The sequence below is a fragment of the Kribbella sp. WER1 genome, assembly GCF_054189145.1.
In genome coordinates, this window is sequence record NZ_CM135186.1 from 2297914 (window position 1) to 2413256 (window position 115343).

Annotated in this window: 98 protein-coding genes, 2 pseudogenes and 2 riboswitches (2 of these 102 only partly in view); of the genes and pseudogenes, 43 read left to right on the plus strand and 57 right to left on the minus strand. The window is 70.6% G+C overall.

Translation table 11 applies throughout. The annotated features are described in order from the left end of the window. Positions 1-1426, plus strand: the 3' portion of a protein-coding gene (locus ACXJJ3_RS11305; protein ID WP_458169935.1) for a N,N-dimethylformamidase beta subunit family domain-containing protein. Its footprint begins 20 nt before the window's first position; only the last 1426 of its 1446 coding nucleotides appear in the window; its start codon lies off the left edge, out of view; its stop codon occupies positions 1424-1426. A gap of 9 nt (positions 1427-1435) precedes the next feature. Here the strand turns inward: ACXJJ3_RS11305 and ACXJJ3_RS11310 are convergent, their stop codons facing one another. From ACXJJ3_RS11310 to ACXJJ3_RS11340, 7 genes are all read right to left on the minus strand, one after another. Beyond that, complete coding sequence (locus ACXJJ3_RS11310; protein WP_458169936.1) at positions 1436-2107, minus strand: polysaccharide deacetylase family protein; 672 nt, start codon at positions 2105-2107, stop codon at positions 1436-1438. Between the two features lie 88 nt (positions 2108-2195). Next, a complete protein-coding gene (locus tag ACXJJ3_RS11315; RefSeq protein ID WP_458169937.1) occupies positions 2196-3461 on the minus strand; it encodes an alpha/beta hydrolase in 1266 nt (421 codons plus the stop codon). Positions 3462-3492: 31 nt separating this feature from the next. Further along, the gene (locus ACXJJ3_RS11320; RefSeq protein ID WP_458169938.1) at positions 3493-4116 is read right to left on the minus strand and encodes a glyoxalase; all 624 of its coding nucleotides are present in this window, start codon (positions 4114-4116) and stop codon (positions 3493-3495) included. Between the two features lie 9 nt (positions 4117-4125). Further along, positions 4126-5694, minus strand: coding sequence for a GMC family oxidoreductase (locus ACXJJ3_RS11325; RefSeq protein ID WP_458169939.1), 1569 nt, complete (start codon positions 5692-5694; stop codon positions 4126-4128). Further along, positions 5687-7177 (minus strand): aldehyde dehydrogenase family protein, encoded by a 1491-nt coding sequence (locus tag ACXJJ3_RS11330; RefSeq protein ID WP_458169940.1) that lies wholly within the window; start codon positions 7175-7177, stop codon positions 5687-5689. The genes ACXJJ3_RS11325 and ACXJJ3_RS11330 overlap by 8 nt, the downstream gene beginning before the upstream one ends. Then, positions 7174-8598 (minus strand): purine-cytosine permease family protein, encoded by a 1425-nt coding sequence (locus ACXJJ3_RS11335; RefSeq protein ID WP_458169941.1) that lies wholly within the window; start codon positions 8596-8598, stop codon positions 7174-7176. Before ACXJJ3_RS11335 ends, ACXJJ3_RS11330 begins: the two co-directional genes overlap by 4 nt. Before the next feature lie 111 nt (positions 8599-8709). Beyond that, the gene (locus ACXJJ3_RS11340) at positions 8710-9321 is read right to left on the minus strand and encodes a TetR/AcrR family transcriptional regulator (protein ID WP_458169942.1); all 612 of its coding nucleotides are present in this window, start codon (positions 9319-9321) and stop codon (positions 8710-8712) included. Between the two features lie 138 nt (positions 9322-9459). Here ACXJJ3_RS11340 and ACXJJ3_RS11345 point away from each other — a divergent pair, with 138 nt between their 5' ends. Genes ACXJJ3_RS11345 through ACXJJ3_RS11355 form a run of 3 tightly spaced genes read left to right on the plus strand, consistent with a single transcriptional unit; the run spans position 9460 to position 14562 of the window. Next, on the plus strand, positions 9460-11091 hold the full coding sequence (locus ACXJJ3_RS11345) for an amidohydrolase (protein WP_458169943.1): 1632 nt from the start codon (positions 9460-9462) through the stop codon (positions 11089-11091). Between the two features lie 13 nt (positions 11092-11104). After that, positions 11105-12610, plus strand: a complete 1506-nt coding sequence (locus ACXJJ3_RS11350; protein WP_458169944.1) for an APC family permease — start codon at positions 11105-11107, stop codon at positions 12608-12610. Then, the gene (locus tag ACXJJ3_RS11355) at positions 12607-14562 is read left to right on the plus strand and encodes a primary-amine oxidase (RefSeq protein ID WP_458169945.1); all 1956 of its coding nucleotides are present in this window, start codon (positions 12607-12609) and stop codon (positions 14560-14562) included. The genes ACXJJ3_RS11350 and ACXJJ3_RS11355 overlap by 4 nt, the downstream gene beginning before the upstream one ends. Here the strand turns inward: ACXJJ3_RS11355 and ACXJJ3_RS11360 are convergent. From ACXJJ3_RS11360 to ACXJJ3_RS11380, 5 genes are read right to left on the minus strand one after another with little or no spacing between them, the layout of a single operon-like run. Next, positions 14559-15950 (minus strand): aspartate ammonia-lyase, encoded by a 1392-nt coding sequence (locus ACXJJ3_RS11360; protein ID WP_458169946.1) that lies wholly within the window; start codon positions 15948-15950, stop codon positions 14559-14561. The two genes, ACXJJ3_RS11355 and ACXJJ3_RS11360, sit on opposite strands and share 4 nt — an antisense overlap. Before the next feature lie 2 nt (positions 15951-15952). Next, complete coding sequence (locus ACXJJ3_RS11365; protein ID WP_458169947.1) at positions 15953-17080, minus strand: M20 family metallopeptidase; 1128 nt, start codon at positions 17078-17080, stop codon at positions 15953-15955. After that, complete coding sequence (locus ACXJJ3_RS11370; RefSeq protein ID WP_458169948.1) at positions 17073-17741, minus strand: DUF1028 domain-containing protein; 669 nt, start codon at positions 17739-17741, stop codon at positions 17073-17075. The genes ACXJJ3_RS11365 and ACXJJ3_RS11370 overlap by 8 nt, the downstream gene beginning before the upstream one ends. Next, positions 17738-18175, minus strand: a complete 438-nt coding sequence (locus tag ACXJJ3_RS11375) for a RidA family protein (RefSeq protein WP_458169949.1) — start codon at positions 18173-18175, stop codon at positions 17738-17740. The genes ACXJJ3_RS11370 and ACXJJ3_RS11375 overlap by 4 nt, the downstream gene beginning before the upstream one ends. 42 nt (positions 18176-18217) lie before the next feature. Then, on the minus strand, positions 18218-19147 hold the full coding sequence (locus tag ACXJJ3_RS11380; RefSeq protein ID WP_458169950.1) for a LysR family transcriptional regulator: 930 nt from the start codon (positions 19145-19147) through the stop codon (positions 18218-18220). Between the two features lie 127 nt (positions 19148-19274). On the opposite strand from ACXJJ3_RS11380, the gene ACXJJ3_RS11385 reads away from it, so the two are divergent. Genes ACXJJ3_RS11385 through ACXJJ3_RS11410 form a run of 6 tightly spaced genes read left to right on the plus strand, consistent with a single transcriptional unit; the run spans position 19275 to position 27376 of the window. Further along, complete coding sequence (locus tag ACXJJ3_RS11385; RefSeq protein ID WP_458169951.1) at positions 19275-20528, plus strand: flavin-containing monooxygenase; 1254 nt, start codon at positions 19275-19277, stop codon at positions 20526-20528. An 18-nt stretch (positions 20529-20546) separates the two neighbouring features. Beyond that, positions 20547-21278, plus strand: a complete 732-nt coding sequence (locus ACXJJ3_RS11390) for a hypothetical protein (RefSeq protein ID WP_458169952.1) — start codon at positions 20547-20549, stop codon at positions 21276-21278. Next, on the plus strand, positions 21275-22789 hold the full coding sequence (locus ACXJJ3_RS11395; protein ID WP_458169953.1) for a MutS-related protein: 1515 nt from the start codon (positions 21275-21277) through the stop codon (positions 22787-22789). The genes ACXJJ3_RS11390 and ACXJJ3_RS11395 overlap by 4 nt, the downstream gene beginning before the upstream one ends. Beyond that, positions 22786-24270 (plus strand): MutS-related protein, encoded by a 1485-nt coding sequence (locus tag ACXJJ3_RS11400; protein WP_458169954.1) that lies wholly within the window; start codon positions 22786-22788, stop codon positions 24268-24270. Before ACXJJ3_RS11395 ends, ACXJJ3_RS11400 begins: the two co-directional genes overlap by 4 nt. Positions 24271-24325: 55 nt before the next feature. Beyond that, on the plus strand, positions 24326-25054 hold the full coding sequence (locus ACXJJ3_RS11405) for an IclR family transcriptional regulator (RefSeq protein WP_458169955.1): 729 nt from the start codon (positions 24326-24328) through the stop codon (positions 25052-25054). A 30-nt stretch (positions 25055-25084) separates the two neighbouring features. Beyond that, complete coding sequence (locus tag ACXJJ3_RS11410) at positions 25085-27376, plus strand: FAD-dependent oxidoreductase (RefSeq protein ID WP_458169956.1); 2292 nt, start codon at positions 25085-25087, stop codon at positions 27374-27376. Here ACXJJ3_RS11410 and ACXJJ3_RS11415 read toward each other — a convergent pair. Continuing rightward, positions 27346-27984 carry a TetR/AcrR family transcriptional regulator gene (locus ACXJJ3_RS11415; RefSeq protein ID WP_458169957.1) on the minus strand — a complete coding sequence of 213 codons (639 nt, stop codon included), beginning with the start codon at positions 27982-27984 and terminating at the stop codon, positions 27346-27348. The two genes, ACXJJ3_RS11410 and ACXJJ3_RS11415, sit on opposite strands and share 31 nt — an antisense overlap. 24 nt (positions 27985-28008) lie before the next feature. Between ACXJJ3_RS11415 and ACXJJ3_RS11420 the strand changes: the two genes are divergently transcribed. Continuing rightward, entirely contained in the window at positions 28009-28473 is a 465-nt protein-coding gene (locus ACXJJ3_RS11420; protein WP_458169958.1) for an NADP-dependent oxidoreductase, read from the plus strand. Next, the gene (locus ACXJJ3_RS11425; RefSeq protein WP_458169959.1) at positions 28446-28610 is read left to right on the plus strand and encodes a hypothetical protein; all 165 of its coding nucleotides are present in this window, start codon (positions 28446-28448) and stop codon (positions 28608-28610) included. The genes ACXJJ3_RS11420 and ACXJJ3_RS11425 overlap by 28 nt, the downstream gene beginning before the upstream one ends. A 2-nt stretch (positions 28611-28612) precedes the next feature. On the opposite strand, the gene ACXJJ3_RS11430 is transcribed toward ACXJJ3_RS11425, so the two are convergent. Then, a complete protein-coding gene (locus ACXJJ3_RS11430; RefSeq protein WP_458169960.1) occupies positions 28613-31291 on the minus strand; it encodes a sugar-binding protein in 2679 nt (892 codons plus the stop codon). Between the two features lie 23 nt (positions 31292-31314). Then, complete coding sequence (locus tag ACXJJ3_RS11435; protein ID WP_458169961.1) at positions 31315-32304, minus strand: twin-arginine translocation signal domain-containing protein; 990 nt, start codon at positions 32302-32304, stop codon at positions 31315-31317. Between the two features lie 106 nt (positions 32305-32410). On the opposite strand from ACXJJ3_RS11435, the gene ACXJJ3_RS11440 reads away from it, so the two are divergent. Next, positions 32411-33418: a LacI family DNA-binding transcriptional regulator gene (locus ACXJJ3_RS11440; RefSeq protein WP_458169962.1), complete on the plus strand. Its 1008-nt coding sequence runs from the start codon at positions 32411-32413 to the stop codon at positions 33416-33418. A 31-nt stretch (positions 33419-33449) separates the two neighbouring features. Here ACXJJ3_RS11440 and ACXJJ3_RS11445 read toward each other — a convergent pair whose 3' ends face one another. Genes ACXJJ3_RS11445 through ACXJJ3_RS11455 form a run of 3 tightly spaced genes read right to left on the minus strand, consistent with a single transcriptional unit; the run spans position 33450 to position 36656 of the window. Next, complete coding sequence (locus tag ACXJJ3_RS11445; protein WP_458169963.1) at positions 33450-33944, minus strand: DUF5134 domain-containing protein; 495 nt, start codon at positions 33942-33944, stop codon at positions 33450-33452. Between the two features lie 40 nt (positions 33945-33984). Then, positions 33985-34383 (minus strand): hypothetical protein, encoded by a 399-nt coding sequence (locus ACXJJ3_RS11450; RefSeq protein WP_458169964.1) that lies wholly within the window; start codon positions 34381-34383, stop codon positions 33985-33987. Beyond that, the gene (locus ACXJJ3_RS11455; RefSeq protein WP_458169965.1) at positions 34383-36656 is read right to left on the minus strand and encodes a CehA/McbA family metallohydrolase; all 2274 of its coding nucleotides are present in this window, start codon (positions 36654-36656) and stop codon (positions 34383-34385) included. Before ACXJJ3_RS11455 ends, ACXJJ3_RS11450 begins: the two co-directional genes overlap by 1 nt. A 177-nt stretch (positions 36657-36833) precedes the next feature. Here ACXJJ3_RS11455 and ACXJJ3_RS11460 point away from each other — a divergent pair, with 177 nt between their 5' ends. The 3 genes from ACXJJ3_RS11460 to ACXJJ3_RS11470 are packed head-to-tail and all read left to right on the plus strand — an operon-like array spanning position 36834 to position 39086. After that, complete coding sequence (locus ACXJJ3_RS11460; protein ID WP_458169966.1) at positions 36834-37496, plus strand: HEAT repeat domain-containing protein; 663 nt, start codon at positions 36834-36836, stop codon at positions 37494-37496. Then, the gene (locus tag ACXJJ3_RS11465) at positions 37483-38478 is read left to right on the plus strand and encodes a HEAT repeat domain-containing protein (RefSeq protein ID WP_458169967.1); all 996 of its coding nucleotides are present in this window, start codon (positions 37483-37485) and stop codon (positions 38476-38478) included. Before ACXJJ3_RS11460 ends, ACXJJ3_RS11465 begins: the two co-directional genes overlap by 14 nt. Then, positions 38478-39086: a bleomycin resistance protein gene (locus tag ACXJJ3_RS11470; RefSeq protein ID WP_458169968.1), complete on the plus strand. Its 609-nt coding sequence runs from the start codon at positions 38478-38480 to the stop codon at positions 39084-39086. The genes ACXJJ3_RS11465 and ACXJJ3_RS11470 overlap by 1 nt, the downstream gene beginning before the upstream one ends. Before the next feature lie 987 nt (positions 39087-40073). On the opposite strand, the gene ACXJJ3_RS11475 is transcribed toward ACXJJ3_RS11470, so the two are convergent. Genes ACXJJ3_RS11475 through ACXJJ3_RS11490 form a run of 4 tightly spaced genes read right to left on the minus strand, consistent with a single transcriptional unit; the run spans position 40074 to position 43382 of the window. Then, entirely contained in the window at positions 40074-41579 is a 1506-nt protein-coding gene (locus ACXJJ3_RS11475; RefSeq protein WP_458169969.1) for a DUF222 domain-containing protein, read from the minus strand. Between the two features lie 54 nt (positions 41580-41633). Continuing rightward, complete coding sequence (locus ACXJJ3_RS11480) at positions 41634-42317, minus strand: (2Fe-2S)-binding protein (protein ID WP_458169970.1); 684 nt, start codon at positions 42315-42317, stop codon at positions 41634-41636. Then, a complete protein-coding gene (locus ACXJJ3_RS11485; protein ID WP_458169971.1) occupies positions 42314-43153 on the minus strand; it encodes a CbtA family protein in 840 nt (279 codons plus the stop codon). The genes ACXJJ3_RS11480 and ACXJJ3_RS11485 overlap by 4 nt, the downstream gene beginning before the upstream one ends. Before the next feature lie 13 nt (positions 43154-43166). After that, positions 43167-43382 carry a CbtB domain-containing protein gene (locus tag ACXJJ3_RS11490; protein ID WP_458169972.1) on the minus strand — a complete coding sequence of 72 codons (216 nt, stop codon included), beginning with the start codon at positions 43380-43382 and terminating at the stop codon, positions 43167-43169. Positions 43383-43430: 48 nt separating this feature from the next. Beyond that, a riboswitch (adenosylcobalamin (AdoCbl) riboswitch) is annotated at positions 43431-43519 on the minus strand. A 38-nt stretch (positions 43520-43557) separates the two neighbouring features. Beyond that, positions 43558-43777: riboswitch (cobalamin riboswitch) on the plus strand. A gap of 50 nt (positions 43778-43827) precedes the next feature. Between ACXJJ3_RS11490 and metE the strand changes: the two genes are divergently transcribed. Next, positions 43828-46113, plus strand: coding sequence for a 5-methyltetrahydropteroyltriglutamate--homocysteine S-methyltransferase (metE, locus tag ACXJJ3_RS11495; protein WP_458169973.1), 2286 nt, complete (start codon positions 43828-43830; stop codon positions 46111-46113). Here the strand turns inward: metE and ACXJJ3_RS11500 are convergent. The 4 genes and pseudogenes from ACXJJ3_RS11500 to ACXJJ3_RS11515 all read right to left on the minus strand — a co-directional run bounded on the left by ACXJJ3_RS11500 (position 46103) and on the right by ACXJJ3_RS11515 (position 49765). Next, on the minus strand, positions 46103-47047 hold the full coding sequence (locus ACXJJ3_RS11500; protein WP_458169974.1) for a methylenetetrahydrofolate reductase: 945 nt from the start codon (positions 47045-47047) through the stop codon (positions 46103-46105). The two genes, metE and ACXJJ3_RS11500, sit on opposite strands and share 11 nt — an antisense overlap. Positions 47048-47235: 188 nt before the next feature. After that, a pseudogene (locus ACXJJ3_RS11505) lies at positions 47236-48075 on the minus strand (metal ABC transporter permease); the annotation flags it as partial. Further along, positions 48072-48863 (minus strand): metal ABC transporter ATP-binding protein, encoded by a 792-nt coding sequence (locus ACXJJ3_RS11510; RefSeq protein WP_458169975.1) that lies wholly within the window; start codon positions 48861-48863, stop codon positions 48072-48074. The gene ACXJJ3_RS11510 and the pseudogene ACXJJ3_RS11505, both read right to left, overlap by 4 nt. Then, positions 48860-49765, minus strand: a complete 906-nt coding sequence (locus ACXJJ3_RS11515; protein ID WP_458169976.1) for a metal ABC transporter solute-binding protein, Zn/Mn family — start codon at positions 49763-49765, stop codon at positions 48860-48862. The genes ACXJJ3_RS11510 and ACXJJ3_RS11515 overlap by 4 nt, the downstream gene beginning before the upstream one ends. 186 nt (positions 49766-49951) lie before the next feature. On the opposite strand from ACXJJ3_RS11515, the gene ACXJJ3_RS11520 reads away from it, so the two are divergent. Continuing rightward, positions 49952-50791: an SAM-dependent methyltransferase gene (locus ACXJJ3_RS11520; RefSeq protein WP_458169977.1), complete on the plus strand. Its 840-nt coding sequence runs from the start codon at positions 49952-49954 to the stop codon at positions 50789-50791. A 397-nt stretch (positions 50792-51188) separates the two neighbouring features. On the opposite strand, the gene ACXJJ3_RS11525 is transcribed toward ACXJJ3_RS11520, so the two are convergent. From ACXJJ3_RS11525 to ACXJJ3_RS11555, 7 genes and pseudogenes are all read right to left on the minus strand, one after another. Beyond that, the gene (locus ACXJJ3_RS11525) at positions 51189-52322 is read right to left on the minus strand and encodes an alpha-N-acetylglucosaminidase TIM-barrel domain-containing protein (RefSeq protein WP_458171881.1); all 1134 of its coding nucleotides are present in this window, start codon (positions 52320-52322) and stop codon (positions 51189-51191) included. Between the two features lie 151 nt (positions 52323-52473). Beyond that, positions 52474-52632, minus strand: a pseudogene (locus ACXJJ3_RS11530) (hypothetical protein); the annotation flags it as partial. A gap of 69 nt (positions 52633-52701) precedes the next feature. Beyond that, entirely contained in the window at positions 52702-53868 is a 1167-nt protein-coding gene (locus ACXJJ3_RS11535; RefSeq protein ID WP_458169978.1) for a Gfo/Idh/MocA family protein, read from the minus strand. Further along, on the minus strand, positions 53865-54917 hold the full coding sequence (locus ACXJJ3_RS11540) for a Gfo/Idh/MocA family protein (RefSeq protein ID WP_458169979.1): 1053 nt from the start codon (positions 54915-54917) through the stop codon (positions 53865-53867). Before ACXJJ3_RS11540 ends, ACXJJ3_RS11535 begins: the two co-directional genes overlap by 4 nt. Positions 54918-54948: 31 nt before the next feature. Then, on the minus strand, positions 54949-56574 hold the full coding sequence (locus ACXJJ3_RS11545; RefSeq protein WP_458169980.1) for a hypothetical protein: 1626 nt from the start codon (positions 56572-56574) through the stop codon (positions 54949-54951). A 21-nt stretch (positions 56575-56595) separates the two neighbouring features. Continuing rightward, the gene (locus tag ACXJJ3_RS11550) at positions 56596-57504 is read right to left on the minus strand and encodes a carbohydrate ABC transporter permease (protein ID WP_458169981.1); all 909 of its coding nucleotides are present in this window, start codon (positions 57502-57504) and stop codon (positions 56596-56598) included. Continuing rightward, complete coding sequence (locus ACXJJ3_RS11555) at positions 57501-58229, minus strand: ABC transporter permease subunit (RefSeq protein ID WP_458169982.1); 729 nt, start codon at positions 58227-58229, stop codon at positions 57501-57503. The genes ACXJJ3_RS11550 and ACXJJ3_RS11555 overlap by 4 nt, the downstream gene beginning before the upstream one ends. A gap of 335 nt (positions 58230-58564) precedes the next feature. On the opposite strand from ACXJJ3_RS11555, the gene ACXJJ3_RS11560 reads away from it, so the two are divergent. After that, on the plus strand, positions 58565-59578 hold the full coding sequence (locus ACXJJ3_RS11560) for a LacI family DNA-binding transcriptional regulator (RefSeq protein WP_458169983.1): 1014 nt from the start codon (positions 58565-58567) through the stop codon (positions 59576-59578). On the opposite strand, the gene ACXJJ3_RS11565 is transcribed toward ACXJJ3_RS11560, so the two are convergent. The 5 genes from ACXJJ3_RS11565 to ACXJJ3_RS11585 form a co-directional block, all read right to left on the minus strand. Continuing rightward, on the minus strand, positions 59566-60786 hold the full coding sequence (locus tag ACXJJ3_RS11565) for an SGNH/GDSL hydrolase family protein (RefSeq protein WP_458169984.1): 1221 nt from the start codon (positions 60784-60786) through the stop codon (positions 59566-59568). The two genes, ACXJJ3_RS11560 and ACXJJ3_RS11565, sit on opposite strands and share 13 nt — an antisense overlap. A 106-nt stretch (positions 60787-60892) precedes the next feature. After that, entirely contained in the window at positions 60893-63316 is a 2424-nt protein-coding gene (locus ACXJJ3_RS11570; protein ID WP_458169985.1) for an FtsX-like permease family protein, read from the minus strand. Continuing rightward, a complete protein-coding gene (locus ACXJJ3_RS11575) occupies positions 63313-64095 on the minus strand; it encodes an ABC transporter ATP-binding protein (RefSeq protein ID WP_458169986.1) in 783 nt (260 codons plus the stop codon). Before ACXJJ3_RS11575 ends, ACXJJ3_RS11570 begins: the two co-directional genes overlap by 4 nt. Positions 64096-64214: 119 nt before the next feature. Further along, positions 64215-66059: a hypothetical protein gene (locus ACXJJ3_RS11580; protein ID WP_458169987.1), complete on the minus strand. Its 1845-nt coding sequence runs from the start codon at positions 66057-66059 to the stop codon at positions 64215-64217. Between the two features lie 23 nt (positions 66060-66082). Further along, the gene (locus ACXJJ3_RS11585; protein WP_458169988.1) at positions 66083-67951 is read right to left on the minus strand and encodes a twin-arginine translocation signal domain-containing protein; all 1869 of its coding nucleotides are present in this window, start codon (positions 67949-67951) and stop codon (positions 66083-66085) included. A 154-nt stretch (positions 67952-68105) separates the two neighbouring features. On the opposite strand from ACXJJ3_RS11585, the gene ACXJJ3_RS11590 reads away from it, so the two are divergent. Further along, on the plus strand, positions 68106-69350 hold the full coding sequence (locus ACXJJ3_RS11590) for a hypothetical protein (RefSeq protein WP_458169989.1): 1245 nt from the start codon (positions 68106-68108) through the stop codon (positions 69348-69350). A gap of 94 nt (positions 69351-69444) precedes the next feature. After that, positions 69445-70641, plus strand: a complete 1197-nt coding sequence (locus ACXJJ3_RS11595) for a DegT/DnrJ/EryC1/StrS family aminotransferase (protein ID WP_458169990.1) — start codon at positions 69445-69447, stop codon at positions 70639-70641. Here ACXJJ3_RS11595 and ACXJJ3_RS11600 read toward each other — a convergent pair. Continuing rightward, positions 70632-71438 carry an amidohydrolase family protein gene (locus ACXJJ3_RS11600; RefSeq protein WP_458169991.1) on the minus strand — a complete coding sequence of 269 codons (807 nt, stop codon included), beginning with the start codon at positions 71436-71438 and terminating at the stop codon, positions 70632-70634. The genes ACXJJ3_RS11595 and ACXJJ3_RS11600 overlap by 10 nt on opposite strands. Further along, a complete protein-coding gene (locus ACXJJ3_RS11605) occupies positions 71435-72187 on the minus strand; it encodes an amidohydrolase family protein (RefSeq protein WP_458169992.1) in 753 nt (250 codons plus the stop codon). The genes ACXJJ3_RS11600 and ACXJJ3_RS11605 overlap by 4 nt, the downstream gene beginning before the upstream one ends. 95 nt (positions 72188-72282) lie before the next feature. On the opposite strand from ACXJJ3_RS11605, the gene ACXJJ3_RS11610 reads away from it, so the two are divergent. Together ACXJJ3_RS11610 and ACXJJ3_RS11615 are read left to right on the plus strand one after the other, a co-directional pair. Continuing rightward, entirely contained in the window at positions 72283-73290 is a 1008-nt protein-coding gene (locus ACXJJ3_RS11610; protein WP_458169993.1) for a dienelactone hydrolase family protein, read from the plus strand. Continuing rightward, positions 73290-75113, plus strand: coding sequence for a hypothetical protein (locus ACXJJ3_RS11615; RefSeq protein ID WP_458169994.1), 1824 nt, complete (start codon positions 73290-73292; stop codon positions 75111-75113). The genes ACXJJ3_RS11610 and ACXJJ3_RS11615 overlap by 1 nt, the downstream gene beginning before the upstream one ends. On the opposite strand, the gene ACXJJ3_RS11620 is transcribed toward ACXJJ3_RS11615, so the two are convergent. The 4 genes from ACXJJ3_RS11620 to ACXJJ3_RS11635 all read right to left on the minus strand — a co-directional run bounded on the left by ACXJJ3_RS11620 (position 75059) and on the right by ACXJJ3_RS11635 (position 82221). Then, complete coding sequence (locus ACXJJ3_RS11620) at positions 75059-76315, minus strand: hypothetical protein (RefSeq protein WP_458169995.1); 1257 nt, start codon at positions 76313-76315, stop codon at positions 75059-75061. The two genes, ACXJJ3_RS11615 and ACXJJ3_RS11620, sit on opposite strands and share 55 nt — an antisense overlap. Positions 76316-76338: 23 nt before the next feature. Further along, positions 76339-77955 carry an extracellular solute-binding protein gene (locus ACXJJ3_RS11625; protein ID WP_458169996.1) on the minus strand — a complete coding sequence of 539 codons (1617 nt, stop codon included), beginning with the start codon at positions 77953-77955 and terminating at the stop codon, positions 76339-76341. Between the two features lie 91 nt (positions 77956-78046). Beyond that, positions 78047-81418: a hypothetical protein gene (locus tag ACXJJ3_RS11630; RefSeq protein WP_458169997.1), complete on the minus strand. Its 3372-nt coding sequence runs from the start codon at positions 81416-81418 to the stop codon at positions 78047-78049. 23 nt (positions 81419-81441) lie between these two features. After that, positions 81442-82221, minus strand: coding sequence for an IclR family transcriptional regulator (locus tag ACXJJ3_RS11635; RefSeq protein WP_458169998.1), 780 nt, complete (start codon positions 82219-82221; stop codon positions 81442-81444). Between the two features lie 103 nt (positions 82222-82324). Between ACXJJ3_RS11635 and ACXJJ3_RS11640 the strand changes: the two genes are divergently transcribed. From ACXJJ3_RS11640 to ACXJJ3_RS11670, 7 genes are all read left to right on the plus strand, one after another. Continuing rightward, positions 82325-83236: an ABC transporter permease gene (locus ACXJJ3_RS11640; protein ID WP_458169999.1), complete on the plus strand. Its 912-nt coding sequence runs from the start codon at positions 82325-82327 to the stop codon at positions 83234-83236. Further along, positions 83233-84168, plus strand: a complete 936-nt coding sequence (locus tag ACXJJ3_RS11645) for a carbohydrate ABC transporter permease (RefSeq protein WP_458170000.1) — start codon at positions 83233-83235, stop codon at positions 84166-84168. The genes ACXJJ3_RS11640 and ACXJJ3_RS11645 overlap by 4 nt, the downstream gene beginning before the upstream one ends. A gap of 45 nt (positions 84169-84213) precedes the next feature. Beyond that, a complete protein-coding gene (locus ACXJJ3_RS11650; protein WP_458170001.1) occupies positions 84214-85179 on the plus strand; it encodes a LacI family DNA-binding transcriptional regulator in 966 nt (321 codons plus the stop codon). Positions 85180-85250: 71 nt separating this feature from the next. Then, the gene (locus ACXJJ3_RS11655) at positions 85251-86273 is read left to right on the plus strand and encodes a DegT/DnrJ/EryC1/StrS family aminotransferase (RefSeq protein ID WP_458170002.1); all 1023 of its coding nucleotides are present in this window, start codon (positions 85251-85253) and stop codon (positions 86271-86273) included. 52 nt (positions 86274-86325) lie between these two features. Further along, positions 86326-87096: a glucosamine-6-phosphate deaminase gene (locus ACXJJ3_RS11660; protein WP_458170003.1), complete on the plus strand. Its 771-nt coding sequence runs from the start codon at positions 86326-86328 to the stop codon at positions 87094-87096. A 39-nt stretch (positions 87097-87135) separates the two neighbouring features. Continuing rightward, positions 87136-87762: a hypothetical protein gene (locus tag ACXJJ3_RS11665; protein WP_458170004.1), complete on the plus strand. Its 627-nt coding sequence runs from the start codon at positions 87136-87138 to the stop codon at positions 87760-87762. Then, positions 87759-88889: a PrsW family intramembrane metalloprotease gene (locus ACXJJ3_RS11670; RefSeq protein WP_458170005.1), complete on the plus strand. Its 1131-nt coding sequence runs from the start codon at positions 87759-87761 to the stop codon at positions 88887-88889. Before ACXJJ3_RS11665 ends, ACXJJ3_RS11670 begins: the two co-directional genes overlap by 4 nt. A 6-nt stretch (positions 88890-88895) precedes the next feature. Here ACXJJ3_RS11670 and ACXJJ3_RS11675 read toward each other — a convergent pair whose 3' ends face one another. Next, entirely contained in the window at positions 88896-89576 is a 681-nt protein-coding gene (locus ACXJJ3_RS11675) for an ABC transporter ATP-binding protein (protein ID WP_458170006.1), read from the minus strand. Next, complete coding sequence (locus ACXJJ3_RS11680; RefSeq protein WP_458170007.1) at positions 89573-90625, minus strand: ABC transporter permease; 1053 nt, start codon at positions 90623-90625, stop codon at positions 89573-89575. The genes ACXJJ3_RS11675 and ACXJJ3_RS11680 overlap by 4 nt, the downstream gene beginning before the upstream one ends. A gap of 134 nt (positions 90626-90759) precedes the next feature. Here ACXJJ3_RS11680 and ACXJJ3_RS11685 point away from each other — a divergent pair, with 134 nt between their 5' ends. The 9 genes from ACXJJ3_RS11685 (at position 90760) to ACXJJ3_RS11725 (ending at position 99660) form a co-directional block, all read left to right on the plus strand. Then, on the plus strand, positions 90760-91950 hold the full coding sequence (locus ACXJJ3_RS11685) for a sensor histidine kinase (protein ID WP_458170008.1): 1191 nt from the start codon (positions 90760-90762) through the stop codon (positions 91948-91950). Further along, positions 91947-92579: a response regulator gene (locus tag ACXJJ3_RS11690; protein ID WP_458170009.1), complete on the plus strand. Its 633-nt coding sequence runs from the start codon at positions 91947-91949 to the stop codon at positions 92577-92579. Before ACXJJ3_RS11685 ends, ACXJJ3_RS11690 begins: the two co-directional genes overlap by 4 nt. Before the next feature lie 68 nt (positions 92580-92647). Further along, positions 92648-93301 carry a response regulator transcription factor gene (locus ACXJJ3_RS11695; RefSeq protein WP_458170010.1) on the plus strand — a complete coding sequence of 218 codons (654 nt, stop codon included), beginning with the start codon at positions 92648-92650 and terminating at the stop codon, positions 93299-93301. After that, on the plus strand, positions 93292-94533 hold the full coding sequence (locus ACXJJ3_RS11700; protein ID WP_458170011.1) for a sensor histidine kinase: 1242 nt from the start codon (positions 93292-93294) through the stop codon (positions 94531-94533). Before ACXJJ3_RS11695 ends, ACXJJ3_RS11700 begins: the two co-directional genes overlap by 10 nt. A gap of 39 nt (positions 94534-94572) precedes the next feature. Further along, positions 94573-95826, plus strand: coding sequence for a COG4705 family protein (locus ACXJJ3_RS11705; RefSeq protein WP_458170012.1), 1254 nt, complete (start codon positions 94573-94575; stop codon positions 95824-95826). Between the two features lie 84 nt (positions 95827-95910). After that, entirely contained in the window at positions 95911-96837 is a 927-nt protein-coding gene (locus ACXJJ3_RS11710) for an ABC transporter ATP-binding protein (protein ID WP_458170013.1), read from the plus strand. Beyond that, entirely contained in the window at positions 96834-97667 is an 834-nt protein-coding gene (locus ACXJJ3_RS11715) for a hypothetical protein (RefSeq protein ID WP_458170014.1), read from the plus strand. The genes ACXJJ3_RS11710 and ACXJJ3_RS11715 overlap by 4 nt, the downstream gene beginning before the upstream one ends. Before the next feature lie 53 nt (positions 97668-97720). Continuing rightward, positions 97721-98998, plus strand: coding sequence for a sensor histidine kinase (locus ACXJJ3_RS11720; RefSeq protein ID WP_458170015.1), 1278 nt, complete (start codon positions 97721-97723; stop codon positions 98996-98998). Beyond that, entirely contained in the window at positions 98995-99660 is a 666-nt protein-coding gene (locus ACXJJ3_RS11725; RefSeq protein WP_458170016.1) for a response regulator, read from the plus strand. Before ACXJJ3_RS11720 ends, ACXJJ3_RS11725 begins: the two co-directional genes overlap by 4 nt. On the opposite strand, the gene ACXJJ3_RS11730 is transcribed toward ACXJJ3_RS11725, so the two are convergent. Next, positions 99614-101545, minus strand: coding sequence for a hypothetical protein (locus tag ACXJJ3_RS11730; RefSeq protein ID WP_458170017.1), 1932 nt, complete (start codon positions 101543-101545; stop codon positions 99614-99616). The genes ACXJJ3_RS11725 and ACXJJ3_RS11730 overlap by 47 nt on opposite strands. 83 nt (positions 101546-101628) lie before the next feature. On the opposite strand from ACXJJ3_RS11730, the gene ACXJJ3_RS11735 reads away from it, so the two are divergent. Continuing rightward, positions 101629-102759 carry an alpha/beta hydrolase family protein gene (locus ACXJJ3_RS11735; protein WP_458170018.1) on the plus strand — a complete coding sequence of 377 codons (1131 nt, stop codon included), beginning with the start codon at positions 101629-101631 and terminating at the stop codon, positions 102757-102759. On the opposite strand, the gene ACXJJ3_RS11740 is transcribed toward ACXJJ3_RS11735, so the two are convergent. Genes ACXJJ3_RS11740 through ACXJJ3_RS11765 form a run of 6 tightly spaced genes read right to left on the minus strand, consistent with a single transcriptional unit; the run spans position 102756 to position 107916 of the window. Beyond that, positions 102756-103508 carry a hypothetical protein gene (locus tag ACXJJ3_RS11740; RefSeq protein WP_458170019.1) on the minus strand — a complete coding sequence of 251 codons (753 nt, stop codon included), beginning with the start codon at positions 103506-103508 and terminating at the stop codon, positions 102756-102758. The genes ACXJJ3_RS11735 and ACXJJ3_RS11740 overlap by 4 nt on opposite strands. Next, on the minus strand, positions 103505-103798 hold the full coding sequence (locus ACXJJ3_RS11745) for a PadR family transcriptional regulator (RefSeq protein WP_458170020.1): 294 nt from the start codon (positions 103796-103798) through the stop codon (positions 103505-103507). The genes ACXJJ3_RS11740 and ACXJJ3_RS11745 overlap by 4 nt, the downstream gene beginning before the upstream one ends. A 26-nt stretch (positions 103799-103824) precedes the next feature. Further along, positions 103825-104721 carry a decaprenyl-phosphate phosphoribosyltransferase gene (locus ACXJJ3_RS11750; protein ID WP_458170021.1) on the minus strand — a complete coding sequence of 299 codons (897 nt, stop codon included), beginning with the start codon at positions 104719-104721 and terminating at the stop codon, positions 103825-103827. Beyond that, positions 104718-105842 carry a phosphodiester glycosidase family protein gene (locus ACXJJ3_RS11755; RefSeq protein ID WP_458170022.1) on the minus strand — a complete coding sequence of 375 codons (1125 nt, stop codon included), beginning with the start codon at positions 105840-105842 and terminating at the stop codon, positions 104718-104720. Before ACXJJ3_RS11755 ends, ACXJJ3_RS11750 begins: the two co-directional genes overlap by 4 nt. A 2-nt stretch (positions 105843-105844) precedes the next feature. Then, positions 105845-106537 (minus strand): SDR family NAD(P)-dependent oxidoreductase, encoded by a 693-nt coding sequence (locus tag ACXJJ3_RS11760; protein ID WP_458170023.1) that lies wholly within the window; start codon positions 106535-106537, stop codon positions 105845-105847. Between the two features lie 2 nt (positions 106538-106539). Next, positions 106540-107916 (minus strand): FAD-binding protein, encoded by a 1377-nt coding sequence (locus ACXJJ3_RS11765; protein ID WP_458170024.1) that lies wholly within the window; start codon positions 107914-107916, stop codon positions 106540-106542. 127 nt (positions 107917-108043) lie between these two features. Between ACXJJ3_RS11765 and ACXJJ3_RS11770 the strand changes: the two genes are divergently transcribed. Genes ACXJJ3_RS11770 through ACXJJ3_RS11780 form a run of 3 tightly spaced genes read left to right on the plus strand, consistent with a single transcriptional unit; the run spans position 108044 to position 110833 of the window. After that, complete coding sequence (locus tag ACXJJ3_RS11770) at positions 108044-109426, plus strand: ATP-binding protein (protein ID WP_458170025.1); 1383 nt, start codon at positions 108044-108046, stop codon at positions 109424-109426. Between the two features lie 39 nt (positions 109427-109465). Beyond that, positions 109466-110143, plus strand: a complete 678-nt coding sequence (locus ACXJJ3_RS11775; protein WP_458170026.1) for a response regulator transcription factor — start codon at positions 109466-109468, stop codon at positions 110141-110143. A 3-nt stretch (positions 110144-110146) separates the two neighbouring features. Beyond that, positions 110147-110833 carry a phosphatase PAP2 family protein gene (locus tag ACXJJ3_RS11780; protein ID WP_458170027.1) on the plus strand — a complete coding sequence of 229 codons (687 nt, stop codon included), beginning with the start codon at positions 110147-110149 and terminating at the stop codon, positions 110831-110833. Here the strand turns inward: ACXJJ3_RS11780 and ACXJJ3_RS11785 are convergent. The 4 genes in view from ACXJJ3_RS11785 to ACXJJ3_RS11800 are tightly spaced (at most 40 nt apart) and all read right to left on the minus strand, a layout consistent with a single transcriptional unit that may run on beyond the window. Next, the gene (locus ACXJJ3_RS11785; protein ID WP_458170028.1) at positions 110775-111497 is read right to left on the minus strand and encodes a response regulator transcription factor; all 723 of its coding nucleotides are present in this window, start codon (positions 111495-111497) and stop codon (positions 110775-110777) included. The two genes, ACXJJ3_RS11780 and ACXJJ3_RS11785, sit on opposite strands and share 59 nt — an antisense overlap. A 40-nt stretch (positions 111498-111537) precedes the next feature. Further along, entirely contained in the window at positions 111538-114171 is a 2634-nt protein-coding gene (locus ACXJJ3_RS11790) for an FtsX-like permease family protein (protein ID WP_458170029.1), read from the minus strand. Beyond that, on the minus strand, positions 114171-114833 hold the full coding sequence (locus ACXJJ3_RS11795; RefSeq protein WP_458170030.1) for an ABC transporter ATP-binding protein: 663 nt from the start codon (positions 114831-114833) through the stop codon (positions 114171-114173). The genes ACXJJ3_RS11790 and ACXJJ3_RS11795 overlap by 1 nt, the downstream gene beginning before the upstream one ends. Next, positions 114830-115343, minus strand: the 3' portion of a protein-coding gene (locus ACXJJ3_RS11800; RefSeq protein WP_458170031.1) for an ABC transporter ATP-binding protein. The gene runs 179 nt beyond the window's last position; only the last 514 of its 693 coding nucleotides appear in the window; its start codon lies beyond the right edge, outside the window — the gene reads right to left on this strand; it ends in the stop codon at positions 114830-114832. Before ACXJJ3_RS11800 ends, ACXJJ3_RS11795 begins: the two co-directional genes overlap by 4 nt.

Genomic DNA, 115343 nt, shown 5'->3' on the forward strand with positions numbered 1-115343 from the left:
GGTGGGTGGGGAGGAGTGGCGGATTCCGGGGCGGCGGGTGGCCAAGGGGATGGAGTTGGCGGGGTATGCGGATCATGTGAGTGTGCGGAGCGGGGAGGCGTTCCGGTTGTTCGTTACGTCTTCGCGGCAGGCGTTCACGGTGCGGGCGTTTCGGATCGGGTGGTACGGCGGGGCGGGGGCGAAGTTGGTGTGGGGGTCGGCGACGGTGCCGGGTACGGCGCAGCCGCAGCCGATGGTGACGAAGGAGCGGATGGTGACGGCGATCAACTGGTCGCCGACGATGACCGTGCAGACGAAGGGGTGGCCGGCCGGGAGTTACCTGTTGTTGCTTCGGGCATCCAATGGCAAGGAGACGTACGTCCCGATCGTGGTGCGGTCGGATTCGGCGCGCGGTGCGGTGCTGATCGTCACCGGGGTGAACACCGACGAGGCGTACAACGGCTGGGGTGGGTACAACCTGTACAACGGCCCGCAGAAGCACTCGCACGACCAGCGGTCGCTGATGGTCACCTTCGATCGGCCGTACGCGTACAACCCGGCGCGTGGTGTCCTCCACGACAACCTGCCGCTCGTGCAACTGGCCGAGCGGAGCGGCGTGCGGCTGGCGTATGCGACCAGCGTGGACCTGCAGGCCGATCCGGGGCTGCTCGCGGGGGCGCGCGGGATCGTCTTCGGCGGGCACGACGAGTACTGGTCGCTGCCGATGCGCGCGGCGGTCACGAAGGCACGGGACGCGGGGACGAACCTGGCGTTCCTCGGCGCCAACTCGATCTACCGGCGGATCCGGTACGCCGCCGACCCGCACGGGCCGAACCGGATCATCGTCGACTACAAGGACGCCGGCCTGGACCCGATCCACAACGCCCCGGACACCACCGTGAACTGGCGGCAGAACCCGTTCCCGGACCCGGAGAACAGCCTGGTCGGCATGCTGTACGAGTGCTTCCCGGCCACCGGCGCCTTCACCGTCCACGACCCGAACTTCTTCCTGTTCGCGGGCACCGGCGCCAAGGCGGGATCGGCGTACCCGGGGCTGGTCGGCAACGAGGCGGACCGGGCGTATCCGATCAAGGGCACGCCGGCCAACCTGCAGGTGGTCGCGCACTCGCCGACGACCTGCGCGAAGCAGCACACGTTCTCGGACTCGACGTACTACACGGTGAAGTCCGGCGCCGGGGTGTTCGCCAGCGGGTCGATCGAGTGGGTCCGCGCGCTGCAGGGGCCGGACCCGAAGTACGGCGTCGGACCGGCCTCGGTCGCGTTCGCGCAGAAGGTCACGCTCAACCTGTTCACCGCGCTCGCCGCCGGACCGATGGGCCGCACGCATCCCGCCGTCGGCAACCTGGCCGCCTTACACGCCCCCACCACCACGAGCACGGGCACCGGCGGTCCGGTCGGCAAGACCGCAGGCGCCAGCGCCGATTGACCGAAGTCGTCAGCAGGACAAGGCCGGGAAGCTGTACCCGCGGGCCGACAACGTCGACAGGATCTGGTCCAGGGCCGCGACGGTTTCGGCGCGGTTGCCGCCGCCGTCGTGCATGATCACGATCTCACCGGGCTTCACCGCGGTCAGTACGCGCTTGACGATCACCGCCACGCCGGGCCGCGACCAGTCGCGCGGGTCGACGTCCCAGAGGACCTGCTGCAGTCCGTCGCGGTGGAGCTCGGTCAGCACCCGGTGGTCGGTGGCGCCGTACGGCGGGCGGAAGCAGCGCGACTGGATGCCGTTCACGATCTGCGCGTGCAGCGACGCCGCTGAGAGTTTCGTCAGCTTCGGGTGTGACACCGAGTGGTTTCCGACGGCGTCACCGGCCGCGCGGACCTGATCGACCAGGTCCTGGAACTTGCGGGCGTGTTCGGCGAGCATGAAGAACGTCGCGTGCGCGCCGTGCTTGGTCAGCATCGCGAGCACCCGCGGCGTCCACACCCGGTCCGGGCCGTCGTCGAAGGTCAGGTAGACGACCTTCCCGTGCCCCTGCTTGATCGGACCGGTCGGGCGCGGCGACGGCTTCGGCGCGGCGGCCGTCGGGTGGGCGGGCTCGCTGGCGCGCGCGTTGTGGTTGTCGCCGGAGAACAGGGCGTACACGCCCCAGGCCACGGCGATCACAGCGACCAGCCCGATGACCGGCCACCTGATCCTGCTCCACACTCTCACCAGGTACAGACGCGGTCGGACGCCGGAAGGTTGACCGTACCTACGCAGTCGTCCGGTGAGCGAGCTGGTCGACCAGCCACGGGAACGCCGTCGCGAACGCGGGCGCCGCGAACTGCCAGGTGTGCGTCCCCGGGGAGATCTCGACCAGCGACCTGATCCCGACCTGCGCCGCCGCGCGGGACAGTTCCTGTGCCTCGTGCTGGTGCCGGACCTCGTCGGTGCTGGTCAGGAACACGCCGGTCAGGCCGGTGTACGGGCCGTGCGCGCGCATCACCCGGAGCGCCTCGTTGGCGTGCTCCGCGGCGACGTTCCCGCCGTACAGGTCGCGCAGGGTCTGCGCGGGGGTCCCGGTGTACGGCGCGAGGTCGCCGGAGATGTCGACGAAGTGGTTGAACACGTGCGGGTACTGGACGGCCAGGTCGAGCGCGCACGTCCCGCCCATCGAGAACCCGGCGACCGCCCACTGCTGCGGGTTCTTCGAGGCGCCGAAGGTCTTCTCGACGTACCGCGGGATGTCCTCGGCAAGGTGGTCGGCCGCGTTCCCGCGCGGGCCGTTGACGCATTCGGTGTCGTTGTCGAAGCGGCCGGTCGCGTCGGCGAAGACCAGGATCGGCGCGTAGCCGCGGTGCTCGCGCGCGTACGCGTCGGAGACCCGGACGGCGTCGCCGAGCCGTACCCAGTCCCCCGGGCCGCCGCGCTCGCCGCCGATCAGCTCGACGACCGGCAGCGTCGGCCGGCGATGGCCGACGAACCAGGTCGGCGGCAGGTACACCAGCTCCTGCCGGTGCCGGAAATGGCTCCAGGTCGCCGGGATGTTCACCGCGACCAGCTTGCCCGCCGGGGGGATGTCCACCGTACCGGCCGCATGCACCGCGCCGGGGAGCGACGTCTGGCCGGGCAGCGGTTTGTGCGTCCAGTCGTTGAAGGCCGCGCCGAGCGTCGGGTAATACCCGACGAACTGGTTGATCCCGTTCGCACACGCGAACGCCGCCAGCGCGGCCGCGACCAGCGCCGTACCGCGCCGCCACCAACGGGCGCTCCGCCACCCCACTACGAGTACCAGCAGCGCCCCAACGGTTGCCCCGAGCCAGAACCACACCGAGAACGGCACCGGATCCACCTGGCGGACCGCGGTCGCCCCTGGGTACGCCGCCAGCACCGCCAGCAGCACGGTCACCGCGACGATGATCGGCAACACCCGCAACCGCCACCGCCGATCCCGCCACCCGACGGCGACCAGCAGTACTCCGGCCGCGACGACCTGCACCGCGACCGGAAACCAACCCCGCAGCAACGACCACCCCACCTTTCGAGGGTAGCTCTGTCCAACACCCGCCTCAGGCCGAAGCGGGCTGCGGCGCGGTCTCCCAGGCGAAACCGTCCGGGTCGGTGAACTCGCCGCCGTCCGCAGCCAGCGCGATCCGGTGCGAACCGCTCCCGTCGATCGGTACGCCGGCGTCCTTCGCGAGCGCCTTCCGCCCGTACAGCGCCAGCTTCACCGGCCCGGCGCCGTCGAACTCGACGTACTTGCGCCCGAAGCTCTTGCCCACGGTCAGCCCGTGCTCGACGTAGAATTTCTTGCTCGCGGCAACATCCTCGCAGCCGAGCAGCAGCACGACGGAGTCGATCGCCCGGGTGACCGGCCCGGTGTCCTTCTTCGCCGACGTCGCGATCTTCCAGATCGTCCCGTCCGGCGCCTGGAGGACACCGCCGTACCCCCAGATCGACTTGGTGACCGGCTTGATCACGGTCGCCCCGGCCGCGACGGCCGAGTCGAACAGGCTGGTGACCGTCCCCGGCTGCGCCACCGTCAGCGACAGGGTGAACCCACGGAATCCCGTCGTCTCCGCCACCGACTCCCGCACCCGCACCTGCCCGGCCAGCCCGAAGGCCTCCGCGAGGAACCGCTCGGTGGCGGCAACGTCACTTACTTCCAGAACCACAGCGTCAAGGTTTGTCATGCCTCAAACCTAGAAACTGCCGCCCTCCCCCGCTTCTCGATTCCTGACCGATGCCGCGTCGAGGATCAGGTCGGCGGCGCGTTCGGCGACGAGCATGACGGTGACGACGGGGTTGACGGAGGTGATGGTCGGGAAGACGGAGGCGTCGGCGACTCGGAGGCCGGGGACGTGGTGGACCTGCAGGGTGGGGTCCACGACGCCGGTGGGGCCGATGCCGCAGGTGCCGCTCGGGTGGTAGACGGTTTGGTGGACGGCGCGTTGGATCGTGGACAGGTCGTTGCCTTGGACAGCTTCGCCGGGGAAGGCCTCGCGGACGATCCAGGAGCGCATGGGCTCTTCCGAGGCGATCCGGCGGGCCAGGCGGATGCCTTCCAGCAGGATGTGTTCGTCGTGGCCTTCGGGGTCGGTGAAGGAGCGGTAGTCGATCGCGGGAGGCGCGGCGGGGTCGGCGGATTCGATCCAGACACGGCCGCGGCTGTGCGGGCGGGCCACGTTCGGGGCGATGGCGATGATGTGTTCGGGGAGCGGTGGGAGGGCGTGGTCGGCCAGGTAGCGGTCGGCGTGGACGGCCCAGGGTTCGACGGGGAAGTGCATCATCACGTCGGGGCGGTTGTCGGGGCCGAGGCTGATCATGGCGCCGGCGTCCCAGCCGCTCGCGCAGGTGTCGGGTGGTTCGGTGGTGGCTTCCCAGACGACCAGGCCTTCGGCGTGGTCCTGGAGGTTCTCGCCGACGCCGGGGAGGTCGACGCGGACGGGGACGCCGGCGGCTTCGAGGACCGCGCGGGGGCCGATGCCGGAGAGCTGGAGGAGGCGCGGTGAGTCGATCGCGCCGCAGCAGAGGATGACCTCGGCGCGGGCGAGGATGTCGCGCTCGGTGCCCGAGGCGTCGCGGACCCGTACGCCGGTCGCTCGCTGAGAGTCGTCGGCCAGCAGTACGCGGACCGCCCGGAGGCCGAGGAGCACTGTCGGGCCGGTGCCGGCCGCGCGGGCCGGGTGCAGGTAGTGGATCGACGTCGACGACCGGAGGTTGGTTTCCGGGGTGTAGCCGACCTCGAAGAACCCCGTGCCGTTGGCCGAGTCCTCCACCCGCCCGTCGTTCCACCGTTCCTGTTCCGGTACGCCGAGGGCCTTCGCGGCGCTGGTGACGACGTCGGCGACGTACGGGTTGCGATCCTGCGGCGCGACCGGGTGGATCGGCGTCCGGAGGCGGTCGTACAGCGGGAACAGCTCGTCCGGGCCCCAGCCGTCGGCGCCCAGCCGGACCCATTCCTCCAGGTCGCCGGCCGGTGGGCGCCAGGCGATCATCGTATTCGCGGTGGAGCAGCCGCCGAGGATGCGCAGCCGGGCCATCCGGATGCCGGAGTTGCCGCGGTCGTTGGGTTTCGACCGGTAGTCGAGGTCGTACTCGCCCTCGAGCATCTCGTCCCAGCGCCGCAGTTCACGGGCCCGCGGTTCGTGTTCGTCGTCAGGCCCCCACTCGATCAGCGCGACGTCGCGGCCCGCCTCGGCGAGCCGGGTGGCCAGCAGCGAGCCGGCCGTACCGCCGCCTACCACGACGTACTCGTACGACTCAGCCATGGTGGAACCAGGTCGTCTTCAACCCGGTGAACTTGTCGAGCGCGTGCAGCGACAGATCCCGCCCGTACCCCGAATGCCCGAACCCGCCGAACGGCGTGGACACGTCCAGGGCGTCGACGCAGTTCACCGACACCGTCCCGGCCCGCAGCCGGCGCGACACCCGGTGCGCCCGGCGCAGGTCGTCGGTCCACAGCCCGGCAGCCAGCGCGTACGGCGTACCGTTGGCGACCGCGACGGCCTCGTCCTCGGTGCCGACGGTGTGCACGGTCAGCACCGGGCCGAAGACTTCGGTCTGCGCGATCGACGCGTCCGGCGCGACCCCGGTCAGGACCTGCGGCCGGACGAAGCAGGTCGTCGGCGCACCGTCGACCACGCCGCCGCCGTACGTCTCCCCCGCCTCCGTGGCGCCGCGCTCCATCAACGCCAGCACCCGCTGGGCCTGTCGTTCGCTGACCAGCGGGCCCATCTGCGTCTCCGGGTCGAGGGGATCCCCGACGACGATCGCGGCGGCCCGCTCGACGACCCGGCCGATCAGTTCCTCGGCGACCCCCTGCTGTACGACGAGCCGCGAGGTGGCGGAGCACACCTGCCCGGAGTTCGTGAAGATGCCCGCGGCAACACCGTCGGCGACGGCGTCGAGGTCGTGGACGTCGTCCAGGACGACGACCGCGCTCTTCCCGCCGGCCTCGAGCCACACCTGCTTCATGTTCGACTCGCCGGCGTACGTCTGGAACAACCGCCCGACCGCCGTCGACCCGGTGAACGTGACCGCGTCGACGTCCTGATGCCGCCCGAGCGCCGCGCCGACGACCGGTCCGCTGCCCGGTACGACGGACAGCACGCCCTCGGGCAGGCCGGCCCCGGCCGCCAACGCCGCCAGCCGCAGCACCGACAGCGGCGAGTCCTCGGCCGGCTTGAGTACGACGCTGTTGCCCGCGGCAAGCGCCGGGGCGAGCTTCCAGACGGCCATCTCGAGCGGGTAGTTCCACGGGACGACCGCGGCGACGACGCCGAGCGGCTCGCGGGTCACCACGGCCAGGTCACCGGGCCCGGTCGGCGCGACCTCGCCGTACAGCTTGTCGAGGCTCTCGGCGTACCAGCGCAGGATCGCGGCCGAGCCGGGGACGTCGATCGAGGCGGTGTCGACGATCCGCTTGCCGGCGTCGCGGCAGTCGAGCAGCGCCAGCTGATCGAGGTGCTCGACCACCAGATCCGCCCAGCGCATCATCACCGCGGCCCGCTCGCGCGGATGCGCCGAAGCCCAGTGCCCGGCCTCGAACGCGCGCCGTCCCGCGGCCACCGCACGATCCACGTCGGCGGCGTCGCACTCGGCGACGTCGGCCAGGACGAGCCCGGTCGCCGGGTCGACCGTCGCGCGGGTGGCACCGCTCAGCGCCGGTACCGGGCCGCCGATCCACGCCTGCGTAGGCGTCTCGAGCTTCGCGGCGAGGTCCTGCCAGTTCTCGTACGTCCGGTGGCTCATACATGCTCCCCTTGGGTCGTGACCGGCTCGGCGGCGATCCGCTCCCGCGAGCCCGTCGTCGCCCGCACCCACACGTAGTAGACCGGGGCAATGATGGCGAGTCCAACGATCCAGGAGATGTCGACGCCGTCCAGCGCCTTCGCGACCGGCCCGGTGTAGAGCGCGTTCGACAGGAACGGTACCTGCACCGCGATGCCGAGCAGGTAGCAGCCGACGGCCGGGACGTTGATCTTCCCGTACACGCCGCCGTCCGGCTTGAACAGCGACGGGATGTCGTACTCGCCGTGCCGGATCAGGTAGTAGTCGACCAGGTTGACCGCCGTCCACGGGATCAGCACGCAGAGCAGCATCAGCATCAGGTTCTCGAAGTTCTCCAGGAAGTTGCCCTTGCCGGCCAGCGCGATCACCAGCGCGACCGCGAAGATCCCGCTGCAGACCGCGATCCGGGTCCGGGCGCCCGGCTGCCAGCCCGGCCTGATCGTCTGACCGATCGTCAGGCTGGACAGCGCCCCGCAGTACAGGTTCATCGCGTTGGTGGCGGCGATGCTGATCGCGAAGATCGCCAGTACGATCGCGCCGATCGCCCCGCCGGCCGTATGGACGCCGGTGACCGTGTCCGCGTCCGGCCAGGCCGCGCCGATCAGCGACCCGAGCAGCATCGGGAACAGCGAGCCGAGCACGCACCCGGCGTATGTCGCCCAGAACGCGGCCCGGACGCCGGTGTCCTTCGGCATGTAGCGGGTGTAGTCGGAGACGTACGGCGCGTACGCGATCTGCCACAGCGCCGCGAGCGACACCGTGCCCATGAAGCCCGCCCAGCCGAAGCTGCCGCTCGACAACGTCCCGGACGGCAGGCCGACGACCGCGAACAACATCACGAACGCCGCGACGAGCGCGAGCCCCGCGAGGGCACTCAGGACGCCGGCCATCGCGTGGATCACGCGGTACCCGTAGATCGCGCCGACGACCCCGAGCACCCCGACCAGCACGATGCCGGGCGTCTCGCCGATCGAGGTCAGGTCGGCGAGCGCCTGGCCGCCGAGCACCATGTTCGACGCGAAGAACGCGGTGTACATGACGACGACGATCGTGACCACGAGCAGGCTGCCGTACGACCCGAACTGAGCTCGCGTCTGCAGCATCTGCGGGACACCCATCTGCGGGCCCTGCGCCGCGTGCAGCGCCATCACCACACCGCCGACGACGTTCCCGATCAGCAGTGCGACGACCGCCGCCCACACGGGCAGGTGGTAGACGGCGGTCGCCAGTACGCCGGTCGCGACGGTGAGCAGCATGATGTTCGAGCCGAACCAGATCGTGAACAGCTGCGTCCACCGGCCGTGCCGTTCCTCGACCGGGATGTGTTCGATGGTCCGGTGCTCGAGTGCCTCGCGGCGGGTGCTCTCGGTTGTCGCGCTCATGGGGTGCTCCTGGACTCGGCGGTTCAGATCACCATCGACCGGGTGTGAGCCATCTGTCCATCACAGAAAATACGCGTCCTGGATCAGGAAAGTCGATGACTCCGAACGCGTTCACACAGCGGTAACAAGCGGTCGCCCGACCTCACGCTCCAGCAGCGCCGTCACCAGCGTCCGCGCACGCTCCGTGGACACCGCGCTGTTGCGGCCGACCACATGCAGACCGACCGCGTCTTCCAGCGCGACCACGGTCTCGGCGATCTCGCGCGGCGTGCTTCGCAGCGCGAGGACGCCGCGCTCGGTGCCGCGGGCGAGCACCAACTCGTACAGCGAGACCTCCTGCTCCCACAGCGAACTCATCAGCGCTGCGTGCGCGGCACTGCGCGCAGCGTGCACGTGGAGCTGGTACAGCACCCGGAAATGCAGGTCGCCGACGTCGTCCGGCGTACCCCGCCGTACCAGCTCGGCGAGTTGCTCCAGCGGGTCGTCGAGGCGGTCGATGGCCTCGCGGCGGGCGGAGTAGAAGCGGCGCACGGCGTCCGCGTGGACGTCGAGGACCAGCTCGTCGAGGTCGCGGTAGTAATAGGTCACGAGGCCCGCGGACAGGCCTGCCTGGGCCGCGACGTCACGGATCCGCAGGCCGGCGACACCGGTCTCGGCGATCGCCCGGGCGGCCGCCCGGACCAGGTCGCCGCGCCGCTCACGTTGATCCTTGGGACGCGCCACCCCGGAATTATCTATGACATGCATCAAAGAATCGAGTCTTCTGAAACATTGCCGAAACGTGAACTTTGCAGTGCGATGACAACAACCTGATCAGATTCTTTGCGATGAGCAGCAAAGAACTCGGCGGAAGGAGCGGCGATGCAGGCCGACCTGGTGTTCCACGGTGTGGTCCGCCCCGACGCGTACGCCGCGCCGGCCGACGCGCTCGCGGTCCGCGCCGGCCGCGTCGTCGCCGTCGGCCGGACGGACTGTGACCCGCTGGTCGGACGCAGTACCGAGGTCGTCGAAGTTGTAGAGGGCGTGGTGACGCCGGGGTTCGTCGACGCGCACGTGCATCCGGTGATGGCCGGTCTGAACCGGTTGCGTTGCGACCTGGACGACCTGCACAGCCTCGACGGCTACCGCCGCCGGATCGCCGGGCACCGGCCGGGTGACGGCGACTGGTTCCTCGGCTCCGGATGGTACGGCGACGTGTTCCCCGGCGGCTTCCCCTCGGCCGCCGAGCTCGACCGGCTCGTCGGCGACCGGCCCGCCGTACTGACGAGCCACGACGCGCACGGGATCTGGGTCAACACCGCGGCGCTGCGGCGCGCGGGCATCGACGACGCGACGCCGGACCCGGCCGGCGGCCGCATCCACCGCGACGGGCACGGTCACGCCACCGGGTTCCTGATGGAGTCGGCGGCCGACCTGGTCACCGATCTCGTCCCGAAACCCGGCCGGGCGGAGCTGGTGGCCGCCCTCCTGGAGGCGCAGCGGTACCTGCACTCGCTCGGGATCGTCGGCTGGCAGGACGCCGCCGTCGGCGAGATGCTCGGTATGCCGGACCTGTTCCCGGTGTACGGCGAGGCCGCCGCGGCGGGCCGCCTGACCGGCAAGGTCACCGGCGCGCTCTGGTGGGACCTCGACCAGGACCCGTCCCAGATCGCGCAACAGGTCGAGCGCCTGGTGCAGCGTCGTACGGAGGCCGAGGCCTGGCCGCATTTCCGGGCGGGCGTCGTGAAGATCATGCAGGACGGCGTCTGCGAGAACCTGACGGCCGCCGTCATCGACCACTACCACGGCCGTCCGGGCGAACGCGGCCTGAGCTTCGTGGACCCGGAGTTCCTCGGCCTGGCCGCGAAGACGCTGGTCGCCGAAGGGTTCGACCTGCACCTGCACGCCGTCGGCGATCGCGCGGTCCGCGAGTGCCTCGACGCGCTCGCGGCGGCGCCCCGGCGCCCGGACGCCCGGCATCAGCTCGCGCACATCGACCTCATCGACCCGGCCGACGTACCGCGGCTGGCCGCGCTCGGCGTGATCGCGAACATCCAGCCGCTGTGGGCGCGGGAGGACCAGGTTCTCGTCGAGACCAAGCTCCCGTACCTGACCGACGCCCAGCGCCGGCAGCACTTCGCGTTCGGCAGCCTGCACGCGGCCGGCGCGGAGCTCGCGATGGGTTCGGACTGGCCCGTCAGCAGTCCGAACCCGTTGTGGGGCATCCACGTCGCCGTGAACCGGACCGCGCCGTACGGCGACCCGCATGCGCAGGACGAGCACGCCCGGACCGTACCGCTGCTGGCCGCCGAGGGCGTCGACGTGGCCACCGCGTTCCACGCCGCGACCGCGGGCGCTGCCCGAGCCTCCCGGCTGGACGGCACCGGCGTCCTCCGCGTGGGTGGGCCTGCCGATCTGGTCGTCCTGGACCAGGACCCGTTCACCGTGAGCGCCGCGGAGCTGTCGGCTGTCTCTGTACTCGCCACCTATGTCGACGGCGTGCCCGTCAACTGACTGGAGGATCGCGATGTCCGCCACCCCCACCGCTCTCGCCCAGGAGCAAGAGTCCAAGCTGCACAAGACGCTCGGCCGGTTCGACCTCGTCTTCCTGCTGATCGCCGCGGTGGTCGGCCTCGAGACGCTCGGGCAGGTCTCGACGTTCGGCGCGGAGGCGTTCACCTGGACGCTGGTCCTCGCCGCGCTCTTCCTGATCCCGTACGGTCTCCTGTTCGCCGAGACCGGTGCCGCGTTCACCGAGGAGGGCGGCGCGTACACCTGGGTCCGGGACGCCTTCGGTCGCAAGGCAGGAGCGATCGCCGCGTTGCTGACCTGGGTGACGCAGCCGGTCTGGGTCGGCGGCTCGATGGCCTTCCTCGCGACCGAGGGCTGGAACGTCAACCTGACCAAGATCACCTCGGGGTCGACGGTCGACTACGTGTTCAAGCTGGTCTTCATCTGGCTGACCGTCCTCGCCGCGATCGTCAGTCTTCGATACGGCAAGTGGCTGCCGACCGTCGGCGCGATCCTGAAGGTGGTGCTGCTGATCGTGTTCGTCGGCACCGCCGTGCTGTACGCGGTGAAGAACGGCGTCACCGACCTCTCGCTCCACGACTTCTCCCCCACGCTGACCGGCCTGTTCGGCGCGACACCGCTGCTGCTGTTCGCCTACCTCGGGTTCGAGTCCGGCAACAGCGCCGCCGGCGAGATGAAGAACCCGAAACGCGACGTGCCGTTCGGCATCCTGCGGTCCAGCGGGATCGCCGCACTGTGTTACCTACTGCCGATCTTCTCGATCCTGCTGGTGGTTCCGAAGGACAAGATCACCGGGATCGGCGGGTTCTTCGACGCCACCGCGACCGTCTTCGGCGTGTACGGCGGCGCCGCCGACGTACTGCTCAAGATCCTGTCGGTCTGTCTCGTGTTCGTGCTGATGACGCAGGGCGCGGCGTGGATGATTATCTCGGACCGGATGCAGGCGATCGCGGCCGCGGACGGCGCGTTCTTCGGCGGCTTCTTCGGCATCTTCAACCGCCGGCTCAGTACGCCGGTCCGGGTCAACTTCCTGTCCGGCACGGTCGCGACGGTGTTCATGCTGGTCGCGATGAAGGTCAGCGGCAGCGCCGGGGCGATCTTCGGCGTCGTACTGACGATCGCGATCACGACGTTCCTGCTGTCGTACCTGCTGGTCATCCCGGCGGCGATCCGGCTCCGCACGGTCGATCCGGAGCGGCCGCGCCCGTTCCGGGTCCCGGTGCCGGACCGCTGGTTCGCGGCGATGGGGTGGCTGTGCTTCGCGTGGATCCTGCTCGGCTCGTGGGTGGCGATCTTCCCCGGCACGCTGGAGCCGCTGTTCGGCATCGAGTACGGGTTCCACGACGTCTGGGGCGTCAGCCGCGGCACGTTCGAGCTCTTCACGATCGGCACCCTCGTCGTACTGCTTGCCCTCGGCATCATCGGCTACCTGCGCGGGGCGCCCGTCCGCCGGGCCGTATCGATCGACCACCAGACCCCTGACAGGAGCAGTGTCGGATGACGACCATCGCCAACCCCGGCCCCACCCGGACCACCGGCCCGACCCACCCGCTCGACCGGTTGAGTGCCGCGGAGATCTCGCACAACCGCGCCGTCCTGGACGCGGCCGGGCTGATCGGTCCCACGACCCGGTTCCCGCTCGTCCAGCTCGCTGAACCGGCCAAGGCGGACGTCCTCGCCTGGCAGCCCGGGCAGGCCTGGGACCGGCGCGTGTGCTCGGTACTGCTCGAACGCGGCGCCGGCACCGTGACCGAGGTCGTCGTGTCACTGACCGAGGAGCGGGTCGTCTCCCGGCGCGAAGTCGACCTGGTGGACGAGGGGCAGCCGCCGATCATGGGCGAGGAGTTCGACCTGGTCGAGCGGATCCTCTGGGCCGATGAGCAGTGGTGCGCCGCGATGGCCCGCCGCGGCCTCACGACCCCCGAGCGGATCCGGATCTCCGCGCTCAGCGCCGGGCACTTCGAGTTCGAAGGGGAGGACGGGCGCCGGCTGGTCCGCTGCCTGTCGTTCCTGCAGCTGGACGACGACGACAACGTCTGGGCGCACCCGATCGACGGCATCGTCGCGTACGTCGACCTGAACTCCGGCGAGGTCGTCGAACTGATCGACGCCGGCAAGTTCGACGTACCGCTGGATCGAGCCGACTTCGAGCGCGGACCCGGTACGGCGCCCGAGCGGACCACGCAGCGGCCGATCGTCATCACCCAGCCCGAGGGGCCGAGCTTCACGGTCGACGGCGACCTGGTGCGGTGGGAGAACTGGGAGTTCCGGATCGGGTTCGACCAGGTCGAGGGCCTGACGCTGCACCAGCTCGGCTTCCACGACCGGACGCAGGGCCGGGTCCGGCCGATCGTGTACCGCGCCTCGGTCGCCGAGATGGTGGTGCCGTACGGCGATCCGTCGCCGGTGCGGTTCTGGCAGAACTACTTCGACGCCGGCGAGTACTCGCTCGGCAAGGAAGCGAACTCGCTCGCACTCGGCTGCGACTGCCTCGGCGAGATCCACTACTTCGACGCGATCGTTGCCGACGACAACGGGCTGCCGCGGCGGATCGAGAACGCGATCTGCATGCACGAGGAGGACTTCGGGGTGCTGTGGAAGCACACCGACTCCTACAACGGCACCAGCTCCACCCGGCGGCAGCGGCGGCTGGTGATCTCGTTCTTCATCACGGTCGGCAACTACGACTACGGGTTCTACTGGTACCTGTACCTGGACGGAACGATCGAGCTCGAGTGCAAGGCGACCGGCGTGGTGTTCGCGTCGGCGTACCCCGGGGCCGGGTATCCGTGGGCGAGTGAGATCGCGCCGGGCGTGGGGGCGCCGTACCACCAGCATCTGTTCTCGGCGCGGCTGGATCTGATGATCGACGGGGTCGGGAACGCGGTCGACGAGGTGGATGCGGTGCGGGTGCCGGTGTCTGACGCGAATCCGTACGGGAACGCGTTCACGCGGCGGTCCACCCGGTTGCGGACCGAGGGCGAGGCGGCGCGGCTCGCGGACGGGGCGGTCGGGCGGACGTGGCATCTGGTGAATCCGAACGTGACGAACGCGCTCGGGCAGCCGGTCGGGTACACGCTGCATCCGGAAGGTCAGCCGACGCTGCTGGCCGATCCGTCGTCGTCGATCGCGCGCCGGGCCGCCTTCACGACGAAGCACCTGTGGGTGACGGCACAGGACGAGAACCAGCGGTACCCGTCAGGGCGATTCGTCAACCAGAGCAGGGGAAACACCGGAATCGACACCTGGACCCAGGCAGACCGCGACGTCGACGGAACGGACATCGTCGTCTGGCACACGTTCGGCCTGACGCATTTTCCCAGCCCCGAGGACTGGCCGATCATGCCGGTCGACTACACCGGCTTCACCCTCAAACCCAGCGGCTTCTTCAACCAGAACCCAGCCCTCGATGCACCAAGGCCGGCCAGTACAACAGATCACTGCTGTCATTAGAGGTGGTGAAGGTTGGCGAGAACCTGCGGGCTGAGGAGTGTGTCCAGCTCCTCAGCTGTCAGGTCGCCAGTGGCCAGCGCGAGTGTGCGTACGTCGCCGGTGCCGGCGAGTACTGCTTTGGCTAGTTCTGCTGCGCGGGTGTAGCCGAGGTGGGGCGTGAGCGCGGTGACCAGGCCGACGTTGTGGGCGGCGGCCGCCGTGAGGGCTGCCGCGTCGACCGTGATGCCGTCGACGCACAGCTCCCGCAGCGCGTCGAACGCCGCGGCTGTCCAGGCAAAACCCTGCAGCAGCCCATGACACATCACCGGCTCGAAAGCGTTCAACTGCAGCTGTCCGCCCTCGGCCGCCATCGTGACCGTCACGTCCGTGCCGATCACCCAGAACGCGACCTGGTTCACCAGCTCCGGGATCACCGGATTCACCTTGCCCGGCATGATGCTCGACCCCGCCTGCCGCGCCGGCAGCCGCAGCTCCGCGAGTCCGGCCTGCGGCCCGGACGCGAGCAGCCGCAGGTCGTTGCAGATCTTCGACACCTTCACGACGACCCGCTTCAACACCCCCGACACCTGCACGAACGCACCGGTGTCACTCGTCGCCTCGACCAGATCACTGGCACCGACCAACGGCAGCCCGGTGATCTCCGCGAGCTCCGCGACCGCCCGCCGCCGGTACTCCGGATGCGCCGTGATCCCGGTCCCGATCGCCGTCGCGCCGAGGTTGATCTCGCACAGCAGTCCACGCGAGTCCGCAAGCCGCGCCAGCTCCTCCCGCAACGTGACCGCGAACGCCCCGAGCTCCTGCCCGACCGTCATCGGTACGGCGTCCTGCAGCTGCGTCCGCCCGATCTTCGGTACGGCGCGGAACTCCGTCGCCTTCGCCGCGAACGCCTCCGCCAACGCCGCCGTGGCAGCCGTCAGCCGCTCGATCGCCGCGATCAGCGCGAGCCGGACCGCCGTCGGGTACACGTCGTTCGTCGACTGGCACCGGTTCACGTGGTCGAGCGGATGCACCTCGTCGTACGCCGCCCGCGGCAGCCCGAGGATCTCCAGCGCGCGGTTCGCGATCACCTCGTTGGCGTTCAGGTTCGTCGACGTACCGGCGCCGCCCTGGACGACGTCGACGACGAACTGGTCGTCCAGCTTCCCGGCGCGCACCTCCTCGGCGGCCGCGGCGATCGCGGCGTACCGCCGGTCGTCGAGCAGGCCGAGGTCGTGGTTCGCCCGGGCCGCGGCGAGCTTCACCGCACCGAGGGCGGCGACGAGCTCACGGTGGCTGCCGACCGGGGTCCCGCTGACGGCGAAGTTCGTCAGCGCCCGCGCGGTGTGCACGCCCCAATAGGCCGTCGCCGGTACGTCGTGCGACCCGAGCGAGTCGAACTCGGTCCGCATGCTCATCTCCCGGCCACGTCCAGCGCGGTCCAGGCCAGCGCTGTCGCCGCGTCGAGCAGCGCCTTCTCGGCGTCACCGCCGACACAGTGCGCGGCGAACTCGGGCTGATGGTTCAGCGCCGGCAGTGACCCGATCCCGACGTACGGGTGGATGGCCGGGACGATCTGCGACACGTTGCCCATGTCGGTCGACGCCCGGTTCATCCGCCGCGCCGGCGTCCCCGGGTCGAACACCCGGCCGAGCGCCTCGGCGTTGCGGACATAGGCCTGCAGCGCGGGCTCGTACGTACGGAACTCGGCGTACGGCTTGCTCTCCGGGGTGATGTCGAGCGTGGCCCCGGTGGCGAGGGCGCCGGCCTCGAAGCAGCGCCGTACCCGCTCCTCGGTCTCGGCGAGCTGCGCGAGCGACTCGGCGCGCACGTACCACCGGCCCTCGGTGCGGGCGGGGATCGCGTTCGGGGCCTCTCCGCCGTTGGTCATCACGCCGTGGACGCGGACCGTCGGCGGCAGCTGCTGCCGGAGCAGGCCCATCGCGACCTGGGCGATCGTGAACGCGTCGGCGGCGTTGACGCCTTGTTCCGGGTACGCCGCCGCGTGCGCGGCCTTGCCCTGGTACGTGATGTGCGAGTGCGACACCGCGAACGGCTCGGCCTCCGCGACGTCGACCGGGGCCGGATGCGCCATCATCGCGAGGTCCAGCCCGGTGAACGCGCCGCGGTCGAGCAGCTCGATCTTCCCGCCGCCGCCTTCCTCGGCGGGCGTGCCGTACACCTCGATCGTCAGCCCGGCGGCGTCCGCCAGCGGCGCGAGCGCCCGGGCCGCGCCGACCGTGATCGCCGAGATCAGGTTGTGCCCGCAGGCGTGCCCGAGCCCCGGCAGTGCGTCGTACTCGGCGCACAGCCCGAGCCGGAACGGCCCGTTCCCGTACGTCGCGAGGAACGCCGTCTCGAGCCCGAGGTACTCCGGCGTCACCGTGAAGCCGGCCTCGTCGAGCGCCTCGGCGACCCAGCCCGCGGAACGGTGCTCCTGCCAGGCGGTCTCGGGATGCGCGTGCAGGTTCTCCGAGAGCTGGATCAGCCGCTCGGCGTCGGCGCCGACCGTCCGCGCCACCGCGAGCCGGGCGTCACTCATCGCCGGGAACGCCGTACGACGGCGCGGCCGCCGGGTTCAGCCCGCGCGTGACGTAGTCGTCGCGCTGCGGAAGCCAGCGGTCGAGCAGCGCGCGCAGATCCTGCACCGGCTCGTCGCTCCAGTCGACCCGCAGATCGGTCTCCCGCCAGGGCACCCGGCGTACGACGGAAAGCCCTGCGGAATGGACCGGTCCGGCCTCGCCGCCGGCCTTCAGGCCCGCCTCCAGCGCGGTCAGCAGGCGCTCCTCCAGCTCGCCGGTCGACGACTCGAACGCCTCGACGATCGCGTCCACGACCTCCGGCCCGGCCAGCATGTTGCCAGCAGCAACCACCCCGGCAGCGGCCCGGTCGTGGTGGATGCCGAGCGCCTGGTCACCGGAGTACGCCGCGCCCGCGCCGTCCAGGGAAAGCACCGTCAGCTGGCGGTGTTCGATCAGCTCCCGGTCGCGTACGACGTTGCCGAGCGCGGTCCGCGGATCCGCGCCGTTCGCGAGCTCGTCGAGCAGCGCCGTACCGAGCCGGGGATCGGTGACGTTCTGCGAGGACGCGCCACCGACGCCCGCGCGGAGGTGGATGCAGCGGGCCGCGACCGCCGGGCTCGACGAGGTGACGGCGATGCCGACGGCGCCGTTCCCGTCGGTACCGAGCACCGAGAACGTCACGCGATCACCGCGATCGCGTCGACCTCGACCAGCCACTCCGGACGGGCCAGTGCCGACACCACGATCCCGGTCGAAATCGGGTGCACGCCCTTCGTCCAGCGGCCGATCGTGCGGTACACCGGCTCGCGGTAGCGCGGGTCGACGATGTATATCGTCAGCTTCACCAGGTGTTCCATCCGCGCCCCGGCCTCACGCAGCAGCAGCTCGATGTTCGCCATCGCCTGCTCGGTCTGCGCTTCGACGTCGCCGATACCGACGGACTCGCTGGTGTCCAGGTTCTGCCCGATCTGCCCGCGGACGTAGACCGTGTTGCCGGCCACCACGGCCTGGCAGAGGTCGTTGTCGAGATTCTGCTCGGGGTAGGTGTCGCGGGTGTTGAACGGTCGGATCCGGGTGTGGCCGCCGACGACGATCGGCTCCGCTGGGTGCGTCATACCACCGAGCCTAGGAAGCCCGGCGGGTGCTGTCGAGACGATCTATTGGGCCCCGAACATCGACGCAATCGATCCACGCTCGACCAGGTCGGCGATCAGCTCCTCGACCGCCGCCACCCGCCGGGTCGGCCGGACGCCGGTCGCCTTGATCAGGACGACGTCCAGCGCCGGCGCCTCGTGCGCGATGTCGACGGCCACCACCTCGCGCGCGTCGGCGCGACCGGAGCTCCGCGGGCGGACGTTCAGCACGGTGTACGCGAGCCCGCGGGCCACCAGCGCCCGGCAGGTCTCCGCGCTCGTGGACCGGAAGCGCGGCGTCGGGTTCAGCCCGACCGCGCGGAACATCCCGGTGAAGTAGTCACGGCTGTACGGCAGGTCGAGCAGCGCGAGCGGCTCTTCCGCCAGCTCGGCCAGCTTCACCTTCTTCCGCCGGGCCAGCCGGTGCGTCCGCGGCAGCAGCACGTACGGCGGCAACGTGTACAGCGACGTCACCTCGACCCGCGGATCGGCGGTGATGTCGTACCCGATCGCGATCTCGAACCGGCCGCTCGCCACTCCCTCGACCAGCTCCTCCAGGTCGACCTCACTGGTGTTCACCGCCAGGCCGGGCAGCCGCTCGGCCGCCTCCGCGAGCAGCTCGGGCAGCAGGTACGGCGCCAGTACGCCGAAGCAGGCCAGGTGCAGCGTCCCGCTCACCTCGTCGCCGAGGCCGCGCGCCTCGTCCGCGAGCTCGGCCGCCTGCCGGAGCAGCAGCCGGCTCGCCGCCAGCAGCTGCTCGCCCGCCGACGTGAGCGTGACGCCACGGGCGTGGTGCCTGAGCAGCAGCTGCACGTTGAGCGCCCGCTCCAGCTCGACCAGGGCCGTGGACAGCGCGGACTGCGACAGGTGGATCGACTGCGCCGCGGCGGTCACGCTGCCCGCCTCCGCCACGGCAACGAAGTACTCCAGCTGCCTGAGGGTGTACTGGGCCATGACTCACTCTAGGCCCTTGCATCGATCGAGCGGAACTAGAACGCCAGGAAGATCTGTTGGACACGGGGATTGCCGGACGCTGAGGATTCGAAGCGAGACAGTGTTCCGGACGGACTGGAGGTTGGGGATGTCGAACCTGGAGGTGGAGGTCGTCGTCGTGGGCGCGGGCCAGGCCGGCGTCGCGATGAGCGAGCACCTGGGCTCCCTCGGCGTACCGCATCTGGTCCTGGAACGGGACCGGATCGCCGAGCGCTGGCGGACCGCGCGCTGGGACTCGCTGGTCGCCAACGGGCCCGCCTGGCACGACCGGTTCCCCGGGCTGGAGTTCTTCGACCTGGACCCGGACGGGTTCGCCGGGAAGGACCAGGTCGCCGACTACTTCGTCGCGTACGCCGAGAAGGTCTCCGCGCCGATCCGCACCGGGGTCGACGTGACGTCGGTCCGCAAGCACGACGGCCGCCCGGGCTTCCGGGTGGAGACGTCGGACGGCACCATCAACACCCGGTTCGTGGTCGCCGCGACCGGACCGTTCCAGCGGCCGGTGATCCCGCCGATCGTCCCGGCGGACGCGGGTCCGGTCCAGCTGCACTCGAACGCGTACCGCAATCCCGATCAGCTGCCCGCGGGCGCCGTACTCGTGGTCGGCGCGGGCTCGTCCGGCGTCCAGATCGCCGACGAACTCCGCCGGTCGGGACGGCAGATGTACCTGTCGGTCGGCCCGCACGACCGGCCGCCGCGCAGCTACCGCGGCCGCGACTTCTGCTGGTGGCTCGGCGTCCTCGGCCTCTGGGACCTGGAGACCCCGCCGGCCGGTGCCGAGCACGTCACGATCGCGGTCAGCGGCGCGCACGGCGGCCACACCGTCGACTTCCGCGCGCTGGCCGCCTCCGGGATCCAGCTGGCCGGCATGACCGCGTCGTACGACGACGGCGTCCTGCGGTTCGCGAACGACCTCGGCGAGAACATCGCCCGCGGCGACGCGAACTACCTGGCGCTGCTCGACCAGGCCGACGCGTACGTCGAACGCAACGGCCTCGACCTCCCCGAGGAACCGTCGGCCCGCGAACTCGGCCCGGACCCGGAGTCCGTCACCGACCCGCTGCTCGAACTCGACCTGTCCGGCATCAGCTGCATCCTCTGGGCCACCGGCTACGCCACCGACTACAGCTGGCTCCAGGTCGACGCCTTCGACGAGAACGGCCGCCCCCGCCAGCGCCGCGGCGTCTCCACCGAACCCGGCGTCTACTTCGTCGGCCTGCCCTGGCTCTCCCGCCGCGGCTCCAGCTTCATCTGGGGCGTCTGGCACGACGCCAAGTACATCGCCGGCCACATCGCCACCCAGCGCAACTACCTCGCGTACCGGACCCGCTGGGACGGCTGACTCGTGTAGCGTCACTGCATGGGTGGGTCTGGGGACGTCCTGGTGGTGACCGCGATGCCGTTGTCCGCGAACGCCCGGGTCGAGCTGAGCGAACTGCTCGGCGAGGGGTACGTCGTGGTGGACATCCGGACCGCGCCGTCGACCGCCAACATCCTGCTCACCCCGGTCGTGAGCGGCCAACTGCTCGGCAACCTGCGGCACATGTTCCCGCAGGCCCGGATCCTGTTCACCGAGCTGCACGACGACGGGCACGGGATCAGCTTCCCCGGACCGCTGGCCCGGATCATGGCGAACGGCCCGGACGGGTACTACGTCGCGCACGCCCTCGACGCACTCGCACCGGCGATCCAGACCGAGACCAGGCTCCAACTGTCCGGCAGCTCCCGGAAGAACGGCCCCCGCTTCGCCCTCCCCGCCCCAGCTGCACCGGCCGCGCCCGCCGAGGACCCGCCCGACTTGGACGGCAGCACTGTCATCTGGGTCGACCGCACACAGCACTCCACCCCACCCGCGGGCCGCTGGCTGGACCCCGAGCCGATCGACAGCGTGGTCGGCGAACTCCTGGGCATCCCGAACCCCCGCGACGACACCCTCTGGGCAACACTCACCGCCGAGTGCGCCATCAGACTCCTGACAGCCACCGGCGAAAACGTCCTCGTCGACGTCGGAAGCCTCACCCCCACCGTCGCCGCGGAACTCAAGATCCGCGTCAGCAGCGAAGGCATCGACCACAGCTCCTGGCCGTCGTGACGACCGACCTGAGCGTGCTGTTCCCGCCGGGTTCGGCGAGCGCGGAGGCGATGGGCGCCGAGGCGTTCGGCGACCTGCGGCTGGACCAGGTCGTGCGCGCGGTGACGGCCGGGCGGGCGGAGTACGAGCTGGATCCGTTCTTCCGGCGGACCGTCCGCTCGGCGGAAGCGGTCGGCTGGCGGCACGAGGTCGTCAAGGATCTGCAGAACGAGCAGGTCTCGCAGTGCGTGCGGGAGTTCGCGGCACGGATGGTGTCGGTGCGGACGTGTCTGGCGCAGGCGCAGAAGCTGCATCACGAACTGCAACGGCAACGCTGGCTGCTCAGCGCCGCCGAGACGTACGGCGCGGCCGTCACCGGACTCACCGCACTGCAGCCGGCGTCCCGCGGGTTGCGCGCGCTCCACGAGTACCTCACGGAGTACGCCGGATCGCCGGGCTTCCAGGAGCTGCTTGCCGACAGCAACAAGCTGGTGGCGGACCTGGCCGGCGTCCGGTACCAGCTGCACCTGAAGCCGAACGCGGTCACCGTGAGCCGGTCCGCCGGCGGGTCCGACTACAGCGCCGAGATCGAGGACACGTTCGCGCGCTTCCGGCAGGGCGAGGCGAAGGACTACCGGATCACCTTCGAGACCTCGCCCGCGGTCAACCAGCTCGAAGGGGCGATCCTGCGCCGGGTCGCCGACCTGCACCCGGAGGCCTTCGGTGCGCTGCAGCGGTTCAGCGACCGGTATCCGGCGTTCGTGGATCCGGTGCTCACCCGGTTCGACCGCGAGGTGCAGTTCTACCTGTCGTACCTCGACCACATCCAGCCGCTGCGGGACGCCGGGCTGCCGTTCTGCTTCCCGGTGGTCAGTGCGTCGAAGGCCGTCGGTGCCACCGGTACGTTCGACCTGGCGCTCGCGGCGTCGGCGGTCGACGCCGGGCGAACCGTCGTACGGAACGACTTCCGGCTCGCGGACCGGGAGCGGATCTTCGTCGTCACCGGGCCGAACCAGGGCGGCAAGACGACGTTCGCGCGGACCTTCGGGCAGCTGCACCAGCTGGCCGCGCTCGGGCTGCCGGTGCCGGGCGAGAAGGCCGAGCTGTTCCTCTTCGACCGGCTGTTCACGCATTTCGGGCGCGAGGAGAACCCCGACGACCTGCGCGGGAAGCTCAAGGACGACCTGGTCCGGACGCGCGAGATCCTCGATCGGGCGACCGGCGACAGCATCGTGATCCTGAACGAGGTCTTCAACTCCACCACCCTGCGCGACGCGACCGCCATTGCCGGGCGGGTCCTCGCGGACCTCGAGGACCGCGGGCTGCTCGGCGTCTGCGTCACGTTCCTCGACGAGCTGGCGGCGCCGAGCGCGACGCGGGTCAGCCTGGTCAGCACCGTCGACCCAGCCGATCCCGCCGTACGGACGTTCCGCGTCGTGCGTGCCCCGGCCGACGGGCGCGCGTACGCCGCCGCGATCGCCGCGAAGTACCGGCTGGGGTACGACGACCTGCGAAGGCGGCTGGACCGGTGAAGGTCAACCTGCTGTACCGCGACCGGGACCTGGACGCGTCCCGCGATGCCGACGACCTGGTCCGCGACCTCGGGCTCGACCGGCTGTACGACGCGATGGCCGATGGCGACACCATCGTCCGGGAGGTCGTGGCGCAGGTCGTCGCGCAGTCGCTGGAGGACACCGACGACGTCGAGTACCGGCAGGACGTCCTCCGCGACTGCCTGCGGGAGCCGGACGTCGTCCGCGAGCTGTACCGCGTCGCGGTCGAGGCGCTGGAGTCCGAGCAGCGCGTCTACCGGTACTTCCGGAGCGCCGACGGGATCCTGCACAGCTCCGGCCAGTTGCTCGACGTACTCATGACCGCACTGCGACGGCTCCGCACCGTCGCCGATCCTGCCGCCGATCCGGCCGCGGGCCGTTTCCGGTCCGAGGGCTTCGGCAGGTTCTTCCGGATGATCGCGACGGACCTCGACGACGAGTACTTCGCGACCGTGGACGCGCAGCTCAAACGGCTCCGGTTCGCCGACGGCGTCGTCCTCGGCGCGGAACTCGGAGCGGGCAACCGCGGCACCGGATACGTGCTGCGGCGCCCGGGCGACGGCCGCCGGGATCGCCGCCGGTGGCTGCCGCGGACCGGGCAGGACGCGTTCACGATCCAGATCCCGGACCGCGACGACAGCGGCGTACAGGCGTTGGTGCACCTGCGCGAGCAGGCGTTGAACCTGGTCGCCAACGCCGTCGCCCAGGCCGCGGACCACGTCCTCGCCTTCTTCCGGTTGCTCAGGACGGAGCTGGCGTTCTGTCTCGGCTGCCTGAACCTGCACGACCGGTTGACGGCGAGAGGCGCGCCGACCTGCTTCCCGGAGGTGAAGGCCGCGCTGCCGTTCAGCCTCACGGCCCGCGGCCTGTACGACGCCGGACTGGTGCTGCGGATCGACGATCGGGTCGTCGGCAACGACCTCGCCGCGGACGGCGCCGCGACGGTCGTCATCACCGGAGCGAACCAGGGCGGCAAGTCGACGGCACTCCGGTCGCTCGGTCTCGCGCAGCTGATGCTGCAGGCCGGGATGTTCGTCCCGGCGGAGTCGCTGAGCGCCGGTATCTGCCACGGCGTCCACACCCACTACCAGCGGGAGGAGGACGCGACGATGCACAGCGGCAAGCTCGACGAGGAACTCCAGCGGTTCAGCGGGATGGTCGACCGCCTCCGGCCCGGCGCACTGCTGCTCTGCAACGAGTCGTTCGCCTCCACCAACGAACGCGAAGGATCGGCCCTCGCGCTCGATATCCTCCGCGCGCTCCGCGAGGCCGACGTCCGCGTCGTCTTCGTCACCCACCTCACCGAGCTCACCACCACCCTGTACGACGACCACGACCCGGCGACGCTGTTCCTTCGCGCCGAGCGGCTCGCCGACGGCCGCCGGACCTTCAAGCTCACCGAGGCGCCGCCACACACCTCAAGTCATGGCGAGGACCTCGCCCGGGAGATCCTCGGCTGAGTCCGGGTGGTTCGTGCTCTTTCGCCTGCCATGAGAGTGGTGCTATAAAAGCACCATGAAGCTCCCCGCGCAGCCGAACAGGTCGCTGATGGACGGGCTTGCCTGTCTGCAGGCGCTGGCGGCCTGCACCGCGCCGGTCGGGTCGCGAGAGCTGGCGCGGATGCTGCGGCTCGAGCCGACCAGGGTGAACCGGTTGCTCGGCACGCTCGCGTCGATGGGGCTGGCCGAGCAGGACGCGAGCCGCAAGTACCGGCCGGGCCCGGGGATCCACGCGTTGGCCGCGCAGAGTTTGTTCGGGTCGGGGTTGGTCAACCGGGCGATGCGGTACCTGCCGCCGCTGCACCAGTACGGCCATGTGGTCGCGCTCGGTGTGCTGTGGCGCGACCAGACGTCGTACCTGTATCAGGTCAATCCGGAGAGCCCGGCGGATCGCGGGATCGTGCAGGGCCTGCCGTTCCCGGCAGCGTCGTCCGGGATCGGCCTGGTGCTGCTCGCCCAGCAGAGCGAGGAAGCCGTCCGGGAGTTGTACGACCCGACCGAGCCGCCACTGCTGCCGTTGAGCTTCGACCCGCCCGAGGTGGACGACCTGCTCGGGCGGCTGCGGCAGATCCGCGAGCAGGGGTACGCCCTGGTGTCCACCGATCTCGGGCGGCGCACGCTGGCCGTCCCGGTGGGCGAGGCGTCGTACGCCGGGATCGGATTCGCCGGGAAGTTCCGCGACGACGACGTACCCGAGCTGAAGGCCGCGCTGATCGAGGCGGCCGAGCAGATCGATCAAGCCTGACCCGAGCCTGAACTGAGCCTGAGGAGCCCGATGACCGCCCGTGAACTCCTGACCGTGGACCCTGCCGTCGCCGAACGAGCCTTCCGTACCGAGCACCTGCAGGCCGAGCTGGTGATCGTCGGCGGCGGACTGGCCGGCACCTGCGCGGCGATCACCGCCGCCCGCGCCGGGACCCGCGTCGTACTCGTCCAGGACCGCCCGGTGCTCGGCGGGAACGCCTCCAGCGAGGTCCGGCTGTGGGCGCTCGGGGCGACCGCACACATGTTCAACAACAACCGCTGGTCACGCGAGGGCGGCGTACTCGACGAGTTGCTGGTCGAGAACACGTACCGCAACCCCGAGGGCAACGCGGTCCTCTTCGACGCCGTCCTGCTCGACAAGGTTGTTGCTGAGGACAACATCCGGCTGCTGCTGAACACCGCGGCGACCGCGGTCGCGAAGGACGGCGGCCGGATCACGTCGGTCACCGCGTTCTGCAGCCAGAACTCGACCCGGTACGAGGTCGCCGCGCCGCTGTTCTGCGACGCGTCCGGCGACGGCGTCCTCGGGTACCTGGCCGGGGGGGCGTATCGGATGGGCGCGGAGGGCCGGGACGAGTTCGGTGAGCTGTTCGCGCCGTCGGAGTCGTACGGCGGGCTGCTCGGGCAGTCGATCTACTTCTACAGCAAGGACGTCGGCGTACCGGTCACGTTCACGCCGCCGGACTACGCGCTGGCCGACATTACGAAGATCCCGCGCTGGCGAAGCTTCAACACGTCGGTGCAGGGCTGCCGGCTGTGGTGGATCGAGTACGGCGGCCGACTGGACACCGTGCACGACACCGAGGAGATCAAGTGGGAACTGTGGAAGGTCGTGTACGGCGTCTGGAACCACCTGAAGAACTCGGGTGAGTTCCCGGAGGCCGAGACGCTGACGCTCGAGTGGGTCGGCCTGATCCCGGGCAAGCGGGAGAGCCGCCGGTTCGAGGGGCTGTACATGCTGCGGCAGCAGGACCTGGTCGAGCAGCGGCGGCACGACGACGCGATCGCGTCCGGCGGGTGGTCCATCGATCTGCATCCGGCCGACGGGGTGTTCAGCGAGCACGCGGGGAGCAACCACCTGCACCCACGGGGCGTGTACCAGGTTCCCTACCGCTGTCTGGTCTCGCGGGACGTGCCGAACCTACTGCTGGCCGGGCGGATCATCAGCGTGTCCCATGTCGCGTTCGCCTCGACGCGGGTGATGGCGACGTGTGCGCAGATCGGCCAGGCCGCCGGGATGGCCGCCGTACTCTGCGGTCGCGCGGGGGTGTTGCCTGCCGAGCTGGTGGAGCCTGAGCGGATGCGGACGTTGCAGCGCGAGTTGCTGCGGACGGGGCAGCACATTCCCGGCGTACCGCTGGATGATCCGGAGGATCTTGCGCAGCGCGCGGAGTTGTCCGCGTCGAGCTCATTCATCCTCGGCACGCTTCCCGACGACGCCCCGCCCGTGCCGCTCGACCACCCACGCGCTCAGCTCCTGCCGCTCCCCGCGGGTCCGCTCCCCCAGTTGACGCTGACCGTCGACGTCGCTGCGCCGACCACGCTGACGGTCGAGCTCCGCGCGGGCAATCAGCCGGACGACTACACGCCCGACGTCGTGCTCGCCACGCAGGACTTCACCCTCGATGCGGGCCCTGCGCAACAGATCACGGTGGATGTGGCGGGGGCGGTCGACCAGCCGCGGTACATCTTCGTGGTGTTGCTGCAGAACGACGACGTCGCGGTCCACACCACCACCCGGCACGCGACCGGGCTGGTGTCGGTGCAGCACAAGTCGACGCAAGAGGCGGACGAGTCGGTCGGGCGGCCGCGGGTCGAGTTCTGGACGCCGGAGCGGCGACCGGACGGGCGGAACTTCGCGGTGTCGATCGACCCGCCGGTGCAGGCCTGGCAGGTCGAGAACCTGCGCAACGGTCACGCCCGCCCGACGGCGCAGCCGAACGCGTGGGCGGCCGGCCTCGACGACGAGCGGCCGACTGTCCGGCTGCGGTGGGACGGCGTCCAGCAGATCGGCCGGGTCGAGCTGAGCTTCGACACCGACTTCGACCAGGCGATGGAGTCGGTGTCGTGGAACCACGCCGAGCGGGCGATGCCGTTCTGCGCCCGGGACTACGTCGTCCGCGCCGGCGACCGCGTCGTGGCCGAACGGACCGGCAACCACCAGACCCGCAACACCCTCACGTTCGACCCGCCGCTCGCCACCGACGACCTCTCGGTGGAGATCGTCGCGTCCCACGGCGACGTCCCGGTGGCGCTGTTCGACCTGCGCTGCTACGAGCCGGTGAGGAACGAGCGGATGTGATCGAGCGCCATGTCGAGCGCGGTTTCCATCGGGGTGATGTCGTGCTGGGTCCCGGCGAGCAGGTAGCCACCCTGTAGCGCCGCCATCAGGCCGACCGCGAGCTTGTCGGGGTCGGCCGCGGCGGCGAGGGCACCGTTGTCCTGCATCCGCCGGAGGCCGGCGGCGATCAGGCCGGTCCATTCGGCGAAGGTCTCGGCCAGGGTCGCGCGCGCCTCGTCGTCCTGGTCGGACAGCTCACTGGCCATCGAGCCGAGCGCACACCCGTACGCCCCGTTCTGGAGCGCGTTGCGTTGGACCAAAGCGTCCCGCCAGCGCTTCAGGCCGCGGAACGAGCGCAGCCGCTCCAGGTAGCCCTGCTCGCGTTCGAGGACCTGGCCGGACCGGAGCGCGACGACCGCCCGGACCAATTGGTCCTTGTCGGCGAAGTGCTGGTAGAGCTGCGACTTGCTCGTACCGCTCGCCGCCCGGACGTCGTCCAGCGTGGTCGCATTGACCCCACGGACGTACATCAGGTCCGCCGCCGCCTCCACGATCCGGGCCCTGGTGGCGAGGCCGCGAGCGGTCAGCCGACGTGCCGGCGCGTCCGTCGCGGTCCCAGGTGCAGTCACGTCGCCCACCGTACCGCCGACCGCTTGCCGACCGAGCTGGAGTGGCCGTCGACGTGGACCGATCGCGCCGGTCGCGACCGGGCACCGGCGATCCCCGGGCACGAGCTGGCCGGGGTGGTCACCGCGCTCGGCTACGGGACGACGGGGCTGTCGGTCGGGCAGCGCGTGTTCGGGCTGACGGACTGGCACCGCGACGGCACGCTGGCCGAGTACGTCGCGGTCGAGTCGCGCAATCTCGCGCCGCTGCCGGGCGACGTCGACTTCACGGTCGGTGCCAGCCTGCCGATCTCGGGACTGACCGCGTGGCAGGGGTTGTTCCAGCACGGGCGCGTGCAGGCGGGGCAGACCGTACTCGCGCACGGTGCGGCCGGTGCGGTCGGGACGATGGTCACCCAGCTCGCCCGGGAGGCCGGCGCGTACGTGATCGGCACCGGCCCGCGGACGGGCTCGCGATCGACTTCGTGGTCGAGGCCTACCGCGGCCAGCTGACCGAGATCGCCCAGAGGGTCCGCGACGGCCGGCTGCGCACCAACATCGGCACGGTGGCGACGCTCGACGAAGCCGTCGCCACCTTCACCTCGACCGCACGGGCCAAGGGCAAGACCGTCATCCAGATCCGCGCCTGAGGTCAGGCGTCGAGGACGAACGCCTTGAACAGCGCCGAGTCCTTTCCGTTGCCGATCCCCGAGGCCCACTCGATGTAGCCCTTGCGGCCCTGCCCGTCGTTGTCGTTGACCAGCAGCGAGACGCTGACCAGGTTGCCGGTCGGGTCGATGCCGAGGTCGGTCCACGAGACGCCGGTGGTGTACGTCGTGGTCGTCCCGCTCCGGACGATCGCGGCGTCACCCGCCGGCAGCGGCCCGGTCGCGGGCCCGGACCACCGCCAGGTGTCGATGTCGGCGCCGACCAGGGACGCGCCGATCTCGTTCCAGCTGGCGGCCTCCCCCGGCGTACCGGAGCTGACCGCGAACTGGAGCGAGTCGTTCTGCCAGATCTGGTCGCCGCCGGCGGTGGCGTGATGGACGTCGTCGGTGACGTCCACCGTGAGATAGAGCTTGTCGGCGTCGTACGTGACCCAGAAGTCGAACGACAGGTCCTGCGGCCCGTTGTACCCGGTGACCTGCACGCTCCCCTCGCTCGACGTGCCGGACGGGCTCGTGCCGGCCAGCTGGTTCACGCCGTTGATCGCGATCGTCTTCTTCGTGGCGTGGTGCAGGTCGGCCGCCGCGACGAGGACCGCCGTACCGCTCGCGGACAACGGCGTACCGTCGCTCATCGTCGCGGTCACGCTGTACGCCGCCCCGCCGGTGAGCGGGATGAAGCGTTCGTCGACCGCTCCGGCCGCGATCGCGACGTCCGACACCGAGTCCTTGACCGAGCCCACCGTCCACGCGATCGTCGGCACCGTCTGCGCCGCGCTGCTGCCGTTGGTGACCTGGATCCGCAGCTGGTCCGCGCCGTCCCTCAGCACATGCTGGACGGCGAGCGCGAGCGGCTCGGTGACGTGGTAGTCCGCGACCAGCTTGCCGACCACGGCACCGGCCTCCGTCACCGAGGCGTGCACCGTCCGCCACCCGATCTCCGACGCCGGCCCGAACGAGACCTCCGTACTGCGTTTCGCGCCGGCCGGAACGGTGACCGAGGCAACGGTCTTCCCACCGGCCGACAACTGCGCACCAGCCGGCCGCGACCCGGTCATGTTGTCGACGACCCACACGGCGGTGAGGTTCTCGCCCCGCTTCGCGTCGTTCGCGGTCAGCTGGTGCCGCACGACCGGCGCGACGGCGATCGCACCTGTCGTCGCGACGTAGACCGGCTCCTTCCCGAGCGTGACGGACAGCCGGCCGTCGACGTGCGCGCTGTCGCCGTACGCGTCGGTGAAGGTCGCGGACCGCGCGGCGTTGACGCCGAACGGCGTCGGACCGTCCGCCCAGAGCATCCAGGTCGTTGCGGGCCCGTTCGGGATCACGACCCGGTGCACACCGGCGCTGGGCGAGTCCTGCTTCAGGCTGCTCTTCGTGACGCCGGACAGCTGTCGGGCCAGGTTGGCGTAGGAGACGTACGCCGGCTTCGGCCGGCTCGCGCCGCCCTGCACCATCGTCACCATGCCGAAGTTCTGCTCGGTCTCGCCCGGATTCGTGCCGTCGTTCATGAAGTCGTACCAGTAGAAGTCCGTCACGCCCGCGGAGTACGCGGCCGCCGCGCCCTGCGCCGCGTACGCCGCCTGCGACCGGGTGTCGACCGCGAGGTGCGCCGTACCGGCCGGCCAGCCGAGCTCGGAGATCCAGATGTCGCGCTGGACGCCGTACGACTCGATCAGCGTGGCGACGCTCTTCACCTGCTGCGCGAGCGAGTCCGGCGACGCCGGGTAGTTGTACGGATGGATCGAGACGCCGTCGATGTAGTCCAGGCCGCCGCTGTCGAACACCACCTTCATCCAGTCCAGCGGTACGCCGGCCGTTGCGGGCGCGACGTACTTCAGGTGCGGGTAGTGCTTGCGCAGCTCGGTGACCGTGGCCTTGAGCAACAGGAAGTAGTAGTCCGGCTGACAGTTCGCCGGACTGTTGCCACGGGCACCGAACGTCGGGATGTTGAACTCGTTGAACACCTCGACCGCCGCGACGTTCGGATTCTGCTTGACCAGTTCCACCGCGTACGACGCGAACCCTGAGCGGCCAGCGTCGGTGTACGGGGTCGCGCCGCCGTCGTAGTTGGCGTTGTTGAAGCTCAGCACCGGCAGGTCGGTGAGACCGTTCCGCCGGAGCACGTCGCGGTACGTGTTGTACAGCGTGAAGTCGTACGTGCCCTTGGTCGGCTCGGCGCCCCACCACTCCTCGGTGTCGCGCACGGTCGCGATTCCGGCCGCCGCGACCAGCGGGGCGAGCACGTTCGGGTCCCACGGGTCGGGCCCGAAGCCGAAGTGCGTGTTCACACCCAGACCGGGGACGACGCCGGCGAGCTTGCTCAGCACACAGAAGGAGTCGGTCACCGACTGCCCGGAGAACTCGTAGCTGATGTCGTAGTACCCGGTCCCGACCGGCACCACCACGCTGGCCCCGCCGCGCGCGGTCCCGGACCAGACCCGGTCGCCACCGGGCGCCGTGACCGTGACCGTGACCTTCTCCCCCGGCTTCGCCTTCGGTACGACGAGTCGCGGCACGCTGGGCACCACGAACACGTTGGAAGCGGCCAGCGCCTGCTGCGGCATCGAAGCCGCAGGAGCCGCCGGACCGGCCACCGCTCGGCTTGCGGTGAACGGCACGACCGCGGCCGCGGCGCTGACGCTGAGGAACGTTCTGCGTTTCATTACGTTGTCTCCGACTCGGTTCGTCAACCTGTAATGATCTGGTGGAAGGTGTCGAAGGCCTGTTTGCGCGCGCCCCAACTGCCGTCGGGGTTCACGTGCACCAGGCCGTAGTGCGCCTGGGAGTCGTCCCAGGCCGGCTGGTCGAACAGCTCGTACACGTAGACGCCGTGCACCTTGTCGGGCGCGGAGGCCCGAAGCGTCTGGACGGTGTTCGCGATGTAGTCCGCCTGCTCCGCCTCGGACGCCGACTGGGTGCCGTCGGTGATGTTCAGCTCGGTGAGCAGGATCTCCCGCTGCTGGAAGCGGTTGATCACCTCGAGGACGGCGAGCAGGTCGTCCATGCCCCAGTACCAGTCGAGGCCGTTGATCTCGTACGGCAGGCCGTCGTTGTTCAGCAGCTGCAGGAACCCGGTGTGCTTCCAGGTCATGTTCACGACCCGGCCGGCCTGCGAGTCCGAGTTCCGGACGCCGTCGCAGATCGCCCACATCCGGTCGCGGACCGCGGCGTACCGGTCCGGGTTGTAGTCGTTGATCGAGGAGCCGTCGACGCCCGGTCCGTTGATCGCGACGCCGTCCATCTCGTTCTGGATCTGGTAGAGCGGGATCTGGCCGGCGTACCGGCTGACCAGCATCGACACCTGGCTCTGGATCCAGCCGTTGTCGGCGTCGGCGATCGCGTCCGGCACGGTCAGGATCGCCATCAGCTGGACGCCGTTGCCGCGGGCGGCGGACACGATCGCGTCGTACCAGCTCCAGTCGGTCGAGGCGGAGTCGGTGGTCGGGATCATGAAGTCGACCCGGTAGTACCCGACACCGAGCGAGGCGGCGAGGGCGAGCTGGTCCCAGACGCCGTCGGCCGGGTACGACGTGTCGTCGATCGACGGCGGGTGCCCGCAGACGCCCCACGCGCTCAGCGTGGTGGCGGCGGACGCGGGCAGCTGGCTCAGCCCGGCCAGCGGAACGGCGGCGGCAGCGGCCGCGGAGACCTTCAGGAATGTCCGGCGGTGAATCATGTGTGCCTCCGGAATGAGGTGGTAAAGCGGTTTCACACTTCGCCGAAGCATCCGTTCTGATCGGGTGTCCCGTCAAGGCCTCGGCACCGGAGATATGCTTTTCGACGTGCCGAGAGAGAAAAGTGTGCGTCTGAGCGATGTCGCGGCGGTCGCGGGCGTCTCGCTGGCGACCGCCTCCAAGGCGCTGAACGGCAACCCGCGGATCTCGGAGGCCACCCGCGAGCGGGTCCGGTCCGCGGCCGACCGGCTCGACTTCCGGCCGAACGCGCTGGCCCGGTCGTTCGCCTCCGGCCGCAGCGGGACCATCGGCGTACTGACGCACCGCGCGAAGAACACGTTCGCCCGCCCGGTCGCGATGGGCGCGATCCTGCAGCTCGGCGCACAGAACCAGGCCGCCCTCGTGTACGACGGCGACGTCCAGGAGAGCAAGGCGATGTCCGACAGCCTCCGCGAACTGCAGGCGCGGCGGATCGACGGGCTACTCGTGATCGGCGACGGGCACGAGCACACGTCACCGTCGTTGACGCACCACTTCGACGTGCCGGTGCGGTACATCTTCACCGCGTCCAGCGACCCGAACGACGTGCTCTACCTGCCGGACAACCGCGAGGCCGGGCGGCTCGCGACACAACATCTGATCGACACCGGCAACACCCGGATCGCGCATCTCGGCGGGCCGCCGAACAGCATCGCGGCCGAGCGCCGCCAGGCCGGGATGACCGAGGCACTGACCGCCGCCGGGCTGGAGCCGGTCGGCCCGGTCATCCACAGCGACTGGACCAGGGTGCGCGGCGCGGCGGCGATGGCCGAGCTGCTCCGATCGGGCGCGACGTTCGACGCGGTGTTCTGCGGCAACGACCACATCGCGCTCGGTGCACTGGAGGCCTGCGCCGCGGCCGGCGTCCGGGTCCCCGACGACGTCGCGCTGGTCGGCGTCGACAACTGGGAGGGCACGGTCGTCGACCAGGAGGGCTCCCGGCAGCTGACCTCGGTCGACCTCGAACTGATGGAGCTGGGCCGGCTGGGCGCGGCGAGCATGACGGCAGCCGAGCACGCCCCGGGCGAGCACTTCACCACGCCGACGCTCGCGACCGGGCCTTCCAGCCGGCATTGAATTCATGGCGGAAAACGCCGTGAAAGCAGTTTCACAGAATGGGGTTCATCGCCGCCAGCATTGCCGCCGTTCCGGCGGTCGCGAGGGCGTGGCAGCAGCACATCAGCCGGTGCCCGCTGCAGCGGGCCGCACGCAGCACCCACCAGCCCGCGGCCAGGGCGAGCGAGGCGGTGACGACCCAGCTCAGCATCCCGGTCCAGCTCCGGAGCGACATCGGCATCGTGGTCAGCATCCAGACCATCCCGAGGTTCATCGCGGCGTGCATCAGCGCGCCTGCCCGCGCCGCGACCTCGGCGAAACGGGCGAGGTGCCGGAGGAACACGACCGCCGCGCCCCCGAACAGCACCACCTGCAGCCAGCGCGCGACGCCCGCGGCCGGCCACCACAGCATCGCGAGCATGGCCGCGCCCATCAGGACGTGGTTCACGTCGGTGAAGACGTCGATCCCGCGCCCGCGCCCGGTCGCGAGGCGCCACAGGCAGTACAACGCCGTCGTACCGAAGACCACCGTCAGTAGCTCGTTCACATCAAAGACGTCGAAGCTGGACGGCGGTCCTCGACATGCGTCAGGCCAGCGGGAGCAAGGCCCGGTGCGATCGGAGGATCAGGTGCAGCGAGCTGTGCAGGGCGAGACCGCCGAGCGAGCCCAGCGCCCGGAACCGGAGCGTCACGTCCACAACCGCCGGTCCGTCGAACCGCATCCGGAGGCTGCCGTCCTGATTCGGCGCGCCGGTCAGCTCGTGCACCGGCAGGTCCAGCTCGACGCCAGGCACCGGGTCGGTCTCGATCACCAGCTCACCGGTCACGAACCCGGTGTTGACGATCGGGAACTCGACCGTGTGCCACTCACCCGCCGCCAGGCTCGGCACCCGGTGGCCGGTGGTGGCGACGTTCACCCGGGCCTCCGGGTTGATCACCACCGAGAGCGGCGCGGTCGTCTCGACCGGATCGCAGCAGCCTGCCATCAGTCCACCTCGCATTCGTCGCGCCGGGTCCGGTAGATGGCCTGCGCCTCGTCGTACGCCGACCGTGCCGCCGCCTGCTCGCTCTCCCGGATGAAGCCGGACTTCGCCGTCCACAACGCGTCGACGGAATCGTGCAACCACTGCGCGCTCCGCCGCGACGCCCGGATCGGCTGCCCGGCGACCTCGACGAAGATCGGCTGCGTGTGCACGCTGCGCAGGATCCGGACCGCGATCCACGACGACCGCTCCAGCTCGACGTCGAACGCCAGCTCCTGCTCGTTGCCGTCCGCAACGATCTCCTGGGATCCGGCCGGTACGCCGTTCACCAGGACCTCGACGAGGACGTTCCGGGTCTGCCCGATCCGCGACCGCTCCAGGTGCCAGCCGACCGGCGCGGAGTACACCGGCTGACCGGCGGCCGGGGCCGCGGGCGGCTCCTCGGGCAACCAGGCCGCGACCGTCGCCGTGACGTGTACGGTGCCCGCCGCCGCGGCGGACTGTTCCCGGTCGGTGGATCCGTCGACCGCGAAGTCGTACACGTGACTGCGGCCGTCCCCGAAGTACGACGCGCCGTCCTTCAGCCCGCCGAGCCACGACTCCAACGCCTGCGGGCCTTGCGGCGGCTCCGGCAGCCGGACGTAGGTGCGCCCGACGCCCGGGCCGTCGTCGTAGATGCACGGGTAGTCGGTCTCGCCGAGCATCAGCGTCCGGTAGCCGACGTTCAGCAGGTGGTACCAGATGTTCAGCTCGGCGGCCGGCGCGAACTCGGCGCCGCACTGGAAGTCGGCCGACCCCAGCGGTACGTCGACGACGATCTCGTTCGACCCGATCGACTGGAACCCCGGGACCACGTAGTTCGGCAACTCGTCGGTCTCGACCGCGAGGCCGAGGCCACAGTGCGCGTACCCGACGAGCGCGTTCTGCGCGTGCCCCCAGCGCATCACCGGGAGGTTCCAGGACGGCCAGTCCTCGATGATCTTCGTGCCCGGGTAGTCCTGGTCGGTGAGCCCGAGCAGGATGACGTGCCCGGAGTGGCTGGACGGGAACCCGGACACCTCGAGGTCGTACCGCAGCAGGCTCTCGCCGTCGCGGTCGGTGTCCTGCGGCGCCCAGGTCATCCCCTGCACCTGCTGCATCGCGGGGTACTCGAGCTCGGCGCGCGGGCTGATCGACGAGCCGCTGAAGAACTGCTTCTGGTGGTAGTAGCACGGCCCCCAGGTGAGCACGCTGCCCATCCACAGGCCCTCGCCGCGGACGTGCCGGATCATCGTCTCCGGCGTCACGCCCTCGGACGGCACGTTGTAGTGCGAGCAGCCGCCGGCGTGGATGTGCGGGTCGCCCGAGTAGTACCCGTGCGCGGCCGGATCGGCCCAGCGGTCGAGGCCGATCGTCAGCTTTTCGGTGTCGGCCGCGACGTCGACCTCGATCCGCACCTCGCGGTACTCCGGCCCGCGGCGCGCGGAGATCTCGTACCGGCCGGCCGGCAGCGTGAGCACCTCGCCGGTCGCCCGGTACACGTGGTCGTGGAAGAACATGTCCGGCGCCAGCCGCATCGCCTTCGACGGGTACGCCCGGCGCTGACCGTCGCGGACCGTCAGCGCCGCGACGCTGCTGCTGCCGTCGGGCTCCCGGACGTCGAGCCGGATGTCACGCGCGGCGGCGCAGTCGAAGTCGAACTTCGCGGCGTACTGCCGGGCCTCGAACCCCATCCGCTGCCAGGCCTTCCGCATCGGCGGCCGGGTGATGCTGTCGAACTGCTCCTCCACCGCCAGGACCAGCGACAGCTCACCGCCGAGCGTCCCCTCGTCGCGGCTGTACAGGCTGATCACCGTGTACTCGACGTCGACGCCGGACACGTCCGCCGACCCGGCGAGCTTCACCTCCAGCCAGCTGCTCGCGATCCGCGGCACCGTGGTCAGCGTGTCCGGCATCGCGATCCGGGCCGAATGGCTGTGGAAGTCGACAGTGTTCAGCACATGGTTCGACGGCGCCGCCAGGGTGCCGAGCAGCCCGTGCGGGTTCGCGACCCGGACCAGGAAGCTCCGCCACCCGTGCTGCACGAGCCGCGGCGGCGCGGCCCCCGGCGTACTGGCGGTCAATCCCTGCTCGTCGATCTCGGACTCGACGATCACGTACGGGCGGAGCAGTTCGTCGACCTGCGCGGCGTCGGTGGCCGCAGCCAGCTTGGCGGTCAGGTCGTCGGGTAGTGGCTCACCGATGTCACGAAGTTTCTCAACGGCTCGAGTCGCGGATGCCAGCAGTGGCTGGAACACGGGGCCTCCTCATCGTGGACCGGCCACCGACACTAGTCGCCGCGCCCCCATCTGGCGCGGGTATTTCGTACTCCGGCCGGAGCGCGGCCAGGTAGTAGCCGGCCCGGAGCCGCGAGCTGCGATGCTTGACCTTGACACAGTGTCAAGGTCTTGACTGGCAGGCAGGAGGTGGTTCGTGTGAACCCGAAGTACGACCCGCGCCTGCTGGCCGCGGCGGACACGTCGACGCGGCTGCGGGCGGCGATGGCGATCGGCGCCGAGGCCGACCCCGAGGTGGTCGAGGTGCTGGTGGCGCGGTGTGGGGTGGAGCCGGACTTCTTCGTGCGGGACATGCTGACCTGGGCGTTGATCCAGCTGCCGCGGGACGTGGTGCTGCCGCAGGTGGTCGCGGAGCTGGACTCGGCGAACGCGCAGGCCCGGAGTCAGGCGTTGCACACGCTGTCGAAGCTGAAGGACCCGGCGACCTGGCCGGCGATCACCCGGCAGTTGCTGCACGACCCGGACGACGAGGTCCGGCGGACTGCCTGGCGGACGGCGGTCGGGCTGGTTCCGGCCGGTGCGGAGCAGCAGCTCGCGAAGGAGCTGGCGACGGAGCTCGGGCGCGGCGACCGCGACGTACAGCTGAGTCTGAGCCGGGCGCTGGTCGAGCTGGGCGATGCTGCCGACGAGGCGCTGGCCGGCGGGCTGGCGAGCCGGAAGGCGAAGGTGCAGGCGCACGCCCGCGCCACCGAGCGGCTGCTGCGGGACCCGGAGGCGAACTTCGGGGCACTGCTCGACGAGGCGAAACGAGCCGTTGCCCTCGGCCCGCAACAGGTCCGGGAGCAGCATGCTCATCGGTGAGGTGGCCCGCCGGTCCGGGGTGAGCTCGCGAATGCTCAGGCATTACGAGTCCCTCGGGCTGGTGCGGCCCACCGGCCGGACGGTCGGCGGGTACCGCGAGTACGCCGACGACGACATCCGGCGGATCTTCCACGTCGAGGTGCTGCGGTCGCTCGGTCTGTCGCTGCGCGAGATCGGGCGCGCACTGGAGGACCCCGGGTTCGCGGCGCCTGCGCTGCTCGGCGACCTGATCCGGCGGACCGAGGAACGGGTGCAGCGCGAGCAGGAACTCCTCGACCGGTTGCGCGCGATCGACGCGGCCACGCCCGGCGACTGGCCCGACGTACTGCGGGTCGTCGAGCTGCTGCACAGCCTCAACTCCCCCAGCGCGGCCCGGCGCCAGCAGGCCGTGCTCGCGCCGGCCGAGGACCAGCTGCCGACCGAGGTACTCGCCGCCGCGCTGCTCACCGAGTCCGACCCGAACGTCGCGGGCGCGCTGCGCTGGGCGCTGCAGCGTTCGACCGACGACGTCCTCGCCGCGCTGACACCCGCACTCCGCTCCGACGACGTCACGATCCGCCGGCGCGCGGTCGTCGCGATCGCCGAGGTCTCCAGCGCGGAAGCGGTCCCGATCCTCACGACAGCCCTGAAGGACCCGGACGTCGAGGTCCGCAAGCACGCCGCGCTGTCGCTGGGCGCCCGCGGCGAGCGTTCCGCCGTACCCGCCCTGGTCACCCTGATCATCGAAGGCACCAACGACGTCGAGGCCGCCGAGACCCTGGCCACCCTCACTACCGACCCCGGCACCGCCACGCACATCCTCACCACGCTCACCCACAAACTCGCGAACAGCACCCCCGAAGCCCGCGTCCGCCTCGTCCAGGCCCTCGGCGAACTCCCGCCCTCCCTCACCCGCACCACCCTCGAATCCCTCACCGAGGACCCCCAAACCCCCGTCGCCCTGACCGCGAAGGCACTGCTGCGGTTTGGCATCATGGGCTGATGGATCCCGCGCTCGTCCCGGAGTTGCTTGTCGAGTCGGTTGCTGTGAGCACCGAGTTCTGGTGTGGGGTGTGCGGCTTCGAGGTGCGGTACGCGCGACCCGAGGAAGGGTTCGCGTACGTCGTGCTCGGCGGAGCGCATGTGATGCTCGAACAGGCCGGTGTCGGACGGAACTGGGTGACCGGAGCACTGGAGCGGCCGTTGGGGCGGGGCATCAACCTGCAGATCGCCGTACCGTCGATCACGCCGATCCTGGAAGCGCTGCACCGCGCGGGCCTGCCGTTGTTCATGGAGCCGGAGACCAAGTGGTACCGGACGGATCGGGGTGAGGTCGGCGTCGAGCAGTTCCTGGTGGCCGATCCGGACGGGTACCTGCTCCGCTTCCAGTCGCCCGCGACCGTGCTGGAGGTCGACGGCGAACGCTTCCAGGTCTCGACCCGCGCGGACCACCCCGGCACCTTCGACTACACCTGGCTCAGCGGCCGCAACCCGGGCTACGGCTTCAGCGAGTCCGGCTCCCGCGACCTCACCCGGACCGAGGCCGACCACCGCCGGGCCATCAGCGGTTTCCTGTCCGGCATCAACCCGGCGACCGGGTACCTCGACTGATCGTCAGCGCGAGACCGCCCGCGAGGATCCACGATCACGAGCACTACTCGTTCAGCGAGTGACCCACGGTTGCGGCGAGTACCGCGGGTACGACGGGTAGGTCCAGCCGCGCAGGTACCGCGAAGACGGCGGATGCCGCTTGTAGGGCAGGCGTCTCGTGTCCCTCAGGTACTGCGCATACGGCGGGCACCCGCGCGCACGGCCGCTGACGCGAGTACCGCAGGAGCGCGCGGTAGGTACCAACTCGTGAGCTCACGCCCGACGCCGGCCGGTAGACGGCGTCGCGCGCGTATACGTCCTGTCCAGTTGCAGGTGCAGGGTTGACCTCTGAGCTGGTGGGTTGGCGCCTTGCATGCCGGGGGACAAACCCACCAACTGAGAGGCCAACCCCGGAGCTGGTCCAGCTCGGGCACGGCGGGCGGGTTACGACTCGAACGTTTCTTGGGCACTAGAGCGGCTGCCGTAGGCGCCGCGAGTCTGGCGGGAGCCACGGGTGTCGCGAACAACGCCGGGTGCGCTGGGCACGACGAGCGCAGCAGGTACGACGGGCGGCGCAGGTACGACGGGTGCTGCTGCGGCAGATGCCTTGTGTCCCGCATGCACTGCGAATATGGCGGATACCGTGCATACGTGGACACCGCGTGGAAAGGCCGGTGCTGCGACTACTGCGAGCAGCGCGCGCACCGCGCACGTGACACGTTCCGCGAGCGGTGCGGATGCGGTGCGGATGCACAGCGGTGCGGATGTAGCCGGCGTCGGGTGCTGATGGCGGCCGACGTCGAGGGCCCTGTCCGCGGTGGCTGACTTGGCCTCGTTCGGTGGACCCGTGCTGGTGGGGTGGCTGTCTCCGTTCTGCGGTTTGGTGTGTGGTGCAGGCTTCGTGGGACACCGGGCCGGAAGGCCCGGAGGCGCGCTCGATGTGTCGAGTGCGGTGGTGAGGACCGGCGCTCGACGGGTTGGTGGGTGTTGCCCGGGCTGGGCCGGGCATCAGATGGTGGCGAAGTGCGGCGGACCGGTAGCGGGGGTCGTGGGCGTGCGCGTGCCCCAGACGGCGAAGCGGGCGGCGGCGGCGAGGGTTGCTTCGTCGGCTTTCCAGCGGCTGGTTGGTGGGGCGGGCGGGTCTGAATCGCCCCGGGGCTTGTCTGGTGGTCTGTTGCCGGGGTGCGCGGGGCAGGTGGGTACGTCGCCTGGCGGCGTGTGCGGGGAGTCGGGTGGTGATTCGGCGACTGGAGCATCGGGATGTGCCAGGAGCGCGTGTGCTGGTGCGGCGACGGGTACCGGGTTGGCCCAGGTTGGGCGTTGCACGTGGACTTTGCCGTTGGTGATGGTGATGGTCCAGCGGCCGGCGTGGAGGTCTACGTGGTGGCGGCGGCACAGCAGCGCCAGGTTGTCGACGGCGGTGGGTCCGCCGTCGAGCCAGGAGATGAGGTGGTGGGCGTCGCACATCACCGGGGGCGCCGCGCAGACGACGCAGCCGCGGTCTCGGGCGTTGAGGGCGTGGCGGATGGCGCGGGTGACGAGGCGTTCGCGGCGGCCGACGTCGAGGGGTTCGGAGTTGGAGCCCAATACCAAGGGGATGACGTTGGCGTCGCAGGCGAGGCGGCGGACGGTGGCGGCGGACAGGTCGTCGCCGTACACCGTCCGACCGGTCCCGGCGCTCTGGCCGGATCCGCCGGGCTGGCCGGAACCGCCGGGCTGGCCGGATCGAGCGGTTGCGTTGGCGGTCGCGGTACGTAGGTCTTCGAGGTCGATCGTCACGGTGATGTTCGCTTTGGCGCCGTGGCCAGGGGTGTCTGTGTCCCACGCATTCGAGGCGACCGTCAGCGCGGTGGTGAGCGCGTCGGCCTGGCGCTTGTCGCGGGCGCGCGGGTCGTGTTCGCCGTCCACGGTCTTGTGGGGGCGGGCGCCGGTGTGGATGACCGCGCGCAGCAGCTCGGCGTTCTCGTTGGCCAGGTAGCCGCGGAACTTTACGCCGTTCTCTGCATTGGTGAGAGTCAAAGACTCGCGCTGGTAGGCCTTCTGCTCTTCGGGTTCGGGGCCGTCGGAGTCCAGGAGGTTGCAGAGCTGCTTCGCGGCGGTGCGCAGCTCGTTCGGGGACAGGTGCGCGGCCAGCCCGACGAGTTGTTCCTCGGCGATGTCGAGGTCTTCTACTGGGACGCGGGTGCGGACGCGTTCTAGTTCGGTGACGATCGCCGACGCATGGCCGGTTTGCAGGGTGTCGAGGGCGGCGGCGACTGTCTTGTATTTGGGGAGCGCGCGGGCCAGGCGGACGTCGCGCCAGACCTCCGGGCGGTTGCGGTGGTGGCGGAAGGTGAGGAGCTCGACGGTGTCGCGGGCGCCGAGGTCCTGGGCGAGGCCGGATTCTTCGGCGCGGGCGATGAGTTGGAGGCGGAGAGACTCCAGGCGGATGATCTCGGCGTTCACCTGGTCGAGGGCAGGCAAGACCTCATGGTTGCCTAGAGCAACCACTGGGCGTCCGCCGAGAATGTCCATGCCAAGACTCTAGCCGCCACGTCCGACAGTTTTCAAAGCCGATTCCCCTTATTTTCAAGGGAAAGAGTTATCCACAGATTTGGCCAGCACGCAGTCGCCGCAGAGGGGGCCGTTGTGGTCGGGGGCGGCGCGGTAGATGAGGCAGCAGCTCCGGCGGCGGAACGGGTCGGTGGTGTGGGCGTCGCGCAACGGTTCGACGGCGAGGAGGGTGTTCGCGACGCTGCGGGCGCGGGCGGCGAGCGCCGGGGCCGCGTTCGCGAGGGCGGTGGCAGCACCGTTGACCGCCGACGCGACGTTGCCGGTGAGGATGTGGGACGACAGGTCGAACGCCTGGGCGATCGCGGGGATCGGGCCGTCGAAGAGGGCCGTATGCAGATCGCCGCCGGCCGGGATCGGGGGCAGCGAAAGCGGGAACGCGCCGCCGAGGACCGGCTGCCAGTACAGCTGGTCGAGGGAGAGCGCCGGTACGCCGCGGTCGAGGACGGCGGCGGCGAGCGCGGGCGAGATCAGGCGGGCGACCAGGCCGAGGTGCGTGACCGACGCGGCCACGCGGACCTCGACCGCCTCGGCGGACCGGCCGCTCACCGTCCCCAGGTAGTAGCGGGTCCGGGCGATGCGGTCCCGCAGGACCGACGGGTTGTCGACGAGCTCGGACATCCGGCGCCAGGGCGGTTCCGGCGCCGAGCCCGTGTGCTGCTCGACACCGAAGAACGGCCCCAGCTCCGCGAACAGCGTCACGCCGTGCTCGCGACCGGTGCGGGGGTGCGGAGCAGCCGGTCCGCGAGCGGGCCGAACACCAGGCCGATCACGCCCCAGAGCAGGACCTGCGCCCCGACGGAGTACAGCCGGAACGCGGACAGCAGGTCCGCGTCGAAGCCCGGGTAGACGATGGTGCCCTTGTCGTCGGTCAGCGGCCGCGGGGTCTCGGTCGCGTGCCGCCCGTACTCCTGCACGTTCGCGGCGAGATGCCCGAGCGACGGCAGGAGGGCCATCACGACACCGATCAGCACGACGTACGCCGCGAGCGCGACGAGGGTGGCGTTCCAGTTGCCGAGGCGCGGCTGCAGGCGCTTGCCCAGGGCAACGGCTCCGAGCAGGAACAGCACCGAGCAGACCACCATCACCAGGTACAGGTTGCCGCGGTCGTGGATCGTGGCCTCGTGGCCGATCGCCGGCGGGTTCGCCGGGTACTTCAGAAACGGCACCAGGTAGAAGCCGAGGAAGCCGCCGGCCGCGACCAGCATCGCCAGCGTCCGCGGGCGGAGCCTGCCGACCCGGCCGAGACAGATCGTGTACGCGACCGCGAACAGCGCGCCCATCGCGACGCCGAACAGCACGAGCCCGGCGCCGATCCCGAGGTTCGCCTGCAAGGTGCGGCTGAAGATGTCCGGTCCGGCTGCTTCGATGGGCAGTCCGGCCGCCTTGTCGAGGGCGTCCTGCGCGGCGTCGCGGCCGGTCTCGTAGTCGATCGCGGCCTGGATCTGCGGCTCGGCGAAGATCCGCGCGAAGACGAACGCGGCCAGGCCGCCCGCTCCGCCGGCCAGCAGGCCGCGGAGGATCAGTTTGTGCTCCATCAGTTCAGCGAGCTCAGTGGCAGGGGAAGCCGAGGAAGTGCCGTGCGTCGTGCACGAACTCGTGGATGTGCGTGTCCTTGCCGAAGACCGAGTACGCGCCCTGGTCGACGCCGATGAAGTAGTACACCAGGAATGCCAGGAACGCCGTACCGACCAGCCAGAGAACGGCCTTCGAGACCGGGAGGACGACCGGGGTCGACGCGGTCGAGGGTGCAGGCAGATTACTCACGTGGAGCCTCCTTCAGGGGATCGTGCGTCCCGCTACCGGTGGAGCGTCGTGACGGCGAAGTATCTGACTTACCGGACCTGTCCGGCTCACAGTGGCGCGACCGTGCCGAATTCCCATCGGCTTCCTTGCGCCGTCACTCATCCCGGAGCGTACAGGGTTCCCTGCCGACCTGCACTACCCTGGCGAGTGCAGCTGGTTCGACCTGGCCGCCAGTCAGGCCGTCGCAAGAGGGAACCCGGTGGGAATCCGGGACTGCCCCGCAGCGGTGAGTGGGAACGACCGTCGTCATCGAGCACTGGGCGGGTATGCCTGGGAAGCGACGACCAGTAGGTGTCCGGGGAACCAGACCGGACGGGCCCGCGAGTCCGAAGACCTGCCACTGCCCGCGCACACCCCTGTGTGTGCGGACTCACACCGGGACGGACTCGCGAAGGAGAGTTTCCCCATGACTGCACGTTCCACCGTGTACGGGTACCCGCGCCAAGGCGGGAATCGTGAACTGAAGAAGGCCGTCGAGGGCTACTGGAAGGGCGCCGTCGACGCCGACGGACTGCGCCGTACCGCCGCCGAACTGCGGGCCGCGAACTGGGCCCAGCTGGCCGCCGACGGGATCGACGAGGTGCCGACCGGCGACTTCTCGTACTACGACCACGTCCTCGACACCACCGTGATGCTCGGCGCGATCCCCGAGCGGTACCGCGACGCCGTCGCCGCCGACCCGCTGGACGGGTACTTCGCGATGGCCCGCGGCAGCCAGGACCTGGCACCGCTCGAACTGACCAAGTGGTTCGACACCAACTACCACTACCTGGTCCCCGAGCTCGGCCCGGACACGACGTTCACCGCCGACTCCGGCAAACAGGTCGCCGAGCTGCGGGAAGCACTCGCGCTGGGACTCACCGCGCGGCCCGTCCTGCTCGGCCCGATCACCTATCTCCTGCTGTCCAAGCCCGCAGGAGGCCTGACCGGCACGTTGTCGCTGCTCGGCAAGCTCCTACCGGTGTACGCCGAGATCCTCGCGGACCTGCGCGCCGCCGGAGCCGAGTGGGTGCAACTCGACGAGCCCGCGCTGGTCCAGGACCGAACTACCGCCGAGCTGGAGGCCGCTGCCTCGGCGTACGCAACACTCGGCGGGCTGACCGATCGGCCGAAGCTGCTGGTGGCGTCGTACTTCGACCGCCTCGGTGCGGCGCTGCCCATGCTGGCCGACTCGCCGATCGAGGGTCTGGCCATCGATTTCACCGGTCCGGCAGCCGCGAACCTCGCCGATCTGGCCGCGACGCCCGCGGTGCGTGACAAGAGACTGGTCGCCGGTGTGGTGAACGGCCGGAACGTCTGGGTCAACGACCTGCCGGCGTCGCTGTCGATCCTCGCGCAGGTGATGGGCCTCGCGGGGCAGGTCGACGTGGCGGCGTCCTGCTCGCTGCTGCACGTACCGCTGGACGTCGACGCCGAGCCGGACCTGGATGCCGAGGTCCGCCCGTGGCTCGCGTTCGCCCGGCAGAAGACCCGCGAGATCGGGCTGCTGAAGCGCGCTCTGACCGACGGCACCGAGATGATCACCGCCGAGCTCGACGCCAACCGCACGACGCTCGCGGCCCGGGCGTCCGCACCGCTGACCAACGACACCGCGGTCCGCGCGCGGGTCGCGGCGGTCACACCGGCCGACAGCCGCCGTACGTCGCCCTATGCCGCCAGAAGCGCCGCACAGCAGGTGAAACTCGGACTACCGTTGCTTCCGACAACTACTGTCGGGTCGTTCCCGCAGACCGCCGAACTGCGCCAGGCGCGGGCCGACCTGCGGGCCGGCCGAATCGATGGCCGGCAGTACGAGGAACGGATCGAGGCCGAGATCCGCGACGTGCTGAACTTCCAGGAGAAGGCGGGCCTCGACGTGTTGGTGCACGGCGAGCCCGAGCGCAACGACATGGTGCAGTACTTCGCCGAGCAGCTCGACGGGTACCTCGCCACGCAGCACGGCTGGGTCCAGTCGTACGGGACGCGCTACGTCCGGCCGCCGGTGCTGTTCGGCGACATCTCCCGCCCGGAGCCGATGACCGTCCGCTGGTGGGCGTACGCGCAGCTCAACACCGACCGCCCGGTGAAGGGGATGCTGACCGGGCCGGTGACGATGCTGGCCTGGTCGTTCGTCCGCGACGACCAGCCGCGCAGCGAGACCGCGCGTCAGGTCGCGCTGGCACTGCGCGACGAGGTCAACGACCTGGAGGCCGCGGGCGCGCTCGTGATCCAGGTCGACGAGCCCGCGCTGCGCGAGACGCTGCCGTTGCGGACGGGCGACCGCGCCGCGTACCTGACCTGGGGTACGGACGCCTTCCGGTTGACGACCAGCGGCGTACGGGACGAGACGCAGATCCACACGCACATGTGTTACGTCGAGTTCGGCGAGATCCTCGACGCGCTCGACGACCTGGACGCCGACGTCGCGAGCCTTGAGGCGGCCCGCTCGCATATGCAGGTTGCCCGCGAGCTGTCCGACGCCGGTTACCCGCGCGGCGTCGGGCCCGGCGTGTACGACATCCACTCCCCGCGTGTCCCCGGTACGCCGGAAGTCGTGTCGCTGCTCCGCAAGGGCCTCGACGCGATCCCGGCCGAGCGGCTGTGGGTCAACCCGGACTGCGGTCTGAAGACCCGCGGCTGGCCCGAGGTCCGCGACTCCCTGCACAACGTGGTCGCCGCGGCCCGGGAGCTGCGGACCGGGCTCAGCCGATGAACGTGCGGAGTTCCTTGACCAGTTCGACGCTCGCGTCGTTCTCGATCCGGCGGGTGGAGACGCTCTCGATGTTGAAGCCGAACGGGAGGTCGCGGTCGCGGCAGTACGCCGACAACCGGCGGGCGATCTCGACGCAGTGCGCGTACGAGTCGGCGACCGGGTCGCTCGAGTGGACCAGCTCGTTGCGCAGCCAGCGCGGGACGCGGACGCCCAGCCAGGCCAGGAACTCCAGCGTCTTCACCGAGCCGCAGATCGAGAGCGTGAACACGAGCGGCACCGGCTCGACGTCCTGTTCGCGGCACAGGTACAGGTAGTCGGAGGCCAGGTCCATCGCGGCGCCGACGTCGTAGATGATCTGGGTGACGAAGAACGAGCATCCACTGCGCTGCTTGCGGAGCAGCCGGTGGTGCTCGTCCTGGCGGGACGAGTGCCGCTCGGGGATCGTCACACCCCCGAGCGGGAGCGCCGACCCGCAGCGCTGCCACAGGTCGTACGCCGCCGGCAGCGTGGTGCGGACCTCCGCGGAGCTGGTCGGCGCGCCGACCATCACGGTGCCGAGCCGGCCGGAGGTACGGCGTACCCAGGAGTCCAGCTCGGACTCGCTGTACTTGCCGACCGAGCGGTACACGATCGTCGGCCGGTCCCACCAGGCGAGGTGGTCGGCGAGGAAGTCGGCCGGGTCCATCGTCGGGCTGAACGGGAACGGCCGCTCGTCCGGCACCCGCTGCGCCTCGTCGTCGATGTCGTAGAGGATCACCGCGTCGATGTCGAGCTGCTCGAGCCGCGTCCGGGTGACCGCGGTGAAGCGCTCGAGCGCGTCCGGGGCGATCGACTGCCGCGGCGGCGTCATCCCGTACAGCAGCAACTCCGTACGGCGCCCGGCGCCGAGCATCGTCGACAGCTCCGGGCGAACGGCGGCGGACTCAGGTCTCAAGCGTCTCTCCTCGGCCACGGCGTACTGACTGCGCCCGCCAGCCTACCGATCCGGCGACATCGATGACTTCAGGCTGCCGACCTGAGCGCCTCCCCCGTTTCGGTGGTTCACCTCTCAAACGGCCCCTTCACCTGCCGCATGCGGCCTGGAAACGGTCCGCTTGAGAGGTGAACCACCGAAACGGCGCTTCGGGACAGCCATGGGGAACTCCTTCGGATCAGGCGGCAGCTGAGGTAGATGAGGAACGAGATGGTGGTGATGTACGGGCTGATCGGGACCGAACTGCCCGCGGACAGCAGGATTCCGCCGACCGACGAGGTGACGGCGAACGCGACGCTGAGCAACGGGACCACAACCGGCGACGACGAGACCCGCAGCGCCGCGGCGGCCGGGGTGACCAGCAACGAGAGCACGAGCAGTGCTCCGACGATCTGCACCGAGACCGCGACCGCGAGCCCGAGCAGGATCATGAACACGATCGACAGCACCCCGACCGGTACGCCCCGGGCGGCCGCGACGCCGGCGTCGGTGCTTGCGAAGAGCAACGGTCTCCAGACCAGCACGAGTCCGGCGGCGACCAGCACCGAGATCGCGATCAGCGACTTCACCTGCGGGTCGTCGATCGCCACGATCTGCCCGGTGAGCAGGCCGAACTTGTTCGCCGCGCGTCCGTGGTACAGCCCGAGACAGAGGATCCCGAGCCCGAGACCGAACGGCATCAGTACGGCGGTCACCGAGTTGCGGTCCCGCGCCCGCGACCCCAGTACGCCGATCAGCAACGCCGCGACCAGCGACCCGACGAGCGCCCCGGTGACCACGCTGACGCCGAACAGCAGCCCGGCCGCGGCACCGGCGAACGACAGCTCGCTGACGCCGTGCACCGCAAACGCCATGTCGCGCATCATCACGAACACGCCGATCAGCCCGCCGACGACGCCGAGCACGACGCACGCGATGATCGAGTTCTTCAGCAGCGGCAGGAGTTCGCCGTACCCGGAGAAGTTGAAGATCTCCGACCAGATGTTCATCGCGCACCTGCCGGATGGTGCTGTTGCTCGGGGACGCCCGCGACCAGGATCCGGCCATTGTGCCGGATCACCTCGACCGGCGCGTCGTACAGCTCGCTCAGTACCTCGGTGGTCAGCACCTCGTCCGGCGTACCGATCCGGAAGCGCCGGTTGGCGATGTAGAGCACCCGGTCGACCTTGTCCAGGATCGGGTTGATGTCGTGGGTGACGAACAGGACGCCGAGGTCGAGCCGCCGGCGGGCGTCGTCGACGAGGTCGCTGACCAGCCGCTGGTACGGCAGATCCAGCGACAGCAGCGGCTCGTCGCACAACAGCAGCCGGGGGTCGGCCGCCAGCGCCTGCGCGATCCGCAGCCGTTGCTGCTCACCGCCCGACAACGACGACAGCGGGGTGGACGCGTACGCCTCGGCCCCGACCGACGACAGCAGCCGGTTCACCCGCTGCCGCCGGCGCCGCGACGGGAACGGCATCCCCCACCGGTGCCCGTCGACGCCGAGCGCAACCAGGTCCCGGCCCCGCAGCGGTACGCCGTCCTCGGCGAGCCGTTGCTGCGGGATGTACCCGATCCGCCGGTCGCCGCGACGGACCGGCGTACCGAGGAACGTCGCGGAGCCGGACCAGAGCCGGGTCTGACCGAGGATCACCTTGAGCAGGCTGGACTTCCCCGACCCGTTGGCCCCCAGGACGGCGATCAGCTCGCCGCTGTGCACCTGCAGGTCGAGGCCGTCCCAGAGCTTCCGGGACCCGAAGCCGAGCGCGGCCTGCTCCACCGTGAGAACGACGCTCATTGCCCGAGCGCGGCGCCGACGGCGTCGAGGTTGGCGGTCATCCAGCCGATGTAGTCCTTGCCGCTCGGCAGCGTCTCGGTGACCGGGACCACGGGGATGTTGTTCTGCTTGGCGGCGGTGAGCAGCTTCTCGGTCGCGGGGCCGCTGGTCTGCTCGTTGTAGGCGAGCAGCTTCACCTCGTGCCTGCTGTACAGCTGCAGCGTCGCGTCGAGCACCTTCGCCGGGACGTCGCTGCCCTCCTCGATCGCCTCGCTGAACTCGGCCGGCGTCTTGTTCTGCAGGCCCACCGCCTCCAGCAGGTACAACGGCACGGGCTCGGTGATCGCGACCGGCTGCCCGGCGTACTTCGTCTTCAGCGTCGCCTCCTGCTGCACGAGGCCGTCGAGCTGCTGCTTCAGCGCGGTGGCGTTCTGCTGGAACGTCGACGCGTCCGCGGGCGCGGCCTTCGCGTACGCCTGCTCGATCCGATCGACGACCTTGCCGACGGTCGGGAAGTCGTACCAGACGTGCTCGTTGAGCCCTTCGCCGGTCTTGCCCGAGATCGTGACCGCGTTCAGCACCGTCGCCGACGGGTTCTTCGCGGTCTTCAGCATCCGGTCCATGAAGTCGTCGTACCCGCCGCCGTTCTCGATCACGACCGCGGCGCCGGCCAGCGCCGCCTGGTTGCGGGTGCCGGCCTCGAACTCGTGCGGGTCGGCGTCCGGGCTGGTGATGATCGAGGTCACCTCGACCTTGTCGCCGCCGACCCGGCCGGCCAGGTCGCCCCACACGTCGGTGGACGCGACCACCTTGACCTTGCCGGCGGACGAATCGACGGCGGCCTGGTCCCCGGACGAGCAGGCACTGATTCCGAGTGCGGCAGCGGCGGCAAGAGCAGGCAGAACGAGCAGTCTGCGATCCACGGTACGACCAATCTTCGAGCGGATGAAATGACAATCGTTATCATTATCGCATGCCGTTCCGCGGACGCGCCGAGCACTGTGGAGTGACGCCTGACCGGAGTAGGGTTTGATGCCGGTGTCACGGTGAGTCGTGCGCCGGTTACGATGACTTTTCAGTTCTGGACCCGCACCGCGAATGGGATGTTCATGGCCGAATCGCACGACGCCGAACCGGGGATGTACGACCAACTGAACCTCGACCGGCCGCACCCGGCCCGGGTGTACGACTACTTCCTCGGCGGGAAGGACAACTTCGCCGCCGACCGGCAGGCGGCAGAGCACCTGCTGCAGGCCTTCCCCGGCTTCCGCACCGCGGCGCAGTCGAACCGGATGTGGATGCACCGGGCCGCGAAGTACGCCGCCGAGCAGGGCATCACGCAGTTCCTCGACATCGGTACCGGGATCCCGACCGAGCCGAACCTGCACGAGGTGGTCCAGAAGATCATCCCGTCCGCGCACGTGGTGTACGCCGACAACGACCCGATCGTGCTCGCCCACTCGCGCGCGCTGCTGGTCAGCTCACCGGAGGGCAAGACCGCGTACCTCGAGGCCGATGTCACGGACCCGCAGGCGATCCTGGAGTCCGACGAGGTCAAGGAGCTGATCGACTTCACGAAGCCGGTCGCGCTCAGCATCGTCGGCGTCTTCCACTACCTGCCCGACCACCTGAAGCCGTACGACCTGGTCCGTCAGCTGGTCGAGCCGCTCGCCCCGGGCTCGCTGCTGATCTTCTCGCACTGCACGCCGGACTTCGCGCCGGAGCTGTGGGAGCGCGCGATGGTCGTCTACAAGGCCGACGGCGGCGAGGCCCAGGTCCGTAGCAAGGACGAGGTCACCCGCTTCTTCGACGGCACCGAGCTGGTCGAGCCGGGCGTCGTGTCGCCGTTCCGCTGGTTCCCCGACGACGAGACCCAGGCGTACGTCGACCGCGGCGAGTTCACCGACATCATGTGCAGCCTCTGGGTGGGCGTCGGCCGCAAGCCCTGACCGCTACACCAGGTCGGACAGGGTCCAGCACACCCCTGCACGCTGAACTACGACGTGTAGAGGTTCTGGACCTGGGTGGCGGTGAGAGCTCCGGAGTAGATCGGTACGTGGTGATGGTGGCGCTGCCGTCGGTGATCGTCGTACTGTCCATCGTCCAGTGGTCGACCAGGGTCAGGCCGATCGCGAACCGCGCGGTCGCGGTGTAACGGTTCTCCGTGGCCATGAGGATGTGCAGGCCGTCAGGCGTACAGCTCGAGGGTGTCTGCGATCGCGGTGGCCGCCTGGATCGTGCTGCCGGACGGCTTGGTCGCGTACGTCGGCGCCGAGGTCACGTAGCTGCTCGCGCGGGCGATCCGGTCGATGGGCGCGGGCGCGGTGCCGTCCTGGAGGGCCTTGGTCAGCGTCGCGAAGTACGCCTTCCAGTTCTCCTGTAATACCCGCGGAGCAGCCCGCTGTAGCTGTCCGGTAGCAACGTCCGCGTCTCGTTCCCGGTCACGGTCGACGCCACGTCGGCGAGGTCGAAGTCGTACGCCGCCCGCTGGACGACGCTCGGTGCCGCAAGCAACAACTGCGGCAGCGCCGTCGCGAACCGGTTCATGTCGTACGGCTGCTGCTTCGGCGAGGCGGGATCGGCGTTCCGCGCGGTCAGGCTCGGCCGGGCGACGAAGAGCGTCTCGGCCGGCTCCGCGTGCGTACCGTTCGCGGGCCGCGGCAACCAGTACGCCGTACCGCCGATGATCTCCCAGGCGGCACCGGCCATCACCGCGATCCCGGTCATGTTGTTGCCCGGAGCACTCAACTGCCAGTAGTACCGGTCGATCCAGAGCTGCCCGGTGGCGCCCATCACGGTGTGCCCGCCGTAGGCGTAGATCGAGCCGAAGAGGTACTTCGCGTCCGGCCAGGCGCTCTCCCGCCCGAACGTCGCGACCGCGTCGGACAGCCCGTCGCTGACCACGAACTTGCTCTTGTCCGCGATCCCGGCCAGCTGCGCCGTCGTCGGGTTGTGCTCCCAGCCGAGCTGCATCCAGGTGGCGCCGGCCTCGTTGGCCTGTAGCGCCGCCATGATGCTCGCGGTGATGTCCTGCTGCGGGATGCCGCCGGATGAACCGCCCTCCTGCAGCGGGTTCATCCGGTACAGCGTGCTCTTGCCGAGGATCTCGTCCGCGTGCCGGTAGTACGACGCGGCGACCTCGGCGAAGAACGGGTCCGTCGGGGCCAGCCAGGACGGTCGCGGTACGCCGGACCAGTTGCCCTGCGGGAGGATCGTCGTACCGGCCGGGGCGTGCGCGGCGAAGTCGGTCGGGACGGTCCCGATGAACCCGGGCAGCACCGGCACCATGCCCAGCTCGCGGGCCCGGTCGGAGATGCTGCGCCCGAGCGCGGCCCGCTGGTCGAGGAGCGCCTGCGCGATCGGGGCGCCGTAGTTCGACACGTTCTGCATCGCCCACCACGGCTGCGTGGTCGGCAGCGGGATCCACGCGCGGGTAGACGTCGAGCAGGTCCTGCCAGCCGGACCAGCCGAGGTACGGATCGGTGTAGCCGTCCTGGGTGTCGTTGCCGAGGTACCGGTTCGCGGTGTTCGCGACCTGGGTGATCGGGCTCGACGGCGCCGGCACCGGGATCGGGACCACCGGGTGCGGGTTGCCCAGGTTCGCCGCCGCGTGCACGACGTACTTGAGGTACCACCCGGCGCCCTGGTTCGCGGCCGACGGGGTGGTGGCGCTGATCGTGACGTGCCCGGCGTGGCCCGAGATCGTGAACCGCTCGACGCCGTCGGCGGCCGGGACGATCTCGAAACACACCTGCCGGGCGGCGACCTTGCCGGCCACCCGGGCGAACATCGCCTGCTGGGCCGGGGCGGACGCCGCCCGGCAGTCGTGGGACTCCAAACCCTGCCTCCTGGTGGAACCTCAGGTGGTGCGGAAAGCCTCGGCGATTTCTTCCTTGGGGAAGCCGCCGTGGAACATGCCGTAGAACCGGTGCCCGGGGGTCAGGTCCGCGCGCTGGACGCGGGTGCCGGTGATCGACGACGCGTACAGCGCGGTGACGAACTCCATCGTCGGCCGCGTGCTGGCCAGCGACGTGCCGTGCGGGCGACCCGCCAGCAGGTCGTCGACCAGGTGGCCGATCTGCGCTTCGTGGTTGCTCGGTACGTCGGTGCCCGCCGACGCCGTCCACGGATCGGCAGCGGCCGCGGACTCGGCGCCCTCGGCCTTGCGGACGCCGGGGTCCAGTCCGAGGGTGGCCGCCTTCGCCGCATCCGGGGCCGGGTGGAACGTCCAGTCCTTGTCGGAGTACCCGTAGACGTGGTTCACCTCGAGCGTGCCGCCGGCCGTGTCGATCCGGATCCGGCTCAGCTCCCGCGGCGACAGCAGGCTGTTGATCACGGTCGCCACCGCGCCGCTCTCGAACACCACCGACGCCATCGACACGTCCTCGAACTCGACCGGCCGGTCCAGCCGGACGGCGGTCGCGTCGATCGTCTTCCACGGCCCGAGCAGATGCAGCAACAGGTCGATCTGGTGGATGCCGTGCCCGAGCGTCGGGCCGCCGCCCTCGCCGACCCAGGTACCGCGCCACTCCGGGTCGAAGTAGCTGACCGGCCGGAACCACAGCGTCTCGCAGACCGCGACCAGCGGCCGGCCGAGCGCACCGCGGCCGAGCAGGTCGTGCGCCCGGATCCCGCCGGAACCGTGCCGGTGCTGGAACACCACCGACGCCGACCCGGCGCTGTCCGCCTCGGCCTTCGCGACCCGGTCCAGCTCCTCCAGGCTCAGCACCGGCGGCTTCTCCAGCAGCACCGACCGGTCCGCGGCCAGCGCCTCGATCGCGAGCTCGCCGTGGCTCTCCGGCGGCGTCGCGATCGAGATCAGGTCCGGCTCCTCGGCCGCCAGCAGCTCGGTCAGGCTGCCGTACGGGCGCCCGCCGAACCGCTCGGCCAGCGTCCGCGCCTTCGCGACGTCGAGGTCCGCCGTACCGACGAGCTCGGTCCGGCCGGTGCTCACGTACGCCTCGGCGTGCCGGCGGCTGATGTTGCCGCATCCGACGATCGCGACCTTGAGGACATCGTCGGTCATCGGGCGGCTCCGCGCAGCACCGCGGTCTCCTGGGCGACGAGTGCGAGCCGGGTGGCCTCGAAGGTGTGCTCCTGCGGCGCGGCGGTGGTGGTCCGCTCCCGGACGTCGTGGATCAGGTCCTCGTAGTACGAGGTCTTGACGTCCGAGCAGTCGATGTACTGCGTCCCCTCCTGGTTCGCCAGGAACAGGTGGTTGCCGCCGTCGCGACCCTCGATGTCGATGTACTTGCGGAGCTCGATGTAGCCGTCGGTGCCGAGGATGATCAGCCGCCCGTCGCCCCAGGTCGGCAGCCCGGCCGGGGTGTACCAGTCGACCCGGATATAGCCCTGCGCGTTCTCGCTGCGGAGCAGCATCTCGCCGAAGTCCTGCAGCCCGGGGTCGTCCGGGTTGCCGAAGTTGCCGACCGAGCTGCTGACCACCTCGGCGGTCGTCGCGCCGGTGAACCAGAGGAACTGGTCCACCTGGTGGGAGGCGATGTCGGCCAGGATGCCGCCGTACCGCGCCTTGTCGTAGAACCAGTCCGGGCGGCCGGCGCCGCCGGCCAGGTGGGCACGGTCGCCGATCCGGTGCGGCCCGAGGCCGAGGGTCTGGACGACGGTGCCGATCTTGCCCTCGCGGACGAGTTCGCCGGCCTTGATCGCGCTCGGTACCTCGAACCGCTCGGAGAACGTGACCGACCAGAATCGGCCGGTCTCGGCGACCGCCTGCCGGATCTCGGCGAGCTGGTCGAGCGTGGTACAGCCGGGCTTGTCGGCGACCACGTCCTTGCCGGCCCGGAGCGCGGAGACCGCGATCGGCCCGCGCCGGTCCGGCACCGCGGCGGTGACGATCACGTCGATGCCGTCCCGGGCGATCAGCTCGTCCGGGTTGTCGGCGAAGGGTACGTCGGGGTAGCGCTCGCGCAGCTGCGTCGCGACCGCGGCACCCGGGTCGTCGGTGGCCATCCCGACGAACTCGGCACCGGCCCGGATCAGGCCGGCGACCTGCCCGAAGATATGCGAATGGTCAAGCCCGACGGCGGCGAACCTGACGTGCTGACTGGAGGTCAAGGTGTTCCTTCCGTAAACGTGTTCCGGATGTTCAGCGCGAGGACTTGAGGGCCTGGGCGAGTTCCTCGGCCATCTTGTCCCCGCCGTCACTCTTCCACTTCTTCACCGCGGGCGCCCAGGCGGAGATCGGCTTGCGGCCCTGCACGATGTCGTCGGTGACCTGGTTGATCGCGTCGTTCAGCTGCTTGTTCTTGCGGTTGCTGGTCTCCGAGTACAGACCCGCGGCCGGGTTGTCGAGCGCGGTCGGGACCACACCCTTCATCGCGTTGAACTGAGTCTCGGCGCTGCCCGCGTGCTCGGGCAGGAAGATCGTCCACGGCGCGTCCGCGGTGTACATCAGGCCCAGCTGGACCTCGCTGAAGCCCTTCGCGTTCAGCACCGGGTTGCCGTTCACCAGCTTGTGGTGCACGCCGACCAGGCCGTACTTGCGGAACAGGTACTCCTGGGTGCCGAACGGCGTCGCGAGGAAGTTCAGGTACGCGAGCAGCGTCTCGACCCGGGCCTCGGCCTTCTTGCTGATCGCGGTGACGCCGATCGCCGGCGCGCCCAGCCAGATCGTGCCCTTGCCGGATCCGTCGTGCTTCGGCGGCGCGATGATCGAGATCGACGCCTTCGGGTCGGTCATCGTCTGCAGGTACGTCGGCCAGCCGCTGAACGTGTCCTGGACGAGCGGGCTGGAGCCGTTCGCGAACCGGGTCTTCATGTCCAGGTTCTGGCCGGAGTACGCGTCCGGGTGGATGTAGCCCGACTTCCAGAGCTGCTGCAGGAGCTTGAGCACGTCCTCCTGGCCGTCGTGCTCGAGCGAGCTGACCAGCTTGTCGCCGTCCTTGCTCCAGGCGTTCGGGATGTCGAACATGTTCCGGACGAACTGGGTCGGCGCGGTGGCCAGCGCGAAACGGTTCAGCTTCTTGTTCGTCAGCGCCTTGCAGAGCTCGAGGAACTCGTCCGAGCTCTTCACCTCGGCGTTCAGGCCCTGCGCCTCGAGGATGTCGCCGCGGCTGTACATCACCTGTGAGCTGATCGCGCCGCGCGGTACCGGGACGCCGTAGATCTTGCCGTCGAAGATGCCCGAGTTCCACGCCAGCTCCGGCAGGTTCGCCAGGTACGGGTACTTCTTGATGTTGTCGCCGGACAGGTGCGGGGTCAGGTCGACGGCCTTCGCGGCCAGCATCTGCGGCGTCTGCGGGACGTTGCCGACCGTGAAGACGTCGCCCAGCTGGTCGCCGGCGACCACGGTGGCGAACTTCTTGTCGTAGTCCACCGACGGCGTCAGGTTCACCTGGACCGGCGATCCGACCCGCTTGTTGAACTCCTGCCAGAACGTGTTCTGCTCGAGCTTCGGCGGGATCGGCGTGTTCGTGTACGTCGTCACCGTGATCGGCTTGCCGTCGCCCGGCGCCTGGGTGATCGCCTGGACCGGGTTCGCCGGGTACTTGTTGAACGCGTCCGGGATCTTGTACTCGGCGCCGGGCAGGTCCGGCTTCACGCCGTCGTACCGCTCGTACGCCGGGCGGATCTTGGTCTTGGTGGCCTCGTCGTTCCCCGCTCCCGACGCACCGCGGCCGTTGTTCGAGCAGCCGACCGTGCCGGCCAGCCCGAGCGCCGCCGCACCGGCGAGCACGGCCCGGCGGCCGAGCCGCGCATCTTGCACGTTCATAAGGTTCCTCTCTGAGAAGTTTCAGCCCTTGACGGCGCCGGTGAGCACGCCCTTGGCGAAGTGGCGCTGGATGAACGGGTAGACGCAGAGGATCGGGACCACCGAGATCATCAGGATCGCCATCTGGATCGAGGTCTGCGGCGGGGCCGCCTCGCCCGCGAGTCCGAGGTCCTGGCCGCCGATCTCGACGCCGTTCACGACGTACGTCCGCAGCACCAGCTGCAGCGGCCATTTGGCGCTGTCGTTGAGGTAGAGCATCGCGTTGAAGAAGCTGTTCCAGTAGCCGACGCCGTAGAACAGGCCGATCACCGCGATCACGGCCTTGGACAGCGGCAGGCCGATGTAGCGGAACAGCTTCCACTCCGAGGCGCCGTCGATCCGCGCGGCGTCGATGATCTCATTGGGCAGGCCAACGAAGAACGAGCGGACCACGATCACGTTGAAGGCGCTCACGCTGACCGGCACGATCACCGCCCACAGGCTGTTCAGCAGTCCGAACTGCTGGACGGTCAGGTAGGACGGGATCAGGCCCGGGTTGAACAGCAGGCTGATCAGTACGAGCAGCAGCAGCGCGCGGTTGCCGATCGTGCCGCGGCGGCTCAGCGCCCAGCCGAGCGTGCAGGTCAGCGCGACCGCGATCGTCGTACCGACGGCCGTGACGAACGCGCTCACCAGGAGCGCCTGCGTCACGGTCCCGCCGGACAGGATCGAGCGGTACGCCGTGAAGTCGATGCCCTTGGTCGGGAACATCACGAACCCGCCGGCCTTGGTGACCTCCTCGGCCGGCGCCAGGCTGGTCGAGATCACGCCGACGAACGGCAGGATGACGACCGCGCAGATGACGGTCAGGAACACCGCCTTGACGATGCGTTCGGTGATACCCGGCATCGGCATGCCACCGACCAGGGTCTTGGGCTGTTTGGTTGTCATCCGCGGTACACGCCTTCCTCGCCGAGGCGGTGGGCGATCTTGTTGGCGGACAGCACCAGGGTCAGGGCGACGGCGCTCTTCACCAGGCCGACCGCCGCTGCCACCCCCCAGTTGCCGCCGAGGATGCCGTTGTTGTAGACGTACGTGTCGAGGACGTCACTGGCGTCGACGCCGACCGCCTGTTGCTGCAGGATGATCTGCTCGAACCCGACGGTCAGCGAGTCGCCGAGCTTCAGGATCAGCAGCAGGATGATGATCGGTTTCAGCCCGGGCAGCGTGACGTGCCAGGTCTGCCGCCAGCGCCCGGCGCCGTCCACCGCCGACGCCTCGTACAGCGAGCGGTCGATCTGGGACAGCACGGCGAGGAACAGGATCGTCGCCCAGCCGGTGTCCTTCCAGAGCACCTGCGAGGTGAGCAGTGCCCGGAACGCCTCCACGTTGCCGATGATGTGCATCGGGCTGTAGCCGTGGCTGCGGAGCCAGTTGTTGATCATCCCGGTGCCACCGAGCACCTGCTGGAAGATCGCGACCACGATCACCCAGGACATGAAGTGCGGCAGATAGATGATCGTCTGCACGAACTGCCGGAGCTTGTTCGACAGCAGGCTGTGCAGGACCAGGGCCACCACGATCGGCGCCGGGAACACGATGACGGTCTGGATCAGCGTCAGAATCAGCGTGTTCTTGACCGCGTTCAAGAATTCGGCGTCACCGTTGAAGATCACCGAAAAATTCTGGAAACCCGACCAGAGACTCTTGCCCACACCGAGGTACGGCTGATAGTCCTGGAAGGAAATGATATTCCCCCAGAGCGGGTAATACTGGAACGCCAGCAGTATTAGCAAACCCGGAACCGCCAGCAGCAACACTGGGTAATCACGCCTCAAACGCGTCCCCAGCGAGCGCTTTTCACCCACGGACACTCCTCTGGTCGGTCGCTCGAATAAAAAGTGATCGATCCACTTCTGAGCCGGTAGCTAACCGCAGCACTGTTTTGGTGTCAAGACCTCGGTGATAAGCTGCGGAGCCTCGGAGGATCCCGGGGAGAAGGAGGGGGTTCGTGGCAGAGTCAACATCCCGGCGGCCGGCCACCATTCACGAAGTGGCCAGTCTGGCCGGCGTCTCGCACACGACCGTGTCCCGCTACCTGCAGGACAAGGACAGCCTGAAACCGAAGACCCGGGTGAAGGTGGAGTTCGCGGTCAAGACGCTCGACTACCGGCCGAACCTGGTCGCCCGGTCGATGCGCACCCGGCACACCAACCGGCTCGCGATCGTGCTTGCCTCCGGCATGCACTTCCCCGGGAGACTGCTCGCCGCGGCGTCCCAGACCGCGCACGAGGCCGGGTACCAGGTGGAGATCGTCAGCGTCGAGGGCGGACCGGCGGCCCGGTCCGCGCGGATCGACGAGTTGGCCAGATCCGGACAGGTCGAGGGCATCCTGGCGTTCTCGCCGATCACCCTCAAGGGCAAGAAGACGAACCGGGTGCCGATCGTCGAGAGCAGCACGTACGACGACAAGCTGCACGGGCTCGCCGAGCTCGCGGACGCGACGCCGGTCCGGGAGATCATCGAGTACCTGGCGTCCCTCGGGCACCGGACCTTCCTGCACGTCTCCGGAGACATCGAGAACTTCGCCTCGGCCCGGAACCGGATGAGCGTGTACCTGGAGACGATCGAGCGCCTCGGACTGGAGTCGGCCGGCGCGATCGTCTGCGACTGGTCGGCGCAACGCGGGTACGACGCGATCATGGCGCTGCCGGACGACACCGAGGTGACCGCGGTGGTGGCGGCCAACGACGTGGTCGCGATGGGCGTGGTCCGCGGGGCGCTCGACCGCGGCTGGAAGGTGCCCGACGACCTCAGCGTGTTCGGCTGGGACGACGAGGAGATCGCACGGTTCGCCACGCCGTCACTGTCGACGGTCGCCGTGGACCGCGAGGCGCAAGGGCGGGTCGCGATCCAGCGGCTGCTTGCCGAGATCCGCGGTGAGCAGGCACCCGTACCACCCGAGCAGAAGATCAACCGGCTGATCTTCCGCGAGTCCACGGCGCCGCCGCGTCAGCGTGGGTGACGGTTGACCAGACGGTCCAGCACCTGCAGGTCGATCGAGTCGGCCAGCTGCTGGTAGGCGGCGGCGTTCGGGTGCAGGTGGTCGCCGCTGTCGTAGCCGGCCAGCAGGTGGTCGGGCGCGGCCGGGTCGCGGACGACGGCGTCGAAGTCGACCACCGCGTCGAACGCGCCGGACGTGCGGATCCAGTCGTTCACGATCGCCCGCTGGGCAAGGGGTCCGGCGCCGCAGACGCCGTACCCGCCGCACGGGGTGATGGTGAGGCCAACGACCTTCAGGCCGGCCGCGTGCGTACGGTCCACGACGTTCCGCAGGCCGGCGATCACCTGGTCCGCGGTGATGTTGCTCGCGGTCAGGTCGTTGATGCCTTCGGCAACCAGCACCAGGGACACACCGGGCTGGCGTAGGACGTCGGCGTCGAGGCGGTGCTGGGCGCTCACCCCGAAGTACGGCGGCTGCCGGTCGAGGGTGACCTCGTTGCCGCCGATGCCCGAGTTCGTCACCGCCTGCAACTGACCGGGCGGACCGGCGGCGATCCGCGCGTACAGGGCGTCGGTCCAGCGGGTGTTGGTGTTGTCCGCCGTACCGGTGCCGTCCGTGATCGAGTCGCCGAGCGCCACGATCGTGCCGACGTGCGGCGCCGCGACCACGTCGACGCCGTCCACGAACAGCCACGACGTGGTCTTGCTCGTGAACGCGTCACCGCCTGCGTCCGCGGCATGATCCCCGGCAGCCAGGTACGACGTGGTGTGCGCCGCGTTGTGGTACGTCGCCGGACCGGTCGCCGTCGCGCTGAACAGGCTGATCGCAAGCGGCTGCCGCCGCGCGACCGGTAGCGCCACCGGATCACTCGCCACGTCGGCGCCCACCGGAATCGTCACCGCAGTACGGCCGCCGAACGTCAGCGGGATCTTCGCCCCGTTGGCCTGTCCAACGGTTGCCCGGTCGAAGGTGACCGGGCGATCGCCGTACCGGTTCGTCAGCCGGACGCGGATCGACGCGCCGCCGACCGTCGGGTACACGACGTTCCGGATGGTCTGGTCGGTCAGCCCGTTGTGGGAGAGCCCGGACGCCATCGCGGCCGTCGGGCTCGCGGTCCAGGTGGCTGTCCAGTGACGGCCTGCGCCCGGGCCTGCCGCGGCGCCGGCCGCCGGGAGCAGGAGGATCAGGCCGAGCCCGCCGATCAGCGCCTTCCGCACCAGTGCACGCACGCCACCGCTCCGATCTTCGACGATTGGACCGGGGACGACCGTCGCCCACCGCGGGCGCCCAGGCAAGCACGCCCGCGGTCAGCAGAGCCGAACGGCGGTATTCCTGCTACGAACGGTCAGCGGTGGCCGGTGGCTTTCGGAGCAGCCAGGCGATGGGGGCCACGGTAGTCGTCATCGCGAGCAGTGTCGCTCCCCCGACGACGGCCACCCAGCCGGCGGCCGGGACGTACGGCAGGGCGCTTCCGGTCACCGCGCGGACGACCGCGGTCAGGGCGACCGCTGCGATGGTTCCGCCGATCACCAGAGCGACTCCCAGCAGGCCGGCTTGTTCGGCGTTCACCATGCGGCGTACCTGGCGGCTGGTCACGCCGGTCAGGCGCAGCACCGCGAGCTCGCGGCGGCGGGCGAGGGCGGCCAGGATCATCGTGTTCGCGGCGGACAGCGCGGCGTACCCGATCATCACGCCGATCAGCAGTTTGTTCAGCCAGGCACTGATCGCGAGGTCGTCGGCGATCCCGCTGCTGAGCCGGTCGACGGGGATGAGCGTCGCGCCGGGAAGGCGCGGCGTGATGCCCGGCGCGACGCGGACGAGCGCCTCGTCCGGCGGCAGTCCGAGCGTCTCCGTCGACAGCACCACGTCGCCGAACCCGAGACCGCGCGAGTAGATCGCGGCGACCCGGACCCGCTGCGGCGTACCGTCACCCAGCCACAGCTCGACGGTCTGGCCGACCTTCCAGCCCTGCGACGCTGCGCGGGTCGCCGACACCGCGATGCTGTCCCGCCCGAGGGACGCCAGGTCGCCGCGCGTGACGCCGAGGTCGACGGTCGCGGCCGGCCGCCCCGCCGGATCGATCGCCCGCGCCGGCACGGTCTCGGCACCGTCGAAGATCCGGACGACGACCGACGTACGCCGGGTCGGCGTCACCGCTTCGACGCCGCGGATCCCGCGCAACTGCCGGATCGTGGCGCCGGAGATGCCGGCCGGTGCGACCAGCGCGTACTGCGCCAGCGTGCCGGCCTCGACCTGCTCGACGGTCCGGCGTTCGAGGTTGTCCTGCAGGAACCACACCGAGCCGCCGAGACCGACCGCGAGCACCAGCGCGGTGAGGACGGTCGCCATACCGCGGGCGTTGGCGGCCAGGTTGCGCCCGGCGAGGTAGCCGCTGTTCCCCCAGAACACCCGCAGGACTGGGGCGAGGACCCTGGCGGCGGTCGCGTTGATCCACGGCGCCAGCAGCCCGACACCGATCACGAACAGGTACAGCATGCCGGACGCCGCCGCGAGCGCGGCCTGCCCGCCGGCGCCGACGGAGACCACGCTGGCGACCACCGCACCGGCGACACAGGCAAGGCCGGAGCCGAGGCGGACCTTCCCCGGACGCGACGGCTCGACCGCTGTCTCCGCGAGTGCCTCGACCGGGCGGATCGCGGAGATCCGGCGTGCCCCCAGGAGCGCTGCGAGGACTGCGAGCAGCACGATCAGAAGGACGGCGGCCGGTGCCGCGAGCACGCCTGGGTCCAGCGGGAAGTCCTTGGGGACGAAGCCTCGCGCGACCAGCTGCGCGTCGACCCAGCGACTCACCAGCAGGCCTGCGGGTACGCCGATTGCCGATCCGGCGAGCGCAAGTACGGCGGCCTCGGCCATCAGCATCCGGCGGAGCTGACCCGGCGTCGCGGCCGTTGCCCGGAGCAACGCCAGGTCGCGGCGGCGGTTCCGGATCGAGAGCCCGACGGTTCCGGCGACGACGAAGACGATCAGCAGTACGACGTACCCGCCGAAGACGGCGCCGATCTGGATCAGGAGGTCCCGCGCGGCGACGAGCTTCGGCTGCTCGACGAGGCCGCGGCCGGATCCGGAGTACGCCTTCGCGGACTCGGAGGTCGCGAGCGTGCCGACGGCCGCGGCGACGGTCGCTCGGTCGGCGTCGGGGGCCTCGATGACGGCGATCGCGTCGGCGCGGTCGGAGTGCGGCGCCAGTTGGGCGGCTCGTCGTTCGGTGAAATAGACGCCGGGGTCGGTGCTGATGCCGCTGACCGTGTAGCGGTGGGGTACGCCGGCGACCATCAGGTCGATCCGTTGGCCGGGTTCGGCTGCGAGAGTGGGGTCGACGATGACCTGGTTGTCGGTCTTTGGGTTGCTTCCGGCAACCAGTTTGGCCAGGCCGGCTGTGTGGCCGGTGACGAGCTGCCGGGCGGTCTGTACCGGGATCGACTGGTCGACGACGACGCTCGCGACTCCGGGGAGCCGGCGGATCCGGTCGGCCAGCGTGGTCGGCACGGTGCCGGCTTCGGGGAGTTGGAGGGTCGTGCGGTTCGTGTCGCCCAGTTCTTTGCGGACGAAGGTGATGTCGCGTTTGGCCACCACCAGGTCGGCGGAGGCGTAGCGCTGTGGATCGGGGCGGAAGCGCAGTCCGGACTCCACCAGTGAGCCCATGCTCGTCAGGATCATCACGCCGAGCGCCAGCGCGATGAGCGTGGCCACGACGCTGCCCGGCCGATGCCGGAGCAGCCGAACCGCGAGCCCGGTCATACGTGCACCGCCGCCCGACCCGCAACCGACCCGTTTCCGCGGGTGTCCGCCGGGCGCAGCGCGGCCAGCTCCGCTGCGATGCGGGTGACGCCGGGTTGGGGGAGGTCGGTGACTATTCGGCCGTCGGCGAGGACCAGGACGCGGTCGGCGTACGACGCGGCGACCGGGTCGTGGGTGACCATGATGATCGTCTGCTGCTGGTGGTCGACGACCGACCGGAGCAGCGCGAGCACCTCCGCCGCCGTCGTACCGTCCAGCGCTCCGGTCGGCTCGTCGGCGAACACCACCTCCGGACGCATCGCCAGCGCCCGCGCGATCGCCACCCGCTGCTGCTGCCCGCCGGACAGCTGCGCCGGCCGGTGGTGCAGGCGGTCGCTGATCCCGACCCGCTCGACGACCTCCGCCGGCCAGCGGCGGTCGGGACGGGTCCCGGACAGCCTCAGCGGCAGCGTGATGTTCTCTTCGACCGTCAACGCGTCGACCAGGTTGAACGCCTGGAACACGAACCCGACCTTGCTCCGCCGCAACCGGGTCAACGCGGTCTCCGACAGCTTCGACAGCTCGGTCCCGCCGATCCACGCCCGGCCCGAGGTCGGCCGGTCCAGGCCCGCCGCGGTCTGCAGCAACGTGCTCTTCCCGGACCCCGACGGCCCCATCACCGCGGTGAACGTCCCCCGCGCGAACGCGGCGTCGACCCCCGCCAGCGCGGTCACCCGCTGTCCCCCGGTCTCGTACGTCCGTACGAGCCCGTCCACCCGTACCGCCAATTGCGCCGACATCCGCGTGCCTTCCGTCTCCGAATCAGTACTCCGGAAACGCTACGGAGACAGGTAGTGCGCAACCATCCAGCGCCCGGGCCGACCGGGGGTAGAGCTGGCTCCACCCCCGGTCCGCGAGGTCAGGCGGTGATCTGGGTCGTCGCGGTGTTCGCCGTACCGATCGTGTACGTCGACACGGCCGGTGTCGCGGTCAGCGTGACGGTCGCCGCGCGGGTGTCCGTACCGGTGTCGAAGCGCCGCGCGGTGAACGTGACCGTCCGCGACGTCTGGCCCGCCGGGATGACGACCACGCCCGGGATCCCGTCGTAGTCGTACCGGGCCTTCGCCGTACCGCTGACCGCGTACGTGACCGCCAACGGCCGGCTGACGTCGCTGCTCGTCCGGGTGACGGTCAGGCTGACCTGCTGGCCGGGGGCGACCGACGCCGGGGTCATCGCCATCGTGACGGTGCTGCTCGGCAGCGCGGTCGCGGCGTCGACGGTCAGCGTGACGTTCGACGGGTTCCCGCCGTACGACGTCGTGGTGCCGTTCGGGTCGACGACGTGCAGCGTGCCCGACAGGTTCGCGAGCCCGCCGCCGCTCGGCGAGTCGACGGCCTTCACGACGTTGTCCTTGGTCGTCGTCATCACCAGCAACTGGTTGAACGCGACGTTCCCGTAGTCGGCCGGGCCGCCGTTGCTGTAGTCCTGGGACCAGATGTCGATGACCTGGTCGCCGGTCGAGTTCAGCACGTTGTTCCAGTCGAGGCAGACCGAGTTGTTGAGCGAGACCAGCGTGCCCTGCGACCAGTTGTTCGCGACCAGCAGGCTGCGCTGGATCGGCGACGTGGCGATCAGCGAGTACTGCATCGTCACGCTGCCGGCGATCGCGCTCTGACCGTTGCCGGCCATCAGGAAGTTCGGGTACGTCCACGTGTCGACCGGCGACGTCGCCCGCTTCTGGGCGCCGAGGCGGACCCGGTCGAGGATGATGCCGGTGTTCGGCACGCCGGTCGCGTCCTTCAGGTGCGCGCCCTGGTACTGCACGCCGGCGTTGACGTTGCCGGCCATCTCGCAGTCCTGGACCAGGATGTTCGCGAGCCGCCCGTACTCGGTGACGGTGCCGCTGCTGTACGTCCACGGCTGGTCGGGCTCGAAGTCGATCCCGGCGCACGGTCCCGCGTTGTGCTGGCCGGTCGCGGCGTTGACGCCCGAGTCCGAGTTGTTGAACGCGCTGCCGGTGACCAGCAGGCCGTCGATCGCGCACACCGACATCCCGTTGCGGCCGTTGTTGTCGCAGGTGACGTTGACGATGTGGATCGGACCCGCGCCCGCGTCGCCGCCGCAGTAGTTGTTGATCGACTGGTTGTTCTTCGCCGGCTGCAGCTGGATGCCGTCGCCGGACGCGTTCCGCAGCGTCAGGCCCTCGACCAGCACGTTGCCCGCGCTGAACATGCAGATCGCGCTGTTCTGCTGGTACGCGAGATCGTTGCAGCGGGTGTGGTTCGGGTCGTTGCCGTCGAACACCGCGCCGTACCCGGTGATGACCACGCCCCAGACGCTGTAGCCGTGGTTGGCCGTGGTCGGGCGGGCGTTCGCGTTGCCGCCGATCGTGAGGATGCGGGTCGCCGGGGCGATCACGTCCGGTGCCTTCGCCTTCACGACGACGCCCGGTTCGAGGATCAGGTGCAGCTGCGTGGCGCCGGTGCGGAAGTAGTCGGTGCCCGCGTGCCAGCCGACGAACAGCGGATCGGTGATCCAGTCCGCGCCGTCGTACGGGACGATCACGGTCGCGACGCCGCTGCTCACTGTCGATGCGGCGAGGTCGAGCTGGGTCTGGATCACCGAGGTGTCGGATCCGTTGCGGGCGACAACGAACGTCTGGGAGTCGGTGGTCGCGTGCGCGGTGGACGGGACGAGCGCGATGGCACCGGCCGCTGCTGACGTGAGCAGGAAGGAGCGTCGGGTGAATCCCTCAGTAGGCATGGCGTGGAACCTCCGAGTGGGGCTTAGCGTGGGTTTCCGGGGCTGATCGCCACCGAGGCGATCCGGGTGGCGCCGTACTGGTAGGCGTCGCTGTGCATGACCTCGAGGTGCAGCGTCCGGGTCCCGCCCTTGCCGTCGGGGCGCCGGGTGCCGAGGTTCAGCGTCGTCGTGGTCTCGCCGGGCTTGAAGATCGCGACACCCGACATGCCCGGTACGTCGTACCGCTCCCGGGCGTCGCCGGTTGCGGAGTACACGACGGCGAGCGTCTTCGAGAGGTCGCCGCCGGTGCGGGTGAACGTGAAGCGGGCGGTGCCGCCGATGCCGACGGCCGGCGTCGACGTGGTGAGCGCGACGGCCGGTTTCGCGGTGCCGGTCGGGGCGAGCTGCTCGGTCACCACCAGGCTGTTCGCGGTGTCCGAGATGTTCGCGGTCATCGGCTTCCCGACCGCCCGGACGTACGCCGTGATGTCGCCGGACAGGCCGGTGCACGCGGAGTTCGCGTCGCCGGGTTTCGGGTACGCCGCGATCAGCGGGTTCGCGTGGTTCGTGTTGATCACGCACTCGGTCCAGCTGACGCCGCCGAACTTCTGCGCGGTGTCCGGGCCGGCGTTGTAGAGCAGCGCGATCGGCTCGTACTTGCCGGCCCGCGAGTACGCGTCGTTCCAGATCGCGGTCCGGGTGAAGCTCAGCCGGAACGCGTCCACATCGGGGAGAGACTGGGTGCGGATCGCGGCGCCGAACAACCGGGAGTCGATCAGCGAGTCGGTGACCGAGACCGCGCCGGGCAGCAGCGCGCCGCTGCCGATCCCGCCGCCGGTGATCGGCGTCGGGTCGCCGTTGTCGCCGGACACCGAGCAGATGAACGTGCCGAGGTCCGGGGCGGTGGTCGCGCCGAACAGCACGTTCTCGAAGGTGATCCCGATCGGGCCGCACTCGGCCGGTGCGCCGCCGAGGCAGAGCGCGTTGATCGTGACCGCCTGGCCGACGTTGTCGGTGATCGCGCAGTTGCGGATCATGATGTTCTTCAGCCGGCTGTACGGGAGTTCGGCGTACGGGAGCTTCGTGGTGCGGGGCGGATCCGGCTCGAAGTCGATGCCGGCCATCGGCGGCGTACCGAAGGTGTTCCGGAACGCGCACGACTCGGCGGTCAGGCCGTCGACCGAGATCACGGTCATCGCGTTGCGGCGGTGGTTCTCGCAGCAGACGTCGCGGAGCGTGATGTTGCTGCAGTACGGGCGGCCGATCGCCTCGGTGTGCGCGAAGTTGTACCGGACGCCGAGGTAGATGCCGTCGCCGCCGGAGTCACGGATCGTCAACCCCTGCACGGTGATGTCGTCGGCGCTCAGGATGCTCAGCGCGTGCCGCCACTCGCCGGCGTTGTACTCCGGTTTGTTCATCGCCAGCGTCGCGCCGTATCCGTCGAAGGTCACGCCGGACACGAGCTCGCCGGCGTCCGAACCGGCCACGGTGATCAGGCAGACGTCCGTGGTGTCGAACAGCGGTACGGCGCCGTCGAACGCGCCCGCCTTCGCGCGGACCGTGACGCCCGGCTCGAACTGCACCGTCAGGTGGTGGGCGCCCTTCGGGTGCGCCGGGTCGAGGCCGATCACCAGTGGTCCGGTGATCCAGTCGCCCGGCTGCTGGTCGACGTACAGCACCGTGTCCGCGGTGTGGGTCGCGTCGAGGGCCGCGTCGATCGCGTTCTGCAGCGCGGTGCTCGCGTCGTCGCGGTGCCAGCCGTAGCTGGAGGCAACGATCGCGCCGGGCGGCGCCTTGCGGGTGGTCGCGGCGGCGGGTGCGGGGTCGGCGAGTACGGCGGGGGCCGCACCGGCGACCAGCGTCGCCGCGGCACTGCGCTTGAGGAAACTGCGACGGGTGGAATCCATGCTCATCACTGCGCTCCGATCGTCCTGGGCGCCTCGATCGTGCAAAGCCCGCGACGCAGAGTCAACAACAGCCGAAACTCCCGCGACGACGCCGTATTCCCTGGCCGGAAAGGTGTTCCGGCGGTATAACGGTGAAGACCGAAACGTTGGGAGGCAGCGGATGCGCGGACCGGAGGAGCTGCTGATCGGTGTCGTCGGTCCGGCCGACGTGATCCCACCGCTGGAACGGCTCGCGGCACAGGAGTTCCCGCAGCTGCGGTTGCGGACCTTCGTGTACGACGACGAGTCGGAGACCGCGGATCTGGTGCAGTCCGGTGCCGGCGTGGACGGCTGGTTGTTCACCGGCGTGGTCCCGTTCAGCCTCGCCCGGCGAACCGGCGTGCTCCAGGCGCCGGCGACGTACGTGCGCTACCGCGGGACGGGTCTGCCGCGGATCCTCGGCCCGCTGCTCGCCGGCAACCCCGGGACACGCAGCATCAGCATCGACACGGTCCCCCGCGAACAGGTCCAGCGCCTGCTACGCCGCGCCGACCTCTCGCCGGTCCACATCCGAGTCCTGGAACACCGCCCCGACCGAGACACCGAAGACTTCCTCCGCTTCCACCGCCGCGTCGCCCACGACCGCGGCGGCAGCATCGCCATCACCTGCATCCGCTCGGTCTACACCCAACTGGCGCCCCACCTCCCCACCGTCCGCCTCCTCCCCGCCGTAGCCTCCCTCCGCACCGCCCTCCGCTCCGTCGCCGCACTCCCGGACGGCGCAGGTGCAGCGGGGGATCCGGTGGTGGGGGTGGTGGAGGTTTCGGATCCGGTGGTGGGGTTGGGGGGAATGGTGGAGGGGTTGGCGGGGGGTGTGGTGGCGTTGGGGGCGGGGACGTATTTGGTGTTCAGCACTCGGGAGCGGTTGGTGGAGGTGTCGGAACGGTTTCGGCGGTTGGAGTTGTTGGACGAACTGCGGGACGGGCGGGTGTGGGGGCGGATCGGGTTCGGGGTGGCTGCTACTGCGTTGGGGGCCGAGCGGCGGGCGCGGCGGGCGTTGGTGCGGGCTCGGGCGGTGGGGGCGTTTGCGGCGGCGGTGGCGACGACGGACGACGGGGAGCTGGTGATCGGGTCGGGGACGCCGGAGTACCGCGAGACGTCGGGGGCGCCGGTGCCGTTGGCGGTGGCGGAGCGGCGGTCGGGGCTGGGGGCGGCCGCGCTGCTGCGGCTCGGGCGGTTGGCGGCGGACCGGGGCAGGGACGGCGTGACCGCGGCGGACGTCGCGACCGCGTTGGACCTGGAGCCCCGCGCGGCCCGTCGTACCCTCCAGCGGTTGTCGGCAGCCGGCGTCGTCCAGCCGCTCGACGCCGCGCACACCGGCAAGGTCGGCCGCCCGCGGAAGGCGTACCGGGTCGCGCTCCAATGAGCCGAAATCCCCACCACCGGGCCGAAATCCACAGCTCTTGACCCCACGCGACCCGCCTCGGGACGATCCAACGGAGAGCACAACAGGAGGCCCCATGACCGTGTCCCTTGCCGTCGACGGTGGTACGCCGGTGCGTACGGCCGACTTCCCCGCCTGGCCCGTCGGCGACGAGCACGAGGAGGCCGCGCTGCTGCGGGTACTCCGCTCCGGCAAGTGGGGCAGCACCCACGGCGACGAGGTGGTGCAGTTCGAACGCGAGTTCGCCGCCGCCCACCAAGCGGACCACGCGACCTGCGTCGCGAACGGCACCCTCGCGCTGGTCGCGGCGTACCAGGCGGCCGGCGTCCGCCCCGGCGACGAGGTCGTCGTCCCGCCGTACACCTTCGTCGCGACCGCGTCCGCGGCCCTGCTGATGAACGCGATCCCGGTGTTCGCCGACGTCGACCCGGCGACACACCTGCTCGACCCGGCCGCGGTGGAGAAGGCGATCACACCGCGCACCCGCGCGGTCGTCGCCGTCCACATCGGCGGGCGGCCCTGCGACCTGGACGCCCTGTCCGAGGTCTGCACGCGGTACGGCGTCGCGCTCGTCGAGGACGCGGCGCAGGCACACGGCGCGTCGTGGCGCGGCCGCCGGGTCGGCGCGATCGGCGACCTCGGCACGTTCAGCTTCCAGTCCAGCAAGAACCTCAGCGCCGGCGAGGGCGGCATCGTCGTCACCAACCGCGCGGACCTGAACGACGCGGTCTACCCGCTGGTGAACGTCGGCCGGACCCGCGGCGGCGCCTGGTACCAGCACGACCACCTCGGCTACAACCTGCGGCTCACCGAGTTCCAGGCGGCGATCCTGCGCGTCCAGCTGACCCGGCTCCCCGAGCAGGCGAAGCGCCGCGAGGACACCGCGCGCCGCCTCGACCAGGGCCTCCGGCAGTACGCCGAGATCGCGGTCGCGCCGGACGACCCGGCGGTGACCGAGCACGGCCGGCACTTGTACCTGTTCCGGTTGCGCAAGGCAACGGCCGTCGAACGCCACCGGTTCGTCGAGGCGCTCCAGGCCGAGGGCATCCCGTGCTCCCCCGGGTACCCGGGGCTGCACCGCAACCAGGCGATCCGCCGCCGGGTCGCCGACCTGCTGCGGGACGCCGGCCGCGACGAACCGGCGTACGACTGCCCCGTCACCGACCAGCTGGTCGCGGACACCGTCTGGCTGCCGCAGCAGGTGCTGCTCGGCGACGAGTCCGACACCGCCGACGTGGTGACCGCCGTCGAGAAGGTCCTACGTCACCGCTGATGCCTTCCCGCCAGCAGCCGGGTCATCGTGCCGCCGAGCACCGCGGCCCGATCCGCCTCCGACAGGTCCGCGAACAGTACGCGGCCGAGCGACATCCGTTGGTCGATGAACGGCATGTCCGACCCGAACACGACCTGCCCGCTGCCGACCGCGTCGACCATCCGGGTGATCTCGTCGCCGTGCATGAACGACCCGCACAGCTCGAGGACGACGTTCGGCGTCCGCCGCGCCACCTCGATCGCGTCGTCGAACCCGTCCCGGGTGAGCCCGGTGTGCCCGGCGAGGAACGTGACGTCCGGGTGCAGCCGCGCGACCTCTTCGAGCAGGCCGGGGTCGTCGCAGGCGTGGTGTGTGGTGGTGTGGGTCAGTACGGGGCTGCCGGTCGCGGCGGCGTACTCCCACACCGGCCGGTACCGCGGGCCGGTGATCCGGTAGTCGTGCAGGCTCGGGTGCACCTTGATCCCGGCGAACCGCGGGTCGCCCGCCCAGTGCTCCAGCTCGGCGACCGGGTCCTGCCACGGGTTGACGACCAGGTAGCCGGACAGCCGGTCCGGGTACCGGCCGACCGCGTCGGCGGTCATCGCGTTCCCGGCGCGAGCGTCGAGCTGGATCGCGAGGTGGCTGGAGAGCACGGTCCGGGTGACGCCGCAGCGGTCCATCACCCGGATCATCCCCTCCGCGCCGTTGTCCGGGATGAAGAACAGGCTGTACGGCCCGAGATGCGCATGCGCGTCGACCACCGGACCGAGCTCAGGGGTACGGCGGTGCAGGACGGCGTCCGGGGTCGGGCCGGTCATGCGTGGACTCCGAGACGGTCGAGGTTGCCTGCGCCGATCGCGGTGACTGCGTCGTCGGGGAGTTCGGACCAGAGCAGCCGGGTGACCGCCTCGGCCGGGTCGCGTTCGGGCATGCCGGTGCCGAAGACGAGCCGTTCCGGGCCGAACTGTTCGGTCAGCCATTCGAGGCCGAGGTGGTTCGAGAAGTTCGCCGTACCGATGGACACGTTCGGCCTCCGTTCGAGGACGCCGGCGGCCCGGCGCAGCACGCGGTACCCGATCCCGCCGACCACGATCGCGAGCTCCGGGTGCTCCCCGGCGAGCGCCTCGAGCTGCGCCCAGGACGTCTGGAACAGATCCACCAGCAACGGCATCCCCGCTGCTGCGACGGCCGCCATCAGCTGCGCGACGTCCGGCCCGGCGAGGTCGTACCCATGATCTTCCGGATAAACCCGCACAGCCGCCACCCCCGCCTCCCGAGCCTCCGCCACAAACTCCCCCGCCTCCGGCACCTCCCCCGTCCGCGACGGCAACCCGACCCAACAAGGGAGAAGCCTGTTGTGCATCGCCTGCAACTCGGTGAGCAGGCGGTGGTTGCCTGCGTGTGGGTCGTGCCAGCGAGCTGCCGTGTGCGAGACGATCGCGGCACGAATCCCGACCCGATCCATCCGCGCCAACAGCGCCTCAGCAGTGCCCGAGCCGACATCTACCCGCGGATTGCGCCCGATGGTTGCGTCGGCATCGATCAGCCACGGTGGTCCCTGGTCCATGCGCGCGATCGTGCCGCGTCCCGCGAAACCCCGTCAAGAACCGTCGTTTCGGCACGCCGTCACCGCCGAAACCCACCCCTGAGAAGGGACCCCCGATGACCCGCCGCAACACCAGCCCGTACGAATTCTTCCTCCACAAAGCCCGCGAACACCGCCCGGCCCACGCCTTCGAACCCCCGTTCACCGACTGGCAGCCACCAACCCGAGCCGCCGTACTCGAAACCCTCGGCCACCTACCCGCCCCCGTCGACCCAAACCCGGAGCTGATCGCCGAACTCGAGTACGACGGCATCGTCGAGCAACGGTGGCTGATCGATGTCGAGGACGGCCTGTCCGCCTACGCGCGCGTCCTGCGCCCGGCCGCGGCCGCCGGTCCGCGCCCCGGCATCCTGTGCTGGGCCGGGCACGACGGCGACGGCAAGAACACGATCATGAGCCCCGGCCCGGCCGACAACGCCTACGGCTGGCACATGGCCCGGGCCGGGTTCGTCACGTTCGCGATCGACTGGATGGGCCGCGGCGACCTGGACGACAACGCCAAACCCAACCACCGCGCGCTCGCGAACGGCCGCGACTGGTGCAACCTCTACTACCTGCACGCGACCATGCTCGGCAGCACCCCGCTCGGCCTGAACCTCGCCCACGGCCGCGCCGTCACCGACTTCGTCGCGACCTTGCCGTACGTCGACCCGCAGCGCCTCGGCGTGATGGGGGTGTCCGGCGGCGGCACGCTCGCGCTCTGGAGCGCGCTCGCCGACGACCGCCTCCGCGCGGCCGAGATCATCTGCTACAGCGACCTGTTCGCCGACTTCGGGTACCGCGACCTGAACTACTGCGGCCTGCAGGTGACACCGGGCCTCTTCGAGCTGGTCGACGTACCCGATCTGCAGGGCCTGCTCGCACCGCGCCCGTTGCTCGTCGACATCGGGCTGAACGACGACTGTTTCCGGATCGAGTCGGCGACCGCGTGCCACGCGAAGGTCCGCTCGATCTACGAAGCGGCCGGTGCCGCGGGCAACCTCTTCCTCGACCTGCATCCCGGCGGGCACGGCTGGCAACCGGGACAGTCCGGGCAGTTCTTCACCGATCACCTGGACCGCTGATGAGAGTCCCGATCCCGCAGACCCGCGACCCGTTCGTCAACACCCCGCTGCTCCCGGCCGGCCCGGACACCGACGGCGTGCCCCGGTACTGGATCTCGTCGTGGAACTCGAACGTCGGCTGCACCGGCCTGCTGGTCCGCGCCGACGGCCGGTCCCGGAGCTACCGCTTCCCGCTGCCGCACGCCGGCTTCTACAGCGCCGTTGCTGACGGCAACGACGGGCTCTGGTTGTGCGGCGACCTGAGCCGGGTCGTCCACCTCCGGCTGTCCGACGGCCACTGGGAGTCGTACCCGACCGGCGCCGCCGAGGGCCTGGTCTTCCAGGGTATGGCGGCCGCGGACGGCCAGTTGCTGATGGCATCCTTCACCGGCGAGCACACGGACGCGGTCAGCTTCGACACGCGTTCCCGCCGTACGACAAAGCTCTTCGAGGACGTGACCCCGCAGCACTACCTGCGCAGCAGCTTCCCCGGACCGGACGGGACGACGACGATCGCGATCGAGATCCCCGAAACCGAACTGCTCAGCTGGGACCCGGCGAGCGGCACGTTGACGCCCGGCCCCGCCGCACCGGACGGGCTCGACCGGCAGTGGCGGCTGCTGCACAACGCGGGCTGGTCGGCGCGGCTGGAGGAGCTGCCCGGCGAGCTGGCCGACGTGCGCTGGTTCGGCACCGACGGCGACCTGGCGTGGGGTGCACGCTGCCACGACGCGGCCGACGTCCTCGTGTTCGACCGCCGGACCCGTACAGCCGGCCCGGTGTGCAGCATCCCGGACAGCGACCACTTCAACCTCGCGATCACGCCGGACCGCAAACTGCTCGCGGTGACGAGGTACGGGCAGCTGCTCCGGCACGACGCCCTCACCGGCGCGCTCGAACTGGACCTGGAGCTGCCGACCGAGTCGACCGGCCGCATCGACTGCGTGCTGCGCCTCGACAACGACACGGTCCTCGGTACGCCGTTCATCAGCCAGCGGTTCTGGACCGCGGACCTGCGCACCGGCGTCGGCCGCGACGAGGGTCGGGCAGCGCCGGGCGGCGGGCAGATCTGCCTGAGCTGGCTGGTCGACGGGCGCGCGTACCTCGCGGCGTACGCCGGCGGGCAGCTCACCTGCTACGACCCGGCCCAGCCGACCGGGTACCCGAAGAACCCGCGCGTCGTCGCCGCTCCGCCCGGGGCGATGCGTCCGGTGGCCGGCGCGGTGCACGGCGACGTCCTGATCTACTCGTGCAGCCAGCAGTACGGCATCCTCGGCTGCATCCTCACCCGGTACGACCTCGCGACCGGTACGACGTACTACCGCGACAATCCCCTGCCGGAGCAGTCGATCCAGAGCATGCTGTGGGCAACCGACCGGGTCATCGTCGGGACAGCGCGGCACGCCGACATGACCTCGACGGTGCCGACGGCATCGACCTGCTACCTCGCTCGGCTGGATCCGGACGACCTGACGCTGTCCGGCCTGGTCGCGATGCCGGCCGGCTCCGACCGGGTCGACGTACTCGGGCTGCTCGACGACAGTCACACCCTGTGCGTGCTGTCCGGCGACCGATGGTTCGCGCTGGACCTGGACGCGCCGGCCGCGCCGGAGCAGTTCCTCGACCTGCCGTTCAGCCCGGCGAACCTGCGGGCCACCGCCGTCCCCGGACGGTACGTCGGACTCGTCGACGGCCGCGTGGAGCTGTGGGACGCCGGGCAGGCGGTCCGGCTGGAGGTGCTGCACACCGAGCCGGAGGCGTACCGGATCGTTGTCCAGGGCACCGATGTCTACGTGCTGACGCCGACCGAGCTGGTCGTCCTGGAGGCGATCCTCAACAGGTAGCTCTTCGGCGGGCGGCCGACCGTACCGGCCCGGGTCGTGGTCGCCTCGGCGACCCCGGCCTGCACGAGTCGCTCCAGCAACCGGCGCGCCGAGCGGTCCTCGATGGCGAGAGACCGGGCCACGTCCGCCGCCGTGACCCGGTCCGCTTCGGCCACCGCCAGGATCCGGCGCAGCTTGGTCTGTTCGATCCCCGACCGCCGCTCGGCCACCGCGACGCTCACCGTGCCGCCCGTGCCGGGCGCGTCCGCGGACCGCCCGGTCAGCAGCAGGTCGGCACCAGCGCCGAAGGACACCACCGCTGCGGAGGGGCCCGCAGCGGTGGCCCGGGCCAACGCCCGCCGGGCCAGTACCTCCGCGACGGCGACCGTCCGCCCGACGCCGAACCCCGCATGCACCCGCGGACGCCCGTGACTCAGCCGGTCCAGCATCACCAGCCGCCGGAACGATCCGGTCTCCTCCGCGAGCACCGCCCGGGTCGTGAGGATGACGGACAGCGTCGGCGACAGTGGTGCCGTGACCCCGGCGAGTCGGCGAACCTCGGCCGCGAGCTCGGGACTGGCCGGTACGTCGACGAGCCCGACGACCACCTGCGCGTCGGCGCCGACCGCGCGATCGCACACCAGCGACGTCGCGGTCAGCGCGCTCCGGACCGCGCCCGCGCTCGGGGCCAGCCGGAGCATCGGCAACGACGGACCGACCGCGTCGTACACGGACCGCCGGCACGTGATCGCCAACGCCGTACCGCCCGAGCGCGCCACGCTCCGGTGGAACGCGGCCAGATCGGTGACGTCCCGTCCGGCGCCGTACTCACACACCCGCACCCGCTCGGTCGGCAACCCCGCCGCACGGAACGCCCGCAGTACTTCGGTACGCCGCAACGTGTCGACGCTGGCCACGTCCCAATGCCGCCGGGCGTCGGCGCGGAGCGCCTGGTACAGCGTCGCGCCGGTGTAGTCGACGAAGGTCGCGGGCCGCCGCAGTACCCCGGCCCGCCGGGCCAGGTCGAACGGGACCGGGCCGGTGAACAGCCAGGCGTCGATCCGGTCCGGCGCGGACCGGATCAGGTCGACCGCCTGGCCTTCGTGCGCGTACGGCGACGGATGCAGGTCGAGCGCCGGGAACTCGCCGGCCGCGACGGCGGCGACCTGCGCGACGACGTCCGCAGGACCGATCAGCCCGACCATCGCGACGCTGCCTGTCACCGTTCCATCCCGTCTGCCCCGTCCTACCGGCCGCCGTTGGAGGAGTAGGCCTGCTCGTACTCGTGCCGGATCGTGTCGCCGACCGCGCTCCGCCAGGTCTGCACGGCGTCCTTGAACGCGGACACCGGCTTGCGGCCCTGCACGATGTCGTTCTTGGTGTCGATCAGCGGCTCCTCGGCGCCCGCGCCCTTGCCGAGCTGGGTCGGCGAGTACAGCACGTCCGTCGGGTCGCTGATCCCGGTCGGTACGACGGCCGACTGGAACTCGTACGCCGCCCGCACCAGGTCCTCCTGGTTCGGCACGTAGATCGCCGTACTGCGAGTCGACCCGATGTAGCTGAGGCCCGCGAGCGTCTCCTTGGTCCCGTCCGCGGTCAGCACCGGGTCCGAGCCGGTGAGCTTGTAGTCGTGCCCGGCGACGCCGTAGTTCACGTCCAGGTACTCCTGGCTGCCGAACGGCGCGGACAGGTAGTTCCAGACCCGGAGGATCTCCTCGACGCGTTCCTTCGGCGCCTTCTTGATCGCGGTGAACAGGTAGTTGCCGGACTCCAGGTGCTTCACCGCGGTCCCGCCGCCACCCCACTTCGGCAGCTTCAGGACGCCGAACTTCAGCGTCGGGTTGTTGTTCGCGGCAACCGCCCAGCCGGCGAACGACTGCATGTAGATCACGGTGGTCCCGCCGTACCACCAGGTCTGGTAGGAGCCCGACGCGGTGAACGAGTCCGGGTGGAAGATGCCGGCCTGCCACCACTTCCGCAGTTCGTCGAGCGCGTCGAGGTACACGTCGAGCTCGATGTCGCGGGTGAACTTGCCGTCCTTGACCTGCCAGCCCTTGGGCGCACCCATCATCTCGAGGACCGTGCGGAGCGTCAGCAGCACGGGCTGCGTGCCCATCGCCCAGCGGTGCTCGGCGGGCTTCGTGACCTCCTTGCAGAGCGCGAGGAAGTCCGCGCCGCTGGTCAGCTCCGGTTTGCCGAGGCCGAGCTTGTCGAGGATGTCCTGCCGGGTGTTCATCACCTGGCCGGCGATCGACCGCGGCTGCGAGATGCCGAACAGGTGACCGTTGACGGTGCCCGCGGTCCAGGCCTGCGGCGGCAGCGCGGCCAGGTTCGGGTACTTCTTGATGTTGTCGCCGCCGAGGTGGTCGCCGAGGTCGACGAACTTCGACTCCAGCAGCTTCGGCTCGTTCGGCGCGGACAGGATCTGCATCATGTCCTCGTAGTTGCCGCCAGCAACGTCGACGGTGAACTTCGAGGCGTACGAGAGCGAGTCCACCTGGGTGACCTGGAGGTCCACGCCGAGCTTCTTGTCCAGCAGCTGCCACCACTGGTTGCTGCTCTTCTGCGAGCCGACCGGCGGACCGGACACCAGCAGCGAGAGCGCCGCGCCGGTGCCGACCGCTCCCGTGACGGTGGCCGGCGGCGTCGCCGGGTAGTGGAAGAAGCCCGGCTGGATGCCCTTGCCGAGATCGCCCGGCAGGTCCGGCTTGCTGCCGTCGAACGGTACGAACGCCGGAGGGTTGGCCTTCGCGGAGTCGAGCCCGCCACTGCTCGACTTCGCGTTCGAGCAGCCGGCCAGGCCGGCGGTCAGCGCGAGTCCGCCGAGCAGGATCGCGCGGCGGCTGGGGCTGTACTGATCCATCACATTCCACCTCATTATTTGAAACTACTGGCGGGCGGTGACTCAGTATGTGAGAAGGTCGAACGGCCTGTCAACGGATCGGAAAACGGCGTCACCGCGCCGCCGAAACCACCAGCCGGACCGGGCCGAGCAGGCCGTTGGTGACAGTGTTGAGACGGCTGAAGACGTTGTTCCACGAGCCATGTAAGACAACTGTCACCTCGTGCTCTCCGGCCGCGAGGTGATCCACGGCGAGGTCCCGCGGCGCCCAGCTCCGGCGCCCGAGCAACTCCCCGTCGAGCGTCACCTCGGCAACGCCGACACACTCCGGCAGCACGATCCGCGCCGGAGAATCCACCGGTACGTCGAACCGGAACACGTACTCCACCGGCCCGAACCCGTGCGGCATGCCGAGCGCGGGCCACGGCGTACCGATCTCCCATCGCTGCCGTGCACCGGGCTGCCGTCGCAGTCGGCCGTCGCGTACTTGGAATCTCCCGACCAGGATTGGCGGCTCCAACAACCCGTCGTCCCCGCGCAGTACCTCCCCGTCCACCCGCAGCACGTGCTTCCCCGCCACCAGCCCCGCCGCCGGAACCACGTACGTCGTGTTGTCCGGATCGAACACCGCATCCCGCCGCGGCACCATCTCCGCCCCGTCCCAGCTCACCCGTGCTCGAGGCGGCGCCGACTCCACATCCAGCACCACCCGCACCCCGTCCAGCCGCTCCCCCACCTCAACCACAAACTCAGCCCCGAACGCCGCCTGCACCGGTGCCGCACTGTGCGCCGGAAGATTCAACAACCCCTCCCCCCGATACACCCCCTCAATTGCCCAAAGCAACGAAACCGGCCCAGCTTCGAACCCCCGCACGCCATACCCGGCCAGCTCCACGGTCCCACCCTCGAGCCGAAGACAGTTCTCCCCCAGAACCCGATAAAAAGCAGGCCCAACCGGATCCAGCACCTGCTGACCGACAAGCAGCTGCTGTCCGGAGCCGGCCCCGTGGTCAGCCCCCGCTCCGAGCCGGGCGTCCCCGTGCGGGGCAGCCCCCGCTTGGAGCTCCGCGTCCGCGTGCGGGGCAGCCTCCAGCCCGGGGCCACGCCCCGCCCGGTGGGCGGCATCAGCTCGAGCGGCGGTACTGGATGGGGCGCCGGCGCTCGGCCGGCGGAGAGCGTCCGCGCGCGGAGCGGCGCTCGCGCGGGAGAGCGCGCTCGGGCGCGCCTGCGAAGCGGCGCTGGCACGGGCGAGCATGCTCGGGCGCGCCCGAGGAGCGGGCTGACCGGTCGGTGGCTGGCCGGTTGGTGGCTGGCCGGTTGGTGGCTGGTCGGTTGGTGGCTGGTTGGGGGTGGCGGCTGCCCCGTGCCACGGGTGGCCGGCGGGCTCCGCGCCGGTTGGGTGGAGGGTGAGGGTGGCTGTGGCGCGGGGTGGGAGGGTCAGTTGCCAGGTGTTGGTGGGGGTGGGGACCAGGGACAGCCGGCCGGTGGAGGGTTGGTCGAGGAGGGTGCCTGGGTGGGTGGGGAAGGTGATGGGGAGGGCGTGGTTGTGGGGGTTGACGAGGGTGAGGAGGTGGGTGCCGTCGGCGGAACGGCGGACCGACTTGATGACGGTTTCGGTGGTGGTGGCCACCGCGGTGCGGAAGGTGAGGTGGGCGTGGAACCAGTCGGCCCGGTCGTGGACGAGGTCCGCCTCGGTGCAGGGGATGCCTTTGAGGGGTAGGGGGCGGACCAGCGTGTCGGTGCCGAAGACCTGGATCGTGTTGCCGGGGTCGGGGATCGTCCAGAGTAGGGATCCGGTCGGAGCGAGGCGTTCGAGTTCGGCGTACGTCGACTCGTGAAGGGAGGCGACCGGCGGGACGACGAGGCGGGAGAACGTGTGGCCGGCGAGGGACAGGCCGTGCGGACCGGGTTCGAGGTCGGCGAGTTGTTCGCTCGGGATCATCACGATGTCGACACTGGCCGCTTCCAGGTAGTGGAAGAACGTCTCCAGCAGCGACACCTCTCCGGCCCACCGCTCGCGTTCCTCCAGCCGGTACCGCGCGAGCGACTCCTGCGGCAGCAGCACCAGCACCTCGGGATCGAAGGCGTACTCCCGCATCAGCCCGCCGAACCACTCGTGCCACTCGAACAGATCGGCCCGCCCGGCATCCAACGGGTTGAACCGCGTGTTCACCGGCGGAGCGTCGTACTTGCGCAACGACGCCGCGCTCGTCCAGGTGCTGTGGTCGATCGGCTGCAGGATGTCGTGCAGCCCGAGCCAGGCGAGGATCGTCCGCGCCTGCTGCGCGTCGTGCTGGAACCCGGTCGCCCCGAACACCTCCGCGATCATCGGCCCGCGCCCGGTCAACCACCGGGCGGACTGCACGAGCTTGATCCCCTTCGCCTGCGACCGATGGACGTCGTCCACGGTCGGCGGATTGATGACGTCGTACCCAGGCAGGTCGAAATGCGACAGTGTCCGGAACGCGTCCCCCAGCAACCGCCAGTGCCCGAGGAACGACTCCTCCCCCGGCAGGTGCCCGGTCATCCGCAAGCCGTTGGCCCGGCAGTACTCCGCGACTCGCCCGAACCAGTTCCGCTCGAGCAGCCCGCCGCACACCCGCCAGTACTCGTACCGCGCCACCTCCCACCCGGTCCCGACCGGCTCGAACAACGCGCGCAGCCGGCACCGCCACCCAGGCCCCCACAGGTCCCGCAGCTCCTTCTCGATCAGCTCGTTCCACGGGTGGTCGCACTGGTACGCGACCTCGTCCTGGAAGATCGGCACCGCCCCGCTCCCGAGGTCCCGCGCATACCGCGCGTAGCGCGCGTACACCTCGTCGAGGAACCGGTCCGTCACCTCCGGCAACGCCACATCCGGCAGCCCGGCCTCACCGTGCCGAGCCGGCACCGGTACGACGGACACCGCGAGCAGTTCCTCATCCGCGCGCACCGGCGTCTCCGGCTGGTACACGTACACGGTCGCCGTACTGACCGCGCGCTCGTGGGGCACTTGGCGGACGTTGATCGTGCACAGGTAGTCGGTCTCGAACATCTCGGCCGCCACCCACCGGTTCCGGTGCGTCCCGCACCGACCGGTCACATCCTGTATGTCGTTGCCGCGGATCCGCAACAGCGCGAGCAGGTCGTCGGCGCCGAGCTCGATGTTGCCCAGGGCATCGACCTGCGCCGGGTCGATCCGCCGGAAGGACAGCTGCCGCGCCCGCGCGCCGGCGTAGCGGGCGACGATCCGCCCGCCGTCCGCGCCGGACGGGAACGAGAACTCGTCGTAGAACCACACGTCCAGCCCACGATCGCGGGCGTGCCCAACGATCCGCTCGATCGCGTGCCAGAACTGGTCCGACCCGTACGGCACCGCGAGCCCGTCGCGCGGATGCAGGCAGACCCCGCCGTACCCCGAGGACGGCAGGGCGTCCAGGTAGGGCACGATGACGTCGTCGTCGAGCCGGCCGTTGAGCATCATCATGGCAACCGCATGCGACATCGGGCCCCACCCTTCGGAGGTTGCTACATCGGTTCGGAGGTGTTGTCCCCGGACGTGACCCAGCCGAGGTCGGCCGGCAGGCAGTGCGCGGCCTCGGCCAGGCTCGCCGCCTGCGCGGCCAGCTCGGCCAGCGGCGTCCGTACTTCGGCGGCCGAGATCGCCAGCGCGCCGACGACGGTGCCGTGCCGACCGAGTACCGGACAGGCGATCGAGCATCCGCCGCGCCCGCCGCTGGTCGCGTACCCGCGCCGGACGATCAGCTCGAGCTCCGCGTCCAGGTCGTCCACCCCGTCCACCGCCGGAAGCGTGCCGCGGGCAACGATCTCGTCGCGGACCGACGGCGACAAGTTCGCCAGGATCGCCAGCCCGGCAGCACCCGAGCTGAGCGGGTAGCTCTGCCCGGTCAGCGGCGAGTAGCTGAGGTCGTGCAGGCTCAATCGGTGCGCGACGCAGGTGAACCGGTCGCCCTGCCGGATCGAGTAGCTCGCGCTCTCACCGGTCAGCTCGACCAGTTCCTCGAGCACCGGCGCGAGCAGCACGCGCAGGTCGGGCGTCGGTCCCCAGGCCAGGAACTGGGCGTGGTCGCCGACCACGAACCGCGCCGGTACGCCGGTCCGCGCGAGCAGCCCGCGACGCTCCAGCGTGAGCAGCAACCGGTGCACGGTGGACTTGTCGAACCCGAGCTCCGCGCTGACCTCCTGGTTGGTCAGCCCGGCCGGCGACGCCGCGATCACGGTCAGGATGTCGACGGCCTTGTCGACCGTCGAACTGCCGTACCGCTCCGCACCCGAACCTGTAGCCATCACCACACCCTTCCTTGACACCGCTCGACGCAGTCTCACATACTGCGACGCTATCAGGGTGTTGTCTCAATATCCAAGGTTGAGTTCGTCGGAAGGGTGCAGCATGCAGATGTGGCGGACGCGGCTTCGGAACGAACGGGTCCTGCTGCTGCTCGCGCTGCCGGGCATCCTGCTGGTCCTGACGTTCAACTACGTGCCGTTGATCGGCAACGTGATCGCATTCAAGGACTACCAGCCGTTCCTCGGGATCTCGGAGTCCGACTGGGTCGGGCTGTCGAACTTCTCGGTGCTGTTCAACGGCGATCCGGCGTTCCTGCAGGCGTTGTGGAACACGCTGATCATCAGCGCGCTGCAGGTGTTCTTCGCGTTCCCGGCACCGATCTGCATCGCGCTGATCCTGAACAGCCTGCTGTCCGAGCGTTTCAAGAACCTCGTGCAGAGCATCCTGTACCTGCCGCACTTCCTGTCCTGGGTGATCGTCGTCGCGGTGTTCCAGCAGATGCTGGGCAACGCCGGGCTGGCGTCGACCTTCCTGCAGGCGCACGGCGGCTCCGGCCTGCACCTGATCGGCAACGTCAGCCTGTTCAAGGAGCTGCTGACCGCCCAGGTCATCTGGAAGGAGACCGGGTGGGGCACGATCTTGTTCCTCGCCGCGCTGTCCCGGATCGACCTGCACCTGTACGAAGCGTCCGCGGTCGACGGCGCGTCCCGGATGCGGCAGCTGTGGCACGTCACGCTGCCGGGCATCCGGCCGGTGATCATCCTGCTGCTGATCCTGCGGCTCGGCGACGTCCTCAGCGTCGGGTTCGAGCAGATCGTGTTGCAGCAGTCGGCCGTCGGCGCGCGGGCCAGCGAAGTACTCGACACGTACGTCTACAACAACGGCATCCTCGCCGGTAACTGGGGCGTCGCCGCGGCAGTGGGCCTGGTCAAAGGCCTGCTCGGGCTCGTCCTCGTCCTGGCCGCGAACCGCGTGGCCCACCTGTTCGGCGAACGAGGGGTCTACCAGTCGTGACCACATCAGCCGTCCCCCGTTGGGCCGGGGCCCGCAGCGCCGGCCGCACGCTTCACCAGGGCGTGCGGCCGGCCGGCCCGGTCTCCCGCGGCCTCAAGGGACTCCTGCTCACCCTGTGCTGTCTCGTCGTGGTCGGGCCGTTCCTGGCCATCATCTCGACCAGCTTCGCGAGCAACGCCCAGGTCAACCACGCCGGCGGCCTCGTGCTGTGGCCGACGCATCCGACGTTCGCGGCGTACAAGCAGCTGCTCTCCGGTGGCGTCGTCACGCGGGCGTTATTCGTCTCGCTGGGCGTCACGGCGGTCGGTACGGCGTTGTCGCTGGCCTGTACGACGGCACTCGCCTACGCCCTCGCGCGGATGAAGTCCGTGCTCGGCAAGCCGTTGCTGCTGGTCATCCTGTTCACGCTGTTCTTCACGCCGGGCATCATCCCGTCGTACCTGATGGTGAAACAGCTGCATCTGCTGAACTCCTACTGGTCGCTGATCCTCCCGGTGCTGGTCAGCGGGTTCAACGTGATCGTGATGCGGGCGTTCTTCCTGGAGCTCCCGCAGGAGATCCTGGACGCGGCGCACATCGACGGCGCCGGCGAGGTGGCCACGCTGGTCCGCGTCGTACTGCCGCTGTCGAAGGCGATCCTGGCGGTGATCGGCCTGTTCTACGCGGTCGGGTACTGGAACTCGTTCTTCACCGCGCTGCTGTACCTCAACGACACCAAGAAGTGGCCGCTGCAGCTGATCCTGCGGACGTACGTCGTGACCGGCGACCCGATCGGCAACGAGATCTCGAGTACGTCGTCCGCGCTGCTGCCGACCCAGCAGTCGTTGCAGATGGCGATCCTGGTGATCTCGCTGGTCCCGATCCTCGTGCTGTACCCGTTCATCCGGCGGCACTTCAGCTCCGGGTTGATGCTGGGCGCCGTCAAGGGCTGACCTAGGCTCGGGGCAGGGAGTCGTAAGGAGGACGCCATCGCGTCGTTGAAGAGCATCGCGGACGAGCTCGGGGTGTCGATCTCGACCGTCTCGCGGGCGTTCAGTCACCCGGAACTGCTGTCCCGCGAGCGCCGCGAGCAGATCCTGTCGGTCGCGAACCGGGTCGGCTACCAGCCGAACCGGACGGCCCGCGGGCTGGCGACCGGGCAGACGTCCGTGCTCGGGCTGATGGTGCCGGACATCACCAACCCGTTCTTCCCGCCGCTGGTGCGGGCCGCGGAGAACCGCGCGAACGAACGCGGATACGCGCTGATGCTCACCGACACCGACGAACACGCCGAGCGCGAACGCCTGCTGATGCGCGAGATGACCAGCCGCGTCGACGGCATCGTGGTGTGCTCGCCGCGCTCGGCGTCCGCGCCGATCAAGCAGGTCGCGGCGAACCGGCCGGTGGTGTTGGTCAACCGGACGATCCCCGGGATGACGTCGGTGACCTGCAGCGTCGACGCCGGGGTGTCGGCGCTGATGGAACACCTGAAGGAACTCGGCCATCGGCGGGTCGCGTACCTGTCCGGGCCGGCGTCGTCGTGGTCGGACAAGGACAAACGCACCTGCGTACAGCGTGCAGCGCGCCGGTTGCAGATGACGGTCGACGTGCTCGGACCGTTCCCGGCGACGTTCGAGGGCGGGCTGATCGCGGCCGAGCAGGTCGCGGCGCACCAGGTGACAGCGGCGCTCGCGTACGACGACGTGATGGCGCTCGGCACGATCCGCGGGCTGCGCGATCGCGGTCTCGACGTACCGGGGTCGGTGAGTGTGTCCGGGTGTGACGACGTGCTGTTCTCCAGCATGACCGTGCCGGGGCTGACGACGATCGCGATGCCGATGGCGCTGGCCGGCCGGACGGCGGTGGACCTGTTGCTCGACCAGCTGGAGAAGTCGGCCCACACCCAGCAGGTGGTGCTGTCCAGCAGCTTCGTCCCGCGCACCTCGACAGGACCCACCGCCTGAGCGGTGGCCGAGATCGGACATCGGGGTGGCCGCTCGTTGACATCGACCCCGTCTGCTTCGAGCCTGGGTCTATGCAAGCGCTTGCAAAGATTGCAGCTACACCGTGCACCGCAGGCAGTGTCGAGGACCTGCTGGCCGAGCGGACCGGCACCCGGTTCGCGATCACGACCCGGGCCGAAGGCGCCGCGCGCCGGCTGGCCGTGGCCGCGCTCGAGCTCCGCGCCGGCGACGAGGTGGTGATCGCCCCGGGGACCGCCCGCGACGTCTTGGCGAGCATCCTGGACGACGGTGCCCGCCCGGTCTTCGCCGACGTCGCGCCGCTCGACGGATGCCTCACCCCCGCGTCCGTGGCCGCCGTACTCACCCCGGCCACCCGGGCGGTCGTCGTACCGCATCCGCACGGGGCCGGCGCCCCCGTCGCCCATCTGGTCCGCGACCAGGGGATCCGGATCGTCGAGGACGGGACGGACGCGTTCCTGGCCGCGACGCCCGACGGGCGGCCGGTGGGAAGCACCGGTGACCTCGGGTTCTTCGTGTTCCCCGCCGACGGGTACGGCGTCGTCGTGACGAACGATCGTGCCGTGGCAGACCGGGTCCGGCGGCTGCGCGACCGGCCCGCGCTCGGCCTCGTTGCCGGACAGCGGCGGACGCTGACCGACGACGAGGCCGACGTACTGCGGTGCCGGGTCGAGGCGGCGGAGGACCAGGTGGCGCTCCGGCGGATGGTCGCCGAACGGCTGCGGGCCGAGCTGTCCGGCCTGCCCGGGCTCACCTTCCCCGGCGACCTCGCGCGGCACGCCCTGCCGGTACTGCCGCTGCTGATCGACCCCCGAGTCGTCGGTGCCGGCAACGGCGACTACGCCGCCGCACTGACCGCGGCGGGGGTGCCCGCGAGCGTCTGCACGCAGCCGCTGTACCGCGTTCCCGGCACCGGCAGCTGCTTGCGCCGCACCCAGCCGCGGGTGCAGTACGGACCGGGCCGGTGCCCGATCGCCGAGGACCGTGCCGCCCGCACGCTGGTGCTCCTGCACTGGGGACCGGACCCGGCCGACCTCGCCCGCGGGATCCGCGCGGCGCACCGCCAGCTGACCTGACAACACTGCAAGCGCTCGCATAATTCTTGCATTCTCGGAGGAACTCTTGAACATGCCCGACTCCACCTTCGACGTCGACGAACTGACCGTCGAGGTGCACCCGAGCGAGGCCGACGCCGGTCGCGCCGCCGCCGGCTTCACCGCCGCGACCATCACCGCGGCCGTCCGGGCCCGCGGTACGGCGCGGGTCGTGATGGCGACCGGCAACTCGCAGCTGGCGTTCGTCCGCGCACTCGCGGACGAGGACATCCCGTGGGACCGCGTGACGGTCTTCCACATGGACGAGTACATCGGCCTCGACGACCAGCACCCGGCGTCCTTCCGGCGCTGGATCCGCGAGCAGATCGCGGTCCGGCTCCAGCCGGCGCGCGTCGAGTACATCGAGCCGGACCAGGACGACCCGGAGCGCGAGTGCCGACGGTACGAGGAACTGCTGCGGTCCGCTCCACTCGACCTGACCTGCATGGGGATCGGCGAGAACGGCCACCTGGCGTTCAACGAGCCCGGCGTCGCGGACTTCGCCGACGACCGTTGGACAAGGGTCATCGAGCTCACCCCGGAGTCCCGCGAGCAGCAGGTGAACGAAGGGCATTTCCCGGCCGTCGACGCCGTACCCCCGACGGCCATCTCGGTCACGATCCCCGGGTTGCTCTCGGCAACCGTCGTCCAGGTCGTCGTCCCCGAGCAGCGCAAGGCCGCGGCCGTCGCGCGGGCCCTCAACGGGCCGGTCGACACCTCCTGCCCGGCGTCGATCCTGCAGCGGCACGCACACGCCCGGCTGTTCCTCGACGAAAGCTCGGCATCGCTGGTTACTCCCGGTTAAACTCGGGGCCACGCCCAGCTATTCGTTCTGGAGGTTGGGATGGCGACGCCGCAGGGATGGGTGCCGGTCGAGCACCGCTTGCTCGGGCTGGATCGGCGGACGTTCGCGGCCGGGTTCACCGCGCTCGCGGTGGCGTTGCTGCTGATCTACGGGTTCCAGGGGCTGAACGCCGCGATCCCGTGGCACAACGAGATCCGGGCCGGGCAGGTGCTCGACCTCGGCAACGGCGCCACCGCCGTACCGCCGGTCGGCTGGCAGCTCGAACACGGCACGCTGGTCGGCGGCGCCGGGGCCTCCGCGACGAACCTGCAGGTCGTGCTGGCGTCCGGCGGCGCCACGATCGAGCTCGACGGGACGACGTACGACGGCGACGCCCAGGCGTTCCTCGATCAGGTACGGCGCTCCGAGGGCGACTCGGTCACCGTCCGCGGCGCGCGCGGATCGCTGACGACCGAGACCGGCCTGACCGGCGTCGTCCAGAGCAGCACCGGCCCGGGCGGCGACGCGGTCGACGTCGCGTTCAAGATGGCCGTCGGTACGCCGGACCAGGTCGCCGCGGCGCCCGCGCTGCTCGTCCAGATCCGGACCGCGGCCGGCCAGTTCGAGCGGTACCGCGAACAGGTCGACGCCCTGCTCCGCAGCATCAAGCCGGGGGCGGCGCAGTGACCCCGCAGCAGGAGGCGATCGCCGAGTCCGGGTGGGGGCAGCCGTTCCGGTTCCTGCAGCCGCACAACGTCGCGTTCTGGGTCTACCTGTTCGGTGTCGGCAGCGGCGCGCTGACGATGTGGCGGTACTTCTCCACCGGCGCCGAGTTCTACCAGGCCGCCCTGACCGGTGGCGTGATCCTGTTCGGGCTGTACCTCGTACCGTGGCTGATCCTGCTGCAGCGGCACAACCGGTTCACCGCGCAGCCCGCGGCGCTGCTCGCCACCGGTTTCGTCTGGGGCGGGGTCGCGGCGACGTTCTGGATCGCGTTGCCCGCCAACAGCGCGCTGCTGGAGATCTGGACCAAGCTCGGCGGTACGTCGTTCGCGACCAACTGGGCGGCCGGTCTGACCGCGCCGATCAACGAGGAGTTCGCGAAGGCGCTCGGCCTGGTGCTGCTGATCGGGCTGGCGCCGCGACTGGTGCGGAGCGCGTACGACGGGTTCATCATCGGCGCGTTCGTCGGCCTCGGCTTCCAGGTCTTCGAGGACCTGCTGTACGTGTACAACGGCGCCACCCAGGTGTACGGCGTCGACCAGTTCGCGTCGTCGCTGCGGGTGTTCGTGGTCCGCGGCGCGGCCGGGATCGTCTCGCACGCGATGTTCAGCGCGATCTTCTGCGCGGGCCTGATGTGGGTGCTCGGGCGCAGCGGTGAACGCCGGGTGCTGCGCGGCGTACTGACGATGCTGATGGCGATGTTCTTCCACTTCGCGTGGGACGACATGGGCGGCCTCAGCGGCGGCAGTTCGTTCGCGGTGGTGCTGCCGTTCCTGATCGCGGCGGTCGAGCTGACGGCGCTCTTCTACGTACTGCGGCACGCCGCGTCGCAGGAACGCGCCTGGATGCGGGACCTGCTCGCGCCGGAGGTCGAGTCCGGCGTACTGGATCCGGCGCTGCTCGACGCCGTGAGCGGCCTGCGCCGGGATCGGCGGAAGTACCGCAAGCAACTGCACAGCCGCTCGAAGGCGCGCCACCGACTGGACGCCGCGAGCGACCTGGCCCAGGAGATCGCCCGCGCCGGCGGCGCCGACTCCCCCGGCGTCGACCACGCCCGCTCCGAACTGGCCCGCATCCACAGCACGAGGTAGAGCTCGTCAGGCCGGGACCGGTGTGGTCAGGCGGCCGTCGTCCATCGTCACGGTCCGGTCGACGAGGTGCAGGTGCTGCAGGTCGTGGGTGACCATGACCGTGGCGACCTGCTGTTCGTGCGTGATGTCGCGGAGCAGCCGGACGACGGCCTCGCCGCGGGTGTGGTCGAGGGCCGAGGTCGGCTCGTCCACCAGGAGCAGGGCGGGGTTGCCCATCAGGGCCCGGGCGACCCCGATCCGCTGGCGTTCGCCGCCGGACAGTTCCTGCGGCTGCTTGCGGGCCTTCGCCCCGAGCCCGACCCGGTCGAGCAGCTCGCGCGCGCGGGCTTCCGCCGTACGGCGGGACGTTCCGGCGACGTGGGCGACCAGCAGCAGCTGGTCGAGGGCCGTCAGCGAGGCGAGCAGGTTCGCCTGCTGGAACACGAAGCCGATCCGCTCGCGCCGGAGCCGGTCGCGGCCCTGCTGGTCGAGCGCGGTGACGTCGGTGGACTCGAGTACGACGGTCCCGTGCTCCGGCGTCGTCAACGCACCGGCCACCGCGAGCAGGCTGGACTTCCCGGAACCGGACGGCCCGGTCACCGCGACGAACTCGCCAGGCTCGACCCGCAGGTCGACGGAGTCGAGGGCGACCAGGCGACGGTCACCGTCCGGGTACGTCAGCCGTACGTCGGTGAGCGTGAGGGTCATCGGGCTGCTCCCAAAGCAGTGAGGGGGTCGGCAGTGCTGACCCGGCGGACGGAGAAGGCGGCGCCCAAGGCACCGGTGACGATCACGGCCACGAGCGGGATCCCGATCGTGGCGACGTCCAGGACGAACGGCATCACCCGGGCAGCCAGTACGCCGATGCCCGCGGCAACGACCGCGCCCACCGCGGTACCGGCGAGCAGGACGATCCCGGCCTGTCCGAGGGCATCGCGCAGCAGGTACCCGCGGCTACCGCCGATCGCCCGGACGACGGCGAGGTCGGCGCCGCGCTGCATGGTCCATACCGTGAAGAAGGCGCCGACGACCAGCGCCGAGACCACGAGCAGCAGGGCGCGCATCAACTGCAGCGAGCCTTGCTCGGAGGCGTAGCCGCCGACCGCGGCGAACGCCTGCTCGCGGCTGACCGACGTCCATCCGTCGCCGTCGCCCGGCAGCTTGCCGGTGGACGCGACCGCGGAGACGGCGTCGGTCCGCGCGATCCGCTGCCAGTCGTCGATCGGCGTGTACACAACCGGCAGGTGGTTGAACGACGTGCTGTCCACGATCGCCGCCACGGTGAATCGCTGACCGCCGAGCAGGACGGTGTCGCCGACGGAATACGACTGCGACTTCGCCAGCTCGCTGCCCAGCGCGACCTCGGCACCGGCGGGCGCCCGGCCCTGCCGGAGCGCCGGGTACAACGCGGGATCGGTGCCGAGAACAGTCACCGCGGTCGAGCGGTCGCCGGTCTGCAGCCGGGTGGTCGCGGCGCCGAGCGGATACGCGGCGCCGACACCGGGCCGGGCCGCGACCGCGGCGACGGTGTCGGCCGGAAGGTTGCTGGTGGCAAAGGAAATCTGCTGCCCGGCGGCCGGGCGCTGGAAGCTGACCGCGTCGACCGGCAGCGCCGACACCGCGGACACGCTGGCCGCGCCGAGCCCGGCGGTCAGCCCGGTCAACAGGACGACCATGGCGGTCATCAGCGCGATGATCGAGCCGAGCAGGACGAATCGCCCGCGGGCGAATCGAAGGTCACGAACTGCGATGAACATGTCTCCAGCGTGGCCGCCCGGACGCCCGCGCACATCGGACGGCCGATGGGCGTTCCGGCGCCGAACGTGGCGGCCGGAAACCCATCGAAAGTTGGGGGTCCGGCGGTCGCCGGGCCGGTACCGTCGGAGGCGTCATGGATCGTCCCCCGCCGCAGCCCGCGGCTGTCACGCTATCGTTCCTCCGGCAGGCCGAACACGTCCTGTTCGCGGTCCTGCTGGTGGTCGGTGCCGTCCGTACGGCGCGGACCGGCGGCCACACCCTCGCCGTACTGACCGTGGTGGTCGCGGTCGCGATCTGGTACCTGCTGGGCGTCGTCCTCGCGCGCCGGGCGTCGAGCCGGGGCGTCGCGGCCGGTTGGTTCGCCGGACTCACCCTGGGGTGGGTCGTGCTCGCGGTGCTGTCGGTGGACTTCGTGTGGCTGGCGTTCGCGTTGTTCCTGCTGGCGATGCAGTTGCTGCCGCGGGCGGCCGGGCCGCCGGTGGTCGCCGTACTGACCGCCGTGGCGATCGCGGCCATCGCCGTACACGACCGGACGTTGAGTGCGCCGAGTGTGCTCGGGCCGGTGATCGGCGCGGCGGTCGCGGTCGTGATCATGACGGTCTACCGGAACCTGCGGCAGCTGGTCGCCGAGCTCACCGCGGCGCAGGACCAGCTCGCCGCCGCGCAGCGCGCAGCCGGGGTGCTCGCGGAGCGGGAACGACTCGCCGGCGAGATCCACGACACCACCACGCAGAGCGTGTCGGCGATCGTCCTGCTGCTGAAGTCCGCGCTCGGCCGCTGGCCGGACGCACCACCTGCCGCCCGCGAACAGCTGGACGCCGCGATCGACTCGGCCCAGTCGGCGCTGGAGGACACCCGCCGGACGATCCGCGCGCTGACCCCGGCGTCGCTCGCCGGACGCCCGCTCACGGACGCGCTCGGCCAGCTGGTCGAGGACGCCCGCCGCCTCGGCCTCGACACCCACCTGACCGTCGACGGTACGCCGTACCCGCTCGCCACCCCGGCCGCCGTCGCGCTGCTCCGCGCCGGGCAGGAGGCGGTCGCGAACGTCCGCGCGCACGCCGACGCCGGACACGCGGAGCTCACGCTGACCTACCACCCCGGCGCGGTCAGCCTGGACGTCGTCGACGACGGGAAGGGCTTCGACCCCGCTCGGCCGCGGTCCGGCAGCACCCGGACGGGCGTCGGGCTGGCGACCATGCGCCGCCGGCTGGAGGCCGTCGGTGGCACGCTGGTGATCGAGTCCGGTGCCGGGCAGGGCACCGCGCTCAGCGCCCGGATCCCGACCGGGGACGAACCAGCGCCGATCCTGGAGGACGTATGACCGCGGAGCCGATCCGGGTACTGATCGTCGACGATCACCCGATCGTGCGGCGTGGTCTGCGGGCGGCGCTAGCTGCGGACCCGGGGATCGAGGTGGTCGGCGAGGCGGCCACCGGCGCGGACGCCCTCACCCAGGCTGCCGCGCTCGCCCCCGGCCTCGTCCTGATGGACCTCAACCTCGGCCCCGGAACCACCGGCACCGAAGCCACTCGCCGGCTGCTCGAACTCCCGCACCCGCCGCGCGTCCTGATCCTCACCACGTACGACAGCGACGCCGACATCCTCCCGGCCATCGCCGCCGGCGCCACCGGCTACCTGCTCAAGGACACCGACCCGGACGAGCTGCTGACCGCGGTACGGCTGGCCGCCGCCGGGGAAACCGTCCTGACCCCGTCCGTCGCCAACCGCCTGGTCACCCGGGTCCGCGCCCCGGAGCGCTCCCTCACCGCCCGCGAGATCGAGATCCTCGGCATGGTCGCGGCCGGCCACTCCAACCAGGCGATCGCCCGCGCCTCGTTCATCACCGAGGCCACCGTCAAGTCCCACTTGGTCCAGGTCTTCGCCAAGCTCGGCGTCGACAGCCGCACGGCCGCCGTCGCGGAGGCACGCCGCCGCGGGATCATCGCGTGAGCGCCGTGCCGGCGTAACTGCCTCGGTTTTCAGCCGGCGCTCAGCTACGGCTGGGTAGGTTGCCGGAGGTGGCCAGAGTTGCGGTGTGTGAGGACGATCGTGCGTTGCGTGGTGTCCTGCGGCGGGCGCTGGAGGGCGACGGGCACTCGGTCGTCGCCGCTGCCGACGGGCGGGAACTGCTCGCGCAACTGGAGCCCGCGCCGAACGCCGTCGTCCTCGATCTGGGGCTGCCGGATGCGGACGGGCGGGACGTCTGCCTCGCGCTGCGGGCGTACGGAGTCGATGCGCCGGTGCTGATGCTGACCGCGTTGAGCGGGCTGCATCACAAGGTGAGTGGCTTCGAGGCGGGGGCGGACGACTACCTGACCAAGCCGTTCGACGTACCGGAGCTGCTGGTGCGGGTCCGGGCGCTGCTGCGGCGGACGACGGTGGCCGTCGCGGTCGACGAGGTGGAGCTGGACCCGACGAGCCACGAGGTACGGCGAGGTGCGTCCGGTGAGGCGTTGACGCCGACCGAGTTCCGGTTGCTCGGGCGGCTGATCTCGGTGCCGGGTGAGGTCGTCCGCCGGCATGCGCTGATCGCGGCGGGCTGGCCGCACGGGGCGTACGTCAGCGAGAACACGCTCGACTCGTACCTGCGCCGGCTGCGGGTGAAGCTCGACCGGCTCGGGATCGCGGAGCGGGTGGCGACCGTCCGCGGGGTCGGGTACCGATGGGACTGAGCGGTTTCCGCGGGCGGATCGTGTCGCTGGCGGTCCTGACCGCGACCCTGGTCGTCGCCGTACTCGTCGTCCTCAGTCACGTGCTGCTGAGCCGGGCGACCGAGGCCGACACCCGGACGCTCGCGCGGACCCGCGCGGAGGCGGTCGCCGCGACGGTCGAGGTGGTGAACGGGAAGCTCCGGCTGGTCGAGGGCACCGGCGACGCGTTCGACACGGTCACCTGGGTGTACGCCGACGGCCGGCTGATCGACGGCGTACTGCAGGAGCCGACCGCCGACGACGTCCAGCGGCTCGGCCGGACCGGGCAGGACGAGTTCGTCACCACGCAGCGCTACCTGCTGTACGGTGCCCCGCTGCCGGTGCAGGGGCAGCACGTGACCGTCGTCGTGATGGTGGACCTCGCGACGTACGAGCGGTCCGAGCAGCGCAACCTGGTGATGTCGCTGATCCTCGGCGCGTTCGCGATCGTGCTGGCCGGCGTGATCGCGTACGTCGGGGTCAGCCGCTCGCTGCAGGTCGTACGCCGAATGTCCACGCTGGCCGACGAGTGGGGCGACCACGACCCGGACCGGCGGTTCCGGATGGGGCCGCCGCGGGACGAGTTCGGCGAGCTCGCGCAGACGTTCGACCGGCTGCTCGACCGGGTCTCGGACACGATCGCCGACGAACGCCGGCTGACCGACGAGATCGCCCACGAGCTGCGGACGCCGATGGCCGTGCTGCGCGGCGAGGCCCAGCTCGCGGAGCTGTCCGCGTCCGAGGTCGACCCGCAACTGGTCCTCACCGAGACGGACCGGCTGAGTACGGCGGTGACCGCGATCCTCGACGCCGCCCGGTCCCGGATGCCGCGCGAGGCGAGCTGCCGGCTGGCACCGGTCCTCGAGCAGATCGGGTACGGCGGCCTGCCGCCCGACCTGGAGGTCGCCGTACCGGCCGACGTCGCGGTGGCGGTCCTGCAACCGCTGCTCGACAACGCCGCCCGGCACGCGCGATCCAGCGTGTCGCTGACCGCGGAGACGGCCGACGACCACGTCCTCGTCCACGTCCTCGACGACGGTCCGGGCTTCCGCGAGGACGAGCTGGAACGCGTTTTCACCCCCGGCCACAGCCGGACGAACGGGCACGGTCTCGGGCTCGCCGTCGTCCGCCGGATCGCCACCGCGACCGGCCTCACCGTGCGCGCGATCGCCGACGGCCGCGGCCACGTCGAAGTCAGGTTCCCCCGGCGCTAGTCAGGTTGTCTGCAGGTTCTCCACGCCAGGGTGGCGGGTATGACGACCAACACCGCAACCCGCACAGCAACACCTCGTGTGCTGCTGAACAAGGTGCCTGAAGTCACCATCTGGTTCTGGCTGATCAAGATTCTCTGTACGACGGTCGGCGAGAGTTTCGCGGACTGGATCAACATGCAGCTCGGCGTCGGCCTGGGCATGACCGCGGTGATCTTCACCGTGGTGTTCGCGGCCGTCCTCGTCTGGCAGTTCAGCACCTCCCGGTACCGGCCGGCGGCGTACTGGCTCACCGTCGTCGTCGTCAGCGTCACCGGCACGCTGTACACCGACATCCTCACCGACCAGCTCGGCGTGCCGCTGTGGATCAGCACCTCGGTGTTCGCCGTCGCGCTCGCGGTGGTCTTCGGGATCTGGTGGGCGCGGGAACGCACGCTGTCGATCCACAGCATCGTCAGCAAGCCGCGCGAGGCCTTCTACTGGCTCGCGGTCCTCGTCACGTTCGCGCTCGGTACGGCGGCCGGCGACTGGACGCTCGAGCTGACCGGCTGGAGCCCGGGTGTGTCGGTGCTGCTGCCGCTGGCGCTGATCGCGATCATCGTGGCCTGCTGGCGGATGGGCGCGAACCCGGTGCTGGCATTCTGGCTCGCGTACGTGCTGACCCGCCCGCTCGGCGCGAACCTGGGCGACTGGCTCGCCTCGCCGAAGGTCCCCGACAAGGGCCTCGGGCTCGGCACGCTCGTCACCAGCCTGATCTTCCTGGCCGCGATCCTGGCGACCGTGGTGTACCTGACGCTGACCAAGTCCGACGTCATCGAGGACCACCAGCAGCAGACCCGCGTCCCGAAGTACCACCGGCGTGGCCGGGAGTGGCCGATGGTCGGCGTGATGGCCGCCTCCGCGGTCGCGGCCGGCGTACTGCTGAACTGGGCGTCGGCGCAGCCGCACGCGAACGCGGCCGCCGAGGGCGAAGGCCCGAACCCGGGGGCGAACCTCCATCTCAGCTCGAAGCAGGCGCTGGCCAAGTTCCCGGCCGTCGACGTGCGGCACTTCCGGACGATCGTCAAGGGCATGGACACCGCGCTGGTGAAGGGTGACCAGGCCGCACTGAACCAGGGCGTGGACGCGTACGAGAAGGCCTGGGACGACGACCAGCCCAAGCTTCAGCCGCTCGACGGCAAGGCCTGGAGTTTCATCGACGCGCAGAACGATGCGCTGTTCACGTCGGTCCGCGAGAAGAAGGACCCGACCGCCGAGAAAGCCGCCGTCACGGCGCTGCTGAAAACCTTCGGCTGACGTAGTACCCCGGTACCACCGAAGGACGGAAGATCAGGCCGCGGTACTACGGTTCCGGCGGTCTGGTCTTCCTACCTTTGCACCATGATCGAGGCGAAGCAGCTGACGAAGCGGTACGGCGAGACGACGGCGGTCGACGGACTGGAGTTCACGGTCCGGCCGGGCGCCGTCACCGGGTTCCTCGGGCCGAACGGCGCCGGGAAGTCGACGACGATGCGGATGATCATCGGCCTGGACGCGCCGACCAGCGGATCGGTGACGGTGAACGGCAAGCACTACCGCGAGCACCTGTCGCCGCTGCAGGAGGTCGGCGCGCTGCTCGAGGCGAAGTCCGTACATCCCGGCCGCTCCGCCTACAACCACTTGCTCACCCAGGCACAGACACACGGCATCCCGCGCCGCCGGGTGGACGAGGTGATCGAACTGACCGGCCTGCAATCGGTCGCGCGGAAGCGGGCCGGTCAGTTCTCGCTCGGGATGGGCCAGCGGCTCGGCATCGCCGGTGCGCTGCTCGGGGACCCGGCGACCGTGATGCTGGACGAGCCGGTGAACGGGCTGGATCCCGAAGGGGTGCTGTGGATCCGGAACCTGCTCACCCGGCTCGCCGGCGAGGGCCGCACGGTGTTCGTGTCCTCGCACCTGATGAGCGAGATGGCGCTGGTCGCGGACCGGCTGATCATCGTCGGCCGCGGCAAGCTGCTCGCCGACACCAGCGTCGACGAGCTGGTCCAGCAGGCCGGCGGTGACGCCGTCCGGGTGGCGACCGCCGAGCCCGCGAGGTTGCGGGACGCGCTGGCCGGGCCGGGCGTGCAGATCGTCGGCGCCGGCTCCGAGGAGCTCGAGGTGACCGGCCTGACGGCACGATCGGTCGGTACGACGGCCGCCGAGCACGGGATCGCGCTGTACGAGCTGAGCACCGTGAAGGTGTCGCTCGAGCAGGCGTTCATGGACCTCACCCGCGACGAGGTCGTCTACCACGGCACCACCGAACTCCAGGAGCGTGCCGCATGACCGCCGTCGCGCAGCAGCAGCCGGCCGCCGCCACGAAGCCGGCGTACCGCGTCACCGGAACGCATGTCCTGCGGTCGGAGTCGACCAAGTTGTGGTCGTTGCGGTCCACCTGGATCACGCTCGGGCTCGCGCTGCTGTTCCTGCTCTTCTTCGGCATCGTCGCGGCCTGGCGCTACCACTCCGCGTTCACCTCGGGCCGCCGGATGGACCCCGACTTCGCGGACTCGACAGCGCTCAGCCTGTCGTTGTTCGGCGTACCGATCTCACAGCTGGCGCTCGGGGTGCTCGGCGTCCTGGTGACGGCCGGCGAGTACTCCACCGGATCGATCCGCTCCACCCTCGCCGCGGTCCCCCGGCGGTTGCCGGTGCTGTGGTCGAAGGCAGTGGTGTACGGCGTGGTTGCGCTGGTGCTTGCCCTGGTCGGGACGTTCGTGGCGTTCTTCGTGGACAGCGGGATCCTGCACAACACCCCGGCCGCGCTGACGATCTCGAGCAGCGGCGTACTGCGGAGCCTGGTCGGGGCGACCGTCTACCTCTGTCTGGTCGGCGTCATCGGGGTCGCGCTCGGCGCGCTGCTGCGGTCGGTGGCCGGGGCGATCTCGGTGCTGGTCGCGGCGCTGATGCTGGTACCGGGCCTGATCTCGCTGTTGCCGACCTCCTGGCACAACGCGATCCAGCCGTACCTGCCGAGTGTCGCGGGCGAGTCGATGTATTCGCTGCAGCACGGACCGCACACGCTGTCCGCGGGACCGGGGTTCCTGGTGTTCGCGGCCTGGACGGTGCTGGCGCTGGCCGGCGCGGCGTGGCGGTTGTCCCGCAGCGACGCCTGAGCGGCAACTGAGGACGGTCTGCCGCCATGCGCCCCGACGGTCACAATGGAGTCGTGACGGTGGTTGGCGGATCGATGCCGCCGGTCGATCCTGATCCGCTGTGGCGGCACCCGTGGGTGGTCCGCCTCAGCGGGGTCGCCCGGCGGCTCCGGCACGCGGATCGTGCCCGGCCGTGGGTTCTCGACACGCTCGTGGTGCTCGGCGCCGTGCTGCTGTTCTGCGTACCGGACCTGGTGCGCGGCGCCGATCCGCGGGAGCTGGCCGGTCCGTTCACCCAGCTTCCCCGGTCCGGCGTGATCGCGCTGCAGGCCGGTCTGGTGCTGCCGCTGCTCGTCCGGCGGCGTGCGCCGATGACCGCGTTCGTGCTGACGGCGATCGCGTTCACCGTGCAGTGGTCGCTGCTCGTGTTCCTGCGCGCGGATGTCGCGTTGCTGATCGCGCTCTACAGCCTCACGCTGCACAGCTCACTGCGCCGGCTGCTCTGGGCGTGCGCGATCACGATCGCGGCGTTCGCGTTCGCGGTGGTCCAGGTCGCCCCGATCGCGTCGGTGGCCGAGATCGCGTTCTTCCTGGTCAGCGCGATGACCGCGGCGATCGCGCTCGGCCTGGTGGTCCGGATCCGGCGCTCGCAGCTCGCCGGTCTGCGGGACCGCGCGGCCCGGCTGGAGATCGAGCGCGACCAGCGCACGCTGCTCGCCGTCGCCGGGGAACGCGCCCGGGTGGCCCGCGAGATGCACGACATCCTCGGACACAACCTGTCGGTGATCATCCGGCTCGCGGACGGCGGCGCGTACGCGGTCCGCGTGCATCCGGAGCGCACCGTCGAGGCGCTGACACTGATCGGCGAGACCGGGCGTGAGGCGCTCAACGACCTGCGGCGGACACTCGGGGCGCTGCGCGACGAGTCCGCCGTACCGGAGCTCAGCCCGCAGCCCGGGATCGCGGACGTGGACGCGCTGTGCGAACGGTTCCGGGCTGCCGGTCCGCGGGTCAGCTACCGCACCGCCGGCGAGTTCCCGGCCGACCGCGGGCTGCAGCTGGCGGCGTACCGGATCGTGCAGGAGGCGTTGACGAACACCCTCAAGCACGCCGGGCCGGACACCGACGCGCAGGTGTCGCTCGAGGTCGTCCAGCAGCAACTCCGGATCCGGGTCGAGGACACCGGACCGGTCGGCGTACCACCGCTCGCTCAGACCGACACCGGGCAAGGCCTGATCGGGATGCGCGAGCGGGCAGCCCTGTACGGCGGCGTCGTCCGCAGCGGCCGTACTCCCGCCGGCGGCTGGCGGGTCCAGACCGAACTCGATCTCGCCCCGCAGAGGACATCATGACCACGGTTCTGATCGTCGACGACCAGCCGCTGCAACGCCTCGGCCTCCGGATCCTGCTCGAGTCCGTCCCGGAGACCCAGGTCGCGGGCGAGGCCGAGAGCGGTTCGGAAGCGGTCCGGCGGACCGCCGAGCTGCACCCGGACGTGGTGCTGATGGACATCCGGATGCCCGGCATGGACGGGATCGAGGCCACCCGCCGAATCGTTGCCAGCGGCAATCGCTCGCGGATCCTGGTGCTCACCACGTTCGACCTCGACGAGTACGCGCACGCCGCGCTCCGGGCCGGGGCCAGCGGGTTCCTGCTGAAGGACGCCCGCCCGGACGAGCTGCTCGGCGGCATCCGCGCGGTCGCGGCCGGCGACGCGATCATCGCGCCCGCGCTCACCCGGCGGCTGCTGGATACGTATGCAGGTCAGCTGACCGGCGCCTCCCGGGACGGCGACAGCGGCCGGCTCCGCGCCCTCACCGACCGCGAACGCGAGATCCTGATCGCGATCGGCCGCGGCTGGACCAACCCGGAGATCGCCGCCCGGCTGCACCTGTCCGAGTCGACCGTGAAGACGCACGTCGGCCGGGTACTCGCCAAGATCGGCGCCCGCGACCGCGTGCAGGCCGTCATCTTCGCGTACGACGTAGGACTGGCGTCGCCGAATCCGGCATAGCAGCCACCAGCAGCGGGACCGCCACGGCACAACAGATCCCGAGCACGATCACGCCCGAGTCGTTCGCCAGCACCCCGATCACCGCGGTCACCAGACACGCCGCGATACACGGCCGGAGCAAGGGCTCGGCGGCGAACAGCTCGGCCGCCCGGCCGCGCGGCCGGATCACCAGCCCCGCGGTGAGCACCACCAGGGCCACGACCAGCACGGCCAGCCACGGGCGGCCCCCGAACGACTGCAGGTTGGCGTCGAGCTTGCGGTGCAGGATGCTGCCGGAACCACCGTCGATCACCTGCTGGACGAAGTTCCCCAGATGCGATCGGTGACCCGGACCGCGCGACCAGTCGAGCAGCGCGATTCCGGTGACGGCCACGACCCCTGCCGCGGCGGCGACCAGCACCCAGCGCGCACGGATCTCGGCGACCGCGACCACCAGTACGGCGACGCCCGGCACCAACGCCAGTACTCCCCCGAAGTCCGCACCGAACGACGGCCAGCCGTCCACGATCACCGCTGCCAGGCCGACCGCGATGATCACCAGGATGGCGCGACGGCGGGGCAACACGCTCGCCGCCCAGGCACCGATGACCAGGACCGCCATCGCGAAGACGCCGAAGGCAACGTTCCCGACGCCGTAGAACCGGCCGGCGTCGAGTGGCGACAGGCCCCACAGGCTCGACAGCTGCAGGCGTGAGCCGGTCACCACATCAGCGGCCAGGACGACCGCCGTCACCGCGGCCACGAACCCGGCGGACCCGAACCGCTGTCGCTGCCACGGGCCGAACCTGGCCACCGTGCCGACGATGAGCGCCCAGCCGACCGCACCGATCCACAGCACCAGCGAGGACGCCGCGAACCGCCACCACTGCAGGAGATTCGCCAGGAACGATGCCACCGGCAACGAGGCGCTGACCAGCAGCAGCCACCGCGACCGGCCGAACAGCAGTACCAGTCCGCTGACGATCAGGGCGGCCGCACCGACGATCCAGTAGAACGCGGTGACGTTCCGGTCGATCGTCTGCGCCGCGCCGTCGAACTGCGTCAGCTCCCGGACCAAGGTCTGGGTGTCGCGCGGTGCGCCGGTCGTGGTCCGCAGTACCGATCCGACCGCCCGGTCGGGTGTGGACACGCCCAGCGCGGAGAGCACGGTCGGCGTGAGGTCCGTGAGCTGGACGAGGCCCGGGTGCCGCGTCGAGTTCGCGGTCAGCCAGCCGTTCCCGTTGCCGTGGACCAGCAACGCCTGCAGATGCGGGGACGTTCCGTCGGGCAGGCCAACGATCACCAGTTCGGCCGACGGCACCGTGGCCTGTACCTGGGCGATCGCCGCGTCGAGCCCACCCGCCGAGACCTCGGCGACAGTCAGCGGACACGCCGTCAGGTCGGCCGCCTCCAGTCGTGGGCGGTACCGCGCCACCTGCCCGCGAGCATTCGCCAACGCGAGAGCCGCCCCCGGCCCGACCGCCGTCGCACACCCCCGCTGCGCCGCCCCCGCGGACAGCAGCCCGAACTCCGGGTTGTACGACGACTGCGCACCGAGCGCCTGAATCGCCGACCACTGCGACGGCAACAAGCCGGCCGGATCCTCACACGCGCCGTTGGGCCCACGCGGCGCCGCGGTCCGGACGCCGGTGTTCAACGTCAGCCACCCGTCGGCGGGACACCCGACCACGTCCACCGTCCGCACCGACACCGCCGCGACGGCCGACTGCCCGGCCAGGTTCCACAGATTCGGCGTGGCCCCCGCCGACACATCCGACCACTTCAGCCCGCTCACCCCGAGCACCACCACATGCGCCGAGCCGGCCCCGGCGAACGCCGGAGTCACCGCCCCCAGGACCAGGAACCCGAGCAGCAACGCCGCCAGGGCACGCGCGAGCCGTGCCATGGGTGGACCGTATCCACGATTTCCTGAGTGGGAGCTGAGTCGTAGTACGCATCATGTAGTACGCAGTGTGTACTATGACCGGCATGCGGAGACATCGGTGGTTGCGGCGGGTACTGATCGGGATCGGCAGTGTGATGGTGCTGCTGGCCTGGTACGTGATGGCGATGGCCGCGTTCGGGGCGCGGCACGTGGCGCTGCCCGAGCTGACCGGGAAGTACCAGGTCGGCCGGACGAGTTTCGAGTGGGCCGACACCGGGCGGGCCGATCCGCTCGACCCGCACCACGGGCCGCGCCGGTTGTCGGTCTGGCTCTGGTACCCGGCACCACCCGCGGCGCAGGGACCACATCCGGCGTACGCGCCGGGGCTCTGGTCGAAGCTCGCGTTCGGGGCTCCGGCCGGGTGGTTCGAAACCGACTTCGGGAAGATCCGGGTGCGGTCGATCGACGGCGCCGCGGTGGCCGACGGGCGGTTCCCGGTGGTCGTCCTCGAACCGGGCATGGGCTTCGCGGCACCGCAGTACAGCGCGCTGGCCGAGAGCCTCGCGAGCCACGGGTACGTCGTCGCCGGGCTCACACCGACCTACAGCGCGAACCTGACCGTGCTCGGCGGCCAGGCCGTCCCCGGCAACAAGCAGGGCAACCCGCCGGACATCGGCGGGCACACCGGCGAGGCGCAACGCACCGGCGACCGGCTCGCCACCGAGTGGGCCACCGACGCGCGCTTCGTCGCGACGCAGGTGCTCGCGCTCGGCCGCACCGGCCAGTTCGCCGGCAAGCTCGGGCCGCAGATCGCGTACGTCGGGCACTCGTTCGGCGGGGCGTCGTCGCTGGAGGCCTGCCGGGAGGACCCGCGCTGCGCCGGCGCCGTGGACCTCGACGGCACCCAGTTCGGCCAGGTCGTCGGCACCGGGCTGGCGAAACCGTTCCTGATCCTCGGCGCCGAGGACTCGTGCACGACCGGGACCTGCGGCCCGAAGGCCACCGACCAGGGCGGCGAACAGGCCACCGCGACAAAGTTGCTCAAAGCAAGCACCGGCCGGCACACGCTGATCGTGGTCCCCGGCACGCACCACCTCAACTTCACCGACTACGGCCTGTACTTCCTCGGCCCGCCGCTCCGCGGCCTGATCGGCCTCGGCAGCATCGACGGACGCCGGGCACTGGCGATCCAGAACGACGACGTCACGACGTTCCTGGACCAGGCAACGCGCTAGCCGGTTCGAACCTCGGCCAGGTCGTGGACTGTCCCGTTGACCGCGGCGGCCAGCGCAAGCACGGTGGCACCTCCCAGCACCCCCGGGAGGTTGCCGCTGGCCGTCAGAATCGTCAGCCCACTCCCGGCCAAGCCCGCCGCTGTGGTCCACAAGCCGACGCGCAGACGACCGGGCCCCGGCAGGGCGACGGCCGCCAGGTCGACGTCCGCAACGGTCCGGATCACCTGCCCGGCGACCATCATCAACGCCACCCACCATGCGGCGACGACCGCCAGCTTGACCACCGTCGGGACGGCGAGCTCGCTGTGGACGGCGGCCACCACGCCCGCACCGATCGCCACCGGCAACGCAATCCGCCGGGCCGCGAGCACCGCGAGCTGCACCACCGACCGCAGCCGCGGAATCGGCAACGCCAGCAGGAAACCGACGAACGTCATCGTGTCGAACACCGTGAGGATCCAGGACCGCGCCAACCCCCGCGGCACCGCCCCCGTCAGCTCCAGCACCGCATGCGCCGTCAACCACCCGGCCGCGGTCACGACCACCGCGAGCGCCGCCACCCGCCGCCGCCGCTCCGCCCCGGAGTCCGCCGGCCAGATCGCCGGATGCAACCACATCCCGCCGATCGCCCACACAAGTCGCGGCACGCCGCGCCAGCCGCCGCGGTCCACCTCCCCCGCCAGCTCCGCACCCCACCGCTCGCGGAACACCCGCGGGTACAGCCGGACCAGCACCTCGGGCCCGCTCATGTGAGCCCGAGGTTGCGGAGGCCCGCGTTCGCCACCCGAGCCATCGCCCGCAGCTCCTGCTCCAGTACGCCGCGACCGGACGCGGTGAGCTGGACCGGCCGCTGCCGCCCCTGCTCCTCCAGCGACTCGATCAGCCCCTTGGCCTCCAGGCGGGTCAAGGCGCCGTACAAGCTCCCGGCCCCCAGCCGTTGCCCGGTCAGCTCCTCGATCGCGTTGTTGATCGCATACCCGTGCTTCGGGCCGTCCGCGAGCACCGAGAGCACCAGCGTCTGCGAGTCGTTCGCCTGCATCCCTTCACCGTACTACGCGGCGCGTATCAGGCGAAGTACAACCCGACCGCGAGCAGGGCCGCCCAGCTCAGCCCGGCCAGCAGCAGCACGCGGTCCCGGAAGATCTCGTGCTCCGGTTCCTCGCCCCGCCCGGTCGACACCAGCAGCGCGTACCGGAGCAGCCCGGTGAAGAACGGCAGGAACGAGATCGCCAGCAACTCCCGGTACACGTCGTGCCCGAGGTACTGGAACGCCCACATTCCGTACGACATCGCCGTCCCGAGCAGCGCGACCGTCATCACCTGGTCGAGCCACGACGTCGGGTACGCCGCCAGTACCGGCCGACTGACCGCGTTCCCGGCGCGCTGGTGCTCGGCCTTCCGCTTCCCGGTGACCAGGAACATCGCCCCGAACAACGACACCAGCAGGAACCAGTGCGACACCGGCAACCCGGCCGCCGTCCCACCGGCCGCCGCCCGCAGTACGAACCCGAGCGCGACGATGATCAGGTCGATCACCGCGACATGCTTCAGCCCGGCGACGTACAGCACCTGCGCGACCAGGTACGCCGCGGCCAGCGCGAACGTCTGCCACCCGAGACCGCTCACGATCGCGAGACCGACCAACGCCGACGTGACGCCGAACACCGCCGCCACCAGCGGGCTGAGCGCACCGGAAGCGACCGGCCGCAACTGCTTGCGCGGATGCCGGCGGTCGTCGGGCGCGTCCCGGATGTCGTTGAACGCGTAGATCGCCACCGACAGCAGGATGAACCCGGCCGCCGCGATCGCCGCCCGCATCAGGACGGCCGGCGACTCCAGCGCGCCCGCGGCGGCCGGCGCGGCGAAGAGCATCACGGCCTTGTGCCACTGCTGCGGACGGCTCAGCCGCAGCAGCGACCGCGCCGTACTCTCGTGCCGGACCGGCTGCAGAACGGTAGTCATTTCGCCGTCACATAGAAGAAGTCGCGCTGGTCGGGGACCAGGTAGCGGTCGGGCGGAGAGCTGATCGACGGCAGCAGGCGGTGCCCGGTAACGGTGCCGTTCGGCCCCGGCTGCTCGATGTCGAAGCTCACGATCGCCGAATGGATGTCGAGCTCCATGCCCTGCACGATGCCGGCCTGGTGCATCGCCGCGGCCAGCGTGGCGAGCGTGAGCTTGCTGCCGACAACGTAGATCAGGTTGCCGTGGGCATCGGTTCCGAGACCGGACCGCCAGGTGTACTGGAACTGGCTCTTGACGGTTCCCCAGCGCCCGTTCGCGTTCACCGTCAGCCCCGGCACGATCTGGCCGTCGACAATCACCGGGTCGAGGTTCTGCCGGACCGCGACGACGTCCTTGGTCATCCGTACCGTCTGGTTCCAGGTGCCGATCCGGACCGAGCCGTCGCGGTAGATCACCGCCGACGCGCGGCCGTTCACCAGGGGTATCGCGGCGGACTCGGTCGTCCACCAGCCCCCGTGCGAGTCGTTCATCTTGAACCCGGCGTTGAACGTCGCCACCAGGTTCGGCCGGTCGGACTGCGGGACGGAGTACCCGTTCCTGGAGGCCATGCCGACGAGCGGCTCGCGGGTCCCGGGCATCAGGTGCAGGTGGTAGGTGCCGCGCGGCATCAGCGCCGCCGCGGCCGTGACCGGCAGGTGGCCGGGGTCGGTCCGGAACCAGCTCGTCCAGAGCAGCGGTACGCCGGAGCGCCGCGCGACCGACCACACGCCCTCGCCCTGCAACGGCGGGACGCCCGGCAGCAACCGGACCACCGGCAACCCGGCAGACGTCGGGCTCGCCTTCGGCTCGCCGGCCGTCGGACCTGTCGTTGCCGGAACCGTGACGTCGATCGGTGCGCCGGTCGCGGGCGGCTGCTGGTGCGAATACTTCCAGGTCTCGATCGCGTCGATCAGACCGCCGCCGCCGTGGTCGCGGAACCACTCGACGGTCCGCACGCTGAAGCTCGCGTTGCCCGGGTAGAGCAGCGCGCGGACGTACGAAACCGCGGGGACGACCAACAACAGGCACACGACCAGCGCGATCCAGCGCTTGCGGATCCGGCGACGACGCTTCCGGTTCATCTTCATCGCCACGCCGCCGGAAGCAGCTTGCGGGGCAGCAGATTCAGCACGCGTACGGCCAGACTCATTGCTCCCGGCACCCAAACGACCGCCTTGTGCAGCTCGACCGCCGCCGCGACCCGCCGGGCCACCCGCTCCGGCGTCGTCGCCAACGGCGGTTTCGGCAACCCCGCGGTCATCCGCGTCGTCACGAACCCGGGCCGTACGACGAGCACCCGGACGTCGGACTGCCGTCCGAGTACCAGCGCCGTCGAGTCCGCGAGCTGTTTGCCGAGCGAGTACGCCGCGATCGACGCCCGCGGCCGGACCGCGGCAGCCGACGACAGCAGCACGATCTGCTCGGGCTTGCGCCGTACCAAGGCCTGCAGCAGCAGGGAGATCGCCGTGCCGTTGACCTGCAGGCCCTCCGCGAACGACTTGGCCGCCATCGATCCGACCGCGACGATCGCCAGCTCCAGCGGGTGTTGCGCGCACGCGTGGTCGAGCATCCCGTCGAGTTCGCCGGTGTCGAGCGCCGCGTCGTACTCCGTCGTGGACACCGGGTAGCCGGCCTCGCGGAGCTTCTCGGCGTTGCGCCAGAGCTCGCCGCTCGGGCGGCCGGCCAGGATCACGTGCCGCGGCGCGGGGCCGAGCAGTTGCATCAGTACCGCCATTCCGATCTCCGAGGAGCCGCCGACGAGGAGCACCGAACCCATGGTCATGACAGCAGTCCGAGCCGCTCGGCGAGGCCGGACGTCCAGCGCCCGGCCGGATCCAGCCGGTGCTGCGTACGCCGCCAGGTCGGTAACCGCGGGTACATCAACGGGATCAGCTCCGGGTCGGTGACCGCGTCCTTCGCGAGGTACACCCGGCCGCCGGCGCCCGCGACCAGCTTGTCGATCGGGTGCATGGTGCCGGGCTGCAGGTGCCGCGCCGGGAGGTCGACCGCGAGCGTCCAGCCCGGGATCGGGAACGACAGCGCCCCCGCCGTACCGAACCCGAGGTTCTTCAACGTGGCCAGCGCCGGCGTCAGCCCGTGCGTCCCGAGGTACGCGAGTACCTCGTGGATCGTGCCGATCTCGTCGGGCGGTACGGCGAACTGGTACTGCACCAGCCCGCCCTGCCCGAACGCCGCGGGCCAGCCGTCGGCGCGGTCCAGCGGGCACAACGCGGGACGCATCGCGACGAGCTGCGAGTTCGCGGACCGGCTCAGGTGCCACCGGGCGGCCGAGGCGGTGGCGATCGTCGCGCCGGTGACCACGCCCGGCCCGGGCAGCGAGCGCCGCCGGCGTCCCGCGGGCAACCGGTTCTCGGGGTACGGCGCGACGGCGCCCGGGAGGTCCAGCGTCGAGGCGCCGTAGAACTCGTCCACGATGCCGCGGCCGAGGCTCGCACCGTGCGCGTGCGCGTCCAGCCAGGCGACCACGTGCCGTTCCGGATCGAGCTCCTGCCGGGTCGCGGCGGCGCGCATCGCGGCGACGGTCTCGTCCAGCGACCGGGTCCGGCGGCGGTTCCGGATCAGCCAGCCGGTGTCGACGCGCTGCAACTGGATCGCCGCCCGGAGGATCACGCCGGTCAGTCCCATCCCGCCGATCGTGGCCCAGAAACCGTCCGGGTCCTGGCCCGCGGACAGCTGGGCGATCGTGCCGTCCGACCGCAGCAAGGCGATCCACAGCACGTGCTGGCCGAACGATCCCGCGCCTGGGTGGTTCTTCCCGTGCACGTCGGACGCGATCGCCCCGCCGAGCGTGATCCGCTCGGTGCCGGGAACCACCGGAAGTTTCCAGCCGAGCGGGAGGGTCTGGTCGATCAGGTCCGACAGCAGCGCGCCGCCCTCGACGACCACGACACCGTTGCCTTCGTCGAACGACACGATCCGGTCGAACGCGGTCAGCTCGAGCACCTCAGCGTGCGCAGCACCCGGGAGGGCCGCGTCACCGTAGCTCTTGCCGGCACCGCGCACGGTGAGCCGCGGCGCGGCCAGGACCGCGTCCACGAGCCCGCCGTCGAAGGTCGGTCGCCACACCTCACACGTGCGGCGCATCGTGCGGCCCCAGCCGGACAGCGACTCGGTGCCGTGATCTTCGGGTGTCACGTTTTCGACGCTAGGCACGACGCACTGAGAGCGTGCTGAGTCAGAACCGGAGCGGCGGCACTCAGGCGTTCCTCAGGGGTCGCCAACGAGACTGGGCCGAGGGGTTTCTCGGGAAGGAGCAACCGGTTTGCCGTCGATCTCCCGGCTCCGGCGTGCCAGTGTGCGGAGCAGATCGACCGCGGCCGCGATCGTCGTCGTCGCGGCGGCGATGGCGCTCGGCGCCGGCGTTCTGCTGCTGCTCCTGCAGCGGGCGCTGATCAGCGCGGCCTCGGACGCCGCCGACGGGCGGGTCGCCGACGTCGCCGCCCAGGTCGGCGCGGAAGGTGTCGACAACCTCGGCGCGGACCTCGCGAAGACCACCCGGGCGAGCCAGATCGTGCAGGTGCTGGACAGTTCCGGACAGGTGGTCGCGGCGTCGTCGGCGCGCGCGGAGACCGTGCCGCTGACCCGGTTGCGGCCGGGCGCCGGCAAGGTACTGCGCGCCGAGGTCGGCGAGATGCCCTTGCTGGACGACGATCACGACTACCTGATCGTTGCCCGCGGCGTCCAGTACGGCGGTACGACGTACACCGCGGTGGTCGCGTCGTCGGTCGAGACGCAGCGCGCGACCGTTGCCACCGTCACGCAGTACCTGCTGCTCGGGTTCCCGGTGCTGCTGATCGTGGTCGGGGCGGCGAGCTGGATGCTGACCGGGCAGGCGCTCCGGCCGGTGGAGCGGATCCGGTCCCGGGTGCAGGGCATCGAGTCGAGCGACCTGACCGAGCGGGTCCCGGTACCGGAGACCGACGACGAGATCGCGCGGCTGGCCGCGACCATGAACGAGATGCTGGACCGGCTGCAGGCCGGGCAGGCGAACCAGCGGCGGTTCGTCGCGGACGCCAGCCACGAGCTCCGGTCGCCGCTCGCGACCGTGTCGGCCGGGCTGGACGTGATCGAGCCGACGGCCCGCGGGCAGGCCTGGCAGGGACTGCACGAGCTGATGAAGGGCGAGGCCGTCCGGATGCAGCGGCTGGTCGAGAACCTGCTGCTGCTCGCGAAGGCCGACGACGCCGCGCTGCCGCTGCACCGCTCCGACGTCGACCTCGACGACCTGCTGGACACCGAGGTACGGCGGCTCCGGGCGGCGCAGCGGCTCCAGGTGCAGGCCGACGTACAACCGGTCCGTGTGGTCGGGGATCCGCTGCGGCTCAGTCAGCTGATCCGGAACCTGGTCGAGAACGCGGCGACCGCGGCGCACAGCACGGTCCGGCTGAGCGCGACCGAACAGGACGGCCGGGCCGTCGTCACGGTCGAGGACGACGGCGACGGGATCCCGGAGAGCGACCGGGAGCGGGTGTTCGAGCGGTTCGTCCGGCTCGACACCAGCCGGGCGCGGGCCAGCGGCGGCTCCGGACTGGGGCTGTCGATCGTCCAGGAAATCGCCAAAGCGCATCACGGAACCGTCACATTGGCCCCGGCAGCCTCACAGGGAACCGTCGCAACGGTCACGTTGCCGCTGCCGACACGCTGACTCAGGTTGCTCTCAGCAAGCTGGCACGACACTGGAATCATGCGGGTGCTGATAGTCGAGGACGAGGTCCCCCTGGCCGAGACGGTTCGGCACGGGCTGACCGAGGACGGGTTCGTGGTCGAGGTCGTGCACAACGGTGAGGACGCCGTCTGGGCCGCGACCGAGCACGCGTACGACGTCATCGTGCTCGACATCATGCTGCCGAAGCTGAACGGCTACAAGGTGCTCGAGCAGATCCGCGAGCGCGGCGTCTGGTCGCCGGTGCTGATGCTGACCGCGAAGGACGGCGACTACGACCAGACCGACGCCTTCGACCTCGGCGCCGACGACTACCTGACCAAGCCGTTCAGCTTCATCGTGCTGGTCGCCCGGCTGCGGGCACTGATCCGCCGCGGCGCCCCCGAGCGCCCGGTCGTGATGACCGCCGGCGACCTGGTGCTGGACCCGGTCCGGCGCCGGGTGGAGCGGGCCGGCCAGGAGATCGTGCTGACCCGCCGCGAGTACGGGCTGCTCGAGTTCCTGATGCGGCACCGCGGCGAGACCGTGAGCAAGAGCGAGATCCTGGAGAGCGTCTGGGATCCGGCGTTCGAGGGTGATCCCAACGTCGTCGAGGTCTACATCCGGTACCTGCGGCTGAAGCTCGACGCGCCGTTCGAGCGGAACGCGATCCAGACGCTGCGCGGTATGGGCTACCGCCTCGACCCCGACGGCGGCTGAGCTGTGCAGTTGCTGTCCCGCACCGCCGTCGGTCTGCTCTTCACACTGCTCGGCACGATCGCGTTCGTCGTCCAGGCGGACGCTGCCGTCGAGGGTGACGGGCTGGCCGCGTTCGACCCGCAGCTGACCGCGAATTTCGTTGCCCACCGCACCGATGTACTGAGCTTCTTCGCCCGCGCGATCACGTTCGTCGGCCAGGTCCCGGTCCTCACCGCGCTCACCGTGGTGGTCGCGGGCCTGATCCGGCTGCGCATCCACCGCTGGCGGCCGGCCGTCGTACTCGCAGCCGGGATGGTGGGCGCGGCGCTCCTCACCTACGTACTGAAGGTCCTGATCGGCCGGCACCGGCCGGACGCGCACCTCGTGATCGGCACGATCGACACCGGGTTCTCGTTCCCGTCCGGGCACACCCTGAGCGGCACGGTCTTCTTCGGGCTGCTCGCCGCACTGCTCTGGTACACGGGCGTCTCGCGGGCGGTGAAGATCGCCGGCACGGCGCTTGCGGTGGTGCTGAGCATCGCGATGGGACTGAGCCGGGTGTACCTCGGCTTCCACTGGGCGACCGACGTACTGGCCGGGTGGACGGTGGCGGTGACCTGGTTGGGTCTGCTCGCCACGGTCGTGCATCTGGTCAGCTCGTCGCGGGCGGGTCGAGCCGATAGCCGTGACCCCGGAGCGTCGACACCGTAGGCAGCCGGACCGACGGTACGGCGGCCCGCGCGGACTCCAGGCGGCGCCGCAGCGCCGCGATCGTGACGTCGAGCGTCTTCGTCGAGCCGTACCAGTTCTCGTCCCAGACCGTCGCCATCAGGTCCTCGCGGGACAGCGCGGCACCGGCGTTCAGGACCAGCGTCTCCAGGAGCTCGTACTCCTTCGGGCGCAGCGGGAACTCGGCGGCGGCGACCGTACAGCGGCGGGCCGCGGTGTCCACGGTCAGGTCCGCGATCGCCACCGGCCCCTCGACCCGCGGCGCCGGGCGACGGCGGAGATGCGCCCGCAGCCGCGCCAGCAGCACCGTCAGGCTGAACGGCTTCACCAGGTAGTCGTCCGCGCCGGCATCCAGCCCCGACACGATGTCGATCTCCTCGCCGCGCGCGGTCAGCATCACCAGCAGCAGCCCCGGCAGCTCGGCCCGCAGCCGGCGGGCGAGGTCCACGCCGTCGGCGTCGGGGAGTCCGAGGTCCAGGAGGACAACCTCGGCCTGTTCCCGACGCGCGACAGCCAGACCGGCGCGACCGGTCTGCGCCCAGAACGTCTCGTACCCGTTCCCGGTCAGCGCCCGTTCGAGCAACCGCCCGATCCGGTCATCGTCCTCGACGATGACCACCGGAGTACGTTCGGTCGTGGACTTCACACCCCTGACCGTAGGACCGGCCAACTGAGGACAAGCTGAGTCACAGCTCCCGCAGCTCCTCCACCGCGGGCCGGGTCGACCGCTGCGCGCTGGCCAACGCGCCGGCCGCGATCGCCGCCACCGCGACCACGAGCGTCACGCCCAGATACGGCCACGGCACGGCCGCCGACGACGGTGGCGGGTCGAACACCCCGGTCAGCACCTTGATCAGCATCCCGGACAACCCCCAGGCCACCAGCGCGCCGCCGGCCAGGCCACCGATCGTCACCGCCAGCGCCTCGCTCAGCACCAGCCCGCGCAACTGCGCCCGGCGCGCCCCGAGTACGGTCGCGATCGCGAAGGTACGGCGTCGTTCGGCCAGCCCGAGCGCCAGCACCAGACCACCCGCGCCGGCCGCGATCAGTACCGCGAACGCCAGCTCGAACCGGGTCAGCCCGGCCAGATCGACCGATGTCAGGCTGGAGCCGACCTGCGCCCGGACCTGGGTCAGATCGGTGACCTTCGCCGAGTCGCCGAGCTTGCTCCGGACGGCGTCCGCGACGGCTTTCTGGTTCTTGCCGCCGGTGTCGACGAGGAACGAGCCGATCGCGTCGCTCCCGGTCGCCTTCGCGACGTACGCCGCGTTCGCGACGAAGAAGCTGTCCCGCGGCGCGGTCGGGAACTCCTTGACGATCCCGGCGTAGTGGAAGGCCACGGTCCGGAACCCCTTCGTCCGGCTGTCCTGCAGCCGCAGGCGGATCAGGTCGCCGGGCGACAGCTGGAAGTCCTTCACGGTTTCGTCGCTGACCAGGATCGAGTCCGGCCGTTGCGCGAGCTGCTGCAGCAACGAATGCGCCGTACCGCCGAGGAAGTACGCGTCCTGCAGCGCGGTCGATCCGGCGATCGTGTCAGGCCGTACGCCGTAGAAGTCCTGCAGGTCCGAACCGACGTACGCGAGCCGGTGCTGCAGCGGTTCCACCCGGCGTACTCCGGGGATCGCGGCCAGCGTGCTGCCCGCGGCCGGGCCGACGACGACGCCGGGCGACTCGGTGACCGTGACGTCCGCGCCGTTCGTCAGAACCGCGTCGGCCTCCGCCTGCTGCCGGTACGTCGCGTTGAACGTCGCCGTCGACACCGCGAACGAGATCGCCAGCGCCAGCAGTACGACGGATCGCACCAGCGGCGTGCGCTGCCGGGACATGCTCGCCGCGGTCGTCCGCGCCAGCGGTCCGGTCAGCGGCCGGACCAGCGCGGTCAGCGGGCCACGTCCGTACTTCAACGCCAGCGATGCGAGGCGCCAGAGCAGCAAGGCGCCGCCGATCCACAGCAACGCCGGGCCGAAGAACGCCCAGTACGACACGGAGATCTGCGGTACGCCCTCGGGCGCGAGCACCAGCGAGTAGTTGTTGCTGCTCGACGCGCGGAACACCAGCAGCGAGACGACCAGGCAGATGACGTCGAGCCCGAGCCGCATCCACAACGGGCTGCGGGCGCGCTCGACCTGCCGGCGTGCGGCGACCACGCTGCTCCGGCGCAGATCACGGACCGCGGGCAGCAGTACCGTCAGCGCCGCGATCAGCAGGCCGACGCCGGAGGCGATCCCGAACCACAGCAGGGTCGCCCCGGTTCCGGCGCCGAACGACGTACTGCCGAACGCGGTCCCGCCGACGATCGCCGCCACCGCCACGCCCAGGATGCCTCCGAGGACGCCGACCAGCGCGGACTCCAACGCGGCCAGCCCGACTACGCGGCGGATACCGAAGCCGCGCACCCGCAGCAGGGCCTGCTCTCGCCGTCGCCGGACCGCGCCGGATCCGGCGACCGCGGCCGTCAGCAGGGCCGCGAGGACGGCGCCCGGCAGGCCGAGGCAGAGGAACAGGATCTGCGCGTACGCCGCGTCGCTCCGGGCCGCGTCGAGCGCCGCCGCCAGGTTGTCACCTACGACGGCCGCTCCCGCGGACCCCGCCTCCAGGTTGTGGGCGGCACCAACGACACTGGTGTACGCGGCGGCCGGGGCGTGCGGGAGGGACGCCGTCCGGTTCGCGTGGATCTGAGTGGTTGCCTGGTTCATCAGTTGCGCGAAGCGGTCGGCGGGCAGCAGGACGACGTTGTCCGGTGGTGCGGACGGCTGGGACTGCGGTGGAGCGCCGACCTTCTGGAACAGCGAATCCGCCTGCGGCAGGTCGATCACGCCGTCCACCGTGACCTGCACCGGCGGCCGTCCGGGGCGGCCGATCCGGATCGTGTCGCCGGGAGCCGCGTGCAGGTTCGCCGCGGTCTGCTGCGCGAGCAGTACGCCGTCCGGGCGGCCGGTCAGCTGCCGTACCTCGCCCGGGAACGCGGTGCGGTAGTCCTTCGGGATACCGAGCACCACCCCCGGTCCGGTCGACTGCGTCGAGCCGCCGATCGTTGCCTGGAACCCCGTCGTACGGCCGAACCGGACCGGTAGCGCGGTCGTGATGCCGGGGGTCCGGCGTACGGCGGCGAGCACAGCCGCGGGGTCGCCGCCTGGCTGGACCTCGACCTGCCAGTCGACCGCGACGGTGGCGATCGCGCGCTGCGTCATCGTCGCCTTCGAGGCAGTCAGGAACGCGCCGATCGCGGCGATCAACGCGACCGACAGGCCGACGCCCGCCGCCGTCGCCAGCAACCGCCACGCGCGGTGCCGCACCAGGCCACGCAACCAGAGCATCATCAACGGACACCTTCCATGGTCGGTACGACGAGACGTCCGTCGTGCATCTGCCAGTGCTCGTCCAGTCGATCGGCGACCGCTGGATCGTGCGTCGTCACGACGAGTGCCGCGCCGGTCTCGTCCGCTGCCTGCAGCAGTACGTCGAGCACGTGGGCGCCGGTGTCCGCGTCGAGCTGACCGGTCGGCTCGTCCGCGAGGACGAGGCGTGGGCGGAGGGCAATCGCCCGCGCGATGGCCACCCGCTGTGCCTGGCCGCCGGACAACGTGTCCGCCAGTTGATCCGCCAAGGCCGCGACACCGACCGACTCCATCGCCGCTGTCGCACGCCGGTCCGCCTCGTCCTCGGAGACGCCGGTGAGTACGGCGGCGAGGCCGACGTTCTCCTGCACCGTCAACGCCGGCAGCAGGCTCGGGCCTTGGAAGACGACGGCGATGTCCCGCGACCGTTCATCGCCGGACTCGGGCCATTCGACCGTTCCGTCGGTCGGGGTCTCGAGGCCGGCCAGCAAATGGAGCAATGTCGACTTCCCGGACCCGGACGATCCGGTGATCGCGATCCGCGCGCCTGGGTCGACCTCACACGTACAACCGTGCACCGCGACCACAGCTTGGTCCCCCTGCCCGAATGTGCGGGCAGCGTCCGTACACCGAACCAACGTCATCCCACAACCCTCCCGTCGGCCAACGCCACCACCCGATCCGCAATCTCCGTCACCGCCGCACTGTGCGTCACCACCAGCACCCCCCGCCCGTCCCGAGCCCGCGCCCTGATCAACTCCAGCACCACCTGCTCCGTCTGCCCGTCGAGCTCCCCCGTCGGCTCATCCGCCAGCAAGACCTCCGGATCATTGCCCAAAGCAACCGCAAGCCCCGCCCGAGCCAACTCCCCACCCGACAACTCCCGAGGCAAAGCCGCCCCCCGCTCCCCCAGCCCCACCCATTCCAGCAACTCCTCAGGCTTCACGGGTTTGCTGCGGGCTTGGGCTAACTGGATGTTTGCTCGTACTGAGAGGTGGGTGAGTAGGTTGCCGGACTGCAGCAGGACGCCTAGGCGGCGTCGGCGGATGCGGGCTCGGTCGGGTTCTGGGCGGTGGCTTATGCGTTCGCCTGCGAGAGTGACTGCGCCGCCGTCAGGCTCGTCCAGGCCGGCCAGGCAGGCGAGGAGGGTGGAC

Coding starts and splice junctions, on each gene's coding strand:
- ACXJJ3_RS11320 (WP_458169938.1), bottom strand. CDS start 4,116: ATGACAAACCTTGACGCTGTGGTTCTGGAAGTAAGTGACGTTGCCGCC.
- ACXJJ3_RS11325 (WP_458169939.1), bottom strand. CDS start 5,694: ATGGCTGAGTCGTACGAGTACGTCGTGGTAGGCGGCGGTACGGCCGGC.
- ACXJJ3_RS11330 (WP_458169940.1), bottom strand. CDS start 7,177: ATGAGCCACCGGACGTACGAGAACTGGCAGGACCTCGCCGCGAAGCTC.
- ACXJJ3_RS11335 (WP_458169941.1), bottom strand. CDS start 8,598: ATGAGCGCGACAACCGAGAGCACCCGCCGCGAGGCACTCGAGCACCGG.
- ACXJJ3_RS11345 (WP_458169943.1), top strand. CDS start 9,460: ATGCAGGCCGACCTGGTGTTCCACGGTGTGGTCCGCCCCGACGCGTAC.
- ACXJJ3_RS11350 (WP_458169944.1), top strand. CDS start 11,105: ATGTCCGCCACCCCCACCGCTCTCGCCCAGGAGCAAGAGTCCAAGCTG.
- ACXJJ3_RS11355 (WP_458169945.1), top strand. CDS start 12,607: ATGACGACCATCGCCAACCCCGGCCCCACCCGGACCACCGGCCCGACC.
- ACXJJ3_RS11360 (WP_458169946.1), bottom strand. CDS start 15,950: ATGCGGACCGAGTTCGACTCGCTCGGGTCGCACGACGTACCGGCGACG.
- ACXJJ3_RS11365 (WP_458169947.1), bottom strand. CDS start 17,080: ATGAGTGACGCCCGGCTCGCGGTGGCGCGGACGGTCGGCGCCGACGCC.
- ACXJJ3_RS11375 (WP_458169949.1), bottom strand. CDS start 18,175: ATGACGCACCCAGCGGAGCCGATCGTCGTCGGCGGCCACACCCGGATC.
- ACXJJ3_RS11380 (WP_458169950.1), bottom strand. CDS start 19,147: ATGGCCCAGTACACCCTCAGGCAGCTGGAGTACTTCGTTGCCGTGGCG.
- ACXJJ3_RS11385 (WP_458169951.1), top strand. CDS start 19,275: ATGTCGAACCTGGAGGTGGAGGTCGTCGTCGTGGGCGCGGGCCAGGCC.
- ACXJJ3_RS11390 (WP_458169952.1), top strand. CDS start 20,547: ATGGGTGGGTCTGGGGACGTCCTGGTGGTGACCGCGATGCCGTTGTCC.
- ACXJJ3_RS11405 (WP_458169955.1), top strand. CDS start 24,326: ATGAAGCTCCCCGCGCAGCCGAACAGGTCGCTGATGGACGGGCTTGCC.
- ACXJJ3_RS11410 (WP_458169956.1), top strand. CDS start 25,085: ATGACCGCCCGTGAACTCCTGACCGTGGACCCTGCCGTCGCCGAACGA.
- ACXJJ3_RS11430 (WP_458169960.1), bottom strand. CDS start 31,291: ATGAAACGCAGAACGTTCCTCAGCGTCAGCGCCGCGGCCGCGGTCGTG.
- ACXJJ3_RS11435 (WP_458169961.1), bottom strand. CDS start 32,304: ATGATTCACCGCCGGACATTCCTGAAGGTCTCCGCGGCCGCTGCCGCC.
- ACXJJ3_RS11450 (WP_458169964.1), bottom strand. CDS start 34,383: ATGGCAGGCTGCTGCGATCCGGTCGAGACGACCGCGCCGCTCTCGGTG.
- ACXJJ3_RS11465 (WP_458169967.1), top strand. CDS start 37,483: ATGCTCATCGGTGAGGTGGCCCGCCGGTCCGGGGTGAGCTCGCGAATG.
- ACXJJ3_RS11470 (WP_458169968.1), top strand. CDS start 38,478: ATGGATCCCGCGCTCGTCCCGGAGTTGCTTGTCGAGTCGGTTGCTGTG.
- ACXJJ3_RS11475 (WP_458169969.1), bottom strand. CDS start 41,579: ATGGACATTCTCGGCGGACGCCCAGTGGTTGCTCTAGGCAACCATGAG.
- ACXJJ3_RS11485 (WP_458169971.1), bottom strand. CDS start 43,153: ATGGAGCACAAACTGATCCTCCGCGGCCTGCTGGCCGGCGGAGCGGGC.
- metE (WP_458169973.1), top strand. CDS start 43,828: ATGACTGCACGTTCCACCGTGTACGGGTACCCGCGCCAAGGCGGGAAT.
- ACXJJ3_RS11510 (WP_458169975.1), bottom strand. CDS start 48,863: ATGAGCGTCGTTCTCACGGTGGAGCAGGCCGCGCTCGGCTTCGGGTCC.
- ACXJJ3_RS11520 (WP_458169977.1), top strand. CDS start 49,952: ATGGCCGAATCGCACGACGCCGAACCGGGGATGTACGACCAACTGAAC.
- ACXJJ3_RS11535 (WP_458169978.1), bottom strand. CDS start 53,868: ATGACCGACGATGTCCTCAAGGTCGCGATCGTCGGATGCGGCAACATC.
- ACXJJ3_RS11545 (WP_458169980.1), bottom strand. CDS start 56,574: ATGAACGTGCAAGATGCGCGGCTCGGCCGCCGGGCCGTGCTCGCCGGT.
- ACXJJ3_RS11550 (WP_458169981.1), bottom strand. CDS start 57,504: ATGACAACCAAACAGCCCAAGACCCTGGTCGGTGGCATGCCGATGCCG.
- ACXJJ3_RS11570 (WP_458169985.1), bottom strand. CDS start 63,316: ATGACCGGGCTCGCGGTTCGGCTGCTCCGGCATCGGCCGGGCAGCGTC.
- ACXJJ3_RS11575 (WP_458169986.1), bottom strand. CDS start 64,095: ATGTCGGCGCAATTGGCGGTACGGGTGGACGGGCTCGTACGGACGTAC.
- ACXJJ3_RS11580 (WP_458169987.1), bottom strand. CDS start 66,059: ATGCCTACTGAGGGATTCACCCGACGCTCCTTCCTGCTCACGTCAGCA.
- ACXJJ3_RS11585 (WP_458169988.1), bottom strand. CDS start 67,951: ATGAGCATGGATTCCACCCGTCGCAGTTTCCTCAAGCGCAGTGCCGCG.
- ACXJJ3_RS11590 (WP_458169989.1), top strand. CDS start 68,106: ATGCGCGGACCGGAGGAGCTGCTGATCGGTGTCGTCGGTCCGGCCGAC.
- ACXJJ3_RS11595 (WP_458169990.1), top strand. CDS start 69,445: ATGACCGTGTCCCTTGCCGTCGACGGTGGTACGCCGGTGCGTACGGCC.
- ACXJJ3_RS11600 (WP_458169991.1), bottom strand. CDS start 71,438: ATGACCGGCCCGACCCCGGACGCCGTCCTGCACCGCCGTACCCCTGAG.
- ACXJJ3_RS11605 (WP_458169992.1), bottom strand. CDS start 72,187: ATGGACCAGGGACCACCGTGGCTGATCGATGCCGACGCAACCATCGGG.
- ACXJJ3_RS11610 (WP_458169993.1), top strand. CDS start 72,283: ATGACCCGCCGCAACACCAGCCCGTACGAATTCTTCCTCCACAAAGCC.
- ACXJJ3_RS11615 (WP_458169994.1), top strand. CDS start 73,290: ATGAGAGTCCCGATCCCGCAGACCCGCGACCCGTTCGTCAACACCCCG.
- ACXJJ3_RS11625 (WP_458169996.1), bottom strand. CDS start 77,955: ATGGATCAGTACAGCCCCAGCCGCCGCGCGATCCTGCTCGGCGGACTC.
- ACXJJ3_RS11630 (WP_458169997.1), bottom strand. CDS start 81,418: ATGTCGCATGCGGTTGCCATGATGATGCTCAACGGCCGGCTCGACGAC.
- ACXJJ3_RS11635 (WP_458169998.1), bottom strand. CDS start 82,221: ATGGCTACAGGTTCGGGTGCGGAGCGGTACGGCAGTTCGACGGTCGAC.
- ACXJJ3_RS11640 (WP_458169999.1), top strand. CDS start 82,325: ATGCAGATGTGGCGGACGCGGCTTCGGAACGAACGGGTCCTGCTGCTG.
- ACXJJ3_RS11655 (WP_458170002.1), top strand. CDS start 85,251: ATGCAAGCGCTTGCAAAGATTGCAGCTACACCGTGCACCGCAGGCAGT.
- ACXJJ3_RS11660 (WP_458170003.1), top strand. CDS start 86,326: ATGCCCGACTCCACCTTCGACGTCGACGAACTGACCGTCGAGGTGCAC.
- ACXJJ3_RS11665 (WP_458170004.1), top strand. CDS start 87,136: ATGGCGACGCCGCAGGGATGGGTGCCGGTCGAGCACCGCTTGCTCGGG.
- ACXJJ3_RS11675 (WP_458170006.1), bottom strand. CDS start 89,576: ATGACCCTCACGCTCACCGACGTACGGCTGACGTACCCGGACGGTGAC.
- ACXJJ3_RS11680 (WP_458170007.1), bottom strand. CDS start 90,625: ATGTTCATCGCAGTTCGTGACCTTCGATTCGCCCGCGGGCGATTCGTC.
- ACXJJ3_RS11685 (WP_458170008.1), top strand. CDS start 90,760: ATGGATCGTCCCCCGCCGCAGCCCGCGGCTGTCACGCTATCGTTCCTC.
- ACXJJ3_RS11690 (WP_458170009.1), top strand. CDS start 91,947: ATGACCGCGGAGCCGATCCGGGTACTGATCGTCGACGATCACCCGATC.
- ACXJJ3_RS11700 (WP_458170011.1), top strand. CDS start 93,292: ATGGGACTGAGCGGTTTCCGCGGGCGGATCGTGTCGCTGGCGGTCCTG.
- ACXJJ3_RS11705 (WP_458170012.1), top strand. CDS start 94,573: ATGACGACCAACACCGCAACCCGCACAGCAACACCTCGTGTGCTGCTG.
- ACXJJ3_RS11710 (WP_458170013.1), top strand. CDS start 95,911: ATGATCGAGGCGAAGCAGCTGACGAAGCGGTACGGCGAGACGACGGCG.
- ACXJJ3_RS11715 (WP_458170014.1), top strand. CDS start 96,834: ATGACCGCCGTCGCGCAGCAGCAGCCGGCCGCCGCCACGAAGCCGGCG.
- ACXJJ3_RS11725 (WP_458170016.1), top strand. CDS start 98,995: ATGACCACGGTTCTGATCGTCGACGACCAGCCGCTGCAACGCCTCGGC.
- ACXJJ3_RS11730 (WP_458170017.1), bottom strand. CDS start 101,545: ATGGCACGGCTCGCGCGTGCCCTGGCGGCGTTGCTGCTCGGGTTCCTG.
- ACXJJ3_RS11735 (WP_458170018.1), top strand. CDS start 101,629: ATGCGGAGACATCGGTGGTTGCGGCGGGTACTGATCGGGATCGGCAGT.
- ACXJJ3_RS11740 (WP_458170019.1), bottom strand. CDS start 103,508: ATGAGCGGGCCCGAGGTGCTGGTCCGGCTGTACCCGCGGGTGTTCCGC.
- ACXJJ3_RS11745 (WP_458170020.1), bottom strand. CDS start 103,798: ATGCAGGCGAACGACTCGCAGACGCTGGTGCTCTCGGTGCTCGCGGAC.
- ACXJJ3_RS11750 (WP_458170021.1), bottom strand. CDS start 104,721: ATGACTACCGTTCTGCAGCCGGTCCGGCACGAGAGTACGGCGCGGTCG.
- ACXJJ3_RS11755 (WP_458170022.1), bottom strand. CDS start 105,842: ATGAACCGGAAGCGTCGTCGCCGGATCCGCAAGCGCTGGATCGCGCTG.
- ACXJJ3_RS11760 (WP_458170023.1), bottom strand. CDS start 106,537: ATGGGTTCGGTGCTCCTCGTCGGCGGCTCCTCGGAGATCGGAATGGCG.
- ACXJJ3_RS11775 (WP_458170026.1), top strand. CDS start 109,466: ATGCGGGTGCTGATAGTCGAGGACGAGGTCCCCCTGGCCGAGACGGTT.
- ACXJJ3_RS11790 (WP_458170029.1), bottom strand. CDS start 114,171: ATGATGCTCTGGTTGCGTGGCCTGGTGCGGCACCGCGCGTGGCGGTTG.
- ACXJJ3_RS11795 (WP_458170030.1), bottom strand. CDS start 114,833: ATGACGTTGGTTCGGTGTACGGACGCTGCCCGCACATTCGGGCAGGGG.